Source organism: Paenibacillus sp. 01T431, from assembly GCF_056398625.1.
Genome location: NZ_JBFTPT010000015.1, coordinates 115,344 through 230,686, shown reverse-complemented (window position 1 = coordinate 230,686; position 115,343 = coordinate 115,344). Strand labels below are relative to the sequence as shown.

General features: G+C 47.2%; 91 protein-coding genes and 4 riboswitches (2 of these 95 cut by a window edge). Of the genes, 14 read left to right on the top strand and 77 right to left on the bottom strand.

Going from position 1 to position 115,343, the window contains the following annotated elements; all coding sequences use genetic code 11:
- Positions 1-644 carry the 3' portion of a CotH kinase family protein gene (locus AC1DM9_RS25960; RefSeq protein WP_477582972.1) on the top strand. It extends 427 nt beyond the left edge of the window, so the window shows 644 of its 1,071 coding nt (coding positions 428-1,071); its start codon lies off the left edge, out of view; it ends in the stop codon at positions 642-644.
- 18 nt (positions 645-662) lie between these two features.
- Here AC1DM9_RS25960 and cysK read toward each other — a convergent pair whose 3' ends face one another.
- The 5 genes from cysK to AC1DM9_RS25935 form a co-directional block, all read right to left on the bottom strand.
- Positions 663-1,580, bottom strand: coding sequence for a cysteine synthase A (gene cysK / locus AC1DM9_RS25955; RefSeq protein ID WP_477509351.1), 918 nt, complete (start codon positions 1,578-1,580; stop codon positions 663-665).
- Between the two features lie 19 nt (positions 1,581-1,599).
- Positions 1,600-2,805: an MFS transporter gene (locus AC1DM9_RS25950; protein WP_339207698.1), complete on the bottom strand. Its 1,206-nt coding sequence runs from the start codon at positions 2,803-2,805 to the stop codon at positions 1,600-1,602.
- A gap of 127 nt (positions 2,806-2,932) precedes the next feature.
- Complete coding sequence (locus AC1DM9_RS25945) at positions 2,933-3,553, bottom strand: hypothetical protein (RefSeq protein ID WP_144376747.1); 621 nt, start codon at positions 3,551-3,553, stop codon at positions 2,933-2,935.
- Positions 3,554-3,665: 112 nt separating this feature from the next.
- Complete coding sequence (locus AC1DM9_RS25940) at positions 3,666-4,088, bottom strand: DUF350 domain-containing protein (protein ID WP_076267890.1); 423 nt, start codon at positions 4,086-4,088, stop codon at positions 3,666-3,668.
- Between the two features lie 51 nt (positions 4,089-4,139).
- Positions 4,140-6,509 carry an endonuclease MutS2 gene (locus AC1DM9_RS25935; protein WP_339207696.1) on the bottom strand — a complete coding sequence of 790 codons (2,370 nt, stop codon included), beginning with the start codon at positions 6,507-6,509 and terminating at the stop codon, positions 4,140-4,142.
- A gap of 255 nt (positions 6,510-6,764) precedes the next feature.
- Between AC1DM9_RS25935 and AC1DM9_RS25930 the strand changes: the two genes are divergently transcribed.
- The 3 genes from AC1DM9_RS25930 (at position 6,765) to AC1DM9_RS25920 (ending at position 8,750) form a co-directional block, all read left to right on the top strand.
- A complete protein-coding gene (locus AC1DM9_RS25930; protein ID WP_076267892.1) occupies positions 6,765-7,124 on the top strand; it encodes a phage holin family protein in 360 nt (119 codons plus the stop codon).
- A gap of 218 nt (positions 7,125-7,342) precedes the next feature.
- A complete protein-coding gene (locus AC1DM9_RS25925; RefSeq protein ID WP_339207695.1) occupies positions 7,343-7,729 on the top strand; it encodes a cytochrome C oxidase subunit II in 387 nt (128 codons plus the stop codon).
- Positions 7,730-8,069: 340 nt separating this feature from the next.
- A complete protein-coding gene (locus tag AC1DM9_RS25920; protein WP_339207694.1) occupies positions 8,070-8,750 on the top strand; it encodes an SDR family NAD(P)-dependent oxidoreductase in 681 nt (226 codons plus the stop codon).
- An 80-nt stretch (positions 8,751-8,830) separates the two neighbouring features.
- Here AC1DM9_RS25920 and AC1DM9_RS25915 read toward each other — a convergent pair whose 3' ends face one another.
- The 6 genes from AC1DM9_RS25915 to AC1DM9_RS25890 all read right to left on the bottom strand — a co-directional run bounded on the left by AC1DM9_RS25915 (position 8,831) and on the right by AC1DM9_RS25890 (position 22,694).
- Positions 8,831-12,151, bottom strand: coding sequence for a hypothetical protein (locus AC1DM9_RS25915; RefSeq protein WP_477582969.1), 3,321 nt, complete (start codon positions 12,149-12,151; stop codon positions 8,831-8,833).
- A gap of 242 nt (positions 12,152-12,393) precedes the next feature.
- The gene (gene pheT, locus AC1DM9_RS25910; RefSeq protein WP_441879021.1) at positions 12,394-14,835 is read right to left on the bottom strand and encodes a phenylalanine--tRNA ligase subunit beta; all 2,442 of its coding nucleotides are present in this window, start codon (positions 14,833-14,835) and stop codon (positions 12,394-12,396) included.
- Positions 14,836-14,859: 24 nt separating this feature from the next.
- Complete coding sequence (gene pheS / locus AC1DM9_RS25905; RefSeq protein WP_339207691.1) at positions 14,860-15,894, bottom strand: phenylalanine--tRNA ligase subunit alpha; 1,035 nt, start codon at positions 15,892-15,894, stop codon at positions 14,860-14,862.
- A gap of 514 nt (positions 15,895-16,408) precedes the next feature.
- Positions 16,409-19,441 carry a cyclic nucleotide-binding domain-containing protein gene (locus AC1DM9_RS25900; RefSeq protein ID WP_477582967.1) on the bottom strand — a complete coding sequence of 1,011 codons (3,033 nt, stop codon included), beginning with the start codon at positions 19,439-19,441 and terminating at the stop codon, positions 16,409-16,411.
- A 6-nt stretch (positions 19,442-19,447) separates the two neighbouring features.
- On the bottom strand, positions 19,448-19,945 hold the full coding sequence (locus AC1DM9_RS25895) for a GNAT family N-acetyltransferase (RefSeq protein WP_441879026.1): 498 nt from the start codon (positions 19,943-19,945) through the stop codon (positions 19,448-19,450).
- A 25-nt stretch (positions 19,946-19,970) separates the two neighbouring features.
- Positions 19,971-22,694 (bottom strand): adenylate/guanylate cyclase domain-containing protein, encoded by a 2,724-nt coding sequence (locus AC1DM9_RS25890; protein WP_441879028.1) that lies wholly within the window; start codon positions 22,692-22,694, stop codon positions 19,971-19,973.
- Between the two features lie 239 nt (positions 22,695-22,933).
- Between AC1DM9_RS25890 and AC1DM9_RS25885 the strand changes: the two genes are divergently transcribed.
- On the top strand, positions 22,934-23,320 hold the full coding sequence (locus AC1DM9_RS25885) for a DUF4280 domain-containing protein (protein ID WP_441879030.1): 387 nt from the start codon (positions 22,934-22,936) through the stop codon (positions 23,318-23,320).
- Between the two features lies 1 nt (position 23,321).
- A complete protein-coding gene (locus AC1DM9_RS25880) occupies positions 23,322-25,145 on the top strand; it encodes an MORN repeat-containing protein (RefSeq protein ID WP_477582964.1) in 1,824 nt (607 codons plus the stop codon).
- Between the two features lie 52 nt (positions 25,146-25,197).
- Here AC1DM9_RS25880 and AC1DM9_RS25875 read toward each other — a convergent pair whose 3' ends face one another.
- The 26 genes from AC1DM9_RS25875 to AC1DM9_RS25750 all read right to left on the bottom strand — a co-directional run bounded on the left by AC1DM9_RS25875 (position 25,198) and on the right by AC1DM9_RS25750 (position 57,069).
- Positions 25,198-25,470 (bottom strand): IS3 family transposase, encoded by a 273-nt coding sequence (locus AC1DM9_RS25875; protein ID WP_441879034.1) that lies wholly within the window; start codon positions 25,468-25,470, stop codon positions 25,198-25,200.
- Between the two features lie 425 nt (positions 25,471-25,895).
- Positions 25,896-27,554 carry an SGNH/GDSL hydrolase family protein gene (locus AC1DM9_RS25870; protein WP_441879036.1) on the bottom strand — a complete coding sequence of 553 codons (1,659 nt, stop codon included), beginning with the start codon at positions 27,552-27,554 and terminating at the stop codon, positions 25,896-25,898.
- Complete coding sequence (locus AC1DM9_RS25865; RefSeq protein ID WP_477582961.1) at positions 27,554-28,603, bottom strand: DUF1835 domain-containing protein; 1,050 nt, start codon at positions 28,601-28,603, stop codon at positions 27,554-27,556. Before AC1DM9_RS25865 ends, AC1DM9_RS25870 begins: the two co-directional genes overlap by 1 nt.
- Before the next feature lie 104 nt (positions 28,604-28,707).
- Positions 28,708-30,378, bottom strand: a complete 1,671-nt coding sequence (locus tag AC1DM9_RS25860) for a hypothetical protein (protein ID WP_477549699.1) — start codon at positions 30,376-30,378, stop codon at positions 28,708-28,710.
- Positions 30,379-30,404: 26 nt separating this feature from the next.
- Positions 30,405-32,510, bottom strand: a complete 2,106-nt coding sequence (locus AC1DM9_RS25855; RefSeq protein ID WP_477582959.1) for a phage tail protein — start codon at positions 32,508-32,510, stop codon at positions 30,405-30,407.
- A gap of 33 nt (positions 32,511-32,543) precedes the next feature.
- Positions 32,544-34,808: a putative baseplate assembly protein gene (locus tag AC1DM9_RS25850; RefSeq protein ID WP_477582957.1), complete on the bottom strand. Its 2,265-nt coding sequence runs from the start codon at positions 34,806-34,808 to the stop codon at positions 32,544-32,546.
- 53 nt (positions 34,809-34,861) lie between these two features.
- On the bottom strand, positions 34,862-37,960 hold the full coding sequence (locus AC1DM9_RS25845; RefSeq protein ID WP_477582955.1) for a baseplate J/gp47 family protein: 3,099 nt from the start codon (positions 37,958-37,960) through the stop codon (positions 34,862-34,864).
- A gap of 14 nt (positions 37,961-37,974) precedes the next feature.
- Positions 37,975-38,376 carry a GPW/gp25 family protein gene (locus AC1DM9_RS25840; protein ID WP_076267908.1) on the bottom strand — a complete coding sequence of 134 codons (402 nt, stop codon included), beginning with the start codon at positions 38,374-38,376 and terminating at the stop codon, positions 37,975-37,977.
- 22 nt (positions 38,377-38,398) lie between these two features.
- Complete coding sequence (locus tag AC1DM9_RS25835; RefSeq protein WP_477509365.1) at positions 38,399-39,127, bottom strand: phage baseplate assembly protein V; 729 nt, start codon at positions 39,125-39,127, stop codon at positions 38,399-38,401.
- Positions 39,124-40,209: a phage late control D family protein gene (locus AC1DM9_RS25830; protein ID WP_477582952.1), complete on the bottom strand. Its 1,086-nt coding sequence runs from the start codon at positions 40,207-40,209 to the stop codon at positions 39,124-39,126. The genes AC1DM9_RS25835 and AC1DM9_RS25830 overlap by 4 nt, the downstream gene beginning before the upstream one ends.
- Before the next feature lie 4 nt (positions 40,210-40,213).
- Positions 40,214-40,840, bottom strand: coding sequence for a CIS tube protein (locus tag AC1DM9_RS25825; RefSeq protein ID WP_076267910.1), 627 nt, complete (start codon positions 40,838-40,840; stop codon positions 40,214-40,216).
- Positions 40,841-40,867: 27 nt separating this feature from the next.
- Positions 40,868-44,545, bottom strand: coding sequence for a hypothetical protein (locus AC1DM9_RS25820; protein ID WP_477582950.1), 3,678 nt, complete (start codon positions 44,543-44,545; stop codon positions 40,868-40,870).
- Between the two features lie 70 nt (positions 44,546-44,615).
- Positions 44,616-45,077, bottom strand: a complete 462-nt coding sequence (locus AC1DM9_RS25815; RefSeq protein WP_256710880.1) for a phage tail protein — start codon at positions 45,075-45,077, stop codon at positions 44,616-44,618.
- Positions 45,078-45,086: 9 nt separating this feature from the next.
- Complete coding sequence (locus AC1DM9_RS25810) at positions 45,087-45,266, bottom strand: DUF6760 family protein (protein WP_076267912.1); 180 nt, start codon at positions 45,264-45,266, stop codon at positions 45,087-45,089.
- Between the two features lie 17 nt (positions 45,267-45,283).
- The gene (locus tag AC1DM9_RS25805; protein WP_028611985.1) at positions 45,284-45,664 is read right to left on the bottom strand and encodes a hypothetical protein; all 381 of its coding nucleotides are present in this window, start codon (positions 45,662-45,664) and stop codon (positions 45,284-45,286) included.
- A 126-nt stretch (positions 45,665-45,790) separates the two neighbouring features.
- Entirely contained in the window at positions 45,791-46,225 is a 435-nt protein-coding gene (locus tag AC1DM9_RS25800) for a phage tail protein (protein ID WP_076267913.1), read from the bottom strand.
- 38 nt (positions 46,226-46,263) lie between these two features.
- Positions 46,264-47,976 carry a phage tail sheath family protein gene (locus tag AC1DM9_RS25795; RefSeq protein WP_430057590.1) on the bottom strand — a complete coding sequence of 571 codons (1,713 nt, stop codon included), beginning with the start codon at positions 47,974-47,976 and terminating at the stop codon, positions 46,264-46,266.
- Between the two features lie 102 nt (positions 47,977-48,078).
- The gene (locus AC1DM9_RS25790; protein WP_477582948.1) at positions 48,079-48,879 is read right to left on the bottom strand and encodes a peptidase associated/transthyretin-like domain-containing protein; all 801 of its coding nucleotides are present in this window, start codon (positions 48,877-48,879) and stop codon (positions 48,079-48,081) included.
- Positions 48,872-49,450, bottom strand: a complete 579-nt coding sequence (locus tag AC1DM9_RS25785; protein ID WP_477582946.1) for a Pvc16 family protein — start codon at positions 49,448-49,450, stop codon at positions 48,872-48,874. Before AC1DM9_RS25785 ends, AC1DM9_RS25790 begins: the two co-directional genes overlap by 8 nt.
- A gap of 167 nt (positions 49,451-49,617) precedes the next feature.
- A complete protein-coding gene (locus tag AC1DM9_RS25780; RefSeq protein ID WP_477582944.1) occupies positions 49,618-51,834 on the bottom strand; it encodes an AAA family ATPase in 2,217 nt (738 codons plus the stop codon).
- 31 nt (positions 51,835-51,865) lie between these two features.
- Positions 51,866-53,086, bottom strand: coding sequence for a PP2C family protein-serine/threonine phosphatase (locus AC1DM9_RS25775; protein ID WP_477582942.1), 1,221 nt, complete (start codon positions 53,084-53,086; stop codon positions 51,866-51,868).
- Between the two features lie 37 nt (positions 53,087-53,123).
- The gene (locus AC1DM9_RS25770; protein ID WP_441879062.1) at positions 53,124-53,468 is read right to left on the bottom strand and encodes an STAS domain-containing protein; all 345 of its coding nucleotides are present in this window, start codon (positions 53,466-53,468) and stop codon (positions 53,124-53,126) included.
- Entirely contained in the window at positions 53,465-53,944 is a 480-nt protein-coding gene (locus AC1DM9_RS25765; RefSeq protein ID WP_339207663.1) for an ATP-binding protein, read from the bottom strand. The genes AC1DM9_RS25770 and AC1DM9_RS25765 overlap by 4 nt, the downstream gene beginning before the upstream one ends.
- Positions 53,945-54,077: 133 nt before the next feature.
- Positions 54,078-54,782: a response regulator transcription factor gene (locus AC1DM9_RS25760; protein ID WP_339207661.1), complete on the bottom strand. Its 705-nt coding sequence runs from the start codon at positions 54,780-54,782 to the stop codon at positions 54,078-54,080.
- Complete coding sequence (locus AC1DM9_RS25755; RefSeq protein ID WP_441879065.1) at positions 54,779-55,636, bottom strand: sensor histidine kinase; 858 nt, start codon at positions 55,634-55,636, stop codon at positions 54,779-54,781. The genes AC1DM9_RS25760 and AC1DM9_RS25755 overlap by 4 nt, the downstream gene beginning before the upstream one ends.
- Before the next feature lie 23 nt (positions 55,637-55,659).
- Positions 55,660-57,069 carry a copper resistance D family protein gene (locus tag AC1DM9_RS25750; protein WP_477582940.1) on the bottom strand — a complete coding sequence of 470 codons (1,410 nt, stop codon included), beginning with the start codon at positions 57,067-57,069 and terminating at the stop codon, positions 55,660-55,662.
- A 149-nt stretch (positions 57,070-57,218) separates the two neighbouring features.
- Here AC1DM9_RS25750 and AC1DM9_RS25745 point away from each other — a divergent pair, with 149 nt between their 5' ends.
- Complete coding sequence (locus tag AC1DM9_RS25745) at positions 57,219-57,377, top strand: hypothetical protein (RefSeq protein ID WP_339207657.1); 159 nt, start codon at positions 57,219-57,221, stop codon at positions 57,375-57,377.
- Positions 57,378-57,441: 64 nt separating this feature from the next.
- On the opposite strand, the gene AC1DM9_RS25740 is transcribed toward AC1DM9_RS25745, so the two are convergent.
- Positions 57,442-57,876 (bottom strand): gamma-glutamylcyclotransferase family protein, encoded by a 435-nt coding sequence (locus AC1DM9_RS25740; protein ID WP_477582938.1) that lies wholly within the window; start codon positions 57,874-57,876, stop codon positions 57,442-57,444.
- 50 nt (positions 57,877-57,926) lie between these two features.
- On the opposite strand from AC1DM9_RS25740, the gene AC1DM9_RS25735 reads away from it, so the two are divergent.
- From AC1DM9_RS25735 to AC1DM9_RS25725, 3 genes are all read left to right on the top strand, one after another.
- Entirely contained in the window at positions 57,927-58,808 is an 882-nt protein-coding gene (locus AC1DM9_RS25735) for a helix-turn-helix domain-containing protein (protein ID WP_477582983.1), read from the top strand.
- Between the two features lie 109 nt (positions 58,809-58,917).
- Complete coding sequence (locus AC1DM9_RS25730) at positions 58,918-60,204, top strand: glycoside hydrolase family 27 protein (protein ID WP_477582936.1); 1,287 nt, start codon at positions 58,918-58,920, stop codon at positions 60,202-60,204.
- 432 nt (positions 60,205-60,636) lie between these two features.
- Positions 60,637-62,016, top strand: coding sequence for a Glu/Leu/Phe/Val family dehydrogenase (locus AC1DM9_RS25725; protein ID WP_339207654.1), 1,380 nt, complete (start codon positions 60,637-60,639; stop codon positions 62,014-62,016).
- Positions 62,017-62,154: 138 nt separating this feature from the next.
- Here AC1DM9_RS25725 and AC1DM9_RS25720 read toward each other — a convergent pair whose 3' ends face one another.
- A complete protein-coding gene (locus AC1DM9_RS25720; protein WP_477582934.1) occupies positions 62,155-63,474 on the bottom strand; it encodes a VWA domain-containing protein in 1,320 nt (439 codons plus the stop codon).
- A gap of 158 nt (positions 63,475-63,632) precedes the next feature.
- Here AC1DM9_RS25720 and AC1DM9_RS25715 point away from each other — a divergent pair, with 158 nt between their 5' ends.
- Positions 63,633-63,935, top strand: coding sequence for a hypothetical protein (locus AC1DM9_RS25715; RefSeq protein WP_477582932.1), 303 nt, complete (start codon positions 63,633-63,635; stop codon positions 63,933-63,935).
- A gap of 67 nt (positions 63,936-64,002) precedes the next feature.
- Here the strand turns inward: AC1DM9_RS25715 and AC1DM9_RS25710 are convergent, their stop codons facing one another.
- The 3 genes from AC1DM9_RS25710 to AC1DM9_RS25700 form a co-directional block, all read right to left on the bottom strand.
- The gene (locus tag AC1DM9_RS25710; protein WP_441879082.1) at positions 64,003-64,965 is read right to left on the bottom strand and encodes an aldolase catalytic domain-containing protein; all 963 of its coding nucleotides are present in this window, start codon (positions 64,963-64,965) and stop codon (positions 64,003-64,005) included.
- 245 nt (positions 64,966-65,210) lie between these two features.
- Positions 65,211-65,957, bottom strand: coding sequence for a GTP cyclohydrolase II (locus tag AC1DM9_RS25705; RefSeq protein ID WP_477509380.1), 747 nt, complete (start codon positions 65,955-65,957; stop codon positions 65,211-65,213).
- A 31-nt stretch (positions 65,958-65,988) separates the two neighbouring features.
- Positions 65,989-66,753 (bottom strand): DODA-type extradiol aromatic ring-opening family dioxygenase, encoded by a 765-nt coding sequence (locus AC1DM9_RS25700; protein WP_441879086.1) that lies wholly within the window; start codon positions 66,751-66,753, stop codon positions 65,989-65,991.
- Positions 66,754-66,900: 147 nt separating this feature from the next.
- On the opposite strand from AC1DM9_RS25700, the gene AC1DM9_RS25695 reads away from it, so the two are divergent.
- Positions 66,901-67,224 (top strand): winged helix-turn-helix transcriptional regulator, encoded by a 324-nt coding sequence (locus tag AC1DM9_RS25695; protein WP_076267930.1) that lies wholly within the window; start codon positions 66,901-66,903, stop codon positions 67,222-67,224.
- 72 nt (positions 67,225-67,296) lie between these two features.
- Here the strand turns inward: AC1DM9_RS25695 and AC1DM9_RS25690 are convergent, their stop codons facing one another.
- The 6 genes from AC1DM9_RS25690 to AC1DM9_RS25665 all read right to left on the bottom strand — a co-directional run bounded on the left by AC1DM9_RS25690 (position 67,297) and on the right by AC1DM9_RS25665 (position 74,612).
- A complete protein-coding gene (locus tag AC1DM9_RS25690; protein WP_477582929.1) occupies positions 67,297-69,618 on the bottom strand; it encodes a histidine kinase in 2,322 nt (773 codons plus the stop codon).
- Between the two features lie 4 nt (positions 69,619-69,622).
- Positions 69,623-70,231: a potassium-transporting ATPase subunit KdpC gene (gene kdpC, locus AC1DM9_RS25685; protein ID WP_477582927.1), complete on the bottom strand. Its 609-nt coding sequence runs from the start codon at positions 70,229-70,231 to the stop codon at positions 69,623-69,625.
- Between the two features lie 31 nt (positions 70,232-70,262).
- Positions 70,263-72,296 carry a potassium-transporting ATPase subunit KdpB gene (kdpB, locus tag AC1DM9_RS25680; protein ID WP_477582925.1) on the bottom strand — a complete coding sequence of 678 codons (2,034 nt, stop codon included), beginning with the start codon at positions 72,294-72,296 and terminating at the stop codon, positions 70,263-70,265.
- Positions 72,297-72,314: 18 nt separating this feature from the next.
- The gene (gene kdpA, locus AC1DM9_RS25675) at positions 72,315-73,994 is read right to left on the bottom strand and encodes a potassium-transporting ATPase subunit KdpA (RefSeq protein WP_441879090.1); all 1,680 of its coding nucleotides are present in this window, start codon (positions 73,992-73,994) and stop codon (positions 72,315-72,317) included.
- 18 nt (positions 73,995-74,012) lie between these two features.
- Complete coding sequence (gene kdpF, locus AC1DM9_RS25670) at positions 74,013-74,090, bottom strand: K(+)-transporting ATPase subunit F (protein WP_076268070.1); 78 nt, start codon at positions 74,088-74,090, stop codon at positions 74,013-74,015.
- Positions 74,091-74,213: 123 nt separating this feature from the next.
- Positions 74,214-74,612, bottom strand: a complete 399-nt coding sequence (locus tag AC1DM9_RS25665) for an NAD-binding protein (RefSeq protein ID WP_477582922.1) — start codon at positions 74,610-74,612, stop codon at positions 74,214-74,216.
- 118 nt (positions 74,613-74,730) lie between these two features.
- Positions 74,731-74,901, bottom strand: a riboswitch (cyclic di-AMP (ydaO/yuaA leader).
- A gap of 91 nt (positions 74,902-74,992) precedes the next feature.
- A riboswitch (cyclic di-AMP (ydaO/yuaA leader) is annotated at positions 74,993-75,191 on the bottom strand.
- A gap of 439 nt (positions 75,192-75,630) precedes the next feature.
- On the opposite strand from AC1DM9_RS25665, the gene AC1DM9_RS25660 reads away from it, so the two are divergent.
- Positions 75,631-76,059 (top strand): hypothetical protein, encoded by a 429-nt coding sequence (locus AC1DM9_RS25660; protein ID WP_441879094.1) that lies wholly within the window; start codon positions 75,631-75,633, stop codon positions 76,057-76,059.
- Between the two features lie 46 nt (positions 76,060-76,105).
- A riboswitch (cyclic di-AMP (ydaO/yuaA leader) is annotated at positions 76,106-76,267 on the top strand.
- A 3-nt stretch (positions 76,268-76,270) separates the two neighbouring features.
- Entirely contained in the window at positions 76,271-76,696 is a 426-nt protein-coding gene (locus AC1DM9_RS25655) for a hypothetical protein (protein ID WP_076267937.1), read from the top strand.
- Positions 76,697-76,769: 73 nt separating this feature from the next.
- Here the strand turns inward: AC1DM9_RS25655 and metE are convergent, their stop codons facing one another.
- The 29 genes from metE to AC1DM9_RS25510 form a co-directional block, all read right to left on the bottom strand.
- Positions 76,770-79,076 carry a 5-methyltetrahydropteroyltriglutamate--homocysteine S-methyltransferase gene (gene metE, locus AC1DM9_RS25650; RefSeq protein ID WP_477582919.1) on the bottom strand — a complete coding sequence of 769 codons (2,307 nt, stop codon included), beginning with the start codon at positions 79,074-79,076 and terminating at the stop codon, positions 76,770-76,772.
- 149 nt (positions 79,077-79,225) lie between these two features.
- A riboswitch (cobalamin riboswitch) is annotated at positions 79,226-79,419 on the bottom strand.
- 144 nt (positions 79,420-79,563) lie between these two features.
- Positions 79,564-80,319, bottom strand: coding sequence for a 2-dehydro-3-deoxy-D-gluconate 5-dehydrogenase KduD (gene kduD / locus AC1DM9_RS25645; protein WP_339207638.1), 756 nt, complete (start codon positions 80,317-80,319; stop codon positions 79,564-79,566).
- A gap of 4 nt (positions 80,320-80,323) precedes the next feature.
- Entirely contained in the window at positions 80,324-81,118 is a 795-nt protein-coding gene (locus tag AC1DM9_RS25640) for a DeoR/GlpR family DNA-binding transcription regulator (protein ID WP_430057569.1), read from the bottom strand.
- A 25-nt stretch (positions 81,119-81,143) separates the two neighbouring features.
- A complete protein-coding gene (gene kduI, locus AC1DM9_RS25635; protein ID WP_477582917.1) occupies positions 81,144-81,974 on the bottom strand; it encodes a 5-dehydro-4-deoxy-D-glucuronate isomerase in 831 nt (276 codons plus the stop codon).
- A gap of 226 nt (positions 81,975-82,200) precedes the next feature.
- Complete coding sequence (locus AC1DM9_RS25630; RefSeq protein ID WP_477582915.1) at positions 82,201-82,809, bottom strand: TVP38/TMEM64 family protein; 609 nt, start codon at positions 82,807-82,809, stop codon at positions 82,201-82,203.
- A gap of 76 nt (positions 82,810-82,885) precedes the next feature.
- Positions 82,886-83,131: a winged helix-turn-helix domain-containing protein gene (locus tag AC1DM9_RS25625; RefSeq protein WP_477582913.1), complete on the bottom strand. Its 246-nt coding sequence runs from the start codon at positions 83,129-83,131 to the stop codon at positions 82,886-82,888.
- A 72-nt stretch (positions 83,132-83,203) separates the two neighbouring features.
- The gene (locus tag AC1DM9_RS25620) at positions 83,204-84,229 is read right to left on the bottom strand and encodes a DUF2332 domain-containing protein (RefSeq protein ID WP_477582911.1); all 1,026 of its coding nucleotides are present in this window, start codon (positions 84,227-84,229) and stop codon (positions 83,204-83,206) included.
- 129 nt (positions 84,230-84,358) lie between these two features.
- A complete protein-coding gene (locus tag AC1DM9_RS25615) occupies positions 84,359-85,138 on the bottom strand; it encodes an SDR family oxidoreductase (protein ID WP_477582909.1) in 780 nt (259 codons plus the stop codon).
- A 32-nt stretch (positions 85,139-85,170) separates the two neighbouring features.
- Positions 85,171-85,656 carry a hypothetical protein gene (locus AC1DM9_RS25610; RefSeq protein ID WP_477549679.1) on the bottom strand — a complete coding sequence of 162 codons (486 nt, stop codon included), beginning with the start codon at positions 85,654-85,656 and terminating at the stop codon, positions 85,171-85,173.
- Positions 85,657-85,841: 185 nt separating this feature from the next.
- Complete coding sequence (locus tag AC1DM9_RS25605; protein ID WP_477549678.1) at positions 85,842-87,890, bottom strand: alpha-glucuronidase family glycosyl hydrolase; 2,049 nt, start codon at positions 87,888-87,890, stop codon at positions 85,842-85,844.
- Between the two features lie 28 nt (positions 87,891-87,918).
- Positions 87,919-88,938, bottom strand: a complete 1,020-nt coding sequence (locus AC1DM9_RS25600) for an endo-1,4-beta-xylanase (protein ID WP_477582907.1) — start codon at positions 88,936-88,938, stop codon at positions 87,919-87,921.
- An 18-nt stretch (positions 88,939-88,956) separates the two neighbouring features.
- Positions 88,957-89,901: a carbohydrate ABC transporter permease gene (locus AC1DM9_RS25595; RefSeq protein WP_339207630.1), complete on the bottom strand. Its 945-nt coding sequence runs from the start codon at positions 89,899-89,901 to the stop codon at positions 88,957-88,959.
- A 15-nt stretch (positions 89,902-89,916) separates the two neighbouring features.
- Positions 89,917-90,891: an ABC transporter permease gene (locus AC1DM9_RS25590; RefSeq protein WP_339207628.1), complete on the bottom strand. Its 975-nt coding sequence runs from the start codon at positions 90,889-90,891 to the stop codon at positions 89,917-89,919.
- A 192-nt stretch (positions 90,892-91,083) separates the two neighbouring features.
- Positions 91,084-92,793 (bottom strand): type 2 periplasmic-binding domain-containing protein, encoded by a 1,710-nt coding sequence (locus AC1DM9_RS25585; RefSeq protein WP_441879111.1) that lies wholly within the window; start codon positions 92,791-92,793, stop codon positions 91,084-91,086.
- Between the two features lie 135 nt (positions 92,794-92,928).
- The gene (locus tag AC1DM9_RS25580; protein ID WP_477582904.1) at positions 92,929-94,704 is read right to left on the bottom strand and encodes a sensor histidine kinase; all 1,776 of its coding nucleotides are present in this window, start codon (positions 94,702-94,704) and stop codon (positions 92,929-92,931) included.
- Between the two features lie 47 nt (positions 94,705-94,751).
- Entirely contained in the window at positions 94,752-96,335 is a 1,584-nt protein-coding gene (locus AC1DM9_RS25575) for a response regulator (RefSeq protein ID WP_477582902.1), read from the bottom strand.
- A 20-nt stretch (positions 96,336-96,355) separates the two neighbouring features.
- Positions 96,356-97,150, bottom strand: coding sequence for a Nif3-like dinuclear metal center hexameric protein (locus AC1DM9_RS25570; RefSeq protein ID WP_477582900.1), 795 nt, complete (start codon positions 97,148-97,150; stop codon positions 96,356-96,358).
- Between the two features lie 138 nt (positions 97,151-97,288).
- A complete protein-coding gene (locus AC1DM9_RS25565; RefSeq protein WP_477582898.1) occupies positions 97,289-97,615 on the bottom strand; it encodes a hypothetical protein in 327 nt (108 codons plus the stop codon).
- Positions 97,616-98,089: 474 nt separating this feature from the next.
- Positions 98,090-98,920 (bottom strand): discoidin domain-containing protein, encoded by an 831-nt coding sequence (locus AC1DM9_RS25560; RefSeq protein ID WP_477582896.1) that lies wholly within the window; start codon positions 98,918-98,920, stop codon positions 98,090-98,092.
- A 39-nt stretch (positions 98,921-98,959) separates the two neighbouring features.
- Positions 98,960-103,381: an S-layer homology domain-containing protein gene (locus AC1DM9_RS25555; RefSeq protein ID WP_477582894.1), complete on the bottom strand. Its 4,422-nt coding sequence runs from the start codon at positions 103,379-103,381 to the stop codon at positions 98,960-98,962.
- 385 nt (positions 103,382-103,766) lie between these two features.
- Positions 103,767-105,896 (bottom strand): right-handed parallel beta-helix repeat-containing protein, encoded by a 2,130-nt coding sequence (locus tag AC1DM9_RS25550; protein WP_477582892.1) that lies wholly within the window; start codon positions 105,894-105,896, stop codon positions 103,767-103,769.
- A gap of 41 nt (positions 105,897-105,937) precedes the next feature.
- A complete protein-coding gene (locus AC1DM9_RS25545) occupies positions 105,938-106,753 on the bottom strand; it encodes a carbohydrate ABC transporter permease (protein WP_477582890.1) in 816 nt (271 codons plus the stop codon).
- Positions 106,750-107,643 carry a carbohydrate ABC transporter permease gene (locus tag AC1DM9_RS25540; RefSeq protein ID WP_477582888.1) on the bottom strand — a complete coding sequence of 298 codons (894 nt, stop codon included), beginning with the start codon at positions 107,641-107,643 and terminating at the stop codon, positions 106,750-106,752. Before AC1DM9_RS25540 ends, AC1DM9_RS25545 begins: the two co-directional genes overlap by 4 nt.
- Before the next feature lie 60 nt (positions 107,644-107,703).
- Entirely contained in the window at positions 107,704-109,071 is a 1,368-nt protein-coding gene (locus AC1DM9_RS25535) for an ABC transporter substrate-binding protein (RefSeq protein ID WP_339207618.1), read from the bottom strand.
- 112 nt (positions 109,072-109,183) lie between these two features.
- Positions 109,184-110,512: an ABC transporter substrate-binding protein gene (locus AC1DM9_RS25530; protein ID WP_477582885.1), complete on the bottom strand. Its 1,329-nt coding sequence runs from the start codon at positions 110,510-110,512 to the stop codon at positions 109,184-109,186.
- Complete coding sequence (locus tag AC1DM9_RS25525) at positions 110,490-112,055, bottom strand: response regulator transcription factor (RefSeq protein ID WP_477582883.1); 1,566 nt, start codon at positions 112,053-112,055, stop codon at positions 110,490-110,492. The genes AC1DM9_RS25530 and AC1DM9_RS25525 overlap by 23 nt, the downstream gene beginning before the upstream one ends.
- Positions 112,056-112,058: 3 nt before the next feature.
- Positions 112,059-113,891, bottom strand: a complete 1,833-nt coding sequence (locus tag AC1DM9_RS25520; protein WP_477582881.1) for a sensor histidine kinase — start codon at positions 113,889-113,891, stop codon at positions 112,059-112,061.
- 180 nt (positions 113,892-114,071) lie between these two features.
- Positions 114,072-114,278 (bottom strand): hypothetical protein, encoded by a 207-nt coding sequence (locus tag AC1DM9_RS25515; protein WP_339207614.1) that lies wholly within the window; start codon positions 114,276-114,278, stop codon positions 114,072-114,074.
- 136 nt (positions 114,279-114,414) lie between these two features.
- On the bottom strand, positions 114,415-115,343 hold the 3' portion of the coding sequence (locus AC1DM9_RS25510; RefSeq protein WP_477582878.1) for a glycoside hydrolase family 127 protein. 1,045 nt of this gene lie beyond the right edge of the window; only the last 929 of its 1,974 coding nucleotides appear in the window; the start codon falls outside the window, past its right edge; it ends in the stop codon at positions 114,415-114,417.

Genomic DNA, 115,343 nt, shown 5'->3' with positions numbered 1-115,343 from the left:
ATGACAGTGCCGACTTCAGCTTAACGGACCCTGTCTCTAAAGGTACGAAAGCTTCGTTATTTGATGGTTATGAATTGAAGCTGGGAAAGACGGGGACAAAAAAGAGGCTCGTATCGTTCGTTCGAAATATCAATCGTTTGTCTGGCAGTAAACTGAATGAGCATAATGCCAAACGCCTTGATGTATCACAATATTTATTATGGCTTGCCGGAGCTGTATTGACTGGAAATTACGATGGATTTGATCAAAACTATGCGCTTTATGAGCATAGCAAAAGTGGGAAATATCGAATCATTCCATGGGATTACGAGGGAACCTGGGGAAGAAACTGTTACGGAAAGCCTTGCGGCAGCGATCTCGTCCGTCTTCAGGGCTACAATACGCTGACAGAGAAGCTATTTACATTCCCATCGTGCAGACGAAAATATAGAGCGATCATAAAGAAACTGCTGTTATCCGCATTTACTGTGGAGAAGCTGGAACCCGTCATTTCGCAGATGCATGCACAGTTATCTCCGGCTATTCGCAGCGATTATACGCGAAAGGTGAGCTATGACACCTTTTTAGCAGAACCAGCCTTTATTCATAACTATATTGATGAAAGACGCAATATATTGCAGCAATCATTACGGGAATGGTTATAAACCACTCCCGTATGCTGATCAAAAAATATCCATGCTCATATACCGCTCTCCAGTATCTGGAGCAATGCACAGCACTCGCTTCCCAGCACCAAGACGTTTTGCAATTTGCATCGCTGCCCATACCGAAGCGCCTGAGGAAGGTCCTAGCAGCAAACCCTCTTGCGTCGCTAACGCTCTCATTGTCGTTAGAGCATGCTCATCTGAAACTTGAATGATTTCATCATAAATCGATGTATTAAGAATAGCGGGCACGAAACCAGGACTAGTACCGACAAGCTTATGCGGACCTGGCTTTCCTCCTGACAGCACCGGTGACCCTTGCGGCTCTACTACCGCTACATACAAATGAGGGAGCACTTCCTTTAGCGCTTCGCCTGTTCCTGTGATCGTGCCGCCTGTACCTGCGGTAGCAACGAAAGCGTCTAGCTTGCCATCTGTTTGCTCGATAATTTCTATCGCAGTCGTCATTCGGTGAATCCGCGGATTCGCATGATTCTCGAATTGATTCGGTATGTAGCTGCCCGGGCGCTCAGCCCGAAGCTCCTCCGCTTTTCGAATTGCTCCCGGCATGCGTTCAGCAGCAGGCGTAAGCACAACTTCCGCTCCGTATGCTTGCAGCAGTTTAATCCGCTCAGCAGTCATGTTGTCCGGCATAACTAATATTATGTTGTAACCTCTAGCTGCTGCGTTCATGGCTAGGCCTATGCCTGTATTGCCGCTAGTTGGTTCAATAATGGTATCACCAGGCTTAATCAAACCGCGCTTCTCGGCATCATTAATAAGAGAGAAGGCTGCGCGATCCTTTACGCTGCCGCTTGGGTTGAAGCGTTCCAGCTTAACGCATACTTCGGCGCTGCCTTCCTCTGGAAGACGGTTTAGCCTTACGACAGGCGTATTCCCAATTAATTGCGTAATGTCTGCAACTACTTTCGGCATTCCTTCACTTCCTTTCTATTTAGGTTTGTGCTTGCTGCTCTGTAAGAAACGGCTTCATGAACCACCAACCAGCAATCGGCACGATGCCAACCGCAAACAAGAGCCAAGTAATGGCGACAGCAGAATGATTCAGCGGCAAAACGATTAAATATGACGATAAGCCGATAATCCTGCCAAAAACTAATCCCGCTTCACGAAGGACGATAAATTCCTCTCGTTCCCGCGCACTTTCCTCGGACTGGCCAATGAGGTCAAATACTCTTGAGGTCATAGGTATAATATAAAGCGGCATAAACAGTGATGTTCCGATTCCGAACATAAGCAATGTAGCATAAGAGACCTTCCAGAACAGCGGCAATATAACGATTCCAATCATGATAACGCCTATGAGCATCGCCCATTTGCGATTGTTTTTTTTGAGCTTTTTGCCAACAATCCAGAAGCTGATTAAAGCAACTAAGGATGTAATGAGTGAATACGTTCCTAGCTTGCTTTCGTTTTGCGTAGCTACGTATACCGTAAGGCCAACAAGAAACATAAATACGCCTTCTCGCACGCCCTGCGCTGCAATAGCTGGAAACATGCGACGCCACGGATTTCCTTTTTGCATCAGCTGCTGGAAGCCATGCTTCCAATTATAGCGGCCTTGACCATGGCGTTTTTTAAGCCAAAAGCTGAGCACTACACTTATAGAAAATATGATTAATGAAAGGGTGAAAATAAGCCTATATCCCTTTTCTCCTTGCATCGACGTGATAAGCAAGCCTGATACCCACGGCGCCACGATACCTGCCGCAGAACCAAGCAGCCCCGACCAGCCATTGAAACGATCCCGATTATCTGGATCTGTCACTTCGAAATAAACTACATTAAATGCGACCCAAAAAAAACCGAGTGCCATCCCATTTAAAAGGCCAAGCGGCAAATAATATACTTTCGCTTGTGTACCCAGCAGCAGTACTGAACAATAAAACACGCCTGACAAAATAATGCCTATGCGCAAACTATTCATTTTGTTATGCTCTTTTACCCATTTCCCAACAACCCAAAAGGTTAAACCACTCATTACATATTGACCCATAGTGAACCAACCGATCAACATATAAGATTGGCTTGCTTTCCATAAGTATACGGGAACAAACGTCCCAGACAGCGCGTTCGCAATACCGTAAAGCGCCTGCACAATAAGTAAAAGGGCTGCTTGTCCATTTAAGGTTTTTGCCAAAACGATTCCTCCTGCCGCAGGCCAGTTCATGCATTCACATGTCTAGCCCTTTACGTATCAGAATTACGTTTTGTAAGATTCCCTTTTTGGATGCAGCCCATGCCCGTCCATTATTGCCAGTTGTTTGTTATTCTTCCGGTGTTAGACGATTGATCATTTGCTCGCGGTCGCCTGAACTCAGCAAGGACGAGGTTTGATAGCAAACGGGACAAACGTACAAGGTCAATTGAAAAGGAGTTTCGAGCACCGCTTTTCCTAAAGATGGAGCGATTCTAGACTCGAATTGCTGCCCATCAATTGTCTGTACGCCTGCTTCGATCATATACGCCCGACATGCCGGGCATTCAGGTACTTCATCCTGATCATCAAGCACACGCTGAACCGTTTCTTCCACAGCAAATCGTGCACTGTCAGCATTGCGGAAACCATCACCCTGAGCTAGCCAACGTTTATGGTTCGGATCATCGGAATCGTCTTCTTCCGCTTCTTCCTCCAGTTCATCGTCTGACCAATCGTCTTCAGGTTCCTCGCCATTTTGCTTTGCTGCTCTGCGAGCATCATTGATTTTTAGCGCCTGAACAGCTTTTTCATGCTCATCAGCTTCCACTTCATCCTCATCATAACCAAGCTCTATCGTACGATATGCGCTTAATTCATTGTCGCAATGCGGACAATGCGATTCCGGCCCAATTTCTTCATCCCATACAATTTCCGTTAAACACCAAGGACATATCAAATGCTCATCCATGCTCATAACTTCCCCTCTAATGATTCATTAAATATACGATACCGAAAACAAAAAACAAAACAGCGACAACCGCTAGTATTCTCCATAAATATTTCATATGGTTTCACCCCGTTTATATAATGACAGTTGCACCAATCACGTAAGATAAAGATACAGAAATGATCATTGCAATAAGCCCTACCGCACGGTTATCACGAGCGATTTCGTCATCGATTCGAAAAACAGGCGTTAGAAATTCGAATAAAAAATATGCTGCCATAAGTATGACGAAACCGAACGCACCCCAAATAAGGCTTTGATACACCGAATCGTTGGACTCGATGGAAAACCTGAAAATATTACAAATACCGAATATTTTACCGCTTGTCGCCATAGCAACAGCAACGTTTCCCTTTTTTATCTCCGTCCAGCATTTATATTTGGTTACGAGCTCAAAGCACGATAAAAAAACGATGAGAGACAGCACCGCAACCGATACATAAACAAGTGAAGCAGCATACGGATTGCTCAGCAACTGATCGACTTCATTACTCATTTACAAGACCCCTCCATCATCTGCCGTATTCGATTGCGCAATGGCTAGGAGCTATTTAAGCTCCACAACCGTCACGCCAACGCCGCCCTCGCCATAATTGCCGAGTCGAAAGCTCTTCGCATGGCTGTGTCTACGCAAATATTGCTGTATTCCAGTACGAAGCACACCAGTGCCTTTACCATGAATAATAGCAACCTGAGCTAAGCCTGATAAAAAGGCCTCATCAAGAAAACGGTCAACCTCAAGGATTGCTTCTTCCAGATTTTCTCCGCGAAGATCGAGCTCCATCTTAATATTTTCTTCTCTGGTGCGCTGCAAGCTGGCTGCTTGCTTCGGCTGTTGTGTCTTACTAGCGGCAGCTCCAGAGCTTCGCAGCTCCAAATCATCCAGCGCAACCTTCATCTTCATAATGCCCAGCTGCACTGTAGCATCGGAACCATGAATTTCCACAACCGTGCCCTTCTGATTTAAGCTATAAACGGTTACTTCGTCGCCAGCTTCAATCTTAACCTGCTTCGTTGCTGTCTTGGAAGCTCCCCGCTTCGATTTCTGAAGCTCGGGAGCCGCTTCATCAAGCTTGCGGCGTGCCTCAATGAGCTTATGCTCCTTGACGGAGGCACCCTCCTCCATTGCAAGCTTGCGCAAATCCGCAATAATTTGTTCTGCCTCGCGTTTGGCTTTGAGGACAGCCTCGCGAGCCTCATCTTGCGCCTTCTGCATCAGCTTTTCTTTCTGCTCTTCAAAGCGCAAACTCTCTGCCTCATGGCGCGCGCGCAGCGTCTCCATCTCACGGCGGAGCGACTCTGCCGTTTGACGTTCCGTTTCAGCGCCTAACCGGTTCTCTTCAAGGGAGGCGATCATATTTTCAACCCGTTGATCCTCTTCGCTTACTTCTCCTCTTGCATGCTCAATAATCGAACGAGCAAGTCCTAAACGCTCGGCGATAGCAAATGCATTGCTTCGGCCAGGAACACCAACAAGCAGACGGTACGTAGGGCTTAAAGTAGCAACATCAAACTCCATGCTGGCGTTAATGACTCCCTTGCGATTATAAGCATAAGCTTTCAGCTCGCTGTAGTGCGTAGTTGCTACAATACGGCTTTCCATAGCATGAACATGCTCCAATATGGCAATCGCAAGCGCCGAGCCTTCAGCTGGATCTGTTCCTGCACCAAGCTCATCAAGCAGCACTAAGCTCTTTGATGTCATGGAGCCTAAAATGCGAATGATGTTTTTGAGATGGCTGGAAAACGTACTGAGGCTTTGTTCAATGCTCTGCTCATCACCAATATCGGCGTAGATAGCATCAAATACACAAAGCTGGCTGCCATCCTCAGCAGGTACAAACAATCCTGACATGGCCATAAGGCTAAGCAGTCCGATGGTTTTCAAGGAAACCGTTTTACCGCCTGTATTCGGTCCCGTTACAATGATGGAAGTGTATTGATTGCCAAGCTCCACATCGAGTGGAACAACCTGCTCAGGTGCAATTAGCGGATGGCGTCCACGTTTTATTTTCAGAAAACCTCGGTCATTCATCCGCGGCTGTGTAGCCTTCATGAGATGAGCAAGCCGAGCCTTTGCAAAAGCAAAATCGATTTGACCAAGCAAATCCAAGTTATAAATAAGATCTTCTACATAATCGGATGCCAAAGCAGTTAGCTTCTGCAAAATTTTCTCAATTTCCCGCAGCTCGCCTGCCTTTAGCTCTCGAAGCTTATTGTTCATTGCAACTATGGCTTCCGGTTCGATAAACAACGTTGCGCCAGAACCAGACTGATCGTGCACGATTCCGCCAAAGTGAGAACGGTATTCCTGTTTCACTGGAATAACATATCTATCGTTGCGAAGTGTTACGATGGCGTCCTGCAGCATTTTTTGAACGGACGAGGAACGGACCATTTGATCCATTTTCTCACGAATCCGTGATTCGCCATTTCTAAGCTCGCGCCGGATAGAGGCCAGTTCAGCACTAGCACTGTCCATCACTTCCGCTTGGTCATCGATGCAATCAAAAATCGCATCCTCAAGCGACTTATGCTCACTTATTTGATCTGCAATATGGTGCAGCATTGGAATGGGATTATCTTCATGCAAAACGCTGATATGCCGTTTTACACGTCTACCGCCCCGTGCGGTATTCGCAATATCCAGAAGCTCAGCCGGATTAAGGGTACCGCCTATACGGGCACGGTGAAGCGGCGCTGATATGTCCACAATTCCCCCAAATGGCGCACTGCCTTTAAGACGATCAGCTGTGTAGGCCTCGTCGGTAATTTGCAAAATCTGCTTTACCGATTCCAGATCCGAAACCGGCTGCAGCGACTCAGCAATGGTTTTCCCAAGCGATGTTGCTGCATGCTGAGACAATCTATGTATGATTTTAGGATATTCAAGTGTCTTCAAAATTTTAGTGTCCAACAATTAACACTCCTCTCGCCTTCCTATTATAGCCGAATCACGACTTTGATGCACGAACTGAACCGTTGTTTCATACATAAATGATGCTCAATTGGTCACAATATAAACGAACGAGCCGTCTAACGACGCAACTTTAGCAATACTGTACGGAAGGAAATAACAAAGAACTGCGAACGTGGGCGACTATAAGCTACACAAGTACCAAAACAGCTCCAGTTTTGTTTTCCATTTGTTAAACTTAAGGAGGGTTATAAAATGTCTTTTTTGGGACATGTCGTCCGGTTTATCGTAGCCGCGCTGGTATTAATGCTTGTTGGGTTTATCGTTCCACAATTTAGCGTAGGCGGATTTTGGAGCGCCTTTTTCTTAGCGCTTGTCATTGCTGCACTAGGCTGGGTAATTGAAGGCATATTCGGCAAGCGGGTTACACCCTTTGGCCGAGGAATCGTCGGCTTCATCGCAAGCGCAGCTGTTATCTGGATCGCTCAGTTTATCGTAGGCGGCGTAACTGTAACCTTGCTTGGCGCCATCTTAGCTGCTCTTGTTATCGGGATCATCGACCTGTTCATTCCGGTCAGCACTCCCTATGAAGCAGGCAGACGCGATCGCGATTAATGCAGGCTTTATGTGAGACCAGCCCTTGATTGCCTTAATGGCGGTCAAGGGCTGATTGCTGCGTACTGCCAAATTTTCGCGTTTCCCCTAATCATTTCACAAGAAATTCATGAGTTTGTCATCACACCGTCACTGCAATTGAAAGCTGGTTAAGGTACAATAGATACAATCCAAAACATTCCTATTACATTGGATAATCGAAAGGGGACGCTTTACGAATGAAAAAATGGTTATTATTTGCAAGCGCAATGTGTTTAGTCGTTGTCATTGCTGCATGCGGCACAAACACAGCCAAACCCGAAAATAAAGAAACAAATACAACAGTAGCAGATAGCGGAGCTTCTTCATCTGACCTTGTCATGACAGCATCTAACTGGAAATTTGACAAAAAGGAATATAAAATCAAAGCCGGCGAGACGGTTAATCTCAAGCTTGATTCGGTTGACGGCATTCATGGCGTTCAGATCCAAAAAACCGACTACAAGCTTTCAAATGGCGACACGATCGCTGTAAACATTAGTGAGCCGGGAAGTTATCAAATGATTTGTTCCGTTCCATGCGGAGCAGGGCATAGAGAAATGAAAGCTGTTTTAGTCGTAGAATAAACGTTTCTGAAAATAAATAAAACTTAAAAACAGCCGAGCTGGATGGAATGAATCTGCTCTGCTGTTTTTTTGTTGATTCCTGTTCTATTTTACTCTGAGAAGAGAGGCTAAAGCAGGATAAACTTCCGTTATATTTATTTTTTACCTAAGCAGTGAGCATTTGGGGGATCATATCATTTTTTTCTCTATTCACGCAGCCAAACTACATATATTTTTCTTTTATCGCATATATCATTTTTATTTAACAATCGAGTAAGAAAATTTGATGACCTTCCTCTTTCCCCTCCTTGTCCCCTCTGATAAAATATTAACAATATGCAAAGCGAAAGGAGAAATGGTGATGGGAATTTTACAAAATCGAGTCGCCATTGTTAGTGGAGCTGGTACAGGGCTTGGACGTGCAGCTTCAATCTCGTTTGCAGCAGAAGGCGCAGATGTTGTGCTGCTTGGGAGAAGACTTGCGAAGCTTGAGGAAACTGCTTCGATTGTAAAGGCAAAGACGGGAAAAGATGCATTAGTGCTGCAAACAGATGTCTCCGATGAGCAGCAAGTCCAAGACACCATTTCAGCAGTCGTCCAGCAATTTGGGCATATCGATATTATTTTGAACAATGCTGCTGTTCTTGAATCAGGCAGCGTGCTCGAACTAACCTCAGAAGAATGGCAAAATCAAATTGCGATCAATCTGACAGGACCATTTCTGCTGACTAAGGCTGTTTTACCAACTATGCGCAGAGCAAAATATGGACGAATTATTAATATTACCTCCGGCCTGTCATGGAACGGCGCAGGCGGCTATGCAGCATATAGCGCAGCCAAGGCAGGATTAGAGTCGTTGACACGCACCTTAGCCGATGAGGAGTATGAGCATGGTATTCTTGCAAACCTCTATAATCCCGGCATGCTTCGTACAGAAATGCACGCGACCGGCAAAGATCCTGCAATCGTTACACCGGACTTGATTCGTCTAGCAAGCTTGTCCGCCGGCGGTCCAACTGGCACAATCGTATCTTATGGTTAATCTCTAAAAAGAAACCGCAGAAACAAACGTCGGCAATAGCCTTTGTTTGTTTCTGCGGTTTCTTGGTTCTTATCGCTGGATCAGCTGTGCTCGATGAGCTCGATCCATTCGTTGTATTCGGTTTGCAGCTTCGAATATTCATTTTTCAGCTTATGATGCTGCTCCTGCAGATCAGCGTGATCCTCAGCTAGCCTCTCTGCAGAACGAGCTGCTTCATCGCGTTCATAGACAAGTGACTCAAGTGCGCTTGCCGCCTCATCACGCTCACTGGCTAATCGCGCAGCCTGACGAGCTGCTTCATCTCTTTCTGTTGCAAGCTTAGACGTATGCTCGCTCAGCTCTTCCTTCAAATCGGATGCGGCAGCTGCTTCCTGCATTGCTCGCTCTAGCCGCTCTCTCAGCTCCTCTTCCGCTGATTCACGCGACTTCTTCTCAAGCTCATACTGCTTCACCTCAGCAGCCACCTGTTCCGCATATTGCTGCTGTGCCTGCAATCGCTCACTGAGCTCACGTTCACGGGCAGAAGCCGCTTCTAGCTGCTGAGCTGCAATGCGCTCTCGAGCTGCTGTCCATTCCAACTGCTCCGTTAGCTCTTGTTCTCTAATTTGCAGTTTCTCCAAATCAGCCTTATAGACCTGTTCTCCGTTTGCCGCAGAAGCCGCAATTTGCTCAATTTTGTCCAGCTGCGCTTGCAGCTTCTCGATCGCAGTCTCGTAATCGTGCTGCTGAAGCAGCAGCAGCTCCTCTTGATCCGCAGATAGCTGCTTCAATTGCTCGTCATGCTCTGCTGCCAGTTGCTGCAAGCGAGCTTCACGTTCATTCACTATCTGCTTGCGAACCTCATCCTGCTTGGCAGCAAGCTCATTATATCGCTCTTCATACTGGTCAACGAGCTGCTCCGCAAGTGCGGCTTGCTCGACAGCCGCTGCTTTGGACTTGGCTTCAAAATCATTTGTCAGCTGCTTCTGAGCATCTTCAAATTGAATCGCTTGCTCAAGCAGCTTCTCTTCGTATTTCTGAACGAGTTCATTCTGCCTAGCTTCATACTCGGCTGCCTTTTGCTTTGCCTGCTCATTATAATCATGAGCCAGCTGCTTATTTTGCTCCTCGTACTGCACAGCCTGCTCTAGCAGCTGTTCTTCATGAAGCGAAGCCAATGTTCTATTATTTGCTTCATGCTCAGCTGCTTTTTGCTTGCTCCGCTCCTCGTATTCAAGGACAAGCTGTTTACTTTGCTCCTCATATAGCAGTGCCTGCTCTAGAAGCTGCTCTTCATGTTGCTCTGCTTGCTGCTGCAGCTGCTCTTCATATTGTCTAGCAAGCTTCTTATTCAGTTCCTCATGGCTTGCTGCGAGCTCCTTGTACCTGGCATCCTTCTCTTCTGCCAACTGCTCATAGCGTTCATTGCTTTCTGCCGTCATTTGCTTAAACAGCTCGTCATTGTCGGCTTCGACTATTCGCAGCTGCCCTTCATGCTCCTCGCGCAGCGTCCTAGCAAGCTCACGCTTCTCATCCTCAAGCTTTTGCAGTTTCTGCTCATGCTCTTCTTCCAGCAATTCCTTCTGATTTTCAAGCTCAATCCGAAGCAGGTTGTTATGCTCTTCTGTCTGCTTCTGACTCATCAATTCTTGCTCTTCCAGCTCAAGCTGCAGCTTTAATAACTCCTCTTCAAGCTCAAGCTGCTTCTGTTCCTGCTGCTGCTCACGTTCCGCTGCTTCTTTCAATCGCGTTTGCAAATCTGTTGCCCGCTTATCCGCAGCGGAAACATGACTGCGTTCATGAACAAGCTTCTGTTCCAGCTCTTGGATTTGTGCTAAGGACTGGCTGCTCTGTTCCTGCAGCTCCTCGATCTTGCTGCGTGTTTCATTCAGCTCGCTTTGCAGCAGCTCCCATTCATTTTCTTTTTCACGGAGCTCCTGTTCCAGCTGAGCATATGATGTGCGGAAGGATTCCTCCTGCTCCATTGCCTGTACGAGCAGCTCATCTGCTGAATTTATACGATTTTCAAATAATTCCTTGTCCTTCTTCCAGCCTTCTTGAAGCTCAGCAATTTGGGTTTGCAGCTTGCCTCGCTCCTCCAGCCAGCCGTTTCTACGCCGCTCAAGATCAGCACGAAAAGCTTGTTCCGCTTTAACGGCTTCTGCCTTCCAAGCCTGCTCACGCTCTTCACTCTGGCGGGCAATTTCTAGCTGCGAGGTTTCTGCATGGGCTAACCAGCTGAGTTCTCGCTCATCCCATTTACTCTGCCAGCTTCCTTCAAGCTCAGTCAGCTGCGCCTCTTTCTCTGCCTTTAATGCTATAAGCAGCGCTTCTTGCTCCGAGGCTAAAGCATTTAATTGGGCTTCTTTTTCTTGTCTAAGTGAAGCCAGTTCATCTGCCTTCACTTGTTCAAGCTCCAATCGCAGTTCTTCCTTCTCCAGCTCCAATTCAAGCTGCTGATTTTCCTTGGACAATCGCAATTCAGCCAGTTCTGCATCCTTTTGTTTTCTCAGCATGGCAAACTCTGCTTGCTCTGCTTCCTTCTGACTTGCAAGCTCTGCCAGCTCTAATTCCTTCTGATTTGCAAGTTCTGCAAGCTCTAATTCCCTCAGACTTGCAAGTTCTGCAAGTTCTGTTTCCTTCAGACTTGCAAGCTCTGCCAGTTCTAATTCCTTCTGACTTGCAAGCTCTGCAAGTTCTGTTTCCTTCAGATTTGCAAGTTCTGCAAGTTCTGTTTCCTTCTGGCCTGCGAGCTCTGCCAGTTCTAATTCCTTCAAGCTTGAAAGCTCTGCCAGTTCAGCAGCCTTCTTGCTGCTAAGCTCTTCTATTTTCGTTTCCATCATACGCTTTAACTCATTCAGCTCAGAATCCTTCCGAGCTTGGAGCTGTGCAAATTGCTCATCCTTTTTCGTTCTGAGCGCTGTAATCCGTTCCACATTTTCTTGTGTAAGACGGATGATCGTCTCCTCTTGCACCTTCATTGCCTCGGCTGCTGCCGCTTGCTGAGCTGAAGCTTGCTCAGCGGCAAGCGCCAGCATTTCGTTCAGCTCTGCTTCTGCCGCCGCTTTAGCCTTTTGCAATTGCTCGCTTGCCATACGCTTCGTCTCAGCAAGCTCAGCTTTAAGCGAGACCGCTTGCTCGCTCATTTGCTCCAGCTCTCTGATCAGGAGATTAAGCTTCGCTTCTTCCTCCAGAAGTCTTGTATTGTCGCGGCGCAATCGAAATACTTCCTCTGTTATTTGCACAGCAGAGAGGACAGCCAGCTTCGGCATATCAAGACGCGGATACCCCTTCGCCAGCTTCTTCATGCTCTCGTCAATCGCCGCTGCAACCCTTTTCATATATTCTACGTTGGTATGGCCCTTTAACTTATATTGAATTCCATATATATCAACCGTAACTACCGTTTGTTCAGCATCCATTAAGGCGAATCCTCCTAATATACAAGTAGAGCTAGCTTAAACGGCTGACATCATCCTTCAGGGGCATACGTTGTTTACGTTCTCAACCGTTGCCGTCCAGAGAGGAACTGCTTTCGTTTCTCTAGCAAATATAAATACATGACCGTTATGAAAAAACCAATCATTCCTTATATTTACAAGGAAAAAAGCCGCATCAATAGCTCACTAGGAACTATTTCGATGCGGCTTTGAAGGTTTCCTGCCTACTTGCGTAATTCTGCTGCAAAAGATTGTTCTAATTGTAAAACAACCTTGCCATGCAGCTCTGTTACCTCTTCATCCGTCAATGTACGCTCGCCATGACGGTAAACAAGCGATATGGCCACGCTCTTCTTGCCAGCTCCCAGCTTCTCTCCTGTATATACGTCAAAGACGCGTACAGACTCAAGCAGTTCGCTTGCAATGTCCCATGCCACGCCAGTTAGCTTGGCAGCAGCAACCTCTTGATCCACGACTACTGCAATATCACGCTGCATAGCCGGGTAGCGGGGCAATACTTTATATTCGATTGCCGCATCTGCTTGCTCATAGATGAGGTCAAGTCCAATTTCCAGCACGTACGTATCAGCTAGATCCTCCTCAAGTTGAAGAGCAGGGTGCAGTTGGCCAACATAACCAATTACTTCATTGCCTTTAGGCGTGTGAAGAAGAACAGCAGCCGTTCTTCCTGGATGGAAATGCTCAGGCTGTGCCGCTTCGAATGATACGCTGGCTGTTAAGCCAAGTACGGCAAATACCGTTTCCAAAATGCCCTTTGCATCATAGAAATCAACTTGAGCCGCTTTTGTATTCCACTCCGCTTCTGAACGATTGCCAGTCAGAAGAGCTGCAAAACGATGCTTCTCATGAGGCAGACGAGTCAATTGCTCTTCATCGGTATGGAATACGCTGCCGATCTCAAAGATCGCTGCGGATTCATTTTTGCGATTGCGATTATAAGCCGCAGTCTCCAAAAGCTGTGCGATAAGCGTCGTACGAAGAACACTGCGATCCTCGCTCATAGGCATGGCTAGGCGAATTGGATTCGTATGCTCCGCCAGTGCAGGGAATAACTTCGTCCGCTCAGGTCCCGTGAAGGAATAGCTGACAACCTCATGCAAACCTGCATCTGACAGGCGCTTGCGCAGCTCGCGGCGAATAGCTTGCGGCTTCGTTAGCGAACCTGGCACAACATCGCCGTGAATGAGCGTAGTAGGAATTTCATCATAGCCGTGCAAACGAGCTACTTCCTCGATTAGATCTACTGCACGCGTAATATCACCGCGGCGTGTAGGAACATTTACAGTAAATACATTGTCGCCTGACAGCTCATATTCAAAGTGCAAACGGCCAAATATCGTCTGAACTTCAAGTCTGGACAACTCTGTACCCAGATAGCCATTAATTTTATCCAATGAAACGGACACTTTGGCTGGTTTCACTTCACCTGCATGCACTTCTACAATACCTTCAGCAACTAAACCTTCAGCAAGCTCTGCGATAAGGGAAGCAGCACGATCGAGCGCAGGAATAACTCTCGCCGGATCTACTTCTTTCTCAAAGCGAATGCTTGATTCCGAGCGAAGTCCTAGTTGACGTGACGTTTTGCGCACGGTGCCGCCATCAAATTTTGCTGATTCTAGCAAAATGTTGACCGTCTCGCCTGTAACTTCGGTGCTTGCTCCACCCATTACGCCTGCAAGGGCAATTGGCTGCTCGCCATCAGTAATAACGAGCATATGCGGCTCTAGCTTGCGCTCTTGATCATCCAAGGTAACAAGCGTTTCGCCAGCTTTTGCAAGGCGAACATCAATGCGGCCGCCAGGCAAACGATCTGCATCAAAAGCATGAAGCGGTTGGCCGTATTCAAGCATAACAAAGTTTGTAACGTCAACAACGTTGTTGATTGGACGAACGCCGGCAGCGATCAATCGGTTTTGCAGCCACAATGGGGACTCACCGATTTTTACGCCTTTAATATAACGAGCCGAATAATGCGAGCAATGCTCAGGTGCACTAATGCTGACCGTTGCAAGGCTATCCGCACGTACGGTTGTATGATTTATAACAGCCTTTGGCAGACGAACTTCACGGCCAGTTAAAGCTCCAATCTCATAAGCAACACCAATCATGCTGAGGCAGTCTGAACGGTTTGGCGTCAAATCAAGCTCGAGCACCTCATCGTTAATGCCAAGCACATCGCCAATTGGCGCACCGATTTTCGTTGTAGCTGGAAGAACAAGAATGCCTTCCTGCTGTTCTTTTGGCAGAAGCTTTTCATTCAAGCCAAGCTCCTTCGCCGAACAAATCATCCCTTGGGATTCAACGCCGCGAAGCTTTGCACGTTTAATTTTGAAATCGCCAGGCAATACAGCACCGATTACTGCAACTGGGACAAGCTGGCCTGCATCGACATTTTTGGCTCCGCAAACGATTTGCAGCTCTTCGCCAGTGCCAACGTCAACCTTACACACGTTCAGCTTATCCGCGTCCGGGTGCTTTTCCTTCGATTTCACATAACCAACTACGACGCCGGTCACGCCTTTATTGCGAGATTCCACAACATCGATTTCAATGCCGCCGCGTGTCATTTTCTCCGCAAGCTCCTGTCCTGTGAAGCCGGACAAATCGATATATTCATTTAACCATTTATAGGATACATTCATCTCTTTTCTTCCCTTCTCTCATTGCTACATTCTTGCGAATTGGCTTAAGAACCTCAGATCGTTCGTATAGAAATGACGAATATCGTCAATGCCGTATTTCAACAACGCGATACGCTCAATGCCCATGCCGAATGCAAAGCCGCTGACCTCTTCCGGATCGTAACCGCCCATTTCAAGAACGCGTGGATGCACCATGCCGCAGCCAAGAATTTCAAGCCAGCCCGTATGCTTGCACATGCGGCAGCCTTTGCCGCCACACTGAACGCAAGTAACATCAACCTCAGCACTTGGCTCCGTGAATGGGAAGAAGCTTGGACGAAGTCTAATTTGCGCTTGTGAGCCGAACATTTGCTGAACGAATTGCAGCAATGCTCCTTTCAAATCGCTCATCCGAATATTTTTGCCGATGACAAGACCTTCGATTTGATTGAACTGGAATGAATGTGTCGCATCGTCATCATCGCGGCGGTAAACTTTGCCCGGACAAATGACTTTTACAGGCGTTTGGCCCTTCATTGCTTTCATTGTACGAACCTGAACCGGGGAGGTCTGCGTACGCATCAAGATATCATCCGTAATATAGAACGAATCCTGCATGTCGCGGGCTGGATGGTTCTTAGGCAAGTTCAATGCCTCGAAGTTGTAATAATCCTCTTCAACCTCTGGACCCTCGGCAATTGTATAGCCAAGACCGATAAAAATATCTTCAATTTCTTGGGCAACCTTGTTTAAAGGATGCACTGCGCCGGTAGGCAATTGCTTGCCTGGCAGCGTAACATCCAGCGTCTCTGCAAGGAGTCTATTGTTCGTCTCAGCTTGCTGGAATGCATCCTGCTTCTCATCGATAACCGTTTCAATAGCTGCTCGAACATCATTCGCTACTTGACCAATTACTGGACGTTCTTCAGCGCTTAGTCCACCCATGCCGCGCAAAATTTCAGTCAAAGCGCCTTTTTTACCTAAATATTTAACGCGCAAATCATTTAGCTGCTGTGGTGTATCCACATGCTGAAGCTCCTGCAATGCTTCAACGCGCAGTCCTTCCAATCTTTCCTTCATTTTTCTTCGCCTCCATATCATCATCCCTAAATCATGCAAGCGTAACGGCTAAAGCCATCCTTAGGAGGCCTAGCTAACGTTTCGCGGTAAAATATAAGCTCTTTATAAGCTAATAAACTTATAAATGGTTATATTTACACAAAAAAAGGCCCTCTCTCCCTAAAGGGACGAAAGAACCGTGGTACCACCCTAATTCGGATTGAGCATCAGCCTGTACGCATAACCAAGTGTGGCTAACGTCGCCTAGAGGCGCTGAATGACAATCCCTTAGCCCCATAACGGCGGGAACCGGACCTTCCCTACACGCGCCGTATATTATGGCGTTTCAGGTGTCTGCTCAGGAGTGAACTTCGGCAGCCTATTTTCACAAAAACGCTCTCAGTCTACGGCGTCTTCTTCCTGTGCGAAAGCACTGCTTACTCTTCTCCATCATCGCTTTACTTCGAATATGAAATAATAATCTATATTATATGCAATCTGAAGTACCGTTGCAACCGCTAAGCTTGCTTTATTGCTACGAATCAATTCGCATCATCATTTCTTCCAGCAATCGAATGCGTGCGAACGACGCTCGGAGCAGCCCGATTCCTATTTCCGGGTACAAACGAATGAGCCTTGACACATTCTCGCCCAGCAGCTTCAGCACTCTCACATCGCCAAGCAAGGATTGCGCCGTTACTGTAGACGAGGTGCTGTCGAGCGCTGAAGTTACGCCGCACACATCCCCTGCACCGAGTACGCCGATCGTTCCTTCCCAGCCTGCTGCGGAAATGCTCGTGAGCTCGATATTGCCGTCAACGATAACATACATCGCGGGGTTAGGCTCTCCTCTTTGCAGCAGATTCTCTCCATCCGGGCATACATACTCCTCGGCAATATTAGCGATTAAGCCTAGCTCCTCAAGCGATAAATCAGCGAAATAGGGAACCTGCCTTAAAAAGACTACTTTGTTTAAACGGCTCATCATCTGCTGGTCTTTCGACATTTGATCCCCCTCCTCCACTAACGCCGCTGCAGCGATCTCCCGCCACCAATCATCATTTCCGTTTAGAGCTGCCTCCAATAGGACAGTCGCTTCCTCATCGGCAGTTACTTCTCTTCCAGCTTCGCCGCGTTCTAGAACGGTCAGCAGAAACTGCGATAATCTGCGCTCACCCATGCCCTCCGCGAGCACTTCCCAAGCATTGCTGCGAATTTCTTCATCTTCATCAGCAGCTGCCCTTCTGATCGCATCAACAACCTGCTCATCCGCAAGCTTGGTCAGCACCGCCCATACACCTGTAAAAATAAAGTCGCGAACCTCTCGCCAGCGCAGCAAAGCAAGCTCTGCTAGCTCCGTCTTCCCTAGCTGCTTAAGCGACAAGGAATAACCTGACGCTGCCTCAAGCTCACTTAATCGGCTTAACGCTTCATCCGTTAGCTTAGAACGTACCTGCTCGTCTGGCAGAAGTGCCGAGAGCGCAATCATCACAGCTGTCCATCGCTTCGGCGGCGCGCCATTCAAGCTGTCAGTCAGCAGCTCGATCGCTCCATCGCCCATCTGAATAAAGCTTTCTGTCGTCGTGCGGAACATTTCTTGGTCCATAAGCGGGAGACGCTCCAGCAGAATGGGTATAATGGATGTAACCTTAAGCCTTCCCAAACATGCGATTGCTGCAACCCTTGCCGCTGGATGCGCATCATCAACAAGCTTCTCAACCTTCGGCACAAACGAATACAGCTCAAGCTCCGCGATAACTCGGCAAATATAAACCGAGGATTCGCCTCCCGCATCAAGAATACGATCGATCACTTCCGCGCAAGCCTCGAGGCTTGCCGCATTGTTAAAGGAGTACATCGCTTTGACTGCCTCTGCAATGACACTCGGATGCCGATCAAGCAGCTTTTGCCGCAGGAAATAAAAAGCCTGATGCTCCATATGCTTCATTCTGCCAATCTGTCTTACTCCTTCAGCACGCATCTCATCGTCCTGATCCTCAAGAAATGCTGCTACCTTCACCATCGCATGCAGGTCTGCGCGCTCAAGATTCATCGCTCTAACCGCAGCAACGCGAATGCGTGGATTCGGATCATCAATCAGCGCCAGCAAATCGGCAACATCATTCGGATTTTGTTGCCTGCCGATAATTTGCAAGGCAATTTCTTTCGCAGAATCTATCGGCTGCTTTAACATGGCCCTGAGCTCTGCCATTGCAGCTTCGTTTCGACTAAATTCATCGAACTGCTCCGCTAAATCCTGCTCGCCAATTGTCTGTATGCTGCCTACAAGCTCGAGCATATAGAATCTTCTGCCGAACCAAGCAAGCACAAACAGCAGCACAGCGCCTGCAAATCCTACAAACGACAAGGCTGTCCAGGATACCCCAAAGCCTGAATGCAAAAACTGCAAGCCAGCGCCGATCAAAATGCCCGCCGTAGCCGCAATTCCTTGCGCGGCATATCTGTAGCTGTCACGCTGCGCAAGCGGAAGCGTCTTGAAGAACAGCTGATAGGAAGGCTCGGCTGAATAATAAAGCAGCAAATATAACAGCATGTAGCCGATCGAAATCATTGGAAGCGCCGCTGGACCGCCAACAAAAAATAAAGCGCCGGCAAAGGCGAGAACATAAACGCCTGATATAGCCGTAAGCATTTGGCTTGCACCAAGGCGTGCCATCAGCTTGCCTGAGACGGTTTGCAGCAAAAAGGCAAGAACAAACAACACCATCGTAATCATCCCAAAAAACCGGCTAAAAGCCTGTTCGCTTGGGAATGACATTTTTGTTACGTTCAGAAACTCATATTCCATTAGAAAATAAAGAGCTGGCATCAGTGTCATGAGCAAAATAACGGTTAGCAAAAAAGGAGATCGAAGCGCGTGCTTAAACACCGCTCCCGTTGACACCGGTTCCTCTTCCAGAGCATTTGCTTCGATTTTGATCGACAATGGCACCAAATAACGGGTGATCACTTTACGGTAATTCGGCAATGCAGCCAGAAGCAGCAAACCGGAAGCGGCATAAATAACCTCGGGTCCAAAAAACAGGCTTAAAAGCTGTGCAAGCAAACCTGCCGCTACTCCGCCGAGCGTTGCAGAGCCAACGAACACGGGCATGAGACGCTTCGCTTGCTGCGTCGAGCACAAATCAACGGCCAAGCTCCAAAGCAATAGGGTCTGCTGCCTTACGACAAAGCTGGACGCTATGAACAAGACGGGATAATACCCTCTCAGCTCTAGATCGAAGCTCTGCAATACTAGTAGCACCAATGCATTTACGGCAACGATGCCTAACATTATTCCATATAAGACGCGCATCAGCTTCGGCTTTGGCAGCCTAGCAGCAAGCCAAGACAAGAGCCACGCCTCCATCGGCAAAATGATAGCCTCCGCCGCATATACATAGGGAAGGTATTCACTTCCGAACCGCTGATTGAACAACGTCATAAAGCCATTGTAATTAAGCATTTCAGATATGCCGCAAATAAAAAAAACAGGTGCCATCATAAGCAGCTTTCGCTGATCCTCTGGACGGGCACCGATTGCGCGCAATATGGTATCTTTAGTCATATCTTTTTAAACCAGCTTTCGATGATAGATTAAGCGGTCTTCCCCTTCGTAGTAATAATCTGGACATCTACCAACCAGTGTAAAGCCGCTGCTCTCAAATAATTGACGAATGCGGTTGTACTCTGGCAGATCGCAAGTATAGGTTACTAGATATCTGGCGTTTACTTCCCCTAAAAAGTCATACATCTGCTCCATCAGCAGCGCCGCAACGCCTACTTTGCGATAATCATGATGAACAACCATGTAGTCCCAATTGAAACCTCCGGTTTTTTGCTCATTTTCAGCGATGCAATTTATGCCTATGACATTTCCATCCTCATCCTCGGCATACCAGAAATAAATTTCATTATTTACCGCGCGAAATGGAAGCTCTCGGAAATGCGTCAGCTCGCCTGGCGTGTAACGAGTATCATCAAATGAAAAGCCTGATAATAAAAATGCGACGACTTTTTCCGCCTCATCTAATGTGGAGATGCGACTAATCCGAAACTGTCCAACAAGCATTCGACCTTCCTCCTAACTTCAATTTTTAAACGGCGAGTGTGCCATTCCAGCCCTCAGTTGATCCCTTCTGGTAATACTCATCACATAGGTAAAAATATAGCTTTGCCGCTTTGTCGAAACGATTAATTTTGATCACTTCTATAAAGGTTTCTCTCGCATCGAAGAAACGCCCCTCTTGGCAAAGCATAATCCCCTTCTCAAACAGCGGCTTTGTACGATCCTTTAAAGCGCGCTCTGTATCTGAATCTCCCTCATATACGTCAATAAGCTCAATCGGATCATCTTTGCCGTCAATACGTACACGACCAAGCAGACGGAAGCGGAAGCGTTCAGGTGAACGCAGCTGCTCATAGAACGTACGAGTGACAAGTATTGATGCGCCCATCGTATCGGACATTCGCTCTAATGTTGCTGTAATATTCACGTCATCGGAGATAACATTGCCTTCCATCCGCTGCTCTTCACCCACGATCCCAAGCATAAGCGGCCCTTTATGTATGGCCATGCCTAGATCAACCGGAGCAAAGCCGGAAGCCTTCAAGCTTTCATTATAGGAAACGAGCTCTCTGCGTATCGCAACAGCCGCGCGCAGCGCATCTTCATTTCGTGAAGGGAACAGAGCCATAAAACCTGCGCCCAAATATTTGCTTATTAGTCCTTCTTCTGTCCGAACGAATGGACTAAACCGTTTTAGAAAGGTGTTCATAAAATCAAAATTTTGCTTTGGAGTCAGCTGCTTCGATAAATGATGGAATGAGCGAATATTTGCGACCATAACCGTCATATTTTGCTGAACCTGATCTCCAAGGTGAATATCGGTAATTCCCTTTTTGCCTAAATATTTAAAAATCTGCTGCGGTACAAAACGATGCGAAGCTTCGCTGAACGAAGTAATGTCCTTTATGTACGTTCGAATATGAAGCGCCATGCGATTGAACTGCTCTCCCAAATCGCCGACCTCATCCTGTGATCGTATGTTGACCTTCACATCCCAGTTGCCATTTGCCATCTCCATTACGCTTTTGCGAAGCTTGCGCAGCGACGAGAGCAGATAATACGTTACAGCGAGTACGAGAACGATTAATACTAAGCTTATAAGCCCAATGTTTCGCATGATGCTTTTGTAAATAGTTTGGTTGGATTGATACAATACATTCAAATCCCGGCCTGTTTCATAAACGCCTACAATTTTGTTAGTAGAATCATAGATAGGTCCAATCGCATATAGCCATTTGCCTGTAGCATCTTCCCATCGGTCCGTTACAACCTCGCCCTTCTCAACCACAAGCCGGTTCAGCTCGTTCTTAGGAAAAGGCTTGTACATATTAACGCCGTCATCATCATCCATAATGATGAAGATTTCACCATTTTCATATCTGTACAATGTGCTGTAGAGGCCTTTGCGATTTGCAGGATCCTCGCTTTCGAACAAGAAGTTCATTTTGCTCCGAATCGATTCATAATCCTTGCTCATATAATCGTTTGGCGAAGTCAATCGATTCAGCTGGTCGCCGTTAATCATATTTTGACCATTGCGAGCAAGCAAAGACAGCTGCTTCTGCATCTCATCTTCCATTTTGCTGGAGAAACTATCATAAATAAAATTGGATAACATAATCATCGCTATTATCAATATCGGTACAATTGCAAAAACTTGTTTGAAAAACAATGAAATTCTGCGATTAAGCACATGTACATAGAACAGTCTGATTATCATAACTAAAATAACGAGCAATACGGCAGCTGCCAGCCACGTCATCCAGCCCTGTACCACCGAACCGCGATCATAAGTTAGCTTCGCAAGGACACTCGTATGGCTGCCAGCCTCATCCATGCTGACGATGCTGTCACCTAAAGCAAGCTCCATCTGCCCTGCTGCATTCATTGTCAAATCCATAATATCAAGGCTTTCCGCACGCGGAGCTATTGTTTTTAACGATGCTTCATCTATGACCGTTCTTAAATTACTGGAATCCTTCGCATTCATACTCGTAACTGCATTTACTAGGCGATCAATAAAATATAATTTTCCATTCTCGTGCAGAAGCAGTCCTTCAGGGAAGTTTTTGCGAGTGCGATCCATGCCTTCCAGCGGATAGGACAGCTCGCTTTCGCCGCCTGCATTCACTCTGAAAATAGCGCCGCGCTTCGTAGAGTAATAGATTTGATCCGGCGCATAACCTACGATTTCTGATAAGTAACGATCTGCAGGCAATTTAAATGTTAGCAGCTCCTCTGCCTTGCCGCCCGCAGCAGATAATCGATTTAATTGAACGTTCGTCTCTTCGTTTATGTAGAAATAAATATCTTCCTTTACAACTTGAAGACCTTTGATCAGCCCTACCCGTTTGTTGGTACCGCTTCCCTCGAACGTAAACAGGACCGTTCCTTTTGTATCGCCGATCGCGTAGCGAACAATTCTTTCTTCGCGTACATAAAGCCCATATCCGTCCAAAATCGTATCAAGAACATAGATTGTGCCGTCAGCCGCCACCGCTATATCTGTAAAATCATGTCTTATGGTAGCATCATCCTGCCGAATGACCTCTTCAATAGATCCTTTGCTGCCGATTCGTATAATCTCTTGACGTGAATCTCCGATAACGATCATGCTTCCATCCGGCCCTGCCGATGCCTTGGATAAATAAGTGAGGGGTTTCTCTGTTTTATACGGAGGGGTTTGAAAGTGATTTAAGTTTGGATAAAGCCAGAAGCCGAGGCAAATTGCTATTATACTCAGAAGAGTCATACCCATAGTGGACCTTCGCATGTGCACCATCGCTTTCATTTTTCAAAATATTTCTATTTCCATATTACTACATGTTTAGTCATTTAGCATCAGCATTGTTGTAAGAATTCATCGAATGTTAGCTATTTTAGTAGGTTTATGTTGATGGCTTTTAGGGCTTATAGTACTATTAAAATAGTAGAATATAGCAAAAAAACAGGAGAGGCATTAAGTAAGGCCTACTCTCAGGAAGGAATTATATGGGACAACTTATATGCGGAGGAGCTACCATGCAATGCTCTTTTGGAGCAGCTCCCGGCACGTTTAATGTGTTGCCTGCCAATCGCGTTTTGACGGCTATGCCGATCGCGAACATTATGGATAATAAACCGATGGTTAATATACTGCCCTTTGGAGTTTGTAATTCGCTGGCCAATCCGATGGTCGCAGCCGCAACTGCTGCTGCCTTAGGCGTACTTACCCCTCAGCCCTGTATTCCCGTTACAGCCGCTCCATGGGTGCCCGGCTCGCCAACCGTGTTAGTTGCGAACCTGCCCGCTTTAAACAATTCGTCCAAATGCATGTGCAACTGGGGAGGCGTCATTCAGTTCGTGAATCCGGGACAGATGACGATACAGGTGCCATGATATGATAGCGCAAATTCTAAATCCCATAATCAAGCCCATTAAGCGAAAAATTATTGCGCCTCTTAAACGGGCGAAAACGCTGCCAAAGCGTATGCTTGCCGTGCTCCGCAAATGGCTGGTCACTGCTATTTTTGGCCCGCTTCGATCGCTCAACAATTATTTGCGCATCGGGAGCTACTACATAGCGAAGAAGCTTATCGCACTTGTTCTCGTCATTACTCTGATCATCGTTTATTTTGGATTTGTAAGCCCGCCAGCCTTCATTAACAAATGGTTCGGACGAACGCCTCAGCTGGAAGCAGCTGCTGCTGCGAATGGCAGCTTCACAGGAGCTGCATCCGTCCTTGACGCGGAAGGTAATCTGCTGTTTAAAGGAGAGCTGGTCGATGGTCAATACAGCGGTCCAGGGAAGCTATATTATCCAAACGGCAAGCTTCGTTACCAAGGAGATTTCGCTAAAGGAATGATGGCGGGCTCAGGCGAGTTGTTTAATGAAGAGGGCGAGCTTCTCTACCGCGGACAGTTTGCTGACGATCAATATGGGGGTGCTGGAACTTTATTTTATCCAGGGGGAAAACCTCAATATGTGGGCGAGTTTGCAGCTGGAGCGTACGAAGGAGCTGGTACAGCATATAATGCTGGCGGCGGGATCATCTATGCTGGCGCCTTTCTGAAGGGTTCATACAGCGGCGATGGCAAACTTTACAATGAATCAGGCAAGCTGATTTATGAAGGACAATTTAATAATGGTGTTTATGAGGGTACAGGCAAGCAGTTTGACAATAATGGCGTTTTATTATTTAAAGGCAGCTTCCTTGCTGGCAAGCTGTCAGGCCCGGGAAAACAATATTACCCTTCAGGCTTCGTAAAATATGACGGCGCCTTTCTGCTCGGCAGCTATCACGGGGTTGGCAGCTTATTTAACGAGACAGGCTCCGTTGTTTATACAGGCTCGTTCGCCAGCGGACAGCAGAATGGCAGCGGACAAATGTTTACTGCCTCAGGCGGCGTTGTCTATGACGGCAAATTCGTCAATAACAAATATGAAGGCATAGGAGCACTGTACGATATGGACGGCGCGCCTCTCTACAAAGGTTTTTTCAGAGACGGCAGCTTGTACGCTGAAGGCTTCATGAATCTGTCGCTCGTAAAGCTGCAAGAAACGTTGGGTGTTCCTGATGCTCCTGTAACTGTTCCTGAGGAAGAGCTTACTGAAGAAATTTTTGTAGACGAACCTTCAGAACCTATAACGACCGACGAAACAGATTCTTCAGCAGATTCTTCATCACCTGAACCGAAAGCGACTGACCAAGCAGCGATAGTACCTTCGGCCACGCCGGAAAGCAGCAGCAATTCAGCCGCAATGCCAACAGCAACACCGCAAAGCGTTCAGACAAAGACAATGGCTGCTGGCGGCTCCACTGCTCTACCCGCTGCACTTGGCAGCACCAAGGAATCGGCGACGAGCACAGAGAAGGATACAACGAAAAGCGAAGACCCTGTATTTGTTGATCCCGACTTAGCACTCGATCCAATACTGCCGCAAACGCTGACGTTCAGCGCAATGCAAATGTCCTTTGTACTGGAAGTCGATGAAGACAATCCAGAAGCTTTTTTTGTAAGTCAACTGACGACATGGAATCCAGTTGTCATGGAACAAACGTACAGCAGATTATTAGCCGCCAAAACGGTATCCACCAAGGAAAAGCTCGATAACGGCCGAGTAAGGGTTCTGTTCAAGTCAGGCAGTACGCTTCTCACTTTTTTGTTAAATAAAGATAAGCCTGTACGACTTGAAATGTCCTATATCATTCCTGAGGAATAACAATAAAAGTGAACTGCCCCCGACAAGTAGACAGTACAAATAATAAAAACCGTTAAACGGCCTTAGTCCTAAGCTCCATTGGACTGAGGCCGTTTAGTTTTGCCTGAAATCGTTCGTAATTGTAAAAGTGAATGTAGCCTTCAATGTCCTGTTCAAGCTCATCAAATGTTCGGTATGTTTGCAAATTATATTTTTCACACTTCAGGGTTCCCCAGAAGGATTCCATGGGACTGTTGAAGGCGGCGGCCATAGGGCCAAGTTCGCCACTTTCGATTTCTTCGATAATGGTAAGTTTCTCTATTGGAGAATATTTAACTTTAGACATGAAAATGCTCCACTCATAGCAATAGGTTGTTTATTACTTCACCTGTCTACTATTTGGGGAGCATATTATTACGGACATACATTCCGCTATTTACTGATTTTAAGCTCATTTCGAATTCTAACGGACATCAGATGCGTTATTTATCCAAATTGAAGGATAATCATTGCTCTTGAAGCCAAATAAGAGACTGTATGTCCGTTAGCTCCTTAAAAATGGAGATTCCGAGCAAATAACGGCTCTGATGTCCGTTAGCTCTATAAAAATGGAATCTCCACGCTAATATCGGCTCCGATGTCCGTTAGCTCAATAAAAATGGAGATACCAAGCAACTAACGGCTCTGATGTCCGTTAGCTCCACTTTCCAGAGTTGAAGATTGTCATTTTCGTGCATTTCCCATCATCCGTTCTTTATAGCTATCATTCTCTCACTCGCAATACTGCTGAATAAAAGATAAAATCGGCTCTGGCTGCTCCAAGCTATGCGGGTGATGGCCGACTCCCGGCTTCACAATGACTTTAATGGTCCCGCCAAGCTCCCGGTAACGCTTCTCGAATGGCAGCGTGTTCTCTTCTATAGGCAGCGGAATATCAGCATCTCCTGCAACGATCAAAACGGGAATACCGCCTGCTGCCAGCTCTTCTACTCTGTCCAGAGGAGAGCAGCCCTTTAGTGACGATTCCGTTTCTTCCAGCTCGCCGTACACAGCCAGACACTCCTCCCACTCAGCCGCTCCACCTGCAGCCACGCCTTTCCCGCCCGGCCAGCTGCGCATATCGAGTACAGGGGCATCCAAGTACAGCAGCTTCACTTGGTCTGGGTACTTGGCTGCATAGTTAAACGCATATAACCCGCCGCGGCTGAAGCCAAAAAGCACCGTTTTTGGAGCGAGCTCATAAGCTCCTGTCACGTAGGTTTGGAACGTTCGCATCCACTCTACCGCACCCGGGCATCCATACATGTCGCTTAGTCGATAATAAGCAATTGCCCAGCCTTGCTCGAGCAAAGCCATATCGGCATAGGAGAACGCGTCAAAAAACTCAGCGCGCCATATCCATGGCCTGCCTTCGGCAAATGTTTTAGGAAAAACGATTAGTCCTTCTCTTCCCTCCAACATAAAATCGATACGCTCATAGCCCTTCCAGCTTGAAGTACGGCTATTATTTTTGTTCTCTGGACGATCAGCCAAGGAGAGAATAAGATTTTTAAGCGCTTCGCCCTCCTTCAATGCCAGCTCCAGCGGCAGCACTTCCGCTTTATTCGGGTTCGTATGTCCGACATGCTCCTTCCATACCGAGCTAAGCAATCGATGGCGCTGCTGTACAGCTGAGAACAGCGATGAAGAGTCTGGTTGGAGCACATATTCGGGCATTTGCTCCAGTGATATATTAAACAACACATGAAGCAGAGCAGCGGCGATCAGCCAGTGCCCCTCAGCATTCGGATGAATACCGTCCCCCGTTATATAAAGCTGATTCTCCTTACGCTTATGCTCCCACTCGCGCAGCATTGGATCATGGATAGAAACGAGCGCATCTGCGACATCGTCCAAAGTCAGCACCCAGTCTGCGTATCGCTTCAATACATCCTCATAGTCAGCAAAAGGTTGAGAATAGCTGTATGCTGGTTGCCCCAAAGGAAGCAGGCTGCCGCCTGTAAACGATGCAGCATCAAATGGAGGCGGCGTCATAATAATTACTTTGGCTCCCGCAGCCTTAATCTGAGTAACAGCCCGTAATAGACCCTGTTGATACGCTTCGAATCTATCAGAAGAATAAGGATAATAGATGCCGTCATTCATCCCATAACATACAACGACCCAGTCCGGTTTGCTTTCCGCTAGAGCCTTGCCAAGCCGATCATGCACGCAGGGCCGAGGAAAGGGATGCTCCGGTTCGCTTAAGCCAGATGCTGTCTCGCTGCTTACGCCAAGGTTAATGAGTGTCATTTGATTGGCTGGCATATGCTGCAGGAAATAAGCATCCATGTAAGCAATAAACGTACCATCATCCGTAATGCTGTCTCCTAGAAAAACGATCTTTTTCTCATCTGGTATAGCAGAATCCTTCCCAAATAACGGCTTCATCAAATGGTCCTCCCTTTGTTGTTTCGCACGGAATATTGATGCATCGCATTCGGCAGTCCTCTAAACGCCAAGCAGCCGTCGCTAATTAGCATCCACAGCCGATATTCAGTGAAACGAAAGTCGATTAGCTGGAAATAGTGGTCCTGTAATTCTCCGATAACAGCTCCTGCCTTTACAAAACCATCCTCGCTTTCGATTGCAAGCTTATCAATAATAGCTATAAGCCTCCTATCAAGCTCCACTTCAGCAGCATGCTTAATCTTGTCATCTTCCCATAAACGCAGTGTACACTCTTCCTGAGACAGCTCCAACCACTCTGCTTCATAGCGTCGTCTCTCACTATCTACTATTTTCTCTGCTTGCTCATATCCGTTTACGATATTTAAGTAAACATCCCTCTCTAGCAGCCCTTGCGCATAGTGAGGCAGGTTAGTCTGCATGCTTGCCGCGTTAAGCCGAAAAAGCTCAGAAACATTCATCATATGTACGCTATTGGTACGATTCTTTAGCAAATGCAAGATGAAACGCAGTCCTACCTGATCGTGCGCGTTATCGGCACACCAGATGATGATCGTTTTATGCTTAGCTATGGCTGTTATTTTCTCGATCATTCTCTGAATCTGATGCTCACGATTCATGTGGTGATTAAACATAAAACCAGACAGCTTCTCCATTTGCCAAAATTCTCGTGCCCGCTGTCCTTCCACACGATCAATATTCTTAATTGGACCTACTGAAAAGCAATCATTAAACGACAATACCTCATTGTCTGCATGTTTTCCTAAATTGCTTAGGGCTACTTTCAAAGATCCTGCATCCGACATGCTGCATACGAGATGAACCATGCTTTTGCGCTGCTCAGCTTCAACTCGCAAAGAATGTGAGTGCTGCACGCTTTTTTCATACATTTGTACAATGGAGCCAGCCAGAGCCTTCTGCTCCCCATTTCCTTGTTCAGTAAACGGTACAGTCAGCTTTAGAAGGTCGTTTAGAAGGCTTCTAGCCTCACCCTCTCTCAGCTCCCTTAAACGCTCATAAAGGTCTTTCAAATCAAAGCCTCCTTCTTGTACACCTATACTAGTTTACGCTATATAAAAAAAGCTGCTCAGCAAGATCATCGTTCTTATCGACCTTCTGAACAGCTTATAATGGCTTACTCCTGCTGCGATGCAGCTGCTTCTGCAAACCCTTGATCTATCTCATCATTTACTTGATCAGCCGCTTTCGCCGCGCCTAAACTTTTGAATGCCCACCAGCGAACGGCGATTACAGACGCAGCCGATTCGGTTTCACCTTGAAGCTTCATTCCGATACGGAATGTGCCCTTCTCTGGATAAACAATTGTTCCAAGCGATACATTCGGTATATCAGGCTCAAACTCAGTGCCTTTAAATACGTCGCTTTGTCCATAATATACTTTTTTCATCGTGCTTGTTTGGTCAGCCAAAATCGTCTTATCGATCTCTTCCAAGCCGACTACAACCGATACTTGCCCCTCGCCAAGGCCATGCTGAATTTCATCAGACACATAGTTTTTTTTGCCGCGCGAGAAGAAGAAGCCGCCTGTCTTGCCGATAGACTCCAGTGCTACTTCCATTGTACCCGTTGAAATCTCATCATACAAATGCTGAGGCCGCGGAATACCAAGCTTGAAATCAAATTCATTGCGTTCGGGATGATACTGTACATCAAGAGATGGCTTCTCATCATATTCCAGGTCATGCGTCTCCGCGCTCGCATAAAACTTATGAAGCGATGAGGATTGCGACGTTTGCGTTAAACGCTGCAGCAGCGCGGTGCTCTCGATATATTCATCAAAAGGTACACGATCCACCTTTTCAATCATGTAGGTCGGTCCCATTTGGAGCAAGCTGATTTTGGCCAGGCAGATGCTTTGATCAGCAGATCCCTCTACTGCCTGCTCTAAGCTGCGTTCATGCCAATCCTTCAATATACGATTCGCAACAGGCTCGTCCAGCACCTCAATGATGTGCTTCGCATTCGTATCCAGTGGAATAGCCGAGTCGCCAATGGTTAACTTCGCAGCATGATTAGGTACAGTAAGCTGTGCTTTGACGCCAGCAGTTTGCGGCGCTTTCAAATGAAAACTAACCGAGTACTCCGTTTCCTGCGCATCGCCCGGCTCAACAAACATAACGGTATTCCCATCATGGCCAACAGAGGTGAAGCCCATTGCTTCATAATCATATTGGAAAGCAATTCGCGGCGTTTGCAGTGTCTTCTCAACCACCAGCTTGACCTCAACAACCTCGCCGACATTCACATACTTAGGCATACGCTGCGTAATCCGTACATTCGCATCTTCATAAATCGTAGCTACATTTTCAAGCAATCTAACGAATTCAAATGAGGACGGTGCAGGCGCTTCTTCATTAATGAATAAACGATAGGATTCAAGCACACGGTTATATTCGCTCACTTCGTCGTTGCGAATTGCTGAATTGCCTACCGAGTGAACCGGCTCCTTGCCTTTCTCATCATAAGCGACGCACAAGTATACATTTTTCTTATATTCATTGTTTGTAAAGCCCTCGATCATCGACAGCTTTAACGTTACAGGTGAAGGAATAACGAGTTCTCGTCCGATATAATCGATTGCTACGCCCATTTCGACCGAAATTGTTTTGTCATCTACCGCTACAACCTGCATGCCGGACAACACGCCGCTGCCATAGAGCAAACGGTTCAACAGCCTTCTTTTATCATTAAAATATTTTTGCTCCGACTCGAAATCGCGTACCGTCAACAGCTTTCCGTAAAAATAACGATTTCTCTCAAATGGATACAGCCTCGATTTTTTCACTTGTACCGCTCCTTCGCGTAATTATACTATTCCAGCTCTGAATCCATTTCTAAACGGGTATGGATATCCATGCGCTTCTCCATGCCAACGTCAACGATCAGCGTATCATTTGGCATCGAACGATCAGGGTTCAGCTTGAGCAGTGAAGGCTCAGTCAGCACCGTATTTATGCCTAAGTACGTATGTAAATCCAAATACATCCAAGGCTGCAGCAGCACCAGCTTCGCTTCCGTATAGGCTGGCTTTTGCTCATCCAGCAGCTGTTCGATAACGACTCGCTGCTTCTCAGTTGGCGCCTGTTCCGGACGCAGCAGCACGGTAAACGTATACGGATCACCGCTATAAAGCTGATCTGTCAGATGCCGCAGCTCTCCGTTGTCGCGCATCGCCTTTGTTTGAAAATATTCCACGATGAGCGGTGCAATACCCGTATAAATCTCGATCGTTTTCATTAAGCCTTGACGCGTGCCACGGTAACGATAAAGCTCTGGTGCGGCCTGAATGAACGCCTGCACCTGCTCATCCGTCCAATAATCATCCGTTTCTAGGCCAACCCAAGTCGCCAGCCAGCGTAAATGCTCGCCTGTTGCCCGTTCAGGATCGATGTATTCCGATAAATCCTCAATTTCTTCCTCAATCTCGGAAAACAACGTGCCGAATAATGATAAATAACGCTCAAGAAAATCACGGCTTGCCGGGTCCTCTTGATAGACAGCAGGCAAATAATTTAAATAAGTGTCTCTCGGAAAATAAATTCGCATGGACTCCAATAGTGGCGTATACCGCTCCGAAGCGATCCATTCGATTTTTAGCCACAAGTAACGTCCTTTTGCTCCAAAAAACAATGCGTCACTCGGATTAATAACCGGCGCTGACCAAAATTCAGCTAGTGCATTCAGCTTTTCGCGGTAGGGAATCGTCGCATCAGCTAGCCAATCGTCTACTTTTCGATAGCTTCCGGCGATAATGCAGCTATCGTCATTTTGACTGAAATAGGAGATATGAATCTGTGTGCCATCTGGAATAAAGGAGTTAAGCGCCATCTTGTGCCAGACGGTTTCGGCTTCTGCGCTATCGAACGCCCGTGAAAGCCAGACCCCTTCAGGAACACCCGTTTCCTCCATCAACAGCGTCTGCGGCTGTAAGTTCAAGATCGTAATCGTTCCGTCTTCGCTGTTCAAAATGTACATGCGATCCTTCTCATCAATCAACAGCTGATCCGCTTTGCCACGGAAACCTGTAATGCGTCCAACTGTCTCGCCAGCAGCATTCAACTGGACGATAAAGCGGTCATCCTCGCTCACTTGATCCATTTGCCTCGTGTCGCCAATATAAATCATGCCGCTGCTGTCAGCACATAGTCCTGCATAAGGAAGAGCAGGGAGTTCACGTTTCGCACTCAATGTTCCGGTAGGCCCGAATGAAAATAGCTTTGCGTATAACGTATCAAATATATAAAGCTCACCCGATGCCGCAACGGTCATAAAGTAAGTTCGGTTCAAATGCCTCAGCTTCGCTCGTACATGCTGTGTAAAGCTTGGATCACTCCATACACTGACGATCGCGCCGCCTAACGTAAACTGGATGATACCCAGCTTAGCGCCTTCTGCTAATGCCGGCTCATCGCCTCCCGTGTCCAGTTCAAGCGGTGTCAGCACGTACACATACCGGTTATCCGCTGCTATCGCAAGCGGATGCAGCAGAATTCCATCTGCTTCATTGCCTCCGCGCGACCAAAGCGTTTGTCCATTGCCGGTATGGTAAGCAGCGACTGTCCTCTCACCCGTGCGATCGGCGGCAATTAAAAGCTCGCCGGAGGCAGCAAGTCTAGCATGGGAGCTGAACAGACCATGCCCTTGTGTAAACAAGCGCTTATGATCAGCATTACGGCGGTCGTAAATCCACAGATCCGCGCGCTCATCCAGCAAAAACATATGCTCATGCTGGGAAACAGCCAGCTCTTGAATGGCAGCTGTACCTGCGAGGTCACTCAGCTGAATCGTTCCCGCTATTCCGTATTTGTTATCGCGGCGAACGCCAAAGCCTGCTAAATGAAAATCAAGATTATACCCGGTGCCGCGCAGCCAATCCTGCTCACGGTTAATCGAGAAAAACTGGTCTTTTCCGTTCATGCTGTACCTCCTTTGCAGCCAATTGCCACGATGCTATAGATGGGTGCGACTAATAAGTTCAATTTCATGCTGACCCGAGAAAACAAGTCCCTGCGGCGGAAGAATGATGTCTCCTCCTGCACTTTTCCTAACATGCGCACCTTCCGCATCAATCCACAAATCCTGCACGTATACTACGCCGCTCGCCTTGCTTAGCGCATTATAAATGTCTCCCTTATAGACAGAACGGCCAAATTTCCAGCCCTTGGTTCCATGCTCACCATCAAGCGGTCTTAGCAGCTTTTTCAATTGCTCTACTAAACGTTGTCCTTCATCTACGAATTGAGGCTCGACAACAACAACGGCATTGACGGTTACTTTAATATAAATGGGAGGAATGACATGTACTTCTGTCGTTATTAATCTTCTTGTATCCAAATGACGTTTTACAGTTTGCAGAAAACCGGCGCTTGGTGTTGGTGTATCGCTTAAGCCGTATGGTACGACTACAACAGAAACTTGACCATTTGCCTTCTCTCTCGGATAATCATCAAGTCCCGGCTTATAGAGAGGAATTGCATGCACTCTAGCTACGGCAGCGCCTGGTGTTGCTAAAGCCAAAGTTTCGTAATCCTCATTGGTGACGGCACGGAATGTATGCTTCAGTTCTGACTGCGCCCGCTGCAGCGTTACCTGCAGCGTTTCCGCTTCCGAGCCTCCAGCTGCAAAACTTGGATTATTCACTTCGATTTGCAATGCTTTATGTGCTTCGTTCACCCACTCAGATATGAGATAAGGCTTAACGTTGCCACGATCACCACCGCCTAATTCGCAACCGGTAAGAACAATATTGGTGTCCATACTGACTGGCGGAATAGCTCCTTTTTCGCCATTGCCGAAGTAAATGAGTCTTTTGACGGGATCATAAATATAATGTCGATCACCTGGCTTAGAGCGGTCAAACTCATCTACACGCTTCCAATCCTGCCATTTGAAATGGCCATCCGGCTCTTGTTCACCTACTTGCAGCCTTAGTGACTCGCGTTTCTTGCAGGATAGATTGTACAGCTCAAAGCTTTGGCTCGGCAGCCCATTGCTTCGTCCAATGAATCGGTAAAGATCAAACCTAGGTTCACTAGCAATGATACGAACCGTTTGTCCAGGCGGCGGAACAGCTCCGGTAGAGCCATCGCTAAACTGTACCGTTACATGGTCCATCGAAGCATGTCTTATAACGGTATAAAACGCAGGCGGGCGATCAGAGTGAGGCAGCTCCTCAAAGGAAGCAATTTCCTGCCAGTATCGCCATGCGCCATCAGCATCCTGCACTTGAACTCGTATTTGTCCAAAAACAGCTAAGTAGGTAGCAATATGTATTTCTTCATGGGGCTCTCCCGATACCGTAAAATCAATCACTTCGCTTAATGTATCCTTCTGCTCAGCTTTGACAGTATGCAGCATAAGCTGACGAATGCGAGGCGGCATTTCAAAACCAGACTCCTCAACTGTTGCACATATCCAATATCGCGGCTGCTCGCTTGCAGGATGCACAGTTACCGTACGCATCGGCGCTCTTAGGCAAAATGATATTTTACCGCTAAGCGTCAAATGTAGCGTCTCATCCTCTATCACTTCAACGGGCATCCACCCTGCCGTCCCTGCTGCTTCATCCCAGCAATAAGCTTTCCACGAGAGCCTTGCAGATGGAGAAATGGCTTCGCGATTGATTACCAGATGCTGCAGCTCGTCATTGCCAACGCCTTTATCCGCTTCCAAAAGATTGATGTTTATCGTGACCTGTTCCTGCGCGCTCAGCTCACGATCGAAGGAAAGATAAAGCTTCGAGGCTGTCCTTGCATCCTTCCCGAATGCATAAAAGGCAACATTGGCATGATCATTTGTAGCTGTGACGTCATTGGCTTCCCGTTCCGTTCGCGTAACGATTCTATCCAGCGCAAGCGGCACAAGGGAAATGGAGGCTTCCGTCTCAAACATCTGATCCTCAGCCATCAGCTTCGTCCCGCGAGGCAGCGTCACTGGAGCTTTAATATTTGAGAACTGTACGGTAGCTCTCGCCGAACTTGCGTCTGCAGGCTGAATACCAAGCAGATCAAGAAACCTGCGCCTATTCTTGTCCGGGACTCGGCCAATGAAATAACGCTGCATCTCTGTCAGCCAAGCGAATAGCTCAATAAACGTAATGCCCGGGTCATGCGCATTCTCATCCGTCCATTCCGGAACCCGCTTCGGGATGAGCCTTCTTGCTTGTTGAACGATTTCCGCATACGTGCGGTCGTCTAGTGGCAGCCTCGGCAGCATTTGATCTCTCCTTCCTTTTCTTTTTTTGATCGAACTACCCTCATTCGGAGCTCTTATTTCGGTCCAGGGAAAGCCGTTATGCTATGACTGCCATTAACGACGATGCCATGAATAACCTCATTCATCCGACCGGGATCCCATTCGGTACGATTTCCATTTTCTATTTTGACAATATGTAAATAAAGACGTTCGATATATAGAAGCGAGTGGACAGCATGCAAAAGGGAGTGAAGCACTGACACATGCAGCGTTTCTCCAATATTCCAGCCATTGCCGTCAACATTTCCAGTTACCGAATGTAAGAACGCATTCAGCTTGGCTGTACAAGCCATCTCTAGCGGAAGCAGATCATCCACGGACTGGGATGCCACCGTTGCATGCACGGACACTTCCAAATAGGCCGGCTCGATGACCCGTATGGCACCGCCCAAGGAAACCAGACTGGATGCTGTCAGCATGAGCTCACGCTCCACTGCTTTGCGCAGCTCTGGAAACTGAGCAGCGCTTTCCAAGCCGCCCGCTGGGAAAGCAACCACAACTATGGAGCCAGGTGAGCGCTCCAGCCTTGCATTTCGATTGCTTAAGCATTTCACCTTTGCAATCTGCGGATATGCCTCTCTAGCAATCCATTCTACGTCGCTTGCGGTAACTGCCCGTCCGCGGTGCTTAAGCCGCTGCGGTCCCCTTACGAGCACTTGCTCTACCCGTTCCGCATCACCGCCGCCAATTGAAGGAGCCGGATTGCTGATGCTGCTGACGAATGCAAATGGAAGCACCATCCCCGTTATTTGCCCGGCATCGACATGCCCGTTTGCGCCCGCGGTAGTTTTAAAGCGAACGCGCACCGTTTCCGCCGTATCAGAGGAAGGAAGCTTCCCGCGGATGCCATCTCCGAATTGCAGCATTCCGCCTGCGTGGTCCGGTGAATAATGACGGTCAATTGGGCCAGACTCTGCAAGCGAAACGACCGGCTGCCATCTCACCCAGAAGCGTTGGTCATTACCGTCACCGTCTCTTTGCAACATATAATATTTAGGCTCGGAGTCAGACCATTTCACACGATCCATTGGCGTGAAATGTGCGAGCTCATCTACCCACACCTCTTCTTCAATGAATGCCGTAGGTGCTAGCTGTACAAAGCCATCCGCAGGAATCGTAAGCTCCTTCTCCTGACTAACCTGCTGCCTGACCGAAACAGCATTCAGATGCATGCTTGAGGCTACAGGATTGCCCGGAAAGGAATCTCCGAGCGAGCCATCACGATTGACTGCGCGTATCCAATAACGCTCATGCCCAAACAAGCGAGCCGGCGCCATCGTAGATGGACCTACAAATTGCAGCTCTCCGCTTATCGTAAATGCCTCAGTGTTGTCCACCACCTTCAGCGGCTGCCAAAGGTAGCGGCCTGCTTCCAAGCAAAGCGCTTCCCACTCCACCCACGGCGGTTGATTGCTGGCTGTAAACCTGCGTTCCAGCTCAATATGCAGACGAATGGGACCTTTTAACGGCGCTGCATTAAAGGAAGCATACATCGCAGGATGACTTGCTGGAATTTGCTCAAACAGCTTAAAGGACTGACCGCCATGTTGTGCAGAAGGCGTTCGATCACGATTGTCAATATTGCTTCTTGTGTAGACATGCTCTGGCTTAAATAAGCTTTGCGAGGCATGGGCATAGGACAGTACAGGTTGTGCGAGCCAAGGTGACATATATTCCACGACTGGCGCGATAATGGGATCAGTCTGCAGCACGCGTGCCCGAATCCAATAATCAGACGTACCATTTACGAACGTTTCCGCCATATCGTCAGGACAGTTGAACGTCAATGTAAAGCTTCGTTCACTCTGCTCCGGCAGCTCGGCAAACAATGTTCCGAATTGCTCGCTGCCGGGCAGCCGGCCCCAATTGCTGCCATCCCAATACTCCCATTGAACACTTCTGATGCATACGCGCGGCGGATCCTTCTCATCAAAATCGGAAGTCCGCATGACCATTTTCCACTTTACTTCGGGATCCTGCGCCATTCTGAGCCTACTCGGTATCGCCCTCGCAGAGAAGGTCAGCTTGATTTTGCTTTGACGCTTGCTAAACGCCTCTTCACACGATAAATAAAAAACGGAATAAGGAACAAAATGTTCTCCAAACGGGTAAAACCCATCCTTCAAGAGCTCCGTATCATTAAAATATAATGCGCCTGGCTCAATGCCAACATTGTCGCCGGCCGCATCATGTGCCGCACGAAGCCTTATTTTATCCATCTCCAAATGCTTGTTAAGCAGAGGAGAGGCAGCGCCTTGCAGCTGTTTCACGGTACACCTGATCCAGCGGCCAGTTATTCCTTCATGCTCAGTGAGCTCCAGCTTTCCAGCTCGCTGTTTATATAATACGACCATGCTGCCTGCAGCCGTTGCGGAATCAAATTTCACCCATTCCCCATTGCATGGATACGTCCATTCCACCCACTCTGATGCGAGCGAGGCCGCAAGCTCTGGCTCAGAGTAACGTTTTTCGGTGTGGTGAACATTTATGTAAAATCGGCTTGGCCGATCTACTAGAAAGATATCGTCATGCCGAATATAAAGCGTATGCTCCTGCTCATTTGGCATAGAGCTGGTATCGAACAAGCTGATTGGCTCAGCTAGGCCGCTCTTCAATCGCTCTCCATAGTCCAGTGCTGCAGTAGCAATATGATCCTTTTGTGGATTTACACTAATCCACTCCATCAGCTTCGCTGGTGTAGCGAGCAGCACCTTCTCCGTTTCAAATACGAGCGGCTCGCCGCCGTCAGGATGAGGGGCTGTCAATGCAATGCCTGCTGGCAAATAAACGGGGTCGACCGTTCCTTCACTCAGCTGAAACACAACGGTCGCCCGGGCTGGACGAGGCGGCTGCAGCTTGACCTCGATAAGATCGAGGAAAGCAAGGAAATGATTGAGCGGCGCCTGATTAAGCCGATTAACCGTATCCTCCAGCATCTCAGCGGTCAAATAGGCAAGTCCCGTCCCCGCATCAGGCTCCTCCTGCGAGAATCGCCACTCCGGCGTATAATGAGGTGCCATCTCCTTTAACTGAGCCATAAAAGAGGATAAGTTATTATGATTGATTTTTGGCGGACGGTTGTCACCGCCATTTCTTCCCCCGTGCTTCATCACGTTGCTCGCTCCCGTTATTTGCTTCCTTCCTCTAAATAGAAAGGAAACACCTGATTAAAAAGATTGTTTGTGGATCTTACCGCATAGGAGACGCTCATTAGCACACGGCCGTTATTTTGCCGATCAGGCTTCACCTCTACCTCTACGTCCTTTACTCTCGGCTCCCAAATTCGAATGGCTTCCTGCACATCACTGGCAATGAGTCTAAGCGATGTCTCATCCGTTGTGCCAAATACAAAATCCCGTAAGCCGCAGCCAAAATCAGGACGCATTAATCGCTCGCCCTTCGACGTTCGAATAATAATTCGGATAGACTCTTCAATGTCATCCTCGCCTTCCGCCATGCGAATACGGCCGGTTGTTGCGTCTACCTGAACGGGAAATTTCCATCCTTTCCCCAAAAACGATGCCGACATCTGCTGCAGCCTCCCTCAGCCATCAATTGATCTTAACCATCGCGCCCTTCAGCGACAAAATGCCGTTAGCCTTTACCTCAAGCATGCCATTGGATTGAAGCGTGAGCGCTGCATCCGCCTCCACCTTCACCTGAGCGCCTTTTACGGTAACCGATTTTGAGCCCGTCACTTTTACATCGCCTTGCGCGCTCATTTCAATCGTAGACGCTGAACCGCATTTGATGGTGACCTTCTTTCCCATCTCATCCAGCTTGATCGATTGCTGCTTGTCTTGCGTTTCAACCGTAACCGTCTTATCCTTATCGGCAAACGTAATATGATGGCCTTTTGACGTTTTTATCGTAACCGTGCCTGCGCTGCTCGTATCATCAAACGTAATCTCATGCCCGGTTTTCGTCTTGATTTTGCGAATATCGTTTTTGTCGTTCGGCGCAGGCGGCTTTTGTTTCTTGCTCCACAAAGAGCCAATGACGATCGGCTGATCCAGCCGCCCCATTAAGAAGGCGACAAGCACCTCATCATTCACCTCCGGCAAAAAAAGAGAGCCCATGTCGTTCCCGCCCATTAAAGTCGCAACGCGCACCCAATCGGTCTGGAGCTCGCCTTCGCGCAGTGGAAACTTCACCTTTACGCGGCCAAGCTTATCCGGGTCTTTGTTGTCGGTAACGATTGCATTCCACACTCCGGACAGCTGCTCGGATTGCATGGAGCGCTGATGCTGGTCAAAAAAACCAGGATACATCGTGCTCATATCGCATTCCCCTCCGTCTCAAAATAAATCATGTAGCCATCCGTTGCGTCGAGTCGATGCGTAACCTTCGTCAATCGCAGCAGTTGATTCAGCTTGTCGCTGCCGAGACCCTCAATCTTGATTAATTCGCCTGGCTTCAGCTCTGGAAAACCAATCGAAGTTCCATGACCGCTCACGAGCTCGCGGGAAATACGATCCAGCATCGCCTTCGCAAGCGATTGCGCTTCGTCCTGCGATGCTGCCTGCGTGTATACGACCTCCATCTTTTGATTAGAGAGCATGCTTGCTACACTTGGGCCGCTTTTGGTGTTCGTACCAATAATCGTAACCGAGCTGGCTACGGATTCTATCGCTTGCATCTTATCGACGTCATAGCCGCGAACTTTGACTTGTGAAGTCTGACTGGAAGCATCCACCGTCAGTGTGAACTGAACGAGGTTTTTCCCATATTTCAGCGTAATAAGCGGCGCTCCTGATGTTTTCGGTTTTTTGAAAATAAGCTTGGATGCTTCTACATAGAAATGCCTGTCGTTATCCATCGCAAGCGAGCGGACAAAATGATAATCGCTCACCCCGATTTGCTCAATCGTTTTTTTGGTGACGCCCGTATCGTCCAAATCGACAGACAAACCATAATTTCCGGCAATTTGCCGAACGACATCGCTGTCCTTCATTTGGTTCCACACCTTAGAGTGTGACGTCTTCATCATGAGAAAAGAGCGGTCCATCGCCGTTACGACAATGCTTGGGCTGCCGTTTGAAGGATAATCAATGGTATAGCCTGTCATGATTCCATCAAATACAAGCGATTTTTTATCTGCGTAACCAAGCTTGATTTGCACCTTCTTGCCTACCGCAATCGTTGTGCCTACCCATTGCATACGGGATTCGCTCCATATATAGCCATTAGAAATCGAAAACCTGACGATATCCGCCTGTGCATCCGTCGTTTGCTCGACATCAACCCATTCTACGGCCATGTTCGAAAGCTTGATCAATTGACCCTCTATTAAAATATCAACCTCAGGTGCGCTAAAATCACCATATTTGGATTCCAAATCCTCAAAGGAGTTTGCAGCCACGTTTTCACTCCAATCTCGGAATCGTCAAGCTTCTTCCGGATAACAGCATACGGGGGTTATCAATCCCATTCGCTTCGGCGATATGGCGCCATGCTCCCGGGTCCTCGTATTCCTCAGCCGCTATTGACCACAGCTGATCCCCTTGCTTGACCGTCTTTTGCTTCGTACGGTCGGCAGATTGACGCGGAATTTCTTGGTATTGTTCCTTCATCGTTTGCGAGCTCAGCATATCGACCGTTAAGGATGCCCTAACAGGGACGCCGGTTTCCAGAAACATCGTGTATTTCTGCGTAATGCTTGTAATAACACCTTTAAAATCAAGCGAGCCCCAAATGAATTTACAGGTCGGCGGCGTATGCAAATCCGAGTCAACATCGAGTATGCCCACGATTTTGGAAGTATAGGTACGAACGTCAATGCCCGCTTCATACGTATCAAAAAACAAATTCAGCTTCAATGTTGTCCGCTCACCGCTCGTAAATTGGGAGAGCGGGGTTTGCAGCCCCGCAATCTCCTTCTCCGCATATTGATTTCCGGATTCCATCTCATAATCAGTCGGGTTAAAAAGCACATCTACCTTCTCGGTTTCTTTCGCTCGAAAGATCCAAAACTGCGCTTTGCTTAATGCCATTCGATGTCCCCTCCAAATCTGTTCATTCTAGAAGCCTCTTCTTCGCTGCTCCAGCTTCATCTTTCGCTCCAACGCCTTATATACTTGATCCGCAATAGCTTCTGGATGGAGCTGCGGTATTTTCATAATCATTTTCTGCAGCTGCACAGGGTCCAGCTCGCGAGGCGCTTCCACCTTCACCTGACGCGGCGGCTCCTGTGCAGCGGGCCCACTTGGTTTATGATGCGAAAGTGTGGGCATCTCGCCTCGTTCCCCAAATGAAGCAGCGTTCGTTTCTACTCCGCTAGGTGCAGCTTGGCTAGCTGTATTTCGATGACGGGCAGCTGCTGTATAACTAAGCCTTACTTGATCGCCTATTGCGCCGCTAGATTGAACGGAACTAGGCTCAATGCCGGCTTTTACAACCGATGTTAGTCCGCTAAGCATCGGCTTGTTTTCTTTGGATGCTTTTGCAGCAAGATTGGCGAAGCCAGAGTGTCTTTGACTCGTTCGGAATGGAGTCGCTCCTGCTCTGGATCCGCTATTCAAGAAAGATGACATTCGCGTTTGACGATGCACAGGATTGGTTTGCGCGCTGCGGTTATTTCTCTCGCCAATAGGGAGAGCAGGAGCTGCCAGCTTCATGTCTCCTGATTCTGTCTGCTTGTGCACGCTTAGTGTTGGATACGCGCGCATGGATGCGGAAGTTTTCGCTGATTCCGCTGCTTCGGCTGACATTTCAAAGCGGTTAGCCAACGTTTGCGATGCTTTACTCGCCATATCATTTAATGATTCAGCGCCATATGTTTTTTCTATTTTATTTACCGAGGTGCTGTTATTTTTACGGACTTGCCGTTGAACTAGTCTTGATTCGACCGTCTTTTGTTTCGCTTCAGCGCTAGCGCTTGGCTTTGTGTTTGGAGAAGTCTGCTCCGCTAGCCTCCGCACTAATGAAGTGGATGCTTGCCTAATATTATTGTTTTCAACCCCATATGCTGAGGTTTTAATCGCTTCAGATGGGAGCCATTCAGCAGCAAAACGATGAACCGTTCTTCCTACTAAAGGAGAAGCTGAATCTACTCTTGCTCCAGCATTGGCATGAGAAAATGGACTGGGCATTGTTGTCCCTTTTCTTTTCCCTTGTATTGCATTCTGAAGTATAGCGCTGATGCTCACTTCATGATTTGCCGCTGTCACTCGCCGCTTATGCGACAGTGATGCTCCGTTTTTCAATAACATCTTCTTATTATTCGCAGCTCTCGCAATTAATTGTCCGCGAACGGTAACAGGTGCCAAGCCCGTATTTAAACCAGCCTCTTCGCTTGGCTTCAATTCTGCCATTTTAGACAAATTCTCGGATCTCGCACTCGCTTCTGTTCGACTGGCACTAGCAGAAGCGCCTTGAATGAAATTCGCATCATGAGTTAAGGTTTGCGATTCTGGTTCGATTGTTCGTTTATGTAAAATAGCACGGCGGCTTTGAGCACGTATAATCCCTTCCGGATTATGATCCGTTGCAGCTTTATGCTTATAGTTGAGCTGAGTTGACGGCTTCTTCAGGGCGGTAGCTTCGGATGCCTTGCTTGCATCCTGCCTTAACACTGGCTCTGCGCTCTGCGCAGGCTGTCTCTGTTCAAAACGTCGTAAAACCATCTGGGCAGGCCTCGAAGCCATATTCCGATTCCTTATTCTTGCTGCTTCTGCTAGAGCATTTGATAATGTCCTTGACGGTATAAACCGTTGAGTTCCATCAGCTGATATCCCTGCTTGTGCTGTATTTGCTTTATGGATTGAAGTAGCAGCACTGCTAGGTTTTGTTTCATTTCGCTTCCGGCTGCTTACATTCGATGAAACAGCAGCTGGATTTGCTTTAATCTCTTTTTTATGGGAAGGCACGACTGGATTAATCATGCTGCTATTATTCAGATTTACAGTTGAACCATTATCAACCTCTCGTGGCTGATCCGACTGTGAACGATTCGCTCGATGAATGAGACGTTTGGCAGCAATCGCTGATTTGCTGCTTCGTTCAATTAATTCGTTCAAAAGCTGCGGCTTACGCTGCAATACTAGAAGCTGAAGCCTATTTCGATTAACATCTGTTATCTTGCTAGCGGTTACCTTGATACTGGAATGAGGAATTGCAGCTTCTGCTTCTGATTCGGATTCTGATTCTGCGTTTGGCATTGCCAAACGATTCAGTTCATTCGTTTTTTTCGAAGGGACATTTGATCGTACAACCGCTTCCTTACTGTTCGCTGCTGCTTCTTGCGACATCTCCGTTTGCTCGGAGATATGTTTTTGATGATTACGATGCTTGAGCTCTAGCTGTTTTTTACCCTTTGCACGCTTTTCTTGCGGTAACGCATCATCGTCCTGTCTACTCGAGAGCGTACGAAACGTGTGTGTCGCTGTCTCTAGCTGCTCCAGCTTCACCGCTTCGGCTCTCTTCCCAGCCTCGCTTAGAACCTTACTCGCAGCGGCGCTTCTCTTCTCCGCTTCCCGCTGCTCCAGCTTCTCCGCTTCGGCTCTCTTCCCAGCCTCGCTCATAACCTTACCCGCAGCGGCGCTTCTCTTCTCCGCCTCCCGCTGCTCCAACTTCACCGCTTCGGCTCTCTTCCCAGCCTCGCTCATAACCTTACCCGCAGCGGCGCTCTGCTTACCCGCCTCCCGCTGCTCCAGCTTCACCGCTTCGGCTCTCTTCCCTGCCTCGCTCATAACCTTACCCGCAGCGGCGCTCTGCTTTTCCGCCTCCCACTGCTCCAGCTTCACCGCTTCGGCTCTCTTACCTGCCTCACTTTGAACCTTACTTGCAGCGGCGCTTCTCTTCTCCGCCTCCCGCTGCTCCAGCTTCACCGCTTCGGCTCTCTTCCCAGCCTCGCTTAGAACCTTGCCCGCAGCGGCGCTCTTACCTGCCTCGCTCATAACCTTACCCGCAGCCGCGCTCTGCTTTTCCGCTTCCCGCTGCTCCAGTGAAACGACTGCTTTTCGTGCATTCGTAAGCTGCAAAGGCGCCTTGCTCAATGATGCGCCAGAATCGTTAGCCTGCTTGAGGTTAGACTTAAGCTGAGCTCGATCCTTCGCCAGCGGCTTATTAAGGTTATCCAGCTTGCGAAGCGATTGAATGACAATACCGGGTTGAAGCTTGGCTTGCAGCCATTTATAGTAATCCGCCTGCTGCTCTGCCTTCAATGGTTGAGTAGGCAGCTGCGAAACATGCGGGATTATTCGTTTGGAATGGTCATGCTTGACTCTGTTCGTAATTATACTGCTGTTAACAAGCTCATCTAACTGCTTCGTAATGCCTGTTTTGTGGAGTGCTCCATCATTCGTTTCTTTCCCTTGAACAGGCTGTGCTATTGCTATTTCTCTTATCGTTCTTAGTTCTTTGATAATATGTGTCACATCTCTGAATACGATCGTTTCACGCTCTACCGTTACTCGCTCGCGCATCATGATGCGCTCAGGCTTGCGCTCTGGACTAGGCGGCGTTTTTTTATTGTTGCCGCTATTTGGTGCTGGTGTTTTAGGTGCTACGACTTGCACATGCAGCGTTTGCTGAGTAATGGTCGGTTCATTTTTGATCACATGCGACATAGCAACCCGCTCAAATGTTTTGCGTCCTGTGCCTGTCTTATATTTATTTAAGATGCCTCCGGCAAACGGCTGAACCGACGTTGATTGCTTTGTCGCAGCTTTGCCCATACGGTCCAAAATTCGTTTCATACCGGTGCATCCTCCTATTCCCGTTCAACTTGCAATTTATGATTCATTAAGTTTATGTACATGAACAACCCTACTTCTGAAAATCGCCATATAAACCGCTATGAATAATTTCTATCGTTTCAACCGCAATGTCACTCGTGCTCGCATTCAGATGCGGCCCGGTCCATCTCACCGGATAAGCATCAAAGAAGCTCCAGCGCCCAAATTCTGTTCCGTCAGCAGATTGCAGCACAATCGCACCCGTTTTGCGGTCAATCGTTCCATCTATAGTGCTTTCGTACCAGCTCCAAAGAGCAGGCGATTTGGTCATTCCCTTGCGCAGCACGAGGTTTGGGAACCGAACGCCCATCGGCAGCTTATGAACATAACCATTCACTCCGCCTTCACGGTATTCCTCAATTTCTGTTTCTGCCTCAAGTCCCGAAACCTCAGAGAACCCAGCAACAAAAATGTCATCGAGCTCCACCCAAAACTTGAATGTTGTAGCTACATCGTGAAAGCGACCTTTCTCTTGCCCCTTCATGACTGCCATAGTGCCGCGTCACCTCTTTCCAAAAACGTCGAAAATGTTTTTCTTACCGCTATCTGATTCATCGTTCATCTTGCGATTTATTTTGGAAATTTCGTCGCACCAGCGCCTGCGTTCTGCATGCTCCATGCTCATAATTTCGTCATGCGACCAATGAAAATAATACGCGACGAAGCCTACCTCCTCGTACAGCCGGTCAACCGGATAACCTAAGAGAGAGCTTCCGTTAAGGACAAAAAATCGACAGCCACCTCGAACTCGTGGTCACATTTCGGACAAGCCGTAAGCACCTTAGGCGCCTCTAAGTCATTAATCTGACGATATAGATTTTGCAAATAAGCAAGATCTGCCGTAAACAGCTTCTCGATCAGCTTCGTATCAATATGCCTAACGTCCCCAAGCTTCGTTACCACTCTAGCCATCAAAATAACGGTCAAATAACTAGGGTTGGATTGTACGCGCGGGTCCTTCATCGGTAAAATTTCATCAGCTGCCGTAGCAAGCCGCATAACACCCCGCCGGTGGAGATTGCCTTGATCATCCACGTAGCCGCGAGGCAATTCAAATTCATATTCCGTTTGAAACGCCATCCGGTCATCACTCCAATATGTAAAATAGAATCAATTTCTAGAAAAGCGGAAAACAAGAGAGGAGCAAACGATTTCTCGCCTGCTGACCTCCCTTGTTCGCCATAAACCAGCTTTAATTACTCATTTCTATGCGGTGCGCGTTAAACCCTCATGAGCGAATTCAATCAGCTCTAGCGCAATATCATTGCCGGTACCATTGAAGGTAGGCGCAGTATATTTAACAGGCCAAGCTTCGATAACCTGCCAAGTAGCCACGTCTTCGCCTTCTTCGTCAAGCGCGATGATCGTAATCGTTTTGCGCTCAATCGTTCCTTCGGCGCATTCTTGAAGCCAATCATACAGCTCCATCGATTCAGTCGTGCCCCATTTCAGCGAAATGTTGCCGTACTTGATTAAGCCTGGAAGCTTGCGAGGTGTAATAACCTCGTTGCCCTCGCGGTATTCGACCACATCAAAGGTTGCCTCAAAACCGGAAACCTCGCTAAATCCTGCTTGCTCAAGACCTTCTACTTCTACACGAAATCTAAAATTGCGATATGGATCAATACGATCTCCTGGCATGTGGATCCCCTTCCGTTATTCGATATGGAAGCTAATGACTATTCCGAACCTGTTTTTTGCGTGATGCGGAATACGACGAATTCAGCTGGTTTCACCGGCGCTACGCCGATTACACAAATCAATCGTCCATTGTCGATGTCATCCTGTGTCATCGTTGAACGTCCAATTTCAATATAAAATGCTTCAGACGGGCTTGTACCGGACAATGCTCCGTCACGCCATACACGAGTTAAGAATGCGTCAATCGTGCGCTGAACCCTGGCCCATAGCTGCTCGGTATTCGGTTCAAATACAACCCAGCTTGATCCATTCATGATCGAACCTTCGATGAAAATGAATAAGCGGCGTACGTTGATATATTTCCAAAGTGTATTGGATGAACATGTACGAGCGCCCCATACACGAATGCCTTGACCTGTAAAAGCACGAATCAAGTTGACGCCTGCTGGGTTAAGAATATCCTGCTCGCCATTGTTATATTGAACGTCTAGGCCTACTACACCGCGAAGCGTTTCGTTGGCAGGCGCCTTTTGTACGCCGCGTGTCGTGTCCGAACGAGCATATACCCCAGCGATTGTACCAGACGGCGGGATGAAAATATTGCGTTTGTCGAGCGGGTCAAACACTTGCAGCCATGGATTATACAGTGCGCAATAGCTTGAATCGAACAAATCACGATGAGCAAGCACATCCTGTACCTTCGTTACTTCGCGAGGAAGATCAAGAATCGCAAAGCGGCTTCCCAAGCTTTCACAATGAGCAACCAGGGACAGCTGTACGTTAGGATCGGTTACACCTGGAATCGCCATGATGCTGACAACATCGTTGTCGATAAACGACTGGATGCCTGTTCTTCTGCCTGGACCAAAGTCTTCGCCGATAAAATCAGCAGCCGACAAGCTCGCAGCAGAACCATCACTGCCGCCCGCAAGCAGAATTTCAAATACGGCAAGCTCAGAACCAGCAATTTGCTCCAGCGGAGCAATGCTCTCTTCCGATGCCTTTAGTACTTGTACGCTTACGATATTCGAGCGGGATACCAGCTTCTCCACATAGTTTGGAGCCTCTGGATTTAGTGATGCTTTCTCGTAGGTTTCCGACTCTGTTCCGTAAAGCACGTTAATTGTAAACTCCGAGGAGCTTAGTACTTTAGTTGGAACTAGAGCCGTATCCACTACATCGCCGCTAAGTGCTTCTGCAAGCTCAATCACTTGATCATGAACAGAAATGATGCGGTTGTATTGCTTCTCTGTACCATTTGTAAAAACGACCACATCCCCAGCATAAAAGCCAGCCGCGTTTTTCACGCGGTAACGATTGCCTTCGCTTGCTTCAAAGATCGGTGTTTTTGCTTTGCTTGCAGGAACAACAACAGCACGAATTTGATTGCCCCAAGCGCCTGGATTTTTGGCGGTAATGGAGAGAACCGCATCCTTCTGAGCTTCGTTAGAGGCTGTTTTGGCATCTGACGGCGCTACCCGGGAAATGAAGCAGCGGGAGCCTCCGTTTGTGAAAAACTGATTAACCGCATGCGCAAGAAAACGGTATGAGCCAAAAGCATTTTCAGATAAATAGGAACCATATACACGTCCAAAATCAGCTGGACTTGTAATAAGCTGCGGTAAACCCTCGACTGGTCCGCGAGCAGCAAGCCCAATAAAGCCCGCTGTGCTCGTACTAACACCTTCCAGTGGTTTGGCGCCGCTCTCGAATTCCTCCACATAGACGCCTGGCGATAAATACTCAGCCATGTGTGATCTCCTCTCTGAATCTATTTATGTATTAGGTAATGGCAGGCATATTTCTCCCGCGTCAACCCCAAGACCAATTGGAATGCGTCAGAATAGTTAATCCTACTGAAGGACTAAAGTCTGCGCTGATACTACTTCACCCGCTTGCGCCGTCAACTCGGTCGCAGCGCTGCCATGTTCATTAATTGCAAACACTTTAATAGGAAAGCTGGTGGGCAGTATGCCGCGAAATGGAAGAATAACGATACCGTTATTTGCACTGCTCGTTTGAACAGCAGGCAATAATAGCGCGCCTCTTCGATAGTTTTCCTTCAATGGCTGCTCGAATCGCAGTCCATTGCCGGGCAAAATCTCAGCTACACGCACAAGCTCCTCATTGCCTTGACCGCGAAGCAGCAAGCTCTCGCCTGCAACCGTCTGTCCCTGCAACTGCCCCACTGCTGCTGTATCTGCACCAGCAAGCAGCGAATCTTGCATAATTCTTCCTCGTGCTGCGGCATCCTCGCATATGTAAGCCCAAACCTCAGCATCAGCACAAGGTCTGCTAGCGGCATCACATAACTCAAAGGTGACAGCTGTCGAATTTGCAGGATAAGCATATTTGGGACCAGGCAAAAGCGGTACTGTAATCATTGGGTATAATTTTGAAATAGAAGCGGTTTCAATCTGTTTCCTGTAGGGTATGAATACAGATGATGTAACGGAGAGCACATAGCTGCCAGAGGGAAGGTCAAGAAACAGAAAGGTCCCGTCAGGCTTCCGAATGGGTTTCTTATGAATGCCCTCAAGTGAAACGGATAACGCGGAAGGTGCAAGCAGCCTTCTTGTCCATACGTCAACTGGCGATACAACAAGCGAGCAGCGAGTTACCCTCGTTGAACGATGGTGTGACATATTAGCCACCGTCCTTTTCCTCAAGCACAATATGACGCTCGACAACTCGCGAAACCGGCTTCACACGATTCGAATCGAGCATGACTGGGCCTACGCGATAGACGACAGAAAGCTTGTACGGCGTATCACCGAACTGCCAAAGCTTCAGTAAATCTTCGCCTTCCATGCTGACTAGATTCATCCTTATCGCACCGTTTCCTTCAGCAAGCGTGCCTTCAAGATATGTACCGCTGAGTACGGCATTATCATAAAAGACCTGCATAGCACGACCTAATATCCGATGCTCGTCCAATGCACGCGTTAATCGATTCGCACTCGAATGCGCTGTCATTAAAAAATAAAAATCAAGCGCCTGCGGCGGGTACTGAAGCATGCCTCCACGATCCACCATGCCCGTCCGGCGAGATTCGCCATTTTCCTTAACGTTGAACAAAAACAAGGAAAGAGCTAGATCGCCTGCATCCCGGGGCGAAGCCATTCCGATCAACTCGGGACGCGGCACTGGGTCAGGCGTAAGATGATCACGTAGCAAGCGCAGCATGCTGGCTTCCAAATCCGCAATAACCGTATATCCACCCATCAGCCTATCACTCCCAAAAAAATCAAAATGGTATTCGATTTCTATTATAGCTTCTCTACTACCAATTGACTACGCAAAATTACTCAATTTATGTCAATTTTCCTGACTTCGTGAACCAAATTCAGTAAAATTACTACATTTTACAACAAATTATTGAGAAAAACTTGCTAGTTATATGGTTCGAACGATTCTTTCACGACAATTTTCCCCATCTTGTGGAGCTCTTGGCGTGTCGCACGGACCATATGCCTCATGCCGATTAAAGCTTGCTCTGAGGCAGCCATAAACGCGGCAGACAGGACAATATTTTTAATATGACCGCCCGATGCATCGATGCGCGCTGCTAGAAATGACAGATCAAGGTCAGGATCAAGCGGCGCATCCTTAGGCAGCAGCGAGCGGAAAATTTGCTCCCGATGGGCTGCATCCGGGAATGGAAAGTTAACGATTACCTGCATTCTTCGCAAAAAAGCTTCGTCCATATTTTGCAGTAAATTGGTTGCTAGAATCGAGATACCCTCGAAACTTTCAATGCGCTGCAGAAGATAGGATGCCTCCATATTCGCGAATCTATCATTTGAATCTTTTACTTCCGTTCGTTTGCCGAACAAGGAGTCTCCTTCATCAAAAAACAGGACAGCGCCGCTGCTTTCCGCTTCAGCGAACAGCTCTCTCAAGTTTTTTTCCGTTTCTCCGATATATTTGCTCACAACGCGTGACAGATCAATACGGTAAAGCTCTAGACCCATCTCTCCCGCAACGACCTCGGCTGCCATCGTTTTGCCCGTGCCAGGAGGCCCAGCAAACAACATGCTTAAGCCTCGACCATAAGGCAGCTTATGACCAAAGCCCCATCGATTAAACACCGTTTCGCTATGCTTATGCCTGCTGCACGCATCCTTAAGAAGCTCCAGCGGCTCCTCTGGCAATATCAGATCATCCCATCGCCGAACTAGCCGTTGCTTCTCCGCAAGCTCGGACAAACGATGCTGAACCTGTGTTCGCGAGGCATGGGCATAATCATCAAGTGTAGGGAACTCGTGCTTGTGATGGTAAGCTAGGCGATCTGCTTGTTTGCTCATTCCCTCGATCTGCCCAGCTGTAAAAGCATACTTATCGGCTAAATGTCTGAGCAGACTACGATCCGCTCTTTCATCGCTGCAGCGCTGCCAGAGCTGCAATCGCACTTCTGCGTTAGGAACATGCACAGTGTGGCTCGTTAATGCAGAAAACGCTGGAAGCGGCAGCTGTGAGGCACGCCTTTCTACACGCGTCAGCCATAACACGACAGGGAGCCTTGCTAATTCTATATAGTTAGTAAGCGCCTTGCGAACCCTTTCCTGCTGATGAGGCCAGCCCTCAGCTGCGCTTCTTTCACCCTCCCCCTCATCGAAGCATAAAACAGCTACAGATAAGAGCGATTCACGTACAATATTGTTCAACTGCTCCGTCATCGCATCTTCATCCTTAGCAAGCTTGTCTAGCTTGACAAGCAGCAGCGGCTGCTCCAAAGACTGAGCCAGATGTCTGGCATGCAGCTTTTTGCCGGCGCCCGAAGGTCCGCTTAACTGAATAAACGGTATTTCATACTGCTCATTCTCATCATCTTGAGTGAATGCTTTGTCTCCCTTGAAGGATCGTTCCCTTTGCACAATTTGCAACAGCATGTCTTGAAGCTCGAAATTAAACGCCAGCTCTGGAGCTGACCTCGCCCCATCGTATAAGGTACAAACGTCTTCAATTCTGGAATCCAGCTTTTCAGTATCCAGCAGAAACGAGATAATACGGGCGTCCATGCGCAGCGGCTGCTTCAGCATGCTTCTCTCAGCGGGTACTGCCGCTCTGCCTGATCTCAGTACAAATCTGCCAAGGGTCGAATAACCTGCGAGCAGCGAACGAGCATGATAAAACTCTTCTTTCGAATCTCCTAACAATCGCAGCGCAAGCTCCGCAGTAGGCACCCGCAGCGTAACGTCGTCATTCAAATAGCCAAACCAGCTTTCATAACGTGAATCAAGCTCAGCTGCAAGGCATAACATAACGCAGCGTTTTTCCCATGTCGAAAGACGAAGAGTCCATGACAAATAAGCGAACGGGAGCCTTGCTCCCTCGCTTACGCTGTCATGGATGTGCTGTGAAAACTGTCGTTCCGCCTCTACGCGAAATTGTCTAAACGAAGCTAGTGCATCTTCTTCCTGTAAAGACTCGTTTCCTAGAAACGATCGTTCTATATCGATAGCATTAACGACGAGGCCGCGCATTGACATTGGCGTTTGACCATCGATTTCCTTGCTCTCAAAATCTGCAAGAAGAACTCGCAGCCCTTGTTCCAGCAAAGCGAGCTCGTCACGTAAATAATCGAATCCTGTTTCATAAAATCGCATGATGGTTCACCCTTATATGAATGCATTACGCTTATCGGCGCATGAGGCAAAGTACCGCAATATCGTCGGATTGTGGAGCTCCGTCCGCGAACATGAACACGTCCATCAGCAGCGCATCGATGATTTCAGCGCTAGAATAACCGGACGTTTGAGATAAGAAATTTTGTAAACGACTAGTGGAATACTGCTCTTGCAGTTCGTTCTCAGCCTCGGTAATACCATCGGTGTAGAGGACAAAACGATCGCCATGCTCAAGCTCGATGGTCTGATTCCGATAAGTGAATTCCGGGAAAGAACCAAGCGGGATGCCTTTGGGGAGCTTAATCGGCAGAACGGAGCCGTCCGCTTTGACAATGTAAGGAGTACAATGTCCGCCATCGCTAAGCACAACCTCGCCAGTCGCAATGTTCAGCACGCCGCATATGATCGTTGCGAATAGCTGCGCATTGTCCGTACAAAGCTCATCGTTGACCATTTCCAGCAGCTCGCCTGGCGACAGCTTCGCATTCATTTTCCCTTTAATTAACGAAAGCGTCATCGCCATGAACAGCGCAGCCGGTATTCCTTTATCCGACACGTCACCTAGTGTGAAAAACAGATGCTCCTCGTCTATTTTGAAAAAGTTGTAGAAGTCGCCTCCTACCTCTTTCGCTGACTTCAACAGTGCACAAACGTCAAAAGGTTCATTTGCGGAAGGCATTGTCGTAGGAAGAAAGCTGAGCTGAATGCTGCCGGCAATTTGCAGCTCATTCTCAAGGCGATCCTTGAGTGCTGTTGCCATTTGCAGCTCCCCCACCGACTCCTCAAGCGCTTCATAGAGTCTAGCATTATCCAGTGCTAATGCCAGAGGCCTTGCGAACTGAGTAAGCGTCTCATGATCTGCCCTACTAAATCGAGCTCCGCCGATCTTAGCGGTTGCTTCCAGAACACCCACCTTGCGGCCTCTCGCCATCATCGGCACGCTTACCTTATCGCCGACGCTATGATCCATGGTTTTTGTAAGCTCATTATCTTGCGAATCCCAGTCATCGACCAGACCAACCGCTGCCTCTTCTGCGAATATAAGCTGCTTCGCTGCTGCATTTACCGAATTTATTAGCTCCGGCTGATGCAGCGAGGAATGAACCTGCGTGCTTAAATCATACAGCATTTCCGCACGCCTCAGCTTTGCGGTAAGACGACGATTGCAAACGAATAAATATGCCGCAGCGCCAAGGCCCGCAGCTCCGAATATTAAATAGAGTACTGACAAGACCGTTACCGCCTCTCTAGCTTCAGCTGAACCATCATTAAGCCCCTGCTCCCAGTTTGACTAGCGCTTCTTCCCGTGTCTTCGCCATATCCAATATGGTTGTAAAACCCGACATTTCAAATACATCATAGACTTGCTCGCCGAGACATGCGCAAACCATCTGTCCTTTAGAGGCTCTAAGCTTCTTAGCCGCCACCAGTATAACGCGCAGTCCCGCACTGCTTATGTATTGCAAATCCGTAAAATCAAAAATAAATTGCTGCTTGCCTTCTGCAAATAGCTTCAAGAAAGCTTGCTCCGCTATCGTCGCATTATTTCCATCCAATCTTCCCTCTAGTGGAATAATCGTAATGCCATTTAACTCCGTTGCTTGAATGTTCATATGTCTGCTTCCTCCCGCTTATCGCCATTGCTATTAAGTACGAATTGCTTGCGCATGCGGAAGCGATTCAAACCGCCCGCATATTCATAATGAATGTCATCCATTAACCTTTTCACAAAAAAAATACCCAAGCCGCCAATCGGACGATCCTCCAGCTCGAGCTCTAATAGTGCTCTAGGATCAGCCTCCTGCAGCGGATTAAAGGGAACGCCCCCGTCTTCTATTTTCACTTCAACGCTGGTTGGTGAAGCTTGAATAATGACGTCAATATGATGCTCTCCCCCAGATGGGAAGCCGTAGTTTACAATGTTGATGACAAGCTCCTCGCATGCTAGAGACAAGTCGAGAACTGCGCGTTCAGACCAGCCCGCCTCGGCACCGATTTGTTCAAGCCCTTCATTCAGACGCTGAAGCTCATCCAGCCGATTGTACAGCTTAATTTCACGATCGATGGGAAATTGCCAATCGTTCGACATTTACTACCCCCCAAATTGAATCTGACCTATACGAGCAGAAACTAAGCAAGATATGAATCTAGTAGTTCTACGAATTTTGTTGGAATCCTGCTATTTTTGTCGAATAGTTTGAAGTGCATCCTCAGCAAAAGTTTTAACGTTCAACAAGCCCCTGCTCAAAGGCGTAAATCGTCAACTGTACGCGATTAGCGAGATGAAGCTTTTGCAAAATATTTTTCAGATGGTTTTTTACCGTATGCTCCGACAAGCACAGCTCGCCTGCAATTTCACGATTGGAAGCGCCTGTAGCCACCCGCTCAAGCACTTCTTTCTCCCGGTCGGTCAGCGGAGTCGTAATAATAGACGCATTTTTATCCAGCGTTTGAGGTTTATTCACAAGATGCTTCGTCTCCTGCGGCTTCATTTTCGAAAATTCCTGCAGCATGCGAAAGGCAAGCTCCTTCGACATCGGTGCTTCATCTAAAGATATCGCTCGCAAATATTCCATCCATGAGGATGGCGCAAGATTTTTGAGCAAATAACCCTGCGCTCCTCGCTTAATCGCTTCGAATAAATTAGTAATGTCATCGGAGACCGTGACCATGACAATTTTTAATGAGGGCATGAGCAGCTTCAGCCGCTGCGTCGCTTCGAGTCCGCCAATGCCAGGCATATTAATGTCCATAAGCACCAAATCGGGCTGTAATTCTTCGATCGCAGCGATTGCCTCCTCGCCGCTTGCCGCTTCCCCTATTACTTCAAATGAGTCATCGCTTAATACTATATCGCGTATGCCTTCCCGGCCGTGGGGATGGTCATCTACTAAAAAAACGCGTACCTTAGCCGTTTTATCCGTCATTTGGCATCACTCCTTCCGATGATTTCGACTTTTGTACCCTGCGGTTTCGTCTGCTGTACCGTCATCGTCCAGCCCATCGCAGCTGCTCGCTCCTGCATCATTTTGACCCCATACTTGCCTTTGCCGTGAAGCTTCTCCTTCTCAGCCCCTATACCATCATCGAGAATGGAGCAGCGGAAAGTATTTGGCGTCATATCGGAGCTTCCGACTCCTTCACCTTGAATGACAATTTGTTTTGCTTTCGCATGCTTCTGTACGTTCATAAGAGCCTCACGCATAATGGCCAGTAATTCGACCTTCTGCTTATAGGACAACAAGCCGTCCTGTACATGCCACTCCACTGTTGTTTGAATGCCCGAGGTCTGTTCCATTTCAACGGTTAAATGGTGGATGCTTTGCATCCATGACATATCGGCTGGTAAAGGCGCATCGTGTAAATTGGCAATAGATTGTCTGACGTCATCATATACATGCCTCACGGTTTTTCTAATCTGATCCGTCGTTTGCTGTGCATCAGAAGCGGACTCCGCCCGCTCCAGCTTGTCCAGCTTAACCGATAGCATAAACAACGATTGTGATATGCCATCATGAAGCTCGCGAGCGAGCTGCTCACGTTCCTCAAGAGCCGCCTTGACAATACGCTCGCGCTGCAGCGTCTCTTGCGTTTGCTCCAGCTTAGCGAATAACGCACGGAGCAGCGTCAGCGAAATAATAAAAACAAAAACAGGCGCGAGCAAATTGCCGAGATCCATCGAAATGAACGGGAGCAGCAGTGCGTGGCGCAAATACTCCCATAGCCCGATAGCGACCGTCGGAATCCATAAAATTAGCCATTTCAGCCATTTATACGACATCTGCTCAGCTCCCTTTCTCCCCATTAGTCATTCCGAAACGGAATCAACTGCTTCGTTACTGCGCCAGTCTGATCCGTAATGATCAGTTCTGCTTCCCATGCCCCGCGTGTAGGCAGCTCGAACTTATCGGATTCATAATCCGTTTCTAAAAACCCTGGGAAAGCTAAATAATTTTCCCCGCTGGCGCCGCGCACTGGAACGTTGATATCCGCTTTCTTCGGATTGTCCGGCGTACGAAGCAGAAATTGTACAGATGCCGGCGAACCAAGCGTCTTAGGCAGCCAAATTTTTAATTTTACGTCATTTGGACCAGGTCCATTTGGCGTTATGATTACCGTGTAATGGAGCGTTTCACCCATTTTATGATAGGATAACGGCTCTGTATCGGGAACCGGACTTACGTAAGTGAAGATGCTTGCAAGAATCAGCACCAAAGCCATCAAAAGTCCATCCAGCTTCAGCAGCTTGCCGTTAGGCAGCTTTTGCTGTTTGGCACGCCTATGCAGCAGAAATCCAACGCAAGCAACAATCAGTACCAATCCTGATTTGGCAAGCAGCATGAACCCCCAGCTTGTATAAAACAAATAGCGCCAGCTTGGAAGAAGAAGTGCCGTCATGCCAATTCCACTAATCGATAGGAGCACTATTGTCAGCCATGCGACCTTCGTAAATCGCTCGGCGAATCTCCCTGCCTCCTTGCGATCAGTCCGCCACAATAGCAATAGCAGCATTAATCCGCCAGCCCACAAAGCAGAGCAGACGATATGTATGAAGTCGAACACTATAGCAAACGTATTGCTTGGAAGTGCATTAACATGCCCATTAAAGCTTTCAACCGCAATAAGCAGCAGAGCCCAAATCATTTTGAGTGAATCATGCATTCGCAGAACCGTAAATCCAAGCAGCGAAAGTACGATCAGTGCAAGCCACGATTGTCCGGTGGACGTCTCCGTCAGCAAGCGGACCCATTCATTCGAATTACCGCCGTCATATCCCTTCATTAATTGACTCGCATGAACAAATACGAATAGCAACACGGCAAGCAGCAATCCTCTAAGCGAATAGATGCTCCATTTTTGCACGAGCTTGCTCAGAGTGGATTCCTCATCCTTTGGCAGCGTTATGGACCAAAGCATTAATCCAGCAGCGAACATAAAGGCAGCATAATAAATCGCTCTAACCGTGTAAAATAAAGCTTGCGAAACGGTTATTCCTGCTTCTGATTGTGTCCCGTCCGAATGATTATGGCCAACCTGCTTGTGAGGATCAAAATTTGTTTCTTCCATTCCGGAATACAGCTGTGCAAAAGCCTGCGGCGGCGATACCCACAAAGAAGCAGCAGCGGCGATCAGAAGAAACAATAGTACCATTGCCATATATTTCGCCCATCTGCCGGACGCCATTTGTTTTAGTTGGAGCAAATATTTTCCCATAGATGTCACATCCCTTTATGTCATACTGTTTCAGTGTACTCGACCGCTCTAAAAAGAACAATTGCAGTTCGGTCAAGCAAAAAAGTATAGCAACCTACTTTTATGCCCATTCTACTATTAAAACCATGAATTTAAGGACGTGAACCCTAATGATGGACAAGGACTATCATCTCGCTGAATTAAATAACCAAAGCGATGCGCTCGATGCCATTCGCAAGCTGGAGCAGCAATTGACTAAAACTTATGGCTCAGAAGTCGCATTAATTGCTTATGCCGCAGACGCAGATAATGAAAAAGATAAAGCCTAAACAGCATATTAAGGCGTAATCAACGGCATGGCTCCTGTGCAATTCACAGAGGCTATGTCTTTTTTTATAAAATGCCCCTTATTTTACGAGCGAAAAATAGCGGCCAGTATTCATCCGCGATTGCCGGGCAGCCTCTATCGGATTCCCAAACGTACACCCAGCCTGAAACAAGCTTATCCTTTGCGTCAGCAACCCATACCCTTTCATAATCATTTTGCTCCTCGTGACCATAAAATTGCTCGAGCTCATCCATGGATGCAAGTCCTTCTCTATCGACGACTATCCATTGACCGCTTATAATACTATTGCACTCTTTAGCAATAGCATCTCGAACGGCCGCTGGATAATCTCCGCAATCCACCAGTCTCCCTGCGATCTTTCCAGGTCGAATCGATTGCACATAGGATGAAACAAAATGATGATTGCTTTGACCAGGCAGTAACGAACCGTAAATAAAAACAGGTATTTGCCGCATCTCTTCTCGAGCACCTTCCATCATGAAATACTAGATTGAAAATCCGTCTTCCTTCGAGGTGATTATTCCAAGTGATGATGAATCAGCCCTACGGTGTATATGGTTATCGATTTCAAGACCCGCCGCAGCTTCCCATCTATCAGTTATTTGCAACCGGCTATCAAGAGGTAACAGAGACTAACTACTGCTGGGACGGGATGAAACGAATTGACGGCCCGCTTTACTTATTCCAATATACCGTCTCCGGCTTCGGTCAATTCAGACTCGGGGATGAAACGCATGATCTCTATGCAGGCAATGCTTTCCTTGTAGAAATCCCTGGAGATCATCACTATTGCTTGCCGCAGTCGAGCGACCACTGGACTTTTTATTTTGTATTATTCCGCCAGCAGCATATGCAAGCGCTGTGGTCTGAGCTGCTGCATGCCGTCGGTGCCACACCAACATTTGAGCCTATAAGCGCTGTCGTTCGCAGCCTTCAACATTTATATGCAGAGGCTCGCAGCAATCGTATTCAGAACAGCTACCAAGCATCATCTCTTATTTATCGTCTTATGATGGAACTGCTGCAATCAAGTACGCTGCAGCAGCAGGAGAAAATGAATTGGCCACTACAAATTAAGCAGGCAACAGCTTATATGGAAGCTGAATTCCATCGTTTGCAAAGCTTAGATGATGTCGCAGCTGCGGCTGGATTGTCTAAATATTATTTTACGCGAATGTTCACGAAGACGACAGGCATGTCACCAATGGACTTTGTAACGAAGCTCCGAATCGAGAAGGCTGTTCAGCTGCTTAGGAGCAGCAGCCTCACGGTCGAAGAAATCGCTCATACGGTTGGTTACTCGAGCGGCAGCTACTTTAGTAAAGTATTTCGAAGCCGCGTCGGCTTCCCTCCTGCTGATTTCCGCTTAGCCAAGGAGCTTCCTTCAATCGATCGTTTACAGTTCGATTGAAGAGCAATATTTTACATATCAACGCAATAAATTACGCTAGTCATCGACTAACGTTTCGTTTTACGATTGTCGTATAGAGCAATATTACGATAAGAGAGGACGAAATCAAATGTATACAACTTCCAAACATCATCACTATGCAGCAACTCCGCCTATGGGCTGGAACAGCTGGGACTGCTATGGCGCAAGTGTGAGAGAAGACGAGGTTCGCGGAAATGCGGCATATATGGCCGAACATCTGCGAGATTATGGCTGGGAATATGTCATTGTTGATATTCAGTGGTATGAGCCAGGGGCAAATTCGTCCCAATATCGTCCTTTCGTTCCGCTTGAGATGGATGAGTATTCCCGCTTGCAGCCCGCAGCTAACCGATTTCCATCCGCTGCGAACGGTCAAGGCTTCAAACCTCTAGCTGATTATGTTCATTCACTCGGGCTAAAATTCGGTATCCATATTATGAGGGGCATTCCTCGTCAAGCCGTTCATGCAGACACCAGCCTGCTTGGAACAAACATAACCGCTCGCCAGATTGCACATCCGAATTCGATCTGCCCGTGGAACACAGACATGTATGGCGTTGATGCTTCCAAAGAGGGCGCACAGCAATATTATAATTCGTTATTTGATTTATACGCTTCATGGGGTGTCGATTTCGTTAAAGTGGATGATATTGCCGCTTCCAGAATTTACGGCATTCATTTGGATGAAATCAAGCTTATTCATCACGCAATAGAACAATGCGGCAGACCGATGGTGCTTAGCCTATCGCCTGGTCCTGCTCCTCTCGAACATGCGGGTCCGCTTGCAGAGCATGCGAATATGTGGCGAATGACAGATGATTACTGGGATTTGTGGCACCTGCTTTATGAGATGTTTGAGCGCTGCGAGAAGTGGGCGCCGCATGCTCGGGATGGAGCGTGGCCGGATTGCGATATGCTGCCGCTGGGGCATTTGGGCATTCGTTCTGTAGATGGCGGAGGCAGCGATCGCTGGACAAGATTTACACGGGACGAGCAGGTAACGATGATGTCGCTATGGGCTATTTTCCGATCGCCGCTTATGTTTGGCGGTGAAATGCGGGACAACGACGAATGGACGCTGTCATTGCTCACAAATGAGGAAGTATTATCCCTTCATCGGAATGGACGCGGTGCACGCCAGCTTTATCGAGAACAGGACCGTATTGCATGGACAGCACAGGGCGATGATGCATTGTACGTTGCTTTGTTTAATGCGAGTGATCAAGAGGATACGGTTGCCGTGACGCTTGCGCAGCTTGGTTTAGCCGATGCTCCGCTCGTACGCAATCTTTGGACACAAGAGAATCTCGGGAGCTTGAACGAGCTGTCATTCTCTCTGCCTCCACACGGATCGTTATTGCTCAAATTAACATAGCATATTTAATGATCACGCTCGGCCGCCAATTGTTTATTCTAACAGGAATTTCTGCTGTTAAACTCGCTCAAATGCTGCTTCTACCATGCTTGAAACGGAAAAACTCCCGTTAATTTCTGCAAAAGACCACTAATGAGTCATTTGCATCGAAATAAGCTGGAGTTTTTCCTGTTATTTGTGTTGCAAGGCGTTTATTCGCTAATATAACGGGAAGTTTTCCTGTTACCCAGCTTAATAAGAGTGGATTCGAAGCTGAATCCCTATGATTTTGTAACCATTGGCACATCAAGCTTTCCCTAGTTTTGGCTTATAACGTTCCAATATGTTACAGTTAGAGTTCAGTTGCTAGCGTATCTGCCTCATATCCTTTGGCAATTATACGCTGCAGCTTGAAAAAATCTCATTCCTGAATACATAGGAGGTCGTTTAGTTATGGCAAGCCAAACAGGAGCCATCGTACAGCAATCCTTAAACGCACTAATGGGAGACCCTGCTTTTTTACCAAATTTACAAGCTCAAGCACGTGAGCAAGCATTCTTATCACTTGCTGCTATTCTTTCCACGCCAAATAAAGTTCATAAAGCTTTTTTGCGCATTACGGTAGATAACGGCAATGTCGTTCGAATTCCGGCCTATCGCATACAGCATAACGATACACTCGGGCCTTATAAAGGCGGAATTCGGTTTCACGAATCCGTAAGCGAAGATGAAGTAACAAATCTAGCTGCGCTAATGACGCTCAAAAACGCGCTTCACGAGGTGCCTTTCGGCGGAGGTAAAGGTGGAGTCGTTATTAATCCACGCTCCTATTCCGCTAGAGAGCTTTATCTCATTTGCAAAAAATACGTGCAATATTTCAGTGACGTGCTTGGGCCTGACAAAGATATTCCGGCACCTGATATGGGAACCGGCGAGCGTGAAATGGACTGGATGATGGCCGAGTACAAAAGCATTCATCCTGGTCATCCTTACCTCGGCAGCTTCACCGGCAAAAGCGTCATTAACGGCGGGTCTTTAGGCCGCAGAGAAGCTACCGGAAAAGGCGTTTATTTCACTTTCCGTTACATGCTTTATGATTTTCTTAAAGAGCAAAGCAGCTGGCTAGCTGGCAGCACAAACCCGTTTGTGCAAACCGCGTTAGCGCATGCGGACAAGCCGCTGTCGATCGCCGTTCAAGGCTTCGGCAACGTTGGTTCAGTCGCTGCAATGGAAGCATATAAATGCTCTTATTTAAACAATAAAGTAGTAGCTGTAAGTGATCGCAACGTCACGTTATACAATCCAGATGGTCTCTCTGTCCCTTCATTGCTTGAATACGCATCGCTTCACCAAGGTGATTTGCCTTCCGACGAAGCCGCGCTGTCTGAGCTTGATATGAAAGCCCAAATTCTTGGCCGCGAAGAAGTCCTTTATTTAGATGTAGATGTGCTTATTCTTGCTGCACTTGAGGAGCAAGTTCGCAAGGACAACGTCGATCAAGTAAAAGCCCGCATCATTGTGGAAGGTGCGAATGCCCCTGTCACTGGCGAGGCTGATGAGGTGCTGACTGCAAAGGGCACCATCATTATTCCCGACATTCTTGCAAACGCCGGCGGTGTTATCGTCTCCTATTTCGAATGGCTGCAAGGGAGAGAAACCCAATTTTTCACCGAGGAACAGGTGTATAAGATGTTGTATGAGAAAATGCAAACAACGTTAAACGGCATTCTGCCCGCTTTCTTCGGCGACCCTTTCCCGCTGCGTCAAAATTGTTATAATCATGCGGTTATGAAGCTGTCAACCGTGCTGTATCGTCAAGGCAAGCTTTATTAACATGCCTTCCTGACTAGGTATCTGCATGCTCCTTTAAGAGCTTCTTAGTCATAAATGTGACTTTACAGATTCAAATAAAGGGCAATCCCTCAACCAGCTTTGGCTGCCGAGGAATTGCCCTTTTTATAATGAAGAAAACTACTGCTGAACATAACGATTAATGACTTCAACAAGCAAATCATTGAGCAGCTTAACCTCATATTCGCCTACTGCTGGCTCTAGGTGATCACTGCCAATACCGCTGTCATCGGTTAAAAACAAATACGTGCCGCCCGTCGCTGTTGCCATGAAACGCATCAAATATTCCGTCTCTGCACTCACTCCGCTAGAAGCTACAGGTATAATTCTAACCCCTTGCTCTGCCGCATCCTCTGTAAGCTGCTTTATCTCGTCGATAACCTGTGGTTCATCATGAGGCGGTGCGTCTAGAACGAGAAACAGCAGACGCGCTCTAGCATCCTTGCTCCACTCATGCTCATGAAGCGCATCGCGCAGCGCCTGATCAACAGCCTCGGGATAATCTCCGCCCCCATCCGCCTTTTGCTTGCTAAATTGATCTATCACTTTATTTATGTCCGTAGTGAATGGATACGGCTTGACGATATAATCATCATGCTTGTCTTTGTAAAAGTTTGCGCTAATACGAATACCAAGCTGATTTGCATGCTCATCGGACACTCGCTTCACAACATCCTTAAGCTCCGCTTCCAAATAATTTAGCTCATCTTCCATGGAGCCTGTCGTATCCACAACAAACATGATGTCTACCTGATCTGACAGCGCTGTACTTTTACTTAAATCAACTTTAATGCTGCCTTGCTGTGGGATGTCGATCTCCTGCGTCGTCTTGCTTTCTTGACCCGATTGCACTTTAACAGTATAACGGCCTAAGTTCGCCGTATCACTTTCAAATAAACCTGCATACACATAGGCTCTGCCCTCCGTGTTTGTACGCGCCTTCCATATCGTCTTCTTGCCTGCGTATAGTTCTACCTGTGCATCTGACAATGCTTTGCCTCCAGCTGTGACGATAACCTCAAGGCGGTTAAAATTCCAGAACTGCCATACCCGCTTGCTGCTATCCCCTTCTTGCGAGTTGAGTAAATTGCCAAAGCGATCCCAAGCAGCTATATCATCCCATTCGCCAGCAGTTAGTTGCCCGGCCTGCTCTATTTTGTCTGGATTTGAATACCCGCGTTTGCCCCCCTCTTTTTGTCTTAGAGGCTCCACACTAATGGATTTTCGATCCTCACCACTTGTAGTAGCTTCTCCTTTGCCCGGAGCTACACTCTCCGAACTGCTTTTGTATTCCATGTCTCGGTTACCACTGTTCGAGGCATCATTCTTAGAGGAAGAGCACGCGCTTAATACAAGAAACAGGGAAAGCAAAACAACGGTAATCCAGCCCAATCTTTTTCTTTGTCTAACATCCTTGTTGAGAGAATGACCCGCTTTCATTCCTTCAGCCCCTTTTTATTTATATTTACGTTTCCTAATCTGACGATTATTGGAAGTGTAATGTTGCATTAATAAGCCAGTAACATTACAATCGTTAACAGACATGCTGCGAGTCCCATGATCGGCTGCATGAAGCAATTATTCAGGAGGACTTCACCTTGGAAACATTCGAATTAATCGCATTTGAAATGACATATCAGCAAAAGACGATTCAGCTTTCTTTTACTTCCGCTGAGCTCGTTCGAGTTACGGAGTATGGGGATCGATTATGGTACGTGGATATAAATGGCGTTGGCGATCGTGAGCTATTAGCATGGTTTGGCAGAAATGAGGATATCGGAATTGAGCTTACTGCTGTCGCCAGCAGTGGGCAAACCTTCCGAGGCAAAGGCTATTTTCATCCGAATGAGCCTCATCAAGCTGCTGTTGTTCGGGGCGATGGCGAGCTGCTTGAAACATAATGCACACAAAAAAAGAAGCTAAGATAAGTCATGTTAATGACTTGCCTTAGCTTCTTTTGATTTATTATTATTTGCCGTGAGCAATTTCAGGCGTTGTAAGGCGATCATAAAACTCTACGCCTTTGTCTTTGTCTGCAGAATCACGAAGCGCCATAGCGGAACGTGGATGCTCATCCAAAATACCTGTAATCATGTAAGGAATGATGTAACCCCATTCTTCCTTCTCGCGAAGCGGAACCATATACTTCTCGATCATATCAAGGACAGGACGGATGTTGTATTTCGTGTTTTGAAGCTCAGATACCAATAGCTCCGTGTTGCAGTTGCCCGCTGCGCGGCCCATGCCATAAACAGATGCATCAAGCAGCTCAACGCCATGTTCTGCTGCTAGCAGCGTGTTAGCAAATGCAAGCTGCAAATTGTTGTGTGCGTGAACGCCTAGACGTTTGTTAGGCAAATGCTGACGGAACTTGTCAACGAGGTAGCTCATATCGCTTGGCTTCAAGCTGCCGTAGGAGTCAACGACGTAAACAACGTCAACAACGCTCTCATTGATAAGCTGGAAAGCTTCAATAAGCTGGTTCTCCATTACGTTAGAGAGAGCCATAATGTTAATTGTCGTTTCATATCCGCGATCATGGAATACTTTAACCAGCTCAAGCGCTTTATCTACATCTTGGATGTAGCAAGCAACGCGAATCAGATCAAGCAAGCTCTCGCTGCGCGGCAAAATGTCGTTCTCGTCAACTCGACCGATATCAACAAGTGCGGAAAGCTTCGTATTTCCTTTGTTAGGGATGACTTTTTTCAAGAAATCATCATTTAGAAAACGCCAAGGTCCTGCACTTTCAGCACCCTTAAGCAGTTTTGGAGAGTTTTTGTAGCCGATTTCCATATAATCGACGCCGGCTTCGTTCAAGCTTTGGTACAAATGCTGAACGAACTCGACACTAAAATCCCAATTATTTACGAGTCCGCCATCACGGATCGTGCAGTCAACAATTTTACAGTGGCTTGTTTTTGATTGCATGCTTTGTTACTCCTTTGATGTGAACATGAGTTCATTTTATCTCATCATACTTGAAAAGAAAGAGGAACGCAAAATAATTTTGTCGTTTTATGGTTAATTTAGAAGCAGTTTTGTCTACTCTGCAAACACCTTCTAGGTCAGCGATAGGACATCTACTTTGACTATTATGACCAATGTTCAGACAAAAAAGCCGTCTCAACGAATTAACGTAGAAACCGGCTTCTTTGGCTGCTTTCACAAATAAATTATTTAACAAGCGTATGAGGCTCTTGTCCATAATGACCCGATCGCTTCATTTTTGTTTGGATATATTTTTCATTATAAGTAGAGGAATTGCCCCATAATGGGACTCTTCCCGCCACGTTCATACCCGATTTGCGCAGTGCATCCACTTTCCGCGGATTGTTGGTAATGATCGATACCGGGTGCTTACGCAGCAGCTTCAGTACAGCAATTGCATCACTATAATCGCGTGAATCATCTGCGAAACCAAGCTCTGTATTCGCATCAACCGTATCGAGCCCATCCTCTTGAAGCAAGTAGGCAATCGCTTTACTGAACAAACCGATTCCACGGCCCTCATGATTGGCTAAATAAAAGAGCGCCCCCGTGCCGTGCTCTATTATGATCCGCATCGATTGCTTTAACTGAAAGCCGCAATCACATCTTGCGCTTCCGAAGATATCGCCTGTATGACAGATGCTGTGCATCCGAATTAGCGCGTCTTCATTATTTTCAAAATCGCCATATACGAGAACGCTTGATTGCTGCAGATCCGCATAAGAGAAACGATTTAAATCATCAACGAGCTGCTCGGGAGACAGCTCCTCGCCTGCTTCTTTGCGGAGCCAGCTATACCAATGAAAAATCTTAGTTTCTCCGTCAAGGTCGACGGGAAGCTTCACAGGACCGATCACATAAATGTCATCATTGCCGCTTTGCGTTCGTTTTAGTTTGTTTTTAATAAGTGCTGCTATATTAGGTTTAATCATGCTAGTTCACCTTCTCTAAAAGTATACGCAATTAAAATTGCATGCATAAGTAGCTTAGCGTACCAAATTCATAGCTTCGATAAATGACCTTTGGAGCTGACTCCGGGCTGCCGCTTCCTAAAGCTATATATAATGGAACAAAATGTTCTGCACGGGGTACTGCCATTTTAGCATGCGGAGCAAGCTGTTCATACTGAAATAGCGAATTTGTATCGTGCTTATTCATTTTTTCTATTAGCCAATCATCAAACTGGACAGCCCAGCTCTCCGGCTCCTTCTGTCCCCAGTTTACAGCACGAAGATTATGAACGGTCACGCCGCTGCCTATGAGCAAAACATTTTGTGAGCTTAAGCTTCGCAGCGCCTCGCCAATTCGGAACTGCTCCTCCGGAGCTCGATATGGATTTACAGAAATCTGCACGACAGGAATGTCTGCATTCGGGAACATATGCTTCAGCATCGTCCATGAGCCATGATCCAGTCCTCTTTCATTATCATATGCTACCTGAATATTTTTTTCGCTCAGCAAATGGCCAACATGCTCAGCGACTCTTACTGAGCCTTTAGCAGCATATTTGATCTGGTAGAGCTCATCAGGAAAACCATAAAAGTCATAAATCGTTTCATATTCATCATCCTTGGATGAAATCGTAACGATGTCCGTCTCCCAATGCGCTGTGAAAATAACGATCGCATCCGGCTTTAGACTCGCACCTGTTTGTTTCAGAAATTCGCTATATTCATTTTGCTCGACAGCGAGCATCGGTGATCCATGCGCTAGAAATAAAGGATTCATTGCGGTACCTCCTTAAATTCACTTACTATTTGTAACTAATTATAATTTTATAACTAAAGATAGTCAAGTAATTAACATTATCCAAGTGTGCTTGTATAAATAAGATATTGGAGTTATACTTATTAGAAGTAAAAAGAGGTGATGCGCATGGATCAATCTAACCTTTGTCCCCGTTTTCAGAAGGGAATGGAACTTATAAGCAAGCGTTGGACCGGCCTTATCATATTCCAGCTTTTGTCCGGCCCGCAGCGCTTCTGCGCCGTTCAGTCCGCCCTTCCGATCAGCGGCAGATTGCTGTCAGAACGTTTCAAAGAGCTTGAGAATGAAGGTATTGTCGATAGACATGTTTACCCTGAAATACCTGTACGCATAGAATATTCATTAACGGAAAAAGGCCTTGCTCTTGAGCCGATTATCCGTGAAATACAAGTGTGGTCTCAAGACTGGATTGAACCGATAACCAAAGTCTAATCCATCCTACACAGCATAAAAGGGATTATCTGCTCAGCGGGGTTTAAGCGCTGACTAGATAATCCCTTTTTTTTAATGTTTATCCGTAATCCGGTTCGCCACAATGAGCATATCCATATGACGGCCGGCTTGCAGCAATTCACGGACGATATTGCCGCGAAAGCTTGCATACCACGCCTTTCTGCTAGGCTGCCCGACGATAAGCTGCGTTGCTTTGATGCGATTGGCTGCCGTTAGAAGTGTACCTGCAATATGCTCCCTGCTCTCCGCTTTGGACATTTCAAATACTCCGCCAAGCCTCTCGGTCAGCTTCATCAACAGATCACGCTTATTGATCGCCTCGTCTGTCCAAGGTGCGCCATCCTGCACATGATGCACATGCCAATGCGCCTTCAGCCGATACGCGATGCGGAAGCCCCGCCGAATAAGCCGCTCTGCGTCCGCGAGAATATCGATGCCGACAAAGATGACCTCTCTTCGGCGCAGCGTTCCACGGAGCGTCTGATTGCGATCCCATGCTTCAAGCCGTTCATCCACATCATCAGCAAGCTCGCGAAGGGCAAGCTCTCGCAGCGCAATTAAATTGCCCGTCGTGAAAAAAGCACCAAGCGCTTGTTCTACTTTGGCTTTGGCATATATTTTCCCATCTCTCATACGCTGCTGCAGCATTTKCGGTGTCACATCGATCAGCTCTACTTGATCTGCCAGCCTTATAATCGCATCGGGTACCGTTTCTCTAACACGAACGCCAGTAACCTGCTCAATGGCGTCATTCAAGCTTTCAATATGCTGCACATTCATCGTCGAAACAACCGATATTCCCTTCTGCAGCAAATAAATGACATCCTCATAACGCTTCTTCCTCAAGCTGCCCGGCACATTCGTATGAGCTAACTCATCCACCAGCACAACATCGGGATTTCTGCTAACTATCGCTTCAACATTCATCTCTTCGAGCTGAGTACCTCGATATTGAATCGTTTGCCTAGCGATTATCGGCAGCTCTCCAATCTGCTTCAATGTATCCTCGCGCCCATGTGTTTCCACGATGCCAATAACGACATCTATACCTTTCTGATACATCATGTTCGCTTCAGCAAGCATCCGATACGTTTTCCCGACGCCTGGCGCCGCCCCGATATACAGATTGAAGCTGCCTCTTCTCATGGATTCCATTTGCTGCTCGCGCTCATCTGGGCTGAACCTTCGAAACAACGCTTTCCGCGAATCACTTCTTTGCTTAACAGGCAAAATCCGCTCGCCTTCTTGCTCTGAGCGGTCTGCCATAAGAAATAAATCGATCTGCTTGAGCTTGCGCAGCACGCTGTCAACAATCGATCCCTGTTTCAGCTGCTGCCATCTGCTCTGCTTGGAATGACCCATAACGATGCGAGTAACCTGATGCTCCTCCGCGTACCTTACTAGAGCGGACGGCAAACGACGGCGGMTTTGCAACGGCAGCTCCTCAAATGTGCCCCCTACTTTAACTGTAAGCTTCTTTATTGAAGCTTTAAACGCCTGCTCTTCCTTGGACAGTTTTTTTTGCGGCTCTTTAAAGGAAACGACTACGACATCTCCATTAAGCCTGCGGGCAATTTGCTGCCCTCTTCTTACATATAAAGAGCCGTTCCAATGATATTGTGCGGTTACCAGAATACGCTCGGAAGCACCCGACGGACCCGTAAGCCCCATCTCCTCCCGATGCTTCTCCAGCGACTCATTGACTCCCTCTGCGACGAGCCGCAGCGACAGCTCTCTCAGCACCGCAAGATTTCCCCGCAGGGAAATTGCAGGATCGGGCTTAACGCCGAGCGTTCCATCCTCAAACCGCTTAAGCATCGTTTCAGGCGATACATCAATCAGCCTAACCTCATCAGCTAGCTCAAGCGTATGAGCAGGCACGGTGCAGCTCGGACGAATTCCCGTCCATTTGAGAACAGCCTGATCTACACCCTCGAGCTCATACACATTGATTGTTGTAATAACGCTTATGCCCTTGCCAAGCAAAAAAATAATATCTTCTAGCCGCGTTTGAAACTTTGCATCAGTTCGATTGCGATGGGCTAGCCCATCTATGAGCAGCACCTCAGCGTCCCTCTCTACCAAAGCATCCAGATCAAGATCCTTTTGCTCTGCACCATCCTTCTGCCAATGGATGCTTGGCACACGCTCGAAAAGCTCAATCAATTCGAGCGTCTCCGGACTCTGCGGCCTAGGAACCGCGCAAAGAACAACATCAATGCCATCTCGCTTCAGCTCTGTTCCTTCTCGCAGCATATGATACGTTTTGCCTGAACCGCTTACCGCTCCAATGAGTATTTTCAGACGTCCTTGATGCAGCTTTGCGATGGAGAGCAGCAGCTCCTCTGGCGTTTTCTTTTTCAGCGGAGCCATATGGCTATTCCCCCAACATTTTTGACAATGCGATATTCAGCTTCAACACATTAACCCGTTCGTCACCGAAAACGCCTAAATCGCGGCCTTCCGTATTTGCTTTAACCAATTGCTCAAGCTCTGCTGGCGACACGCCGGTCAGCTTGCTGATTCTTGCGATCTGTACATCAGCCGACTGTGGCGTAATATGCGGATCAAGGCCTGAGCCCGAGTTCGTAATTAAAGCGATCGGCAGCTGGGAAACCGGTACATCTGGATTTTGTGCCTTCCAAGCCTCAATGGAAGCTTTGGTCCTTTCGATTAGAGCTGGATTGGATGGTCCAAAATTGTTCGATCCAGAACCGGCAGCATTATAGTCAATGCTTGATACACGTCCTTGAAACCATTTCGGATCAACAAAGCTTTGGCCGATCAGCTCTGAACCAACCACTTGGCCAGAGCTATCCATTATAAGGCTTCCATTCGCTTGCTTAGGGAACAGCAGCTGAGCTGCTCCCGTGCTTGCAAGAGGGTAAATAATGCCGCAAATAATCATAAATATGATGCTGATTCGCAAAGGTATCATTAACGATGACAACTGGAATCGTGATGCGTTTTTCGCTTGTTCATTCATATAGGTAAGCCTTCTTTCGTGTATGGTTATATTAAATCCATAAATGCACTGCAAAGTCGATGAGTTTAATGCCAACGAACGGAACAATGACACCGCCCAGACCATAAATGAATACGTTGCGGCTAAGCAATTTGGCTCCGTTCATCGGTTTGTACGCTACGCCTTTAATGGCAAGCGGGATAAGCAGCGGAATAATAATGGCGTTAAAAATAAGCGCCGACAGTATAGCAGACAATGGAGAACCTAAATTCATAATATTTAGAACGCCCATCTCTGGAATGGCAAGCATGAACATCGCTGGAATGATTGCAAAATATTTGGCGATATCATTAGCGATACTAAAAGTCGTCAATGCCCCTCTTGTCATAAGCAGCTGCTTGCCGATAGCAATGACTTCAATAATTTTGGAAGGGTCCGAATCCAAGTCAACCATATTGGCAGCTTCTTTTGCAGCAATCGTCCCGCTGTTCATAGCAAGACCCACATCCGCTTGGGCAAGTGCAGGAGCATCGTTTGTACCGTCACCAGTCATCGCAACCATTTTTCCTTCGGCTTGTTCACGGCGTATAACCGCTATTTTATCTTCCGGCCTGCTCTCCGCAATAAAATCGTCGACTCCCGCTTCATGTGCGATGGTTGCTGCAGTAAGCGGATTGTCTCCCGTACACATAATCGTTTTGATGCCCATTTCACGCAGCTGATCGAATCTTTCCTTCATTCCTGGCTTAACGGTATCCTTCAAATAAATAACACCAAAGATTTGATTATCAACAGCTACTGCGAGCGGTGTACCGCCTAATGTAGCAATCGTATTCGAAATATTTTCTAAATCGGTTGGTATGGTCCCCCCCTGTGAAGCTACCCACTTCCGAACCGCATCGACAGAGCCCTTCCGAACTCGGCGGCCGTTTGCCAGATCAATGCCGCTCATTCGCGTCTCTGCTTTGAATTCAATAAATTCGCCGCCTTCCGCAAGTGAAGCATCATAGCTTAAGCCCTGCTTCTTCATCCATTCAAGCACAGAACGGCCTTCAGGCGTTTCATCCTTAATCGAGCTAATAGCCGCCCAACCCGATAAAGTTTGAAGATTGCTGCCTCCGACAGGCACAAGCTCGCTTGCCATCCGGTTGCCGAATGTGATCGTTCCTGTTTTATCCAAAATCATCGTATTAATGTCGCCTGCTGCTTCAACAGCCTTACCTGACATAGCCAGTACATTAAACTGAGTTACTCTATCCATCCCAGCAATGCCGATTGCTGATAATAGTCCGCCGATGGTCGTCGGAATCAAACATACAAGCAGCGCAATTAATACTGGAATTTCTAAGTGGATATCCAAATAGTTAGCGATTGGTGCCAACGTAACAACTACAATTAAGAAAATAATCGTTAAGCTAGTCAAAAGTGTATTGAGCGCAATTTCATTAGGCGTCTTCTGACGTTTCGCTCCTTCAACAAGGGCAATCATCCGATCGATGAATGACTCCCCGGGGTCACTCGTCATGCGCACTTTAATTTTGTCACTCACAACCCTTGTACCGCCTGTAACCGAGCTGAAATCTCCTCCAGCTTCTTTAATGACTGGCGCCGATTCACCTGTAATCGCTGATTCATCTACGGAAGCCAGCCCTTCAATGACCTCGCCATCACCAGGAATCATCTCACCTTGGGAGACGATGAAAATATCGCCTTTGCGGAGCTCCGTTGATGATACGACTACAATAGAGCTGCCGACGAGCTTATTGGCGCTCATTTCCTGCTTAGATTTTTTGAGCGAATTGGCCTGTGCCTTGCCTCTGCCCTCTGCAATGGCTTCAGCAAAGTTTGCGAACAGCAGCGTGAAAAGCAGGATGAAAAACACGGTAATATTAAAGCCTATGCGTTCTTGAGAATTAAAGTAATTTGGAAAAATAGTCATCAGCAGAACGATAACCGTCCCTACCTCGACAACAAACATAACGGGATTTTTCATCATCGTAACTGGATTTAATTTCACAAAGCTATCGACAACGGCATGTTTAACCGCGTCTCCCGACAGCAAATTATTCTTCTTATTTTTATTCATTATCGTTCACCTCATCCGTTAGCGGAGTGTCAAATATTCTGCAACCGGCCCAAGCACGATGACCGGCAAGAAGGTTAATGCACCAATTAAAAGAACAGTACCAATTAGTAATATAGTGAAAAGTCCATTATCTGTACGGAACGTCCCGATTGTTTCTGGAACAGGCTGCTTGCGAACAAGAGATCCTGCAACCGCAAGCATCGCAATCACCGAAATATAGCGGCCGGTCAGCATGACAAGTCCAGTGCTAATATTCCAGAAAGGCGTATTATCGCCTAATCCCTCAAAGCCGGAGCCATTATTCGCAGCCGATGACGTATATTCGTAAAGCACCTGGCTAATGCCGTGAAACCCTGGATTCGTTATCGCCCCGTGACCCAAATCCGTCATAAAAGCGATGGCTGTGGGCACTAATATAATGAAGGGATGAACTAGAATCGCTATCGCTATCAGTTTCATTTCTCGCGGCTCTACTTTTCGTCCCAGAAACTCTGGCGTTCGGCCGACCATCAGCCCGCATATAAACACAGCTAGTATGGCGTACATGAGCATATTGATAAGCCCTACTCCCTTGCCTCCAAAGACGACATTAAGCATCATTTCAGCAAGCGGGACCAAGCCGCCAAGCGGTGTAAGCGTGTCATGCATATTGTTGACGGTACCCGTTGTCGCAGCGGCTGTTACCGTTGTGAACAGTGCCGATTGCGCGATACCGAACCTTACTTCCTTGCCTTCCATGCTTCCTTGAGTAGCGTCGATTCCTAGTGCGCTCATAGCAGGATTGCCTGTTTTCTCCGATGTGTAAGCAAGGCTTAGAAATACTAGAAACAGACACATCATGGCGGAGAATACAACCCAGCCCTGCTTTTTGTTTTTAGCAAAAAGCCCAAATGCATAAGGCAGTGAAGCCGGCAGCGCCCACATCGACAAGATTTGAATCACATTCGTTAATGGATTTGGGTTTTCAAATGGATGAGCCGAGTTCACTCCAAAAAAACCGCCGCCGTTTGTGCCCAAATGTTTGATGGATTCAAGCGAAGCTACAGGACCGATTGCAATTTGCTGCATGGCTCCCTCAAGCGTTTTAATTGTAAATGTTGGATCAAGTGTTTGCGGCACCTGAAGAGCGACAAGCACTAGCGTGATAATAAAGGAAATCGGAAGAAAAATTCTTGTGTGTGCTTTTACAAAATCCTCGAAAAAGTTGCCGATCGTCGTTCCTTTACTCGTAATCCCACGAACAAACGCGATGGCAACCGAGAAGCCCGTCGCCGCTGACGTGAACATCATCATCATGATGACAGCCATTTGGGAGAAATAAGATAAGGCACTTTCCCCGCTGTAATGCTGAAGATTCGTATTGGTAATAAAGCTGATGACTGTATTGAAAGTCAGTGTAGGCTCCATGGCTGCCATGCCATTTGGATTAAACGGCAGTGCATTTTGGAACCGCAATATCAAATAGCTGAAAGCAACTAAAATTAAATTGGTTGCAACAAAGCTGAGTGCGTATATCTTCCAGCTCATGCCCTCTCTTTTTTTGAGACCAATAAGCTTAAATATAAATCGCTCCGTCCCTCCGAATACTTTGTCTAACCGATTGTGTTCATTTGAGAACACATGATAGACGTAAGTACCAAGCGGCTTAACTAACAATACAAGAACGGCAATGACGATAAGCAATTGTAAAATATCCATCTTGTAAATCCCCCTCTATTAAAACTTCTCCGGATGAATTAACGCATAAATCAGATAAACGAAAACAAATACAGCCGCTATCGCTATGACAGTCATTGGCCTTCGCCCCCTGTTTTCTCAATAACACTGGAGCACCAAGTTAAAAAACCGTAAAATAAACCGAAGCTAGCTAACAACGCCCCGAACATATAAAAATCCTGCATGTAAACCCCTCCTGCATTATTTGTTGCTTAATAGAAAACCGACTTCACCGGTATGAGAGAATACGATATGATTCGCTCCGAGCCCCTTGTAAATAGCCCTTGGATTCCACTGCTGTGTGATGACGTAAATGGACTTTGAGGTCCAAGCTCTACAGCACTGTACAAAGCGGCAGCTAAGCGCCAAGCTGCTCTCGAATATAAATACCTCGCTAATGTTCATCGAAGGAACATTCCAGCTTTGACGATCATTCGTATTGATGTACAAAACATTGCTGATGCCCTGCTTGCGAAGCTGTTTTTCTTCCTGTTTGCTATTGGTCAAAACGATAAATTTTAATTGATGAAACTGCAAAGTTCGTATGAATGATTGGCCGGCCTCGTTTAGACCAGCAACAATAATATGCTCTTCCTGCAAACGAATTCTCCTCCATATGGTAAAAAAGGCAACAAAAAAGAAGCCTTGGGATAAGAGGAACTTTTCCCGCGGCTTCTTTGCCCGCAGCAGAATAAGCCGCGGGAAGCACGATGGCTGTTGCCTCTCTCGAGTACACTTACGAGGTTAGCTGTCGGATTCGGGCCTTGAGAGTTGCCCTACGCTTGAACATTTTCAAGCGATTCACCCCATGAAGCGAAATCGTGATTGCACACGAATCGTTCGTTGGTTCCCCCGTTCCTGCTGCTGCAGGACTCAGCGTTTTCTTACATTTTGTAGCAAATAAAGCTTTTTTGGGCACAAAAAACCACAGAGGTCTATGACACTCTGCGGTCGAAGTTAATCGATCACAAGCTTCATCATTCCTCTCTCGGTCCACGCTTACGAGGTTAGCTGTCGGATTCGGGCGGTGAGAGTCGCCCTACTTTGACCGGTATCCATGGCACCTGTCAAAGATTCACCCCTGCTCTGCGTTTGTTCGACTCTCACATCGAACAGGCGCATCGCGTCATTATTGGTTCCCCCGCTTCCGCTTTCACGGAAACTCAGCGATCAGTAAATCGAAACTTATTTATAAATCCTGTATCGAATATTACTCCTCGCTATAAATACTGTAAAGGCAGTCTGCTACCTAATTTAGCCAGTTTCAGCCTTGCAGAGCGATTCGCAACGCTTACATTCATTTCGATCTCTCGATATCTCACTATTTCTCAGTTTTACTCTTGTTTTCAAAAATAGTGTTCAATCCCTTTCCAACGATTTTATGCGTGAATAATCAGATTTCTCTATAATCGAGAATGGAAGAGAATAAACGAGTATTTCGAAGAATAAATATCTTTTTACTGTCATAACGAATGGATTTCTTTTAATATGGCATATGGCTGCCTTTTCACGATATACCACAGTTTTACAATATTGCATTTCGGGTTTACCATAGACGGCAAGCCAATATGGCTGAGTATTATCGGTGAATTATTCAAATCGAGGAGAGATCTCATTGATGTCTACACCAGTTGAAGTACCCTTGCCAAGCTTGGAAAATCATCCTGCTGCCTTGTTTGAAATTAAAAGAATTCAAATGTTTGTGCTGCCGGCTTCCATGCTTGAATCGAATGGTTACCGTGTTTGCCTAAGGCTCTCCACTGCTAATGGTCATGGCTGGAGTGAGCTGTTTATTAAAAAATCCGAGAAGCCTTGCGATTGGATCAGATGGAGCAGTATGCTGCTAAGGTTCATCGGCACACTTCCTCTTGCGTCTCCTTTTGTTTTTCAAACAGATCCAATGATGAAGGACGAGCGTATATTTCATTTGTTTGCAGCCGCTGCTTTGCATATAGAATCCAATCATTACACTTTTCCAAACTGTGAATATGACCGTGAAGAGCATACTTTATTTAAACAAGCTATCTCCTATGTATCGTTATTTTAAGCGCTTCTGATTTACAGATGCGCTAATGAGAGGTATAATTAAGAGTAAACTATTTACGCTGAATTTTTCGAATGAAAAAGCGGGGGAACCATCGCGATCGATCGAGATCGATTCGCAAGGGGTGAATCCAGGGATTTGTAACCCTGGTAGGGCTTTCTCTCTAGCCCGAATCCGACAGCTAACCTCGTAAGCGAATAAAGGAGAGATGTATATGTTGACAAATTGTGCACGAAATCTGCATCTTTTTACGGAACAGACCCCTTATTTATCTGTCACACGAATCGAGCTATTCGTCATTCCTGCTCTTGCCGTCGATTCTGCAGGCCATCGCGTATGTCTTCGTTTAACAAGCAATCAAGGCTTCGGCTGGAGTGAACTATTTGCCAGCGACACAGAAGAGCTCATTGACTTAGAACGATGGAGCGACCTGCTTCAGTCTTTTATCGGCAGCATTCCTCTACCACCTCTTAACCAGTATCACTATGACAAAACGGATCAGGATGGGCGCGTTCTCGACTTATTCGTCTCCGCCGTCAAGCATGTCCTAGCACAATCCGCCGATGCAGCCCCGTACAGCAACGACCATGAAGAGTCTGTTTTGCGTCAACGTTCCGTCTCCTACATCTCTTTGGATTAATTTCGTTCATAAGAAAAAAAAGGCAGTCCAGAACAGATAACCTAGTTCTGGACTGTCTTATTGTATTTAGGATTTAAACCTTCGCTAATGCAGCACGCTGCTCTCTGACTTGGTAAGTAGCCAGCATCATGTTGCGCAGTGAAGCAACCGTTTCTTCCATTCCGCGTGTTTTCAAGCCGCAGTCCGGATTAATCCAGAAGAGCGTAGGATCGAGCACTTTAATGGCGCGCTCGATCATGCTGACCATTTCTTCCACGGACGGTACACGCGGGCTGTGAATATCGTAAACGCCTAAGCCGATGCCTTGGTCATAGGTGTTCTCCTCAAAGCTATGAATCAGCTCGCCATGGCTGCGCGAGGTTTCAATGGAGATGACATCCGCATCCAGCGCAAGAATGGAATCGATAATATCATGGAACTCACAATAACACATATGTGTATGAATTTGTGTTGTGTCACGCACAGCTGAAGTCGATAGACGGAACGCATGCACGCCCCATTTTAAATAGGCATCCCAATCACTGCGTTTAAGCGGCAAGCCTTCTCGCAAAGCTGGCTCATCAACCTGAATCATTTCGATGCCTGCAGTCTCAAGCGCCTTTACTTCCTCTGAGAGTGCAAGCGCAATTTGGTATGCGACCTGCTCGCGTGTGATATCGTTGCGGACAAATGACCAGTTCAAAATCGTAATCGGCCCCGTCAGCATCCCTTTTACCGGACGGCTTGTCAGCGACTGCGCATACACGCTTTCGGTTACTGTCATTGGCTCAGTAAATACAACATCGCCATAAATGACCGGCGGCTTTACACAGCGGGAACCATACGATTGAACCCAGCCGCCTTTTGTAAATGCGAACCCATCCAGCTTCTCTCCGAAAAATTCGACCATATCCGTCCGCTCAAATTCACCGTGAACGAGGACGTCTATGTTAAGCTCTTCTTGGATTTCAATCCAATTTTTAATTTTATCGTTGATAAAGGAAGCGTAGCCCTGTGAACTGAGCTCGTTTTTTCTCCATTTTTGCCTTGCTTGGCGTACATCCAGCGTTTGCGGGAAGCTGCCGATTGTTGTTGTTGGAAGGAACGGCAAATTCCACTTTTGCTGCTGCAGCTTTTGTCTCTCCGCAAATGGCTTCTGCCTCGTTGAAGGATGCGCCGCTACCGCTGCTGCATCAGCAGCTTGGCGATTGCGGGCAGGAGAAATGGATAAATGATGAATCCGCTCGCCGTTAAGCTTAAGCTCAAGCTTGCGCAGTTCTGAGATGTCCGCCTCATTTACAGTCGCTGTTTCACTTAGCCACACAATTTCATCCAGCTTTTCTTCCGCGAATGCAAGCGCCTCACGCAGCTCTACTGGCAGATTGGTTTCGTTTTTTGCCGTTACCGGCACATGCAGCAGGCTGCATGACGATTGAATGATCGCGCGCTCAGCTGGAATGTATGCCGAAAGCTTTTGCAGCAATTCGAGCTTTTGCTTATAGTCTGAGCGCCAAATGTTGCGTCCGTCTACAAGTCCGATACCAGCGAGCTTATCCTTCGGATAACCAAATTGCTCCAGCGACTTCAAGTTTTGCTCCAAACCATGAACGAAATCCAAACCGATCGCTTGTACCGGCAGAGCAACTACAGCTTCATAATGCTCAACCGCTTCAAAATACGTTTGAAGCATTATGTTAAGCGCTGGTGCTGCTTGGTTCAGCCTTGCATAAATCGATTCAACCCATTGCATCTCTTCCTCAGAAATAGAGGTAACAAGGATGGGCTCATCGATTTGCACCCATTGTACGCCTTCTTGCTCAAGCTCCTTAAGCAGCTGAGCATAAAGCGGTATAAACTGCTCAATGAGCTGCGGAAGCTGCTTGGCATCGTAGCCCTTCGACAGCTTGAGGAAGGTGTATAGACCGATAATGACAGGTTTACCTTCAATGCCAAGCTTTTCTTTGGCTTCGCGGTACGCAATCAGCGGACGGTTTTCCGTCAGTATCGGTGCAGCACCCGCAAGTTCTGGCACGATATAGTGATAGTTGGTATTAAACCATTTGGTCATCTCGCAGGCTTGTGCTTCCTGTGTCCCTCTCGCCATAGCGTAGTAGGTCTGAATGGGAACAGGACCTCCTTCGTAGGAAAAACGCTCTGGCACAAGGCCAAACATCGCTGCAGTATCCAGCATTTGATCATACAACGTAAAATCATTAACAGGGATTAAAGAAATTCCTTTATCCTTTTGCAGCTTCAGGTTGTTAAGACGAATACTTTCAAGGGTTTGAAGGAATACCGTTTCGTCCAAATCACCTTTCCAAAAGGCTTCAAGCGCTTTTTTCCATTCCCTATTTTCGCCGATACGCGGATATCCAAGTACACTGTTTTGCAGCTTGCTCACGTTCATATTTCCTCCTAATAAATATAATTATTATGAAATAAAAGCACAAAAAAGAGCGTCGTTACCTTAAAGAAGCAAAGGTAAAGACGCCCGGCGTTTTAATAAACAGCGGTTCTGTCTTAACACCTCCCTATCTCCCGTAGGTAAAATCAGTGTCGTTCAAATAGGCAGGTCTCCTGGCTCCAGAATCATCATCGTAAGCTTGCCTTCCCAACCGGTTAAGATCAGTGGCGTTAGCGCTTAGACTCCTCTGTTACAGTGGCGGGACCGCGTCGGTTTTGCACCGGACTTCCCTTTTAAGCTCAAGCTATACAGCAAGAGCACCTATTTCCACTTATTTCAGTTGTTGATCGCTTTTTTTAGGATCACGAATAACTATACACGCAAAATAATAACCATACAATGGAAATCATTATAATATCAAAAAAAAGACTCTCCTCTAAGCAGCCTGCGCTGCAAAAGGAAAGCCTTATTGGTTTTTATATAATTACCTAACCAGCCAACCGCCATCAACAGCCAAGATATGGCCGTTCATATAATCAGAAGCTGAAGAGGCTAGGAATACCGCTGGTCCAATCAAATCCTGCGATGTACCCCAGCGTCCCGCTGGTATGCGCTGCAAAATTTGAGCACTGCGAACAGGATCCTCGCGAAGCGCTTCGGTGTTGTCTGTACTCATGTAGCCTGGGGCTATCGCATTTACCTGCAAGCCTTTAGCTGCCCATTCGCTGGCAAGAGCTTTGGTAAGACCGGCAACGGCATGTTTGCTGGACGTATAGCCCGGAACATTAATTCCGCCTTGGAAAGTTAACATCGACGCAATGTTAATAATTTTCCCTGAGCCCTGTTCGATCATATGTTTCCCTGCCAGCTGGGAAAGGAGAAATACAGAATTCAAGTTAACATCGAGTACATCCTGCCAGTCCTCGTAGCTATGCTCTGCAGCTGGCGTGCGGCGAATGATACCCGCGTTGTTGACCAAAATATCGATGCGTCCCAGTTCTTCAACTGTACGATCAACAATTCCAGCAAGCTTCGTTCGGTCAGCAATATCGGTCTGAATTGTAATCGCTTTGCGTCCAAGCTCTCTTATCGCTGCTGCCGTTTTGTCAGCAGGCGTTTGGTTCGTGACAAGCGCGATATCCGCACCCGCTCGTGCTAATCCAAGCGCAATCGCTTCTCCAAGCCCGCGCCCTGCACCTGTGACGACAGCTGTTTTACCCGTCAAATCAAACAAACTCATCGGCTCAGCTCCTACCTTTAGTACGCTTCCCATTTTCCGAAAGCGCTGCTTTCATCATTTTTATATTTTGTGACTCATACCTCGCCGCAACGTCCGCATCTATACCTTCGTCTGTGATGATATAGTCAATTTCATGCAAACCAGCAAACGTTATTAGTGCACCCTTATCGAATTTGTTATGATCGGCAAGGCAGTAGACGACCTTGGCATTTTCCATATACAGCTTCTTCAGCTTCGTCAATTCTTCTGTGAATATGGTAAGCCCATATTCCATATGAATGCCGGTTGTGGAAAGAAACAGCTTGTGTACATTCAGTCGTTTAATCCATTCCTGCGATTCTGCGCCGATAAGCAAATTGTTATGCCGGTAGCCCCCGGGAATAACAAGCCTTACTTGGTCCTTCGCAGTCAACTCCCGAATGATAAGCAGATCGTTTGTAAGTACCGTAACCGGGATATTGGGCAGACGCTTTGCCATTTCGAGCGTAGTACTGCCAGCATCAAGCGCAATAATATCATTAGGCTCGATGCAGGAAAGAGCAAGCTCCGCAATCGCCGCCTTCTCCCGCTGATGCTTGCTGTTTGGAAATTGCAGCGGATAAAGGCTGTCTTCGCCTCTATGCTGGGGCACAGCTCCGCCATGAGTCCGTTTCAGCAATCCCTTCTCTTCCAGCTTCTCTAAATCTTCACGAACCGTTTTCTCCGTGACTTGAAACAGCTCGCTTAGCTCGGAAACTTTAACCGCGCCAAGCTGCTCCAATTTATCTATAATCTTACGATGCCGTTCGGCAGCAAGCATAGTGCACCCCCTGTAGCGAATGTTTCTATTTTAGCTCGCTTGCAGGTACGGCGTCCATATCTGTAAATGTGTAGTTCTCTCCAGCCATCGACCAGCAGAATGTATAATTGCTTGTGCCCACTCCTGAGTGGATCGACCATGGCGGTGAAAGAATCGCTTGGTCATTGGCAACAACAAGATGTCTCGTCTGCGAAGGCTCGCCCATCATATGGAATACGCGAGCATCATCATTCATGTCGAAGTACAAGTATGCTTCCATGCGGCGGTCATGGACATGAGAAGGCATCGTATTCCAGACGCTTCCCGTTTTCAAGCTCGTTACACCAAGCATAAGCTGGCAGCTTTGGATGCCGTCTGCGTGGATATATTTATAAAGAATACGTTCATTGGAAGTCTCCTGCGAACCAAGATGAGTCGGATTCGCTTCCTCCATCGTCATCTTGCGTGTTGCAATTTCAGCATGCGCAAGCGCGGAACAGAAATAAAGCTTCGCAGGGTTTGCTTTATCTACACTTGACAGCAGCACCTGACGTTTGCCCTTGCCAACATAAAGCACGTCGAGCTTATTCAGCTCGTATACTTCCCCATCAACGGAAATCGAAGCAGGTCCGGCAATATTCAAGAAGCCAACCTCGCGGCGCTCCAAGAAATATTCGGTTTTTAGCGTTGCAGCATCCTCCAGCTCAAGCGTCTCGTTCACAGGCAATGCTCCGCCTACAACCATTCTGTCATAATGCGTATATGTCATTTTTAATTGATCTTGCTCAAACAAGCTTTCGATCAAAAACTCGCTGCGCAGACGTTCCGTATCATATTGCTTCACATCAGTAGGATTCGTAGTATGGCGTACTTCCATTGGATAAAAGCCTCCTAAAAGTTATTTGCGTTAGACTCGCCTCGCAAGCTACGCTAATGTTTGTTATTGTTCGTTTTTATAATAACACACATTTACGAACATAAAAAGAACATTTTAAACATTTTGGATTAGCAGGAACATTTTATTTTCGAGAAGAGTGTACAACAAAAAAACGACCTCTGCGCGCATCATTTGCGAAGAGGCCGTCTGTTGTTTTAGAGGAAATCTACTGAAGCTTCCACCTTCGATAAACATAAAGAGATACCGCCATAAACATGCCGTATACTAAGACGGTAACAAATACGTTTCTTGGGTCCGTCATAAGCGTGTCACCGATCGTGGCGAACAACAGCATCGCTGGAATTTTACCAATCGATGAGGCGATCGCATAAACGGTAAAGGAAACACGGCTTAGCGCCGAGTACATATTAACTGCAATGGATGGAATGAACGGAATGAGCCGAGCAAACATAATCGTCAGAAAAGCATTCTGCTCAAACATCACCGTTAGTTTTCCGATGCTTGGATAACGGTAGAGAAATTTCTTCCCCCACTCTTGATAGCCATAGCGGATAAACAGAAACATCACAATGGATGCTGCCGCTGAGCCCGTCCAAGTCACTGCCGCGCCTAACACTGGGCCAAGAGCAGCACCAATGAGCCCGCCGATTACGGGATACGGGATGACAGGAAATAGTGCGACGAGCGTTGCCATAATGACGACGAGCGGCACATTATCCGCTTGCTGAAACCACGTCAAAATCACATCGCCATAACGATAAATAAGAAAAGCAATACTGCCATACAAAGCAGCTAAACCTGTTTTTTTGAGCATTGTTGTACCCCTGAATAGTAGATATCTCCAGCTTATCATTATTGAAGATAAATACGAGCAATGCATTGTGTCAAATTTAAGTTTTGGAATGACAACGAAGTGTTCGGGATATTTTCAACTTGCGCCGCAGCCGGTAAATGTGATCATCTACTGTACGATCTACCGGCGCCTCCATTGGCCAGACGTTGTCTAGCAGCTGTTCGCGCGACAGCGTTTGCCCTGTATGGCTGTGCATGAAATGCAGCAGCGCATATTCCTTCGGAAGCAGTACAATCTTTTGTGCTTTCCATGCAACGGTGTAAGCACCCGCATCCCATTCCATAAATCTCTCGACCTCTATCCCTGCGCGCTGAAATTATGCTCTTTCGTTAAATCCACAATGAACGAGGTAGGATCAAAGCATCCACCGAAACCAACGGCCATGACCATCTGTTTCCGCTAACGTTTCCGTTTGCTCCTTGCCCTCCAAATAATAACCAAGATGAAGATTTGGGTCCCACATATTATTGTAGAGGTGAAATATATCTCTTTGTTGCCCTATTCTCCTAATGCTGTCTGTTAATTCAACTTTGTCTTCATGAGTCATTTGGTTGGCTACATGGGTGTGAAACACACCAATAACACAATCCTCCGTTATTTTAGCAACCATTTCAGCAAGTCGTTTCACGCCATTCCCCTGAAACAACTCCATCTGCTGCCCTTTTAATAAAGAAGCTGCTTTGTCAAAATTCACAATCCGCTCATTATGCTCAGGCCATATCAACGACTTTAACCAAAGATAATCGTCTGCCTCTTCCAGATTATTAACGTGCAAATCTATTCCTATCCTTGCAGTCACTGGCGGACTTTGTTTTAGGAGATGCGGAATAACGTCTCCACGAACTTCCGAGTGCAGTACCAGTTCAGCATCTATATTTCCATAGGTTTCACTATCGTTATATTGATAACTATACTTATCCCAAAAAAGCTGCAGCCCCGCACTTGTTCCGATTTCAATGATTGCTAATGGTTTTTTCGTTTTTTGATACATATAACAAAATGCAGGATACAAGTAAGCACAGCGTCTAACCTCATTCGTTTGTACAAGCTTGCTTTGGAGCAGTTGAACAATTTCGTTTTTATGCTGAAGGCAAAAGTGTTTAAAAAAAGGGAATGCCTCAGCTGCATCTCTCGGATCGTTAACTAAGCTGCCGTAAAACTTTTGCAGTTCGTGGCTGGTCTCTTTGCGCAGCAAGTACTGAACCGCAGCAAAAAAAAGATTGGGAACTGGCTGGCCTTCTCTGCAACAAGAAGCCATCTGAAGCATTTCATCATCATCTGCAATGGCTAATGATAGCTGTTCATACAAACGGCTTGAGCCTTTGCATTCCCTCGTCGCGAACACCATAAATTGCTCAGTCAAAATAGGTTTGTTCAACAATGCTATCCCTCCATTTTCCCACTTAACGGCATTGTATCATGGCTATCGATAAATTATGTTTCAATGATTTTATAAACTATATAGATTTCTTTTATCAAGTGTACGAAGAATGATAAAGGACAAAATCAGCTATTTACCTAAAAAACCGCCTTCAGATTTTATGACTTGCCCGGTTATCCACTGTGATTCGTCACTCGCCAAGAAGCTGATTGCTCTAGCTGCATCCTCCGGCAAACCGATGCGTCCCATAGGGAACATTTGCAAAAAGCCAGCCTTCATCTGCTCATCCATCCACCCAGAATCGGTGGGGCCTGGATCAAATCCATTCACTGTAATTTGAAGCGGAGCCAACCCTACAGATAACGGCTCGATAAGCCCAATCAATGCGCCTTTTGTTGCAATGTAAGCCAAATTATTAGGATCGGGCCCTTTTGAAACCATAAAAATAATTCTGCCCGATGTCCCTTTAATTTGGTTTTTCTCAAATCTGCTCGCAAACTCTGTGCTTAACAATATCGGCCCGCGGTTATTCACAGCATAATGTTGGTCCAATATATTTATATTCAAGCTTTTGTAATTGGAAGGTACGCAATAGGTGGCGTTGTTAATTAAAATAGACGCGTGGCCTAACGACCTTTCTACTTGTTCCATTATAAGGGCAGGAGTTTCCACATCGGCAAAATCCGCTTCCATATGACTTGCCCTCACGCCTAAGTCTTCTAGTTCCTTACGCAGCTGCTCAGGCCAGTCCTTCTCTCCCCCATTGCCTTCCGTTTCATCAAAGGCATGCCAATGCGTAAAGAAAATGTCTGCTCCTAAGCGTGCAAGCGAACGGCAAATCGCTGTTCCAATTCCCGTGGATCTGCTCGCTCCTGTAACTATCGCTATCTTATTTTTAAATGAGATCATTCGCAATTCCTCCATATTCGTTTGTCCTAAACTTATAATCTATCTATTAGATTTAATACATGTTGTTTAATTTGTTTCTTCTCATCGTCTGATAGGGCACTGGATCGAAAATTTTGTAAATTGTCATCAGGTATGATAATGGTTGATGGCTCCTGAAGCTCTTTTTTTCGATTATCTCCATCTTCAGACATCGTGATATGAGACTTGCTGGATTTCGTATGTACGATTTCTGATTTAACATAATTTCCATCCAGATCATAATAATCCACGACCATTTTGATGTCAGAGCTTAAATAATTTTTATTTTCTGCAAAAGCAGTAATAGAGTTCACCTTCTTAAAGCCTGTTTGTTCATAAAAGCCATCTTTGTTTTTCTCTGAAAAAATTTCTATGCTAAATGCCTCGATATGCTCGACTTTAACTGTATTGCTGCAAGCGCTTAACAATACAACAAATGCAGATATTACGCTTAAGTTCATTGCAATAGCTAACCAATCAAATCCTCTCATGACTTTCATAGCTTCACTCCTCATCGCAATTTCCAATAAAATCCCATTACTTTATGATTGCAAAGCTTTCCTCATTTGTAAAGGTTTTATCTATAGACAAAAACAGCCCTCTACCAACGCGGCAGCGGACTGAATATTGTGCTTGTCCTAACAAAAAACGAGGTGGACAAATCTCCACCTCGCATGCAAACCCATTAAAATATTTTCCGACCAGCCGCATCGGCAATGCCCGATTTGCGGTAGAAATACGTATTGATCACGTCGCGCCAATGCTTGGCATGAGCAGCTTGAAAGGTCAAGCGCTCAGCGACATGCGCAAACCTTGCTTCATCGATTTTGCCCGCCAAACCTGCCCAATCCCGCAGCATCTGATCTGCTTCCTCCGCACCCGCAAAATGGGTATCGTAGATATGCTGAATGACCGTCTTGCCAGAATGGAGTACATGGGTATAAGGCACATGATGGAAAAATAACAGCAGCTCGTCTGGACAAGTGTCCAAACTATCATACTGCGAACGGTTTGGTTCATTATACTGTGCGGTATATCCTGTTCCACTCGCCTGCGTCCGGTCAACGCCGATACCGTCACGATCTGCAAAATGGTAGGTTCCCCATCTTGAATACTCGTAGCCATCGACATCCGGACCAAAATGATGGTTAGGCGTGATCATCCAGCCTACGCCAAGCGGTGCCGTATAGCTTTCATATAACAGCCACGACTTCATCAGCATGTCACCGATTGCTAAAGCTATCTCAGCATCATTGCCAAACGTTGCGGCTATCCACTCGTGCGAAATCTCCTCGGCTGTTAAAGCCGGGTTCCACACCAGCCGGCCATATCCGTAAAGATTGGCTTGTGCGAGAATATGCCCTGTCCAGCTCTCTTCATTCCCAATATTGCTCACCGCTGCAATTCCGCTATATTTCATACCGTACAATGTGCCATCCACCACTCGCTTAACTTCAGTCGATGCACCTTCCGCATAGGTATCGAAATCCATTACCTGCTTCCACTGCGGGACGAGATAGCAAAGATGCTTCTGTTGGCCGGTATATTCTTGAGTGATCTGGAACTCCATCATCTGGTTCGTTTTCTTCATCGCGCCAAACAATGGGGATACGGGCTCGCGAACCTGAAAGTCCATCGGTCCATTCTTAATTTGTAGAATGACATTACTCCGAAAACGACCATCGAGCGGTTTAAAATGGTCAAATGCAGCACGTGCTCGATCGATCTTCCGATCACGCCAATCCTGCATGCAGTCATAAACGAAGCAGCGCCAAATGACGATGCCATCGTGAGCTTCCAGTGCTTCAGCCAGCATATTCGCTCCATCTGCATGGTCACGTCCATAAGCAAATGGCCCCGGCCGATGCTCAGAATCTGCCTTCACGACGAAACCACCGAAGTCAGGAATAAACGCGTAGATCCGTTCAGCCGTTTCCTTCCACCACTGCTGCACACCAGCATCCAGCGGATCTGCAGTGGCCAGACCTCCGGTTTGCAGAGGGGCAGCAAAGTTAACGCTCAGAAACAGCGTAATTCCGTACCTGCGGAAAATGTCTGCAATAACCGCAACAACAGGAAGCTTTTCCTCTGTGATGAACATCGTTTCAATCTCATGGACATTCACATTATTGATAGAAATCGCATTGAGGCCAACGGATGCGAGCATTCTCGCATAATCGTTTATTCGATTAAAATCACTCGTTATTTCTCCGTTTTGATAAAATATAGACTGTCCCGCATACCCTCGCTCTACCGAACCGTCAGCATTATCCCACTGATTAATCATTCGAAGCGACATGGCTGGAGATTGCTCGGCATTCAGTTCTTTCACTGGCTTACCGGCGCCTAATAGACGCAGCAAATGAAACACACCATATAATACGGCTGTATCTGATCCGCCGACAAGAGATAAATTGCCATGGCCTTGCTGAGAGCTGTACCGAATTATATATCCCGCTTTGGACGGCTCCCATCTATCAGAATCCATCAATACGGAGTCCACCATAATATGAAGAAAGCCAGCCGTCGCAGGCTCAGCCCGCTCCTTTACTGCCGGGATTATGCCGATTAAGGCATGAATACCATGCTGCAGCTCTTTGATTGCCGTTTCCAAAACGCCGGTCGCCACGCCACTAAAGACGATCTGACCAAAAAGAGCCGAATACTCCTTTTTCAAATGCAAATCCTCTATCCGCTGAGGATTCAGCCAAGCCTTGTACGTGTGACTGTCCATTTATTAACGTGCCTCCTTGTAAGCTGGCTCAGAGAGATGAGTGCTGCTTCATGACGCGCCAGAACGAACCTTTTGGCTCATGGTTCTCATCAAATAGCATTGGCCAATTTTTCCGTCCACGTACAGGAAAATCACTGAGCCACGTATAATCATCCGCCGCTCCCCAGAACGTAACCGCATCAATATGATTGCGATATTCCGTCAGCAAATGAAAGACAGCCTCATATCGTTTCTCCTGCAGCTCCAGCATTTCTTCAGTAGGCTTTGCTAAGTCGGTTCGTACATCATCATGGCGGAACATCGATATATCAAGCTCTGTTAATTGCAGTCTTAGGCCAAGTGAAGCGTACTTCTCGACAGCAGCCCGTATTTCATCTAAATGAGGATGATATAAGCTCCAATGCGCTTGAAGGCCAACGCCATGGATCGGGACATCCTGCTCTAGCAGCGATTTAACCAATTGATAGATTTTATCGCGTTTCAGAGGGTTCGACTCATTATAATCATTGTAGAAAAGCTGAGCTTTAGGATCTGCTTCATGTGTGAATTCAAACGCTTTGGCTATATAGTCCACTCCGGCGATATCCAGCCATTTGGTTGGACGCAGCATAGCTGCGCCTTCGTCAGAAATGACTTCATTTACGACGTCCCATGCATAAATATCATCTTTATAACGGCCAACAACGGAATGAATATGCGATTTCAATCGATCTAAAAGCTTCTCGCGGCTAACCGGGCTGCCATCCGCTTCTTCAAACAGCCAATCGGATGTCTGATTATGCCAGACCAGTGTATGCCCTCTCATTTTTTTCCCATGCTCTCTTGCAAATGCGACGATTTTGTCTGCGTCTTCGAACGTATAGGTATCTTCGGAAGGGTGCAAGCTAACAAATTTCATTTCATTCTCAGCAGTCAAGCTGTTAAAATGGGTCGCAATGAGATCGCGAGCCTGAACAATGGTACGCGGATTAACCGCTGCGCCTATATCAAATGAATCTTTAAATGCTTCGTATAACTTAGGAATAGAATTGGCTGAGTTGCTGCTCATCGTATTTCCCCCTGTCTATTAACCTTTCACGCCGCCTACGGTCATACCTTTTACAAAGTATTTCTGTAGAAACGGATATACCATAATGATCGGCAAGGAAGCCACAATCGTCATCGTTGCCCGAACCGCAAGCGGTGTCACCGAATTCCCTCCAGAATTGGCCGCGCCCGAGAATGCATCGGCAGCCGTCTTCGCCGTCAAGGATGCATTGGAGTTCTGAAGAATTTTTTGCAGCTCATACTGCAGCGTACTGAGATCGATATTCGAGGAATTGTACAAGAACACGTCAAACCATTGATTCCACTGATACACGGCTGAGAATAAAGCAACCGTTGCAAGTACAGGTACGCAAAGCGGCAGAACGATGCTGTAGAACATTTTGAAGTCGCCTGCACCATCTATTCTTGCTGATTCCAAAATACTCTCTGGCAGCCCTTCAATAAAGGAACGAATAATGATTAAGTTAAATACGCCGATTAAGCCTGGGAAAATATAGACCCAAAAATTGTTGATCAAGCCTAAATCACGGATTAACAAAAAGTTAGGAATAAGTCCGCCATTAAAATACATTGTCAAGATGAACGCAATCGTTACGAATTTCCTAAGAACGTATTCTTGCCTAGTAATCGTGTAAGCGACCATCGCTGAGCAAAAAACGGTAGCAATCGTTCCAATCACCGTTCGAAGGATTGAAATCAGCGTTGCATGGAATATCGTTGCTTCTTTTAGCACATAGGCATAATTGTCCAGCGTCCATATCCTTGGCAGCAAATAAATGCCGCCCTTAATCGAATCCGTCGCATTGTTAAGTGATACGGCGGCCGTATTCAAGAAAGGATATAAGGTCACAACCATCAGTAAAGTAAGAAATATATAATTGCAAATATCAAATATGAGATCGCCGCGTGATGAGCGGATGCGGCTTGGTTTGTTTGACACAGCTTCCGATGCCGAATGACTCATGTTGTACCCCTCCCTCTAAAACAGTCTGGACTCGCCCATACGTTTTGCAAGATTGTTCGCTGCGAACAATAAAATAAAGCTGATAATCGTTTTAAACATCCCCGCTGCAATCGATAGCGAGTAGTTGCCTTGCGCAATCCCGTATTTAAGAACAAATATGTCAAGGTTTTCGGAAAAATCGACGTTCATGCCGTTCCCCAGCAAATACTGCGGCTCGAAGCCCGATTCCAGCAAATACCCGATATTCATAATGAGCAATACGATAATAACCGGTTTGATACCCGGAAGCGTTACATACCACATCCGTTTAATTCGGCCTGCTCCATCCATCTCTGCTGCTTCATATTGCGCAGGGTCAATCATCGTCATTGCCGCTAGGTAGACGATTGTATTCCAGCCTACATCTTTCCATACAGAGCTTGCTCCAAAAATGGTCCAGAATTGTTCAGGTATACCGAGAAACAATATTTCCTCGCCTTTTTCCACCCATCCGATCCAAAGCAGCATTTGATTAATAATGCCATCTGGAGATAACGTTGTTTGAATAATGCTTGCCGCAACTACCCATGAAATAAAATGGGGCAAATAGCTGACCGTTTGAACAATACGTTTAAAAGCAACCTTCCTGACCTCATTTAACAACAAAGCGAGTGTGATTGCCGTAACGAAGCCGAGAACCAGATTGATTCCGCTCATCGCTACTGTATTCCTTAAGACGCGAAGAAACCTTTCGTCCTCGAATAAAAATTTAAAATGATCAAATCCAACCCATTTCTGCTCACTAAAGCTTTTCGCTGGCTTATAGGCTTGAAAGGCGATCGTCCACCCCCATAGAGGCATATATTTAAAAATAAACAACCACGCTAGAAACGGTACAGACATAAGAACAAGCACGCGCTGCTCAATGAGCTTTTTCGCAAAATTCTTCAGTCCCGACGGCTTCTTAGGCAGCACCAGGTTTGACGATGACATATCGGGCTTATGTTCCATCTTGAATCTCTCCTTCCGGACTGAATGATGCTGGATAGCAAGCAAAAGCGTCTTCGGCGACCTCTGGACGCCGAAGCAGCTTTGACAGAGAAATATAAGTCTTTTATAAGTTAACAAACTTATAAATTCTTATATTTGAAGAAAGGCCGGCATTTTGCATCCGCAAGCCGGCCTTTCACCGATCCTTCTATTTTATTGCTTGGATGCTTCAATCAATTTCTTCACTTCATCTGTTGTCCATTTCTCGTAGGCAGCTGTATCCAGCTTGCCGAATGCATCTGTATATTCTGTCCATACCTTCTCAAAGTCAGCTGGTTTCGCAAGGACAAGCTTAGGGAAGTATTTTTTCGTAAGCTCATCTTTTTTCGTTTCCCAAATTTGCTGCGTGGAGCCTTGCTCCTTCGGAATGCCCCAAGCAGGGTACCATGGACGATCGTCCGGTGCTGCAAACAGTTCGGAATACGTTTTCACGCCATATTTTTCTAGAATAGTCTTGTCTTCATTAGTTAGGCTCATTTGGAATACTTCTGCTTGCATTCCTGGTGATACGGAGTTGCCATCCGGCAGAGACGAGCCATTGTTGTAAAGTGGCCAGTTCCAAGAATAATATTTAAATCCAAATTTTTCGTTGAAAGCTTCATCGATTTTGGCGATTTGTTCCGCTGTACGGTACATTCTTCCATTTTCATTTACTTCGTACGTTTCCCCTTTAATTCCCCATTTCTGAAGAATTTGGTTCTCGTCTGTTAGAAGATTATCCAAGTATTGAACAATGCGCGCTGGGTCCTTCGCACTCACGGTAATACCCATACCGCGGTTTTTAACAAAGCCTGGAGGATCCAGGTATTGATCCTTTTGGCCGTCAAAAGTAACTGGCAGCGGGAAGTATACGAAATCATCCTGTGTTGGATCTTGTTTAGCGGCGTCCTTGAGCGCATTTTGCGCATTAGCAAACTGCCAGCCGTAATCGAAGAAGCCAACCACTTTATGCGAAGTCAATTTAGCTAAATATTGATCAAAATTATCTACGAAGGAAGCTTTATCGAACAAGCCTTCAGCATTGATCTCATTTAGCTTTTGAAGCCAGCGCTTCGTATTTTCATCCGCAGCGTATGTTTTTGCTTCGAAGGTGTTCATATCCACGATGACGTTGCCGTCATTCGGGTAACCTGCCAAATGGTTTGGAGGGTTGGAAGTTGCGAAAAATCTCCAGTCATGTGTCAGTGAAACATAACCAGTCAAATCCTCATCCTTGTGCTTCTCCACGAAATTTTTAATGAGATCCATGTAACCATCAAGCGTTGTTACTTTCGGATAACCTGCTTCTTTTAATACCCTCCGTTGTACCCAGAATGCACCTTGGTTAATGTTCGGATCCGGAATATACTCGCCAACTGTATTAGAGAATGGCAGGAAGTAAATTTTGCCGTCCGCGGCTCTCATTTGATTAAAATACTTGCCATATACCCGTTTAATATTAGGGCCGTATTGCTCAATAAGATCGTCCAGTGCAATAAACGCACCTGCATCTAAAATCTTGTCAATTGCAGCATCCGGAATCATAACATCTGGATAAGCGTTTGATGCGATCATCGTGCCAACCTTTGTGTTCAAATCGCCAACCAAATGCTCGATTTTAAAGTTAACACCCGTTTGATCCTCCAAAATTTTACCAATCGTCGTCTCGTTGCTGTTAATGTCCTTAGCTGCTGCAACACCATTGAAATAAGAAAAAGTAACTTTTTCAACCGGCTTATCTGTTTCTTTCCCTTCACTTGCAGTATTTGCAGGAGTGTTTGTGCTGTTTGTTGGCTTTGCTTCTCCGCCATTGCCGCTGTTCGAGCATGCAGCAGTAAAGATCATAAAGGCAGTCATACAAGTCAATAATATTTTCTTTTTCACTTTCCCCAGCCCCTTTCGAGTGCAACTTTTTTTGTAAGCACTTTCATTATAAGTAATCTAAAATACTTTGTTTACCCAATAAACTATAGTTCAAACTTAAAAAAACATATAGGATAATCGATTTAACGAGCAGCCCTATATCTCAACTGGAACAGCAACCCTTATAAAGGTGCCTTCCCCAGGTTCACTTTTAATTAATAGTTGAAAACGGTCGCCATAAATCAGCTTTAAGCGATAAATAACGTTTTGAACGCCTATTCTCTCGCCTAGCTCTTCGTCGCTTTCCAAATAGCCATAAAACTGTTTGACTTTTTGATCATTCATGCCGATTCCATTATCTCTAATCGAGAAGATTAACGTGTCAGCATCACGTTCAACTTGTACTTGAATGCTCCCCCCTTGCCTTAACGGCTCAATGCCATGGATGCTTGCATTTTCTACAAACGGCAAAAACATCATTTTCGGCACCTTACACTCTTTAGCAGAAGGATCTACGTGAATGTGATAATTCATCCGATCTTCAAAGCGGTATTTCTGAATTTCGAGGAAACACAAAATAAATTCAATTTCTTCGCTAACCATAACGCGGTCCTTGCCCCAAGTGAGCGAGGTTCTAAATATTTTCGCCATATTGTGTATGATCTTAGCCGTCTCCATCTCATCCTTGATGAGGCTTCGCATTCGAATCGTTTCCAGCGCGTTAAACAGAAAATGAGGATTGATCTGGCTTTGCAACGCATTCAACTGCGCTTTCCTCCGCTCAAGCTCCAATGTTTTTGTCTGAATATCCGCAATATAAACATCATCAATCAAGCTTTTCACTTGTATCGTCATTCGATTGAATTCACTCGTTAATTGTCCGATTTCATCCAAGGATTCACCCTGCTTAATCGTATCGAAGTTCTGGTTTTTCACTTTTTTCATATGCTGCAAAATGCGAACCAACCGCTCGTGCAGTGAACGTGAAATCCATAATATAATCAGCGTTGGGATGAAAATATTTAAACAGGCCAGCACAAAAACAAATTCTCTGGACTGTCTAACATCCTTAAGCACCTCTTCCTCCGAGATCGTACCGACAATACGCCAATTTTCCAAATAACTCACATAGGAATTTGTTGAAGGAAATTGGATGGAATCCTTTGGAAAAACCAATTCATCAAACGATACCGGTTTTCCGCTCCAGTCCACCTCAGGGTCTGTCGTATACTCCACATGACCTTTATCATCAATTAAATAAATGTTGCCCTGCAGGTTCTGATTTCGAAATATTTGGTCAATCGTGCTCGTTTTCAAATCGATTTTCAAATACTTTTGCCATTTATTTTTGGATTCAAAATAATTCATCTCACGGATAATGCTGAATGTGTTCCGTCTATCCGCGCCATCGCTTTTCAGATACAAATCCTCCTGCTGCGTTCGAATGAAAATAGGGTAAGAATTGTCTCTTTCTTTGAGCAATTGGTACCAGTCAGACTGTTTAATTTCGTTTGATAAATAACCAACGCCGCCTGAATGCAGCATTGTTGGATTTTCTACGAAAATTTTTATGCTTTGAATGGAGGCATAAACAGGAGTATAGCTATTCAAAATTCTCCGGAAATACGTATCATAAGCTTCTACATAAGCAGCAGGCTCTTGGTAGTCCGTTTCTAAAATTTCGTTTAAGTTGTAATCGGTATAAAACACAGCGGAAATGGTAACGGCATCCTCGACTTCGGCGCGGAATTCGTTGTTGATCTGTTCTACTGCTCGTGTAATATCCTTCATCCGCTGATTTCTCACATTATCCGTCGTCACATTATAAAAAATAACATTGGTTAACACGATTGGAAGAAACACCGAAAAGATATAAAGGATGAGCAGCTTATTCCGCAGACGAACATTGTTGAGACTTAGGCTCAGCTTCACGGATATTCTCCTTTTCTTGTGCTAACGGATGGTTTAAGAAACTACGCCTACAAAAGCTTATTTCGGTATTCTGTAGGAGTCATATGCTCGATCTTCTCGAATTGCGTTACAAAATAATCTGCATTGCTGAAGCCAATTTTCTCTGCAATCTCATATATACGCATGGTGCGCGATTGTCTCAGCAGCTTTTTGGCCTCATTCACTCGAAGCTGGAGTAAAAATTCATTAAAATATACGCGGTATGTCTTTTTAAATAATTGGCCTAGATAGACCGGATTGACATAAAATAGCGCAGCAATGCTCTTCAAGCTGATGTTTTGCGAATAATTAGCTTCAATATAGCTTTTAATTTTTTGAATATCGCTCTTCAGCTGTTCCTTCCTAAGCTCTGCAATACTTTGCTGACTCTCTTCGATAAATGCATGAAACAGTTTTTTTAGTTCACCGAGCGATAAATTAGAATCATGCCAGTTTAGGAGCGGTCCCAGTGTATGCAAGGAGTTTTCATCCCCCTCCATATTGCGGATCGTTTTCAAAATCCCCATCAAGCATAGCTGGATGTTCATCTTAACCGCTTCTGGAGCATATCGTTTCTCACGAAAATCTATAAACCATTTTTCAACAATTGTTTTCACTGCCTCCAGCTGCAGCTCTTCCATTTGCTCCATAAATAAATTAAATTCAGCAGGATCAAACCCGATATAATTGAGCCTCTCCAGCTTTTTTTGATCGAAGCTAACGATGCGATTGTCCTCGTATATATATTTGTGTAAACTGGCTTCCTTGGCGGTCTTGTATGATTCCCGGATCTCCGACAAATGTTGAACAGCAGAACCTGCGTAAAGAAATACACCTTTTCCCAAATGTGCATCCAGCGCATCTCGAAAGGCCGTTAACAATCGCTCGAGATCTCCACCGCATCTTACCAGTAAATAACTAGGCAGCAAAATCCCGATACGATTGCGATGCTCATTTAAGCAAATAGGCTGATCTGCAGAGGTTATACGCGTAAGCTCTTGTTGAACAAGCTCCTTGAAGCGCGCGTAGGGAACTTTCTCCTCATACGGATGCCAGTTGTAGTTATCGTTCAGCTCAGCAAGCAAATAATATAAACGATCAGCTTTACTCAGGTTCAAACGCTGCTCCCATTCTGCAATGGACGCCTCGCTCGCTTCACCGAGAATGAGTGATTTAATCATTTCACCGCCAAGCAGCCTTTCATTTCTAGCCAGTTCCTCTTGCTGCAGTATTAATTTATCTTTTAATTTAGTTAACGTAGCGGCGAATTCAATCTCATCGACCGGTTTAACAACGAAATCATGAACGCCATAACGCATCGCTTGCTGGGCATAATTGAAGTCATTGTAACCGCTAATGATAATAAAATAAGGTACTGCTATATTTTCCAGCATGACGCATCGAATCAGCTCAAGTCCATCAATGACCGGCATACGAATGTCCGTTATGACAAGCTCTGGCTGCACACGCTTGATCAGCTCAAGCGCATCCTCTCCATTGTCAGCTTCCCCTACGATCTGAAAGCCGCAGGTTTCCCAATCGATCAGCTTCATTAAGCCTTTGCGGGTAAATGGTTCATCATCAACTAGAATAGCACGATGTAATTGCATCATATTCCTCCTCTTATTGGGGGTTAGACCACTTTAAAAACAGGATCTACAGGCAAGTAATGAACAGGAATAGTAGAATATTTATGGCGAAGCCGATCAGCCAGCAGTTTCATACCCGGCTGCTCGCTTTCGGAATGACCTAGAACAACTAGTGCTTGGTGCCTGCCCAGGTGGACGGCATCCCTTACATACTCTGGCGTCTCCCACTCCGGGCCTTCGCCGTATATGATCAAGTCCAGCTTATAGTTTGCAAATAAAGGAATCGCGTTGTCCCCTCCACCTCTGTAGCCGGCCAACAATCCAATCCGGCTGCAACTCATGGATAAATCCCCTACTGTACGCACATAACGGATTCCCAGTTTTTTTTTGATATGCTCGATCACTTGCTCGAGCTTCATTGGTTGAACGGCAACGATTGATGCGGCGGGCAAATGCTCCGTCACACGATCATTCCAATCCAAGGCGTGAATAAGCCCCTCCATAATGCCGTCTGGCTCGTACCGATGCCAATAATCGTGGAAGCGATAAATCGCCAAACCCGATTCTTCAATAAATCGGCTTTTAGCCTTATAAATAGGATCATTCACGTAAGTAGATTCCTTGGCATCATGGTGGCTAAAAAAGGTTCCTTCATGCGTAATGATGAGGTTCGCCCCCATTGCGACAGACCATTCGAGCACCTGCTGCGAGGCCATAAACGCAACGGCAATGCCCTTGACTTCCGTTTGTGGATTTCCGAACTTTAACGTATCCACGCTGCCTGCAATTGGAGTAACCGGGGCCAATAAATCATCCACAACATTTTGTATTTTTATCATTCTATAGGTGCACCCCTTCAGATTTATTATGACATGTAATTGAATAAAAAGATGAAATAAAGCGTATTCATATTAATTAAATTGTAATTTCAAAAAATAAACTGCACAATGTAAAAAGTATAGTGTCAACCCTATAAACTATATATTTTGCAACAAAAATTCTCCACCATCTGCAAGAAACACAGCCTCGAGAAAATCACGCACAGGTTCGATTTTCAGGCGGCTGACACCATACTTAAAGGTAACGTTGGGAGCTTCATATCCCTTACCTATACTACAAACTAAAAGTATATTATCTTCTTTTGGTTCGACAATGTGATACTCCATCCACGGAAAGTTCGCTGTGAGCGTATCACGTAGCTCGTTGAAAATCTTTTTAGCACCTGGATTTTCAACGAGTGTTTCCTTAGAAATGATCCATACCTTCTTTGATGGGTCTGGATCTTTTATAGCATGCTCAATCATGAGCTACAGTCCGATCCTAGAGTCCATGCCCCGCTGTTTAATAAGCCAATTAACGAATGCTCATCATAGATTTTTTTATCCTTGCGCGCGTGATGGATAGTAACTCATCATTTACCTCCAGCACCTCCGGTCGGTGCAGACATGAGAACTAGATGCGGAGAAGTAAAAGAAAAAACGCATCAACGGAAACGGGCGCGACATGAATGGATCATGTCCCGCCCGTTTGATTGCATGTCATTCTAGTTTCCGTTGTTAGCCACCATATCGCCAGCTATTGATTACTTTAATTACTAATTAATTCTTCTAGTTTCTCCTTACTTGGTTTCATTCTCATTCTATAAAGCGCGTATTTAAGATTATGATTTGCTAAATCAATATCCTCTTGAAGTGCGCTCGGGTTTTCGGATACTTCTTTAGCATTTGCAAGAGCATCTAAAAGTTCTGCTTTTCCTGTTTCCAGATAATGATCAAGATTCAGGTTTTGGGAAATTCAATATGGGCATCAAGCCATGCTTTATTCACTTCTGGAGAACTTTTCGAAGAAAATTTAGCGTATACGGTAATGCTTGCGGTAATAGCTGTTTCGCTTGTAAATTCTTGTTTAAACGTATGGTCATCCAGAAACCAGCCTTCAAATATAAAGCCGCCCAATAATGTTGATGTTGGAAGCTCAGGGATTGTGGCGCCATGTAAAATTCCCGTAATCGGGCTGATCGCGGCTACTGCACTGCCTCCGTTTGAGTTAAAGCTAACCGTATACTTGACCGGCTGAGCTTCTTTCGTATTGTAAACCTCGAATTCGCAAATGCTTGGAAAATCCCCTTCAGCTTGTACAACAAACAATCGCACTTTTTGGGCTTGCACCGATTCAAACGTAAATACATTAGGCCCTTTAGCAAAGCGATCTCCCGTCTTTATTGTTTTCCAATCTGAACCGTCATGGTACTCAAGTCTCCAGTTTCTAATCGTTTTAAGATAATCAAATTCATAAATATCGATTTTGTCAAAAGTGACGACGGATCCAAAATCCACTTCTAGCCACTGGTCATTAAATGCTTTGGCAGCCCATCGACCGTTTTCCCAATCTATACGATCTCCATCAAAAGCCTTGCTAACCGGATAAAGAGGATCTTCCGAGCTCGCTTGGTATGTTACGCCTGATTGTCTTGCAAGGTTTTCATTCGATTTTGTTTGTATTTGTATCTCGGCTTGTTTATCTTCGGCATATACAGAAAAAAAACTCGAAAAAATCGCTGTCATCAAAATAATCACGGATAGCAACGTGCTAATCATTTTTATTTTCACTGCATTCACTCCCCGTAAATTTGTTCCGAACGTTGGCGGTCACCTATTATACAAGTTATAAAGCACCACAGCTGCCTGCGCTCTGGTTGTCGATCCTTTCGGATCAATTCCACTGCCGGTGCCCGATATGATTCCTTCTCTCACCAATGACGCTACGCTCTCTAAAGCATAACCAGATATTTCCTTCACATCAGCAAATGAATCTAGATCAGACTTATCCCCTAGGCTAGGCGCTTTTCCTGCAATCTTCAGCGCTCTATCTATCAGTACGATCATATCCTGTCTGCTAATCTCGGATTCCGGATTAAATTGATTGTTTCCTACACCGGACGCCAAGCCAAGCGCCCTGGCTATCGCAATCTGCTTATAATAGTGTGCATCCTCCGCCACATCATGAAAATTATTTTTGGCGTCTGCGCTAAGCTCCAAGGTGTCTACTAACAGCTTCAAGAAATTTGCTCTTGTTATACTCTTTTCAGGCGAATAGCTAGTTTCACTTGTTCCATTTATGATGCCTTTGGATGCAATTACCGATATCTGTTTTTCAGCCCATTTAACGTTTGATGTATCGTCAAATTTCTTCTTAACAAAACCTACCGCATAGATTGCATTTGCTTGTCCTGATACTGTAACTGTTCCGGTTGCCGCATCATATTTGCCATTAGTTACAATGGCAATTGAACCGTCTTTCGCCACTTTATATACTACAATATGTTCAGAATCAGACCTTTCCTTTTCATTTGGACCATAATTTATGGACACTTTTGCGGTTGCATTTATTTTTTTATTATTTTGCAAAAGTTTCACATCCACAATCGGTCTATCTCCTACAAGTCGCTGTGTCTCCTTAGTCCATTGATTTTTGTCAGAACGGCTTATGATTATATCAATCTTGCTGTTTTTATCATTTGCCAGCTCTTTTACGACATGATTCAGTAATGAAACGCTGCCAATTGCTGTCTCCAGCACAATATCAACCTTTTCCTTTGCTGCCGTATCTAAAGGAATGGTTATCGTATATTGTTGTATATCTTCCTTGCTGTTAAGTCGTACTGTTATTTGCTTACTTCCATCTTTTTTGACTTCTGCAGCTTTTATAGCTGCATCCATATCCAGCTCACCGAACTCTACTATTGCATTTCCGTCTTTGTTCGGTTTTAGATTTTCAACAACAATCCCATCTTTCGATATTTCTGGTGTTGATGGTGTCGGTTGTGTCGGTTGTGTCGGTGTATTCTCTCCCCACCTCGCATGCAGAGTAATGTTTCCCGTTACTTTATCCGTTGAAAAATTCCATGCGGTTTTAAATGTTGCTTCTTTATACCAGCCGTTAAAGGTATATCCTGTTTTGGCAGGAGTTATAGGTACCGTGATCGTGCTGCCGCTAGTAACATTGGACAGGTCAGAAACATCGCTGCCGCCATTGCTGTTGAAAGTTACGGTATAGGTGGCTGGCGCTATCGCCCCCAAACGATCGATTGCTCCTTGTAGTTCGTTTTTTGCCAGATCGATTTCAGCCTGTAATACATTCACATCAGCTAATGTATCCTTCGCTATCGCCAATGCCGCATGAAATACTCCCCATACTTCGTCAGGCACATCGCCTTGCGCAAGGTCCTCATATAAGTTGTACAAGTGGCTCAATTCCGTCTTATTGCCTGTAAAACTCATTAAATGCACTTTCGCAAGAAGGTTTTCATATGCAGCCGTGATTTCTGCTTCGGATGGATCATCCTTCATATAGACGACATATGCTTCTTCCAGCGCTTTTTTGATAGCTTCCTTGACCACAGGTACGAGATATGGATAATCCAGCGTTAATTTTTGTTCTTCAACATAATCGATTAAATCTTTAATCTCCTTTTTGTGCGTAGATGGACTATTAAAAGATTCTTCTATTCGGAAAGAATACACCTCTACATAGCGATTCGACGACGCTTGATTTTTGCTGTCCTGCACCTCAATTTTGATCGTGTGCTGACCGCCTCCCAAATCTTCCGAACGGAACAGCAAAGCTCCGGTCTCTCGGCTCGTCGAATACAGATCTACGTTCGTTACATATTGGCCGTCGATATAGACATCGGCAATGCCATGATCATCGCCGATAACGCCATACCATTCGATGATATTGCCCATAAAGCTGTAGACGGCCGTTGCGCCCGCCTCTGTTGAATCGATCGATTTATTGGTAGCTCTCGTCGTCCACGCGCCCTTCTTCACGACAGCCGGGTCGTTTCCGTAGATCGTTGTCACTTTCGGCAGCACTTTGATCATAATAAGCTTCTCTGCAACGATTGCCCCATTTGATTTGGATTTGGCAATAACCTTAACCGTTCCCGTTGACTGATTGGATGTCAGCAATCCGTTGCTGTTGATCGCGGYGAGAGTTGTGGTACTGCCGTTAACATCCCCGACAGACCATTCGACCGACTTGTCGCTTGCGTATTGCGGGATGACCGAAGCCGTCATTTGCATAGACGATGATAATCCCATCTCATCGCTTTCGCTGGAAATCAGCACATTTTTTACAGGATAATCTTCTTCTGGCGGCTGAGTCGTATTGTTATACACTTTAAACGCATCCAATTGCGCCTCTTGGGCTCCGGACTTATACACCACTTTTATTTTATGAAGCCCGTATGGCAGATCYGTCTTTTTGTAAGCCTCGAATCGGTTTTGTTCGGGGCTGCCGTTAAAGGCCCCGCTGCCCGTAATCGTGCCCGTCGCGATATCTCCATCAATATAGACGTCCATATTCGCAGACCATGACGCTTTATTGCCGATCACGCCGATGCCGGTACCCATAAACTGAAATTCGACCGACGGCGATGCCTCCGTATTTTTGGAATAGTGGGTGTCGTTGTTATGGTAGCCGCTGTAGACGTTCGGGCCATAGGTCCAGCCGGTGTTCTCGGAGTACCTGATTCGGGAGTCGTTATCGTTCACCAACACTTCCGGCTCAGGCTCTGCTTGACGGATCGCTTTCTTCAACGCAAAGAGAGCTTGAATGGTCGAATCCCCGGTCGTGCCTCCCTCCCACATTTTGATGTTAAGCGCTATTGGCACCTTTCTCTCCGATGCGCTCTTTACATTGGCAATCAACGTATTCGTATTGACCGTCAGATCAATCGCTTCGTTCTGGCTTGTAATGCCCCAGTTGTCGTTATTCAGCATCGGCATCCCCACTTGCTGCAGGCCTGCTTCTCTGCCCACTTGGAATATACCGTTCGCCGTAGGCTCCGTAATGTCTCCCCAAGTGCCTTCGCCAAAAATCATATCTTGGAACTCAGTGATCTTCGTCCCTTCCCAGGAATTATAAGATACAATCCGATTCGGATTGCCCGCCTTCGTCGCGAGGGCCATTCTCTCGAACGGTGCAGGATAATAGACGCAGCCATCGTCGAAAAACCAGCCGTCCAAATTCGTTCCCAGAGTTGTGCCTATTTCCTTAACGACTTTTTCCCAGTTATTAATAAATGTGCTGCGATCTCCGACTCCGTATTTCGTAAAATCGTTCGGCCAATTTTGTTTCGACTTCCAAGCCGGCTCCTGCTGAATACCTTGGTGGTAATACAAATAAAAGTCGATGCCTCTGGCCTTGGCTGCAGCTGCGATTTCACCCACCAAATTGCGTTCCGTCGTTAGCGAAGAATCGCCCATAATGTCATCTACCGCCTGCACAGGCATTTGCATTCTGTACTGCCACCATGTAATCGACCAGATGACGAAGCTTGTGCCCGTATCTTCCAACATGTCCACAAACGCTTCGACATCAAAATCATTTGTGGAATCTTCCGCGTTCTTTTTCGATCCGAATTGCGGGTACCCCCATGTGCCGTACTGAAAAAACAAACCGTAGCCGGAATTGCCAAATTTGGCCCGTTGCTCGCTTCCCGCGGCTTTATAAGAGGCTGCTCTGTCCAAGTATGCCGCCTTGTCGGAAAGGCGGATCATATCAAGCCCCTTAATGGAGATATTCTGATTGGTGCTCGTCACCTTCGTAAGCGTGATCGTGCTTTCCCCCGGCGGGATTTGCAGTGCGCCGACTTCCGCTACTTCCCAACCATTGTGCTCTTTGGTGAAATTCGTTTCGGTAGAGGATTGATTTTGCTTAACAGTCAGTTTGAACTGCGTACCCGCCGTTGCTTTCAAATGCAGCCAAGCAAAATAATCGGTTGTTTCGTTCAAATCCGAACGCACAGTCCATTTCAAATAGTCGCTGCTTCTTTCACCAAAATTGTTGATCCAAAAATATTTCGGTACCCCGGCGTTAAATATGGTGATCGCATCGTCCCGTTCCGCCGCCGCCGCCGGCAGCATCTCCAAATTATCGATCGTTTTTGCCGGGTTAAGCACAAACGTTCCGCCTTGCTGGGCTTGTGCCGACACATTCGCCGCCGGCAGGAAAGGAAGTGCCAAGACTAACGCCAATACCATCGCCAACCACTTTTTTGCTCTCATTTTTCATTTGCCTCCCTCTTATTTTTCACTCATGATAGAAGCTGATCCTTTATGGCATAACGGTTTCACCTCCTTTTCGCAAATTCGAAAGCGCTTACATTTAGTGCCATTAAAGTACCCACTTAATAGTATTAAGCAGGGTTAAGGTGAGAACGTCTCAATGCTTGGCCTTCGCGCAGATAGGACATGGGTTCCGTTATTTCAAAAAATATGGCCTCGTCACCACCTTCAGCGGACATCCATTCCGTTATTCCAATGAAATACGGGTTCGATCTTACAAAATACCCTCGTTATCGGAACGGATGTCCGGATTCAATCGGGAACGGGTAGATTGACTCGTAATAACGGATCAGATGTCCGCATCTTCCTCTCCTAAGTATCCGAGTCAGCCAAAGTCAGGGAAGTCATCTTCCAAGCCGAATTGATCCATCGGAAAGTTGCGGAATCCAAGCGCCAACGCGGGGGATTCCGGTCTAACGCGATAATCGCCTCCCTCGGGATCGATGAACAACGGGGCGCCAAATACGGAATGGACGTCCCAACCCATCGCTTGCCAATCGGACCATTCGTACGTCTCGGTCCGGCTCCCTAACGGACGGTAATGAACTCTAGCAAGAAACCGTCCCACATCGTTGTAGAATACATTGCCATCCAGTTCCCGCACCCACGCGCCATGAACGGGAGGGCCGATGAACTCATACAATACGCCTTTGGACACGCCTTTCTGGAAATCGATGTCGACCTCGGGGTTGTCCCATTCGCTGTCCGCGACGACGATGTTCCGGATGAACCGGTCGCTGTTCCCCTCGTATCCGATATGGATGCCGGGAGGATTGGCCCCGTTCACGAAAATATTGTTTTCGACCGTTCGGTGATCGCCTTCCCGCAGTTTAATCGATACGCCGATGCACAAGTTTTCCCGCACGACGTAATTGGAAGAGCCGTCATCCAGGTCGATGCCCCATCCTTTGCGATCGCGGAACCGATTGTTGCGGATGACGACCGGCTTCCTGGCATCCAGACAAACATCCCCGGCGCCATGCGACGCTGGTCCGTGGGATTGGGACATGCACCAGAATCGGTCTCGTCCCCATGAATTGAAGGGGCCGTGATCCCCAGTCTCCCTAACCGTGTCGTAGATATCGTTAAACTCAATGACGTGCCCGCCCCAAGTGCCGTCGTTTATGCAGATAGCAGCTCGCGGCAGCCGGAATATTTCGTTATGGCTGACGATATTGTCCCGGCTGACCGAGATGAACACGCCGGCTGTCTGCTTCCCGTATACGCCGATATCGTGGATTTTGTTGTTGCTGACCGTAATTTCGGCAGGGTAAGCATGCTGGCTACCGAGCGTGAGCGGCTTCGAGCCGACCAGACAAATGCCGCTTTCTCCGATGTCATGCATCCAGCAGCCATGTACCCGGTTCCCACGGTTGTACAGGCTCATGAACACGGCATTTCCACCCACGGCGTCGAAGCGGCAATACGCGATTTCGCAATGCTCCGCCCCTTCCAGTAAGATGGCTCCTCCTCGATGGATCGTCCAGTCTCCAAGCGATGGCGCCTCGTAAGTTTGAAGGTAAGTCGGTGCCGCATGCCTGAAGGCTAGTCCGATAAACGATACATGCCGAACGGGATTCCGTTGCGTTCCCCTGCATAAGACGATACCATCCAAGACCGGCACTTCCACGACGGCAGCACGGAGATCGAGGCCGACAGGCGGATAATAATAGAGATGTCCACATTCCCGGTCCGCATACCATTCGCCCGGCGCATCCAGCTCCTCGAACACGTTCTCGATGTAATAATCGGAACGCTCGTCGATGCCGGTGCCATCGGCCCCTTGCATAATGTCGTTAATCTGATTGCCGCCGTCGCCGAGACGTATGAAGCCCGCTTCACGGTCGACTTTCTTCACGCGCCATTGCAGGTTGCCCCATCTGTTTTTGCCGAAGATGTGTACGACCGCATCTTCCGGATGAGCCCAATCCTTGCCGGTAAATGTGGCGGGGTCGAAGGCGAATTCGGCATGAGGCCACGTGGCCGGTTCATGGAGAGGACGCAAATAAGCAGGTTCGCCATTTAAGGTATTCGGATAGCGTGCCCGTATCTGCCTCGCGCCGTTCACGTACAGCTCGGTGAACAAGCTCTCCTTCGAGACGCCTCGCCACTCCGGGATTTCGCATACCCAGATGCCGTCCCGGTACGGCTCCCATTTCCCGTGAAGCCGCATGCCTCCGCTAATGACGGGACGCTCGCCAGGGTAGGCCCGGTAGCGAATCGGAGCTTCTTCCGTCCCGGAATCCTCCGCCGTCAGCGCGAACGTCACGCCCACGTAATGTGTGCCTTCCCGCAGCCATACCGTTGCCGAGCGCACCCCCGCGGTTCCCGTACTTCTAAGTTCCCTTCTTGCCCGGTCCAAGGTGGCGAACGGCTCTCTCTCCGTTCCCGGAGCGCGGTCGTCCCCATGCAGGCTAACGTAATAATTAACCTGCGTCTGTTCTTCCTGTCGCATTGTTCCATCCTCCTAAACGCTTTGGCTTCGCTAGCATTTGCCTAATCTTTGACTGCTCCAGAAGTAATTCCACTTGTGATGAACTTGCGCGCAAACGTAAAGATGACGACACCCGGCATCCCCAGCACAACTAGCGCCGCGTTGAATTTCCCCAGGTCGGCGGGAGAAAAGCCGAACAAGCCTTTTAGCGTATTGACGGCAACCGTAGCCGTCAGCACGGACTTATCCGTCAGGAACATAAGCGGCAGTAGAAAATCTTGGAACGACCACATGATCGAAAGCACCCCGAGATTAATTAGCGCAGGGATGGATAGCGGCAAATAAATGTGTATGAACGCCTGCAGCTTGGAAGCACCGTCGATCGAAGCCGACTCCATCAGCTCGGGCGGCAGATTGTCGTAGTAGTTCCGCAGCATCAGGACGGCGAACGGCAGCGTAAGAACCGCTTCCGAGAAGATGACTGCCCAAAGCGTATTGTAGAGATCCAAGTTTTTCAAAATATAATAAAATGGAATCAAAATGACGACGCCAGGTACGGCCAGACATAGTAGAACCGATACATAAATGGCTTCCTTCGCGAAAAATCGAAGCTTGGAGAAGGCGAAGGCAGCAAGCGCGCCTATCGACAGCAGCAGAAATGTCGAGCCGCTAGCAATAAGCGCCGAGTTCCAGAACGTGCCTATAAGCGAAATGCCGTTCAAATCGCTGGTGAACAAATCGACGTAATTCTGAAACCCGTTCACTTTCAGCGAATTGCGGATAGCGGTATAAAACGGAAACAGCCAAACAAGAGCGAAAGCATACAAAAATACGCTAATGATTCTCTTCTGCTTGCGGTTTGCGAGAGCGAAATTCATGCCCGTCCCCCCTTTCCCGTCCGAGGACGATAAGCGATAAGCTGGATGACGGATATCCCCAAAGCGATAAGGAGCACGATGACGGATGCCGCGCAGACGTAACCGATATTCGCCCCGGCGGACCGGGCAAAGGAATAGATATAGACGCTCGAATTCTCCGTTGTGCCCGCCGGACCGCCTTGCGTAAGCAGGAACACCCTTTCGAATTCACGGAAGCTCCCGAGCAGCGTAGACAATATTATCGTTTTATGGGCGTTCTTGAGCAGCGGAAACATAACGCTCCACAGCATACGTCCAAGTCCCACTCCATCGATAACGGCCGCTTCGAGTATGCCGGCATTAATCGTCGTCATATCTGCGTTATAGTACATCATGGGTAGCCCGATTAGAAACACAGAGATGGAGATGATGGACATGTAAGCGAGCGTCGGATCGCTTAACCACCGTTGGGCAAGGAAATCGAGACCGATGCCGTGCAGCAGCTGATTCAGCGTGCCAAAGCGAAACTCCAGCATGATGGAGAATACCATCGCGATCAGAGCCAGCGGCATGAAAGACGGGATAAAAAACAGCGATCCCAGCAGCTTAGAGCCTCTGATCCCCATATTCAAAACGACGGATACCAAAAATCCGACCGACAAGCTGATGAGAATGGCGGCCGCCGAATAAGCCAAATTGTTGACAATAGAGCGCAAAAATCGGTTGTCCGACAATGCGGTGACATAGTTGTCCCAGCCCACGAACGTCGCATCCCTGAACGACAGCGTCTGGTCGTAGAAGCTGGCATGCACGATAAAATAAAATCCATAAACCAAAAAAACGGAAAACAAAAGCAGCAGCGGAGCGATAAACATAAACCCGACTACATGTTCCCTGCCTGTGATTTTCATAAGATGCACACTCCCTCCTTAGCAGGACAGGAGCAGCGACATGCCGCTCCTACCGGGCTATCATTCGTTCGGGTATTTGCCCGTCTGAAATTCTTTTTCAATCGCTTTGGCCGTCTCTTCAGGTGTCTGGCTGCTTATGAGCAGCTTCTGAAGCTGTTGGCCCGCGACATCGGAGAACGGGGAATTGTTGTTCCGGTCGGCCGTCGGGAAGCTGAGCAGATCGGTTAACGTCTTATAGGATTGCTGCGCCGTCGGTGTCGTCAGAAGAGAAGCATCCGGCGCGAAGCCCGTCTTGTTGGTCGAGAAGGCGAACGTCGAGGCGAGCATGTCGTTGCCTTCGCCGAATACGAGGAAGTCGATCAGCTGCATCGCTTCCTTCGGATGTTTGGAATGCGCCGGTATGCCGATGCCGAGATCGATGAAGGATCGGATCGACGGTTTGCCGTTTGCTTCGATGGCCGGAATAGGCAGGACTCCTACGTCGCCCACGTCCACTTGGTTGGACTTGCGGAAGCTCTCCAGCAGCAGGTTCGCCTCCCAAGTGCCTTGGATAAAAAACGCCGCTTGGCCGGAAGTAAAGGCGGTACGGGAAGACGTATAGTCCATATCGAGTACGTCGTCTTTGCTTATGATGCCGTCAACGAAAATTTTCTGGAAGCTAGCAACTGCCTGCGTAAACTCGGGTCCGTCCAGCTTCTTGCCGTTGTATCGCCACTGGTTGAACAGGTCGGATTGCTGACCGGCGATCGTCCAGACGAGCTCATCCAAAATCCATGCGTCCTTGCCGCCGACGGCTACGGACAACTTGTCGCTCTTCGTCTCGCGAAGCTTATCGGATACGTCCTTCAACTCCGCGTAGGTTTGCGGTGCCGGCAGACCAAGCTCATTCAAAATGTCTTTGTTGTAATACATAACCATAGAGCCGACAGAAGCCATCGGTAAGAACTTCAGGCTGTCCGCCTGGGACTTCGCTTGCGCGACGCTGTTCTCGTTAATGACCGATTGCCAATCTGGCCGCGCTTCGGACAGCAGCTCCTCCAGCGGCAGCAGATCCGCCTGGATTTGCTTCGGCATCGCCCCGGTCTGAACGCCTACGACATCCAGGTCTTCCTGCGTGCTGAGGGCCATCGGCATCTTCGTCTGGAAGTCTTTGCTCTCCATTACCGTAAGCTCGACTTTAATGCCCGGATGCGTTTCTTCGAATTTCTCGATAACCGGCTTGTAGAGATCCGCGGACGGATGCCACGTCCAAAATTTCAAGGTGACAGACTCCTCGCCGCTCACCGTCGCGGACGGCTTGTCGCTTTCAGCCGGTGTACTGGCATTTGGCTCGCCGTCCCCGTTCGATGTGCCGCACGCGGCCAGCGTCATGGCAAATACGAGGAGCACGCTTAGCAACGAATAAGCTTTGTTGACTGGTTTCTTCATGAATAAACCCCCTTCGAGCATGTATAAAGCGCTTGCAAAACAAGCATAACATGCGCCGAAGGGGGCACCTATGGACATTCCACATGAGTCGATATGGAAATCTTACATCGTTTTAGCGGGGATATTGGAACTCGGGGATGCCGCGATCAATCGCGGCTTGCTTGCGGTAATTGTCCATACCGGTGAGCGCCTCCCGGGTCGTAATGGCGCCTGTCATCGCTTGCCGGACCCACTTGGCCATCTCATACTGGCTGTAGCCTACGATAAACGGAGTGACGGAGGGAGAAGTGTGACGATCGATCTGCTCCTTGTTCTCCACATATTGAGGGGTTGGCTGATTCGTCGTCACGCTGTAGAAATACGTTCCCGTCTTCAGATCGCGGTAAATGTCATTCAGCACGGAGGGCTGTGCAAGGAAACGGATGAACTGCATCGCCTCCTCGGCATGGCTGCCGTTTTTGTTGACCATAAGCATGGCTGCATTCGGTCCTTCGTACAGCTTGGCGTCCTTGCCGCCTACGAAGAGGGGCATTATCCCAAAATCGCCTGCCAAACCGGGATATTTCTCGTCCAGATCGGAATACAAATAATCGTCCCATGACATGACCATAGCGTAATCGCCGCTATGCAGCGCGGTCGGCAAGCCGTCCCAGTTGTTGCTGGCCGAATTGCTACCGAAATACCCATGATCATACATCGTCTTGTACCAATCTACGACTTCCTGGACAGCCGGCACGTCGGCCAAATTCACTTGGTTCGAATTCAGCGCTTCCACCAAACCCGGCGTTCGTTTGGCTGCATAATCCATGCCGAATTGAGGCATTAGCGGCCATACGTCTTTGCTAGCCAAATAGACCGGAACGATGCCTGCCTCAAACAGCCTCTTGCATAAGGAAAAAAATTCCTCCTGCGTCTCAGCAACCCGCAAGCCCAGCTTTTCAAATATGCGTTTATTATATAAAGTCCCACTGGTGGAGGCCATCCATAGGGGCAAGCCGTACAGCTTGCCGTCCTTCGACAGGCGCGGCTTCACCTCTTCGGTTAGGTCTGCCACCCAGTCCTCACCGCTCATATCGACGAAGTTACGCTCCGGATGCAAGTCGCTGAGCGCAGCCCCTCCGAAGTGCATGACCAGGTCCGTAATTTCGCCAATCGCGACCCTCTTGCTGATTAATGTATCGACTGTATCGATCGGAAGAGCCTGCAGCTCGATCCGGTTGCCGGTCTGCTCCTCGTAGAGCGCGATAGCCCGCTTCAGAATCGGCTTGACCGTCCAATCCTGGTTGCCCATCAGCGTTAGCGTAATCGCCTGCGACTTGCCCAGTGCGACCTCCGTCTCATTATTTCCTGTGCTGCATCCGAAGAGGAGCGCAGCGAAGACGAGCATCAGTATAACACTCGTACGGATGAACTGCCCGTTACAAGCCCCCGTTCTGCCCATCCTTCGCCCTCCTATCCTTGTATTCCCTAGGGCTGATCCCCGTCGCGTTTTTGAATACTTTGCTGAAGTACAGACTGTCTTCGTAACCGACGAGCTCCGCGATCTGGCGGAGCGACAGCTCCGGCCGATCATGGATGAGCGCGATCGCTTTGTCAATGCGGAGCTTCGCCAAATATTTTCCAGGCGGCATGCCGACTACGTCGCTGAACACGTTTGAGATATACGTTTTGTTATAGCCGAACACTTGCTGAAGCTTGTCGCTTCCGATCGGCTCCATGAAGTGTTCGTCCAAGTAACGCCGGACGCTTTCCATCAAGTCTTTTGCCGAACGGTCCGGGCGGCTCTTGGCCAAAGCCGCATATCCCTCCTTCATATATCCGCAGAACTGTTTTACCGCTTCATCCAGTGTTCGGCAGACGGATAAAAGCTCGTTCGCATCAAAAGCGGCCATTGTCGAAGCGATTTCCTTCGGCCAATGTGCATGGAAGGAACGGACGATCGCTGCGAATAAGCTCTCCACCTCGGGCTGCCCGTAGCCTTCTTTACGCCACTCTCTGACCCATCCTTGCATAGCCTTCTCGAACGATTCATAGTAGGCCGAATGAGTCAGACTGCGGCAGGCTTGATCCAGCTCAGACGACAAGACGAAGCTAGGACGCCGCATATCGCCTTGCATCCATACACGCGCTTCGCCGAATCTCGTCTCACGGGCCAATGCTTCCCTGAGCTTACGAAGCGTAACCGCGAGATTCTCCTCGGCAACAGGCTCGGAGACGGCCATATTAACAACCCCTTCATCCGCTTTCGCACGGGATGTCCATGCAGCCAGCATGGATTCCGCAGCCTCCCGGTGAACGTTTCCCGATTTGGGGCCCATTAAGGCGCGAACCATGATTCTCTCATTCGACGCCCAACCGCTCATCCACCATACGGGATCCGCTTTCCATTCGGGGCTTATCTCCGCCTCCATGGCGTCATCATCCCATTGGCTATAGAAGTCGCCTGGCGAAGGCAGCCGATCTTCCCAAGCGCCTGTCCGGTAGGGTCCTCTCCTTATAAGCAGCAGCTGATAATGCAGATACCCCGGATTAGCGGGTTCCTCTCCAAAGTCATCAGAGAGCTGCAATGCCCGCTTTATATAGGCTCGTTCCGCTTTAGATTTGCGCTTGCGAAGCATGACGGAAGCTTTGGCCAGCGCTTGCTCCAGATGGTCTTCTTTCAGCGGCTTAAGCAAATAATCCCATGCGTTTTGCTGCAGGGCTTCGCGGGCGTAGTTAAAGTCGCTGTATCCGGACAAGATGATGCAAGGGATCTCGTACCCTCTACCGGACAGCACCCTCATCAATTGAAGCCCGTCCATAACCGGCATCCGGATATCTGTCACGATCAAGTCCGGCTTCGCTCCGTCCTCCAGCAGCTTTAGCGCTTTCGCACCGTTGAACGCCATATGCGATACGGCAAAGCCTTGGGGAGAAGACTCGATCATTCCCTTAATCATTTGAAGGATAGGCGGTTCGTCTTCAATGAGCATAATTCGGTTCATGCCTTATCGCCTCCCCGTTATTGTAAATACCGTGCCGCCGGCCGGAGATTGATCCACCCGAACCTCGACGGCCTCGCCATAAAATAAGTATAGTCGGGCAACCACATTCGCCAGGCCGATGCCATTGCCCTCGCGTATCGACAAGCCTCCATCCGCTTCTGCCACTTCAGCAAGACGATCCGTTTCCGCTCCGGGGTCGTCTCGGAGTCGCCCGATTTGCTGTCGTACTCTCTCCAGCAGCTCCGGCGACAAGCCGATTCCATTATCGGCGATAGAGACGGTCCACGTGCTTTCGCCGACCGTACCCGACACGGCAAGCTTCCATGGCGGTTCGATTCCCGCGAATCCGTGCTGGAATGCGTTTTCGACGAGAGGCTGCAAAGATAATCGCGGAATGGAAACGGGACCGATCGCCTGATCGATGTTCATTTCGATCTCCAGAAATCCTTCGTACTTGCTCCGCATCAAAGTTAAATATTGCTCCACATGTTCCATCTCCGCCCCGACGGTGGAATCCTTTCGGTCGAACTTCATCGTGTAGCGAAGCATATCCGAAAGCGCGATGCACATTTCCACCACCTTCGGATTGCCTGAGCTTCTGCCATTGGCCGCGATTACCGTCAGCGTATTATGGAGGAAGTGAGGGTTGACCTGCGCTTGCAGCGCGTTCATCTGCGCGACCATCTCTCGTTGCTTGGCCACCTCCTCTTGGCGCATCGTCCGCTTCAGCTCGTCGAGCAAGCCCTGAAACGCCAAGCCGAGCAGTGTAATTTCGTTGCGGGTTCTCAGCTTCGAGGGGAGCAGCTCCAGCTTCGCAAGATCGACATTAGCCAGAGAATCCTTCAGTCTACTTAGCGGTCTTGTCACGCGGCTGGTATAGAGATAGAGCGCCAGCAACAATACGGCCATCACCGCCAAAAAAATCGTAACGGAACTATGGCGCAAATACGCGATAGGCCTGCGGTAAACGGATACGTCCTCGATCAGCAGCACCGTCCAATCCACCTCCGTCAGCTTCGAATAAAACACCATCTCGTTTGTCCCGGAAAACTGCATCTGAAAATGCCCGAATTCTTCATCCAACAGCATCTTCAAGCGGTCGTTCTCCTCAATATTGCCGGCAATGTCCGGACTTAAGCTGCTGAACAATTCGCTGCGGTCGGGACCGAGAATAAGCACGTTGCCGAAGGACAGGTCGTTGCGGAAGAAAAAGAGGTTTTCCAGCTCTTTTACCGAATAGCTGACCTCCACGTATCCGTACACATTGTAGTTATCCCTAAGCGGACGTACGATCGAGACGACCTTATCTCCCGATTCGGACCATGGATCAGGATGGGGCGGTAAAAACCGTTTATAATCGTCCATGTTCAAGTATTCTCGAAACATAGGCATGGCGCGAACTTGGAATTTGTCGGCTTTCACATTGTCCATCTTATTGCTTAATCCCAAATAATCGCCGAAGCGACTGACGATGCTAATTCGTCCTTTGAGCGGCTGCAGCGACGTGAAGGATAGCAGTGTATTGCGCACTTCCGCACTAATTTCCGGGTGTGCGGTGAAGTAGTTCTCCTCGGAATTGGACGCGATCCCCTTCAGCACACCCAAAATCGAGTCGGATGCATTGACGGAGATTGAAAGCTTGTCCATTTCCTCCAGCATGTCGTCGACTTGCTCCTGAAGCTTGATCGTCGTCTGCTGCTTGTTTTGCGCCATATCGTTTTCGATCAACGATTCATTACGGAAATAATGAATGACGTTAACGATCGTAATCACGGAGAACAGGAAGATGGACAATGTCAAAAATATACTAGTCTGATATCTTAACGATCCGAACATGCCGCCCCCTTGCCGCGCGAAAAAGTAAGCGCATTCTATATTGCTTCTACTAATGTAACAAATAAGGAGTGTTGAGTGAACAGGACAATCTACAGATGGCGGTATGGAAAATTTACGGAGCAGAAAAAAGGCCATCAAGTCGGGTCTCCCCACCGTGAATGGCCTTCTCGCTATCTAATCTTATTCAATGCCTTGCTCTTTCGCTTTCGCGTTTACTTCCTCGATCTTCTTGTCTAGACCTTTGGCCTTGTAGCTGTCTTTGGTCGGAGTCGACATGTACGCCAGACGGATGTCGTAGTCCGGCACTTTCGTGTTGTACAGAATCCATTTGATATAATCGACCCCAGCTTGTCTGATGACTTCATGGGTAATCTTCGTGTTGTTCATGTCATAAGCGTCCGCTGTTTCGTAAGCTATCGAGTTTTTCAGGGAGCGATAAGCGATTACTCCCGAATAATTTCCGGTTAGCAATGACAAGCTATGTTCTTATTTTCCGTTCAAAAATGCTGGAATTCCAAGTTGTCTATATACGTTCCTTCACCCATACCGCCATCTCGCCTTTGCCGCGATTCGCCCATGCGTAATAGGGAATAAACGTAACATCCGTCTGCTCAAGAGCTGCGTCTGCGTTGGTGCGGTAAAGCTGAGTGCCCCAATCCTCGAATTGAAGCTTCAGCGCCTGCGCCTTAATGACTTGGATGCCGCCAATCAGATGTTGTTCAAACGTTTCCTCCAGCTTGGCATCCTGCGGCAGAAGTAGCTGCTGAAGCTGCTTTCCGTTGTCCGCTTCCTCTAGGCAATAGACGAGCGGTCCGCGCTGCAGCGCTACCTTTCCAGCATTTTGCTTCACTAGCGGATGGCTTCTTACTCGTAATATAGGCATATCGAGTGCAAGCTCCACAACGTCGCCGGACGTCCACTCCCGGTCAATTCGCGCATAGCCGTCCACGATTTGATTCGTAATGGAATAGGCTTCTCCGTTTATGAGTACCGCTGCATTGGAAGACCAGTCTGGTATACGCAGCGCCAAAGTGAATACAGCCGGCTCGCCGAGTGTCACCTCAAAACGTGCTGAACCTGCCCAAGGCATATTGGATTGCTGATGAAGCTTGATTTTTGTATCTCCTAATGAAAGCTCCATTTCTCCGCCGATATACAAATGCGAATAAATGGTATTACCTTTTGTGGAATACAAATATTCGCCAAGCGAGGCAAGCAAGCGAGCAATATTAGGCGGACAGCATGCACAGCCGAACCACTCTTGGCGTACAGGCTTCACATGATTAAAGTTTTTGTTTCTTCCTTCACATACATCCGGCGTTACCTCCAGCGGATTCACGTAGAAGAAATGTCTGCCGTCGCGCGACATGCCTGCAATAACGGTATTGTACAAAGCACGCTCCATAACATCCGCATAGCGGCTGTTAGGCTCGAGCTGAAGCATGCGATGAG

What these genes read in the sequence shown, in the direction of transcription:
- cysK (WP_477509351.1), bottom strand. Translation starts at nt 1,580, where the DNA reads ATGCCGAAAGTAGTTGCAGACATTACGCAATTAATTGGGAATACGCCT.
- AC1DM9_RS25945 (WP_144376747.1), bottom strand. Translation starts at nt 3,553, where the DNA reads ATGGATGAGCATTTGATATGTCCTTGGTGTTTAACGGAAATTGTATGG.
- AC1DM9_RS25940 (WP_076267890.1), bottom strand. Translation starts at nt 4,088, where the DNA reads ATGAGTAATGAAGTCGATCAGTTGCTGAGCAATCCGTATGCTGCTTCA.
- AC1DM9_RS25930 (WP_076267892.1), top strand. Translation starts at nt 6,765, where the DNA reads ATGTCTTTTTTGGGACATGTCGTCCGGTTTATCGTAGCCGCGCTGGTA.
- AC1DM9_RS25925 (WP_339207695.1), top strand. Translation starts at nt 7,343, where the DNA reads ATGAAAAAATGGTTATTATTTGCAAGCGCAATGTGTTTAGTCGTTGTC.
- AC1DM9_RS25920 (WP_339207694.1), top strand. Translation starts at nt 8,070, where the DNA reads ATGGGAATTTTACAAAATCGAGTCGCCATTGTTAGTGGAGCTGGTACA.
- AC1DM9_RS25915 (WP_477582969.1), bottom strand. Translation starts at nt 12,151, where the DNA reads ATGGATGCTGAACAAACGGTAGTTACGGTTGATATATATGGAATTCAA.
- pheT (WP_441879021.1), bottom strand. Translation starts at nt 14,835, where the DNA reads ATGAATGTATCCTATAAATGGTTAAATGAATATATCGATTTGTCCGGC.
- pheS (WP_339207691.1), bottom strand. Translation starts at nt 15,894, where the DNA reads ATGAAGGAAAGATTGGAAGGACTGCGCGTTGAAGCATTGCAGGAGCTT.
- AC1DM9_RS25900 (WP_477582967.1), bottom strand. Translation starts at nt 19,441, where the DNA reads ATGACTAAAGATACCATATTGCGCGCAATCGGTGCCCGTCCAGAGGAT.
- AC1DM9_RS25895 (WP_441879026.1), bottom strand. Translation starts at nt 19,945, where the DNA reads ATGCTTGTTGGACAGTTTCGGATTAGTCGCATCTCCACATTAGATGAG.
- AC1DM9_RS25890 (WP_441879028.1), bottom strand. Translation starts at nt 22,694, where the DNA reads ATGACTCTTCTGAGTATAATAGCAATTTGCCTCGGCTTCTGGCTTTAT.
- AC1DM9_RS25885 (WP_441879030.1), top strand. Translation starts at nt 22,934, where the DNA reads ATGGGACAACTTATATGCGGAGGAGCTACCATGCAATGCTCTTTTGGA.
- AC1DM9_RS25880 (WP_477582964.1), top strand. Translation starts at nt 23,322, where the DNA reads ATGATAGCGCAAATTCTAAATCCCATAATCAAGCCCATTAAGCGAAAA.
- AC1DM9_RS25875 (WP_441879034.1), bottom strand. Translation starts at nt 25,470, where the DNA reads ATGTCTAAAGTTAAATATTCTCCAATAGAGAAACTTACCATTATCGAA.
- AC1DM9_RS25870 (WP_441879036.1), bottom strand. Translation starts at nt 27,554, where the DNA reads ATGAAGCCGTTATTTGGGAAGGATTCTGCTATACCAGATGAGAAAAAG.
- AC1DM9_RS25855 (WP_477582959.1), bottom strand. Translation starts at nt 32,510, where the DNA reads ATGAACGGAAAAGACCAGTTTTTCTCGATTAACCGTGAGCAGGATTGG.
- AC1DM9_RS25850 (WP_477582957.1), bottom strand. Translation starts at nt 34,808, where the DNA reads ATGCTGCCGAGGCTGCCACTAGACGACCGCACGTATGCGGAAATCGTT.
- AC1DM9_RS25840 (WP_076267908.1), bottom strand. Translation starts at nt 38,376, where the DNA reads ATGTCGGCATCGTTTTTGGGGAAAGGATGGAAATTTCCCGTTCAGGTA.
- AC1DM9_RS25835 (WP_477509365.1), bottom strand. Translation starts at nt 39,127, where the DNA reads ATGAGCACGATGTATCCTGGTTTTTTTGACCAGCATCAGCGCTCCATG.
- AC1DM9_RS25825 (WP_076267910.1), bottom strand. Translation starts at nt 40,840, where the DNA reads ATGGCATTAAGCAAAGCGCAGTTTTGGATCTTTCGAGCGAAAGAAACC.
- AC1DM9_RS25820 (WP_477582950.1), bottom strand. Translation starts at nt 44,545, where the DNA reads ATGAAACGAATTTTGGACCGTATGGGCAAAGCTGCGACAAAGCAATCA.
- AC1DM9_RS25815 (WP_256710880.1), bottom strand. Translation starts at nt 45,077, where the DNA reads ATGGCAGTCATGAAGGGGCAAGAGAAAGGTCGCTTTCACGATGTAGCT.
- AC1DM9_RS25805 (WP_028611985.1), bottom strand. Translation starts at nt 45,664, where the DNA reads ATGGCGTTTCAAACGGAATATGAATTTGAATTGCCTCGCGGCTACGTG.
- AC1DM9_RS25800 (WP_076267913.1), bottom strand. Translation starts at nt 46,225, where the DNA reads ATGCCAGGAGATCGTATTGATCCATATCGCAATTTTAGATTTCGTGTA.
- AC1DM9_RS25795 (WP_430057590.1), bottom strand. Translation starts at nt 47,976, where the DNA reads ATGGCTGAGTATTTATCGCCAGGCGTCTATGTGGAGGAATTCGAGAGC.
- AC1DM9_RS25785 (WP_477582946.1), bottom strand. Translation starts at nt 49,450, where the DNA reads ATGGGTGGATATACGGTTATTGCGGATTTGGAAGCCAGCATGCTGCGC.
- AC1DM9_RS25780 (WP_477582944.1), bottom strand. Translation starts at nt 51,834, where the DNA reads ATGCGATTTTATGAAACAGGATTCGATTATTTACGTGACGAGCTCGCT.
- AC1DM9_RS25770 (WP_441879062.1), bottom strand. Translation starts at nt 53,468, where the DNA reads ATGAACATTCAAGCAACGGAGTTAAATGGCATTACGATTATTCCACTA.
- AC1DM9_RS25765 (WP_339207663.1), bottom strand. Translation starts at nt 53,944, where the DNA reads ATGTCGAACGATTGGCAATTTCCCATCGATCGTGAAATTAAGCTGTAC.
- AC1DM9_RS25760 (WP_339207661.1), bottom strand. Translation starts at nt 54,782, where the DNA reads ATGACGGATAAAACGGCTAAGGTACGCGTTTTTTTAGTAGATGACCAT.
- AC1DM9_RS25755 (WP_441879065.1), bottom strand. Translation starts at nt 55,636, where the DNA reads ATGTCGTATAAATGGCTGAAATGGCTAATTTTATGGATTCCGACGGTC.
- AC1DM9_RS25750 (WP_477582940.1), bottom strand. Translation starts at nt 57,069, where the DNA reads ATGGGAAAATATTTGCTCCAACTAAAACAAATGGCGTCCGGCAGATGG.
- AC1DM9_RS25745 (WP_339207657.1), top strand. Translation starts at nt 57,219, where the DNA reads ATGATGGACAAGGACTATCATCTCGCTGAATTAAATAACCAAAGCGAT.
- AC1DM9_RS25740 (WP_477582938.1), bottom strand. Translation starts at nt 57,876, where the DNA reads ATGATGGAAGGTGCTCGAGAAGAGATGCGGCAAATACCTGTTTTTATT.
- AC1DM9_RS25735 (WP_477582983.1), top strand. Translation starts at nt 57,927, where the DNA reads ATGATGAATCAGCCCTACGGTGTATATGGTTATCGATTTCAAGACCCG.
- AC1DM9_RS25730 (WP_477582936.1), top strand. Translation starts at nt 58,918, where the DNA reads ATGTATACAACTTCCAAACATCATCACTATGCAGCAACTCCGCCTATG.
- AC1DM9_RS25725 (WP_339207654.1), top strand. Translation starts at nt 60,637, where the DNA reads ATGGCAAGCCAAACAGGAGCCATCGTACAGCAATCCTTAAACGCACTA.
- AC1DM9_RS25720 (WP_477582934.1), bottom strand. Translation starts at nt 63,474, where the DNA reads ATGAAAGCGGGTCATTCTCTCAACAAGGATGTTAGACAAAGAAAAAGA.
- AC1DM9_RS25710 (WP_441879082.1), bottom strand. Translation starts at nt 64,965, where the DNA reads ATGCAATCAAAAACAAGCCACTGTAAAATTGTTGACTGCACGATCCGT.
- AC1DM9_RS25705 (WP_477509380.1), bottom strand. Translation starts at nt 65,957, where the DNA reads ATGATTAAACCTAATATAGCAGCACTTATTAAAAACAAACTAAAACGA.
- AC1DM9_RS25700 (WP_441879086.1), bottom strand. Translation starts at nt 66,753, where the DNA reads ATGAATCCTTTATTTCTAGCGCATGGATCACCGATGCTCGCTGTCGAG.
- AC1DM9_RS25695 (WP_076267930.1), top strand. Translation starts at nt 66,901, where the DNA reads ATGGATCAATCTAACCTTTGTCCCCGTTTTCAGAAGGGAATGGAACTT.
- kdpC (WP_477582927.1), bottom strand. Translation starts at nt 70,231, where the DNA reads ATGAATGAACAAGCGAAAAACGCATCACGATTCCAGTTGTCATCGTTA.
- kdpB (WP_477582925.1), bottom strand. Translation starts at nt 72,296, where the DNA reads ATGAATAAAAATAAGAAGAATAATTTGCTGTCGGGAGACGCGGTTAAA.
- kdpA (WP_441879090.1), bottom strand. Translation starts at nt 73,994, where the DNA reads ATGGATATTTTACAATTGCTTATCGTCATTGCCGTTCTTGTATTGTTA.
- kdpF (WP_076268070.1), bottom strand. Translation starts at nt 74,090, where the DNA reads ATGACTGTCATAGCGATAGCGGCTGTATTTGTTTTCGTTTATCTGATT.
- AC1DM9_RS25660 (WP_441879094.1), top strand. Translation starts at nt 75,631, where the DNA reads ATGTCTACACCAGTTGAAGTACCCTTGCCAAGCTTGGAAAATCATCCT.
- AC1DM9_RS25655 (WP_076267937.1), top strand. Translation starts at nt 76,271, where the DNA reads ATGTTGACAAATTGTGCACGAAATCTGCATCTTTTTACGGAACAGACC.
- kduD (WP_339207638.1), bottom strand. Translation starts at nt 80,319, where the DNA reads ATGAGTTTGTTTGATTTGACGGGTAAAACAGCTGTCGTCACAGGTGCA.
- AC1DM9_RS25640 (WP_430057569.1), bottom strand. Translation starts at nt 81,118, where the DNA reads ATGCTTGCTGCCGAACGGCATCGTAAGATTATAGATAAATTGGAGCAG.
- kduI (WP_477582917.1), bottom strand. Translation starts at nt 81,974, where the DNA reads ATGGAAGTACGCCATACTACGAATCCTACTGATGTGAAGCAATATGAT.
- AC1DM9_RS25630 (WP_477582915.1), bottom strand. Translation starts at nt 82,809, where the DNA reads ATGCTCAAAAAAACAGGTTTAGCTGCTTTGTATGGCAGTATTGCTTTT.
- AC1DM9_RS25625 (WP_477582913.1), bottom strand. Translation starts at nt 83,131, where the DNA reads ATGGAATGGGATGCGGGTGCTTACACCGTTGCATGGAAAGCACAAAAG.
- AC1DM9_RS25615 (WP_477582909.1), bottom strand. Translation starts at nt 85,138, where the DNA reads ATGATCTCATTTAAAAATAAGATAGCGATAGTTACAGGAGCGAGCAGA.
- AC1DM9_RS25610 (WP_477549679.1), bottom strand. Translation starts at nt 85,656, where the DNA reads ATGAAAGTCATGAGAGGATTTGATTGGTTAGCTATTGCAATGAACTTA.
- AC1DM9_RS25605 (WP_477549678.1), bottom strand. Translation starts at nt 87,890, where the DNA reads ATGGACAGTCACACGTACAAGGCTTGGCTGAATCCTCAGCGGATAGAG.
- AC1DM9_RS25600 (WP_477582907.1), bottom strand. Translation starts at nt 88,938, where the DNA reads ATGAGCAGCAACTCAGCCAATTCTATTCCTAAGTTATACGAAGCATTT.
- AC1DM9_RS25595 (WP_339207630.1), bottom strand. Translation starts at nt 89,901, where the DNA reads ATGAGTCATTCGGCATCGGAAGCTGTGTCAAACAAACCAAGCCGCATC.
- AC1DM9_RS25590 (WP_339207628.1), bottom strand. Translation starts at nt 90,891, where the DNA reads ATGGAACATAAGCCCGATATGTCATCGTCAAACCTGGTGCTGCCTAAG.
- AC1DM9_RS25575 (WP_477582902.1), bottom strand. Translation starts at nt 96,335, where the DNA reads ATGATGCAATTACATCGTGCTATTCTAGTTGATGATGAACCATTTACC.
- AC1DM9_RS25570 (WP_477582900.1), bottom strand. Translation starts at nt 97,150, where the DNA reads ATGATAAAAATACAAAATGTTGTGGATGATTTATTGGCCCCGGTTACT.
- AC1DM9_RS25565 (WP_477582898.1), bottom strand. Translation starts at nt 97,615, where the DNA reads ATGATTGAGCATGCTATAAAAGATCCAGACCCATCAAAGAAGGTATGG.
- AC1DM9_RS25550 (WP_477582892.1), bottom strand. Translation starts at nt 105,896, where the DNA reads ATGCGACAGGAAGAACAGACGCAGGTTAATTATTACGTTAGCCTGCAT.
- AC1DM9_RS25545 (WP_477582890.1), bottom strand. Translation starts at nt 106,753, where the DNA reads ATGAATTTCGCTCTCGCAAACCGCAAGCAGAAGAGAATCATTAGCGTA.
- AC1DM9_RS25540 (WP_477582888.1), bottom strand. Translation starts at nt 107,643, where the DNA reads ATGAAAATCACAGGCAGGGAACATGTAGTCGGGTTTATGTTTATCGCT.
- AC1DM9_RS25535 (WP_339207618.1), bottom strand. Translation starts at nt 109,071, where the DNA reads ATGAAGAAACCAGTCAACAAAGCTTATTCGTTGCTAAGCGTGCTCCTC.
- AC1DM9_RS25530 (WP_477582885.1), bottom strand. Translation starts at nt 110,512, where the DNA reads ATGGGCAGAACGGGGGCTTGTAACGGGCAGTTCATCCGTACGAGTGTT.
- AC1DM9_RS25525 (WP_477582883.1), bottom strand. Translation starts at nt 112,055, where the DNA reads ATGAACCGAATTATGCTCATTGAAGACGAACCGCCTATCCTTCAAATG.
- AC1DM9_RS25520 (WP_477582881.1), bottom strand. Translation starts at nt 113,891, where the DNA reads ATGTTCGGATCGTTAAGATATCAGACTAGTATATTTTTGACATTGTCC.
- AC1DM9_RS25515 (WP_339207614.1), bottom strand. Translation starts at nt 114,278, where the DNA reads ATGAACAACACGAAGATTACCCATGAAGTCATCAGACAAGCTGGGGTC.